We start from the raw sequence: 112,300 nt of genomic DNA, 5'->3' as shown, positions 1-112,300 counted from the left end.
GGTGCGCAAGGTTCTGGATGTGATCCCTGCACGACGCTCCGCCGAGCGATTGAACGCCGAGGTGAACCTGCGTCTGAATGCGCGTACCGAAGGAAAAATATCTTGGGCCGAGACGCGATTGAAATCCAATGGGGCCACGACTTCAACGAACACAGACAAGCAGTTGCGATTTGGTGTTTCTCATCACTTGCGCCGGACCCTTGAGGTTACTTTGGACGGCGGATGGCAGGATCTAAAAGCTACCGGTTTTGTGGACAGCGGGTTGATGTGGAGGTCGTCGTTCACGCAGCACCTCAAGTCTGGAAAGCGGTTTCTTTTTCTATCGAGGAACCGCACCGTTTCTGGCCCATTGGTCCGAATGCAAGCTGGCTTGTCGCGAAACCACCCCGCATATTCCTTGGAGCTTGCCGTTGGGATGGCGCGTTTGAAGGACCAATCCGCGGAACCTACCTTGGTAGTTTCCTATGACGCGAAATTCACGCCTGGCAGCCTGAATATATCGGCTTCGCGGGATTTCTTTGGGTCGGACGATTCAGGGGAGACGCGAATAGGGACCAAATTCGACATGGAGGTTGTGCGCGACTTTGATCCGACAAGATCCTTGGGTCTTACCGTAGGGTATCTCAAAACAAATTCGACCTCACAGACGCCGGCGCGCTCCGTTGGGCATATTGGGGCTACCTACCGGCATCAACTGCAACAAGATTTCAACCTTGTGGTTGGCGCGCATAGGCGTCGCCGCAGCGAGGCCGCACTTGGCAAGCGATCCTCAAATTCGGTGTTCATAACGTTCGAAAAACGGTTCGCGGGAAGGTTCTGAGATGTGTGAGATATTGGCGGTTTCTTCGGGTGGAGGGCACTGGCAGCAACTTCAATTGTTGTCCAAAGCCTTCGATGGCAAGAAAGTGGTGTATGCCTGCAGTTCAGACGTCGGGGATGCGTCCATTATCAGGTTGCCGGATTGCAACATGCGCACACCTTGGCGCCTTATCATCACCGCGATCGCCGCGTGGAAACTTGTTCGGCAGATCAATCCTGACACCGTAGTTTCGACAGGTGCGGCCCCAGGAGTGTTGGTTTTAATCACGGCTAAACTTCACAGGCGGCGCACCGTGTGGGTCGACTCGATTGCCAATACGGAAAGGATGTCGCTTTCAGGTCGATTGGCCCGATCATTTTCGGACCTATGGGTAACTCAATGGCCGCAGGTCTCCCATCGATCTGGGGCTGTCTATCTGGGAGCGATCATTTGATTTTTGTGACGGTCGGCACTCAATTGCCCTTCTCAAGGTTGTTGCATTTTATGGCGACTTGGGCGTCAGACCGACAGGAGAAAGTGATCCTGCAAACGGGTGACCAAGGCGATTATGCTGGCTGTGAAAGCTTTCAAACCCTGAGCAAGTCTCAGTTTCAAGACACCATGCAACAGGCCCGAATTGTGGTCTGTCACGCCGGAATAGGGTCTATTCTGTCAGCGAGAGACGCAAATAAACCGGCCATTTTGGTGCCAAGAAGAGCCTGCTTTTCAGAACACCGGAACGACCACCAAGTTTCTACCGCTACTGCGTTTGAGGGGCGACGCGGATTGCGTGTGGCATGGGATATGGAGGACATCCCCCGACTGCTTCTGGAAGAAATTGAAACACCGGATGCGTCTGATGGGGCGAACTATGATCGACTGATTTCTGGGGTTCGAGATTTTGTAACTGCTTGAGGTCGTCTATTCCGTGCGAAGTGGAAGCCCGTGCATGGCTCGCAAAATCGCAGGGATCGCCGCATATTGGCCGCGCTTTAAGTGCTGAAGCAGCTTTCCCCAGCCAAACAAATAGGCAACGGGTACGCGCAAAGGGTGATGGGCGATCATGAACATCATGCGAGACCGGTGCTTGTAATAGACCGACAAGGCAGAAGGCCCCCGACTTAGCGTGGGCGAACCGATAGACGCGCCAGCACTGTGCAGAACTGATGCGTTTTCACACACCACCAGAGGAAATTCACCCCTGTTTTGCGCCCATGAGACCTCTTCGTAATATAGAAAATACTGCTCTGGCATAAGGCCTGCGCTTAGGATGAATGCGCGTGAGGCAACCATGCTTGCTCCGGAGATGAAGTCTAGTTCGCAAGACTTAGGCATGGCAGTGGTGTCGGGATTCTGGCCGATGTGGATGTTTGTCGTGGCGCCGGTCCAAGTGTTGATCTGACCACCATCGATTTGAATTTTGGAAGGGTGTTCCTCGTAGATAATGCGCCCCCCGATGAGAGAAAAAGGCATCTCTACTTTCGCGAACTTAGCGGGTGTGCTGGATGGAACTGTGCAGTCGGGGTTCAATATCCAGAAACGATCTAGGTCTGGGTCTTCCAGCAGCTTGGTGAGGCCCAAATTAACCCCCGCCGCGAACCCTAGATTCTGCGCGGATTGAACCAAGGTAAGGTCTAGATCGGACTGATCAAGAAAGCCCTGAATGACCTCAGGTGTTCTATCCGAGGAGCTATTGTCGACGATGACGATCCTTAGGGTGACGTGCTCTGCTTGGGCGAGGCTGTGCAAGCAGCCAAGGATATGTTCCGCGGAATTATAGGTAACAATGACGCAACCCATCACGCTTTTCATGCGGGCGCAGTCGCAAAGCGTGTGTAGACCGGTGACGCGCGTTTTGACGGAGCTGTCCGGCGGGGCGCAAGTGGATCCAGCATCCAAAAGCCCGCCCCGAATAAGAAGAAGACGAATGAGAACACGGATGTCCAAATATGGACGGTGCACAGGGTAAACGTTAACCCGATGAAGCATATTACCCATGCCCGCCTTGGGGCGTGAAGCTCGTCCGGTAGATGTGCGCAAAGCACTCGAAAGAACCCCAGAAAATATGCGGTCGTGAACAACAAGAACCCCGGCACACCGTATCGGACTGCCAAAACCAGCCAGAAGTTGTCCATACTTCCCGATCGCATGAAGTCCGGTCGTACCCAATCATTCAAACCAATGCCAAATATTGGGTGCTGCCAGACGCTTAGCATACCCCATTCGAAGATGATCCCGCGCCAGTAGGCATTATGGGCAGAGAACGTTGCATAGCTGAAAAATACCCGAACGGGGGTTCGATTGGACATGAGATCGACGGCGACATATGCCGCGATGCACAGGCAAACCAACAGCACCCAGCGTATGCGTCCCTGTGGGAAAACCATGGCCCAGCCGATCAAGAACACCTGCAACAAGACCGCCAAAAACGCCCCGCTTGAAAGCGCAAGAAAGCTTGCGAAGGCACCCGTACTTAGCCCCCCCAAACGGAGCCACAAAGGCCAGCGGCCAGTCGCGCCAACAAAGGCGAGGGCGGTGATCGTGGACGTAAACAGACCGTAGTGAATGGGATGTGCAAAGAGAACCTGCGCGCGTTCCAACCCCAGGCGTGGCTCAATCGTGACGGTGCCGACGGAATTGAAGCCGGGGAGGGCATCGATAAGAATGACCAAAGGTGGATGTCCGGTAAAGCTTTCGACTAAGGCAAGAGGCACGGATAAAAGGACCGCCACGAACACCAGCTTAACCGTTGCGAGAAAATGCGCTGAAGTGCGAATAAAGCATCGCGCGATAAGGTATCCGCCAAGCAATTCCAACGCGAGTGCCCCGCTGTTCTCAACGACATGCGCGGGGGATGATTGCGTAAACGCCAGTGCTGCCCAAAGGACAAACAGGGCAAATAGAACATCGCTGGACACACCCTTTCGGGGCAGGTTTTTGCAATAGTGAACCAACAGCGGGATGAAGATCAGGGCCAGATATGTGCGTAAGCCCGTCATCTGGATTGAGCCGATGGAATAGCGCAAAGGCACGACGACGGCCAAGACATAGAGGACAACAACAGGGGAAAGTCGTTCGGCGAGATCGGGGTGTTGGTGATTGGTCATCGCGGGCCTGATGTGTCGGGGTTCACATAGGATCGCTCTGATGAGCTAACGTTTGGTTAATGAAGTCATAAGGGTAAATTTCGGTCTCGTTAACTAAGGATTCATAGCCTTTTAGTTAAATGGTCTCGGGTCAGTTAGATCCCGCCCTAAAATGGGGCAAATGTGAGAGCAGAGAGGCCGATTGTCTGGAATATTTCATTCGCAAGCCCCCTCACGCTTTTTCCTGCCAAAATGCAGGCACACCTCCTGAAGATCCGGTTCAGTCCCCGAATGCAAAAGCAAAGCGCCGAGGGCTGAACCGGCTTCAATGGCTTCGAAACCTATTAGTGACCGTCCAACGCGCCTTGAATACTCGATGTTTCGGCATGGACATTCACCCCAGTGCACAGTTTTCATTGTCGGCGCGGCTGGACCGAACGTTTCCCATAGGTGTCCACATCGGAGAGGCCAGCTATGTTGCCTTCGAGGCCTGCATTTTGACGCATGACCGTGTGCGCGGGTTGTATTTGCACACGCGGATTGGCCGCAACTGCTTCATTGGGGGGCGGGCCATTATCCTTCCAGGAGTGTGCGTCGGAGATGGCTCGATCGTGGCTGCTGGTGCAGTTGTCACAAAGGATGTGCCCGCCAAATGCATTGTCGCGGGAAACCCTGCACGGGTCATCAAGCGCAACATTTCCTCTGGGCCGTACGGCAGGCTTTCCACTGCCGATGCACATGAGGCGAGCTTGGCTAATGCTGGGCTAACCTAGCGCCCGCACTCTTGCAGCCCCGGCAACACCCCTATGCCCTGTGTTAGTGGGGGGCGATCACAGGCGATACAGCCTGTTCAACCACATGCACGAGACGCTTCGCACCTGTTTGGGGCGCTTTGTGGTCTTGCCGCGTGCGCCTCTTTCCTTGGTCGATGTGAGGGAAAGGGTACAAATGACAATTCTACTAGGGCTGACACTGGGGCCAACACGAGCAGCGGACGCAACTCCGTTTGTGGCGGTGACGCAGATTACTTTGAATGCGTTCTCGCGTGACAAGACCTTGTTTGACAGTGGCGCGGCCTTTGGCCGTGATCTGGCCGACATCCCGCTTAGTGGCACCGGAACAATTGGCGAGACGGTTCAACTGCGGTTCATCTGCGAGGATGGCACGATCACCAGCTGGACGGATGCGACCGTTATCGACGAAAATGGGGATTGGCAATTTATCGCTACGCATTCGCGCCGCGCAGCATGGATTCGCCCCGAAGTGCGCATCAAATCTGAACCGGTGACCCGCGCCCTTGGAGCGGCCCGATTTGGCGTAGGGCATGTCGTTGCCCTTTGGGGGCAGTCAGAGATTGTCCGTATTCGGTCACTTGCGCATGACAACATTGCCGCTGAACCTTTGCTGGCCGACGACATGGTGCAGGCGCTTTGGTTGGATGAAGTGCCTGTTGTTAAGCATCTGTCTACCGCCGACCCTCACACATCTGCATTGGCGGCGATGGCAAATGTGTTTCTAGCCGAGCGCCCAGACGACAAGATCGCGATCGTCTTCCAAGCGAAGTCGGGAACAGGGTTCAGGCAGTTGGTTGACGATAGCGACCCTGCGCGCAATTGGGCCGATGACGTAATGCTGCACGGTTTTGCCACGGCGGATGGACAGCATGTTGGCCTGCCTGCGGTGTCGTGGTTTGCCTCTCCCGGGGCCTTGGGGGACCACTACGGCGAGGCATTGTTCCCGCTGTTCACAGGCAAGGAAACGGACGGCAGCCCTGTCACCTTCCCCGCCACGATTTCCTTTGGTCAGAGCAGCAGCTATACCGCCAATCATTGGTTTGGAGAGCTGTATGATCCGGCCCACACCCGCTGGGTGCCGTTTGGCCCGCATAGATTTGACATTGGTGAGGACATGCAGAACGCCACAGTCACTGCTCTTGGCGCTACCCATGATAATCTTAGCAACAAGCAAGCAGCGCGCGTGGCATGGCGCGAGATGTTGGAAAACCTGCATGCCGACAATTGGTTTTTACCCGCCGGTCTGGAGCCCTTGGCATACCGAAATGGCGTATCAGACGGAATGGGGGGATGGGGCGACTACAGCCATCCGTCAGATGACCACGACGATGGTGCCTGCCGTTATGCCAGACTTGTTGCCCATGCGATTTTGCAATCCAGCGGACTGACGTCTTGGGACGTACCGGAGTTTGATCAATGCGCGTGGGAGCCTTCGGGATCCTATGTCGAGGTGTGGTCCAGTGCGGGGCCGATCACCACATTGCGGTCTTCGCGCAATGAGGCACCACTTACAACGAGTTTTGACCATTGGACCGATGTGTTCGGGTGGCAAATCAACGGGGTGCCTGCATCACGTGCCGAACTGGTTTCTGGCCGTGTGCGGCTGTTCCCCGAAGCAGGGACCTTCACGTCAACAGACATGATTTCATTTGGCGAGGGAGGGGGCACGGGTGCGGTAAAATTCCCGCAAGATTACTATGCCGAGACCTACAAAAACTTGCCCATCGTGAATGTAGGCGCCAGCAGAATAGAGGGCATTGCGGTTCGCCCGCTGCCATCGGATGCGGTGTTGGCGAACACATTGGTGGCGCAAGACCCAAGCTTTGTAACCGGAGCGACTGGTCCATATTTCAAGGATGTCTCGGCGTTGGGGGCTGGCGTAGGCGAAATACAATTCGCGTTTGATCTGGCCATGGCGGTACCAACATCCGGATCGCGAACGTTGATGACCACGACAGGAAATTACCTGAAACTAGAGGTGTTGCCTAGCGGCAGTCTTCGTGTTCGCGTCAGGGATAACGATGGGATTGTGAAGGTCAACAACATCCAAACCGCAGCGGGTGTGATGGTGGATTCGGTGCGTGCTCGGATCGTGCTTGCCGTTGATATGGTTGCTGGCGTTGCACGTATTTGGGTCGATGGAGCGCTGGAAATGGATGAGGCATTCACCCCAGGATCGGGGGTACTTCCGAGCAACCGAAGCCTGCTGTTGCTCGCCACGGCAAACGGCTCTTACCAAACGGAAGCAACGGTTCATCAGATTGCCGTTTGGAAGGCAGCCACGCTGGACGGTAGCGATCCGGCCACGTCGATGTACAAGGTTTTGGTTGGCCCGCCTTCACTGGTGAATTCCGATGCTTGGAAGCTGGGCGATGACGCTACCTAAGGATAGGATGACAAGTCCAATGTCCCCTTCGTTATCAAGCCCAGCTGCCGGTTACTGTCGGTGAATGCTTCGGAAAACTGTTCGGAAACGTAGGTGCTGAGGGGGCGCGAGGTTAGCAGTGAAGTGACCCTACGCGCCCTCGCGGTCGCCGTGATCGCGCGGTACATCCAGCCCGGTTCACGGGACAGCGTCAGCGCTGGGCTGGGGTTCAAAGTGCTTTTGCGCGTGTGATTGATCGCGCGAAGAACGGGTGCAATTGCCTGCGGCATCGACGCAGACACGCGCGATCTATTCAGTGCCGCCCCCGTAGGGGGAGCATGGCCAAGGGCGTGAAACAAACTCGATATTGCAGCATCTGCATTTTGGGAAATTTTCTCAAATGTCATGACATGGACGTGCTCAAACAGGCTTTGATACAAGGCGATCAGCCGGTGATACTGAAAATGACGAAGCTCAAATCCAGGGTATCCAAAGCCTGATGACCCCTCAAAGAACGCCTGATGACCGAGGGTTCCCCCTCGTTGAAGGTATTGCATATAGACCGACGGAAGCATGGTTTCTTGCGAACGCACCGTTATGACAATGCGCGCGTGCGGGGCGATTTTCTGCAATCGATGGGCAAGAGTGGCGCTTTGACGCCCGCCAAAAAACGGATGGCCGCTCAGGTTCTCTGACGAAATAACCGAATAGCCCCCTGCGCTTTGCTGAAGCTGGCACCGTGCGGTATCCGCGTCGAATTCCAGATCATGCGGTTGGAGGATCAACCGATCCACGTCCTTGTGACCCATCAACGGGGAAAACCCAAAGGTGGGGGTAAATACTTCGCGCTGTAACCATGTGGTTGCGGTTTTGTGGTAGCCGATGTGAATAGCAAGGTTCATGCCGTGCGCGTCCATAGCGCCAGTTTGGGGCTACAGATGCCCCATCCAAGAATACAAACCATCGATGCGAATAGGATCTGACCCGAAAGCACCATTGAGATGGCCGCTAAGGCGATGACCAGCTCTGCAAGTGGCACAAATGTTCTCGCAACATATGCGCCGATGACACATCCCGACACTTCTGCCGCAAAGGCGATAACAAGGATTGCCTCCAATCCACCTCCATAAGACAGGGCCCACCACATGACAGGAATGGCAAGCAATCGCGGCAAATTTGCCAGTGCTGGAAATGACGTGTTGGCGTTTGCAAGGGCGGCTGTGGCAAGCGCAGATTTTGGCAAGCGCATGGCCGCGGTACAGCTGAGGATCGGTATCAAGCCGACAACCGGCAGGAACTGGACCCCAAGCCATGACACGATCATAGGGGCCAGCGCCGCGACCCCAGAAGCAAGAGACGCAGCCAGCAGCAAAGACACCCCAATGATCGACCCGCCACCGGCGCGCAGTTTTGGCAAATGGTAGGCCTGAAAGCTTCGCGCCGAAATGAGCGCGGGGGTCAACGTCAAGGTTATGCCCATTGCCAAAAGACCCATGTCGGACATCCCCAATCGGGCCCCTGCGACAAGCTTTTCGCTATGGAGCACCGCAAACATCATGACCCCATTGACCGCCAAGGGTAGCCCGAACCGCAAGGCGCGGCGAAGGCTGCTTTGGCTCAGGGTGATGCGGTAAGCGCGCGTGGAGACCAGATGTGACACAGCCACCGTTGTGCAGGCCTGCAGAAGCAACACCTGAAGCATGATGTTCAGGGACCCCTGCAGCCAAGACAAAGGCCAAATCAACGCAAATGACAGTGCGGCTGGGATGGTGTGAACCAGTATTTGCGGCAGATGGTGTTGGTGACGCTGAGCCCTGAAATGATCAAGGTGGATGAACCCCAACGTGAACGGGATCAGTGCCGCAAGCTGCAGGGTGGCTGCGAACTCGGGATTGCCAAAGGCCTGCGCCAAGGGGGATGCACAGGTCACTATGATCACAGCACCGGCTATTCCGCGGGTCATTTGTAGAAAATGAAGATCGGATTGAAACCTGCGCGCCGCGCCACCTTTGCCACTGATCATCAGATGAGGCAGCCCTAAGGTGGTGAGCATTTCCGCAGCAGCTGCGAGAATGACAATTGCAATCGCCATTCCGTAGTGCGCGGGGCCAAGCATATGGGCCAGCACAAGGTTGCGCGCCAATGTGAATGCGGCTGAAAGCCCATTGCCAGTCAGCAGGGTCGCGATGCGGTTCAAACGGAATGCTCCAAGTCAGCTTTACCGCCCATTAACCACTTAGGTGTTTAACGGAGGGTAAATGAACCGCAGATCCAACGAAGGCTGACCCAATTGACCCATTCAATCCCAACGGTTCTAGATGCCGACCTATGTGCCGGCTGCGGAGGATGCGCGGCCGTAGCACCTGACGCGGTGACTATGGGCCTGTCGGATAAAGGGTATGCGAGGCCAGAGTTCTCTAAAAGCCTGCGCCCTTCTCAGAAGCAAAGTTTGAAGAAGATTTGCCCTAGCGTGCGGCAATCGTGTGACCCTGACGGCCGGACGATCAACCCTGTTTGGGGGCCATTCGTGACATGTGAAACGGGGTTTTCGACGGACGAAACCCTGCGCAAGAAAGCAGCGTCCGGTGGCGCGCTTTCTGGGTTCGCCATCTCTTTGCTTGAGTCCCAAGAGGTTGATGGCGTGATCCATATCAAGGCTGATCCGTCCAACCCTTTGGCCAATGTCACCAGCGTCTCAACCAACGCCGAAGAGGTGCTGGCCGCGGCAGGATCACGCTATGCGCCCTCCAGCCCGTTGGATATTCTGAACACACTGAAGGGTGATGGCCGTCGGTATGCCTTCATTGGAAAACCTTGCGATGTTTCTGCCTTAAGGTCGCTGAGAAAACTGGATTCCGACGTGGCAGACATGGTGCCGGTCTTGATATCGTTCTTTTGCGCGGGGGTGCCTTCGTTGCATTCCTCACAGGATATTTTGGAAAAATTGGACGTGCTTCCCGATAGGGTCCTGCGCTTTCAACATCGCGGGGAGGGCTGGCCCGGATTGGCGACTGCGGTGCTGGACAACGGGAAGCAGCACACCATGAGCTACAGCCAAAGCTGGGGCAACATCCTGTCCAAAACAGTACAGCAGCGTTGCAAGCTTTGTGCAGATGGCAGTGGGGTTTTCGCAGATGTGGTCTTCGCCGATGCTTGGGAAACTGATGCGCAGGGCTATCCAAGTTTTGATGACCGTCCTGGGCAAAGTCTTATTTTGTGCCGGACGGATCTTGGCCGCAGACTTGTCGACGCGGCTGTGGCGGCGGGCCACCTCAGTGCGGCCCCCTATGAGGTGAATGAGCTAACCCGCATTCAGCCAGGGCAAACCAGACGGCGACGTGTTCTTGCCGCCAGACTTGCCGCCCTTCGGGTCTTGGGTCGCCCTGTCCCGCAGTATCGCGGGATGGGTGTTTGGACGATGGCGCGCCAAGCGTCATTTACTGAGATACTGCGAAACTTTGGAGGGATGTTGCGGCGCGCGTTGCGCCCATCTGTGAAAGAGGAGGGTGGGCAATGCTGAATGTAGGGCTGCTGTTTCACTCGTCCAATTCCGACAACTTAGGGGTCGGGGCGCTAACCATTAGTCAGATAGAAATCTTGCGCAGCATTTCGCAGGCCACCGGCATTGAGATCGCCATCACATTGTTCGACTGGGCGGGTACACGAACACCCTATGTACAAGGCGCGGACGTCTCAATTGTGCGGCTGACGGGGGAGGTCATGAAGGCTCCGCGACGGGTCATGAATATGTTCCGGCAATGTGATATGATGGTGGATATCGGAGCAGGAGACAGCTTTTCCGATATCTACGGAGCAAAACGGCTGAGCCGAATGATGTACCTTAAGTATCTGGTTCACATGTCGCGTTGCCCTGTGGTGCTTGCCCCACAAACATATGGGCCGTTCACGTCCAGACTTGTGCGGCCATTCGCGCGTGATCTGCTGAAACGTGCGGTCCTTGTTGCCGCGCGTGATGACCATTCAACGGCCGCTGTGCGACGCTTGGGGGTCACGCGGCCGGTGATTACCGCAAGTGACATAGCTTTGCAGTTGCCGGTCGAGGGCAATGTTCCGGTTTGGACGCGCCCCGTCATTGGTGTGAATGTCTCGGGTCTGTTGATGGCGGGTGGATATACGGGCCGAAATCAGTTCGATCTGCGTGCAGATTTTGTCGGGACCATGCACGAATTGATTGCTCAGTTGCTTGGATTGCCAGAACGCCCTGAGGTGGTGCTTGTCCCTCATGTGATCAGCCCGTCGATGCCGTCGGAAGACGATATGAACGCCGCACTTACCATTCAAAGTAGAATACCAGAGGTCACCGTCGCGCCTGCCTTCAAGTCCCCAAGCGCGGCCAAGGCGTTTATCTCCAGCTTGGACTTTTTCGTCGGTGCGCGCATGCATTCTTGTATCGCGGCGTTTTCCTCTGACGTGCCGGTGGTGCCGCTTGCATATAGCGACAAATTTGTGGGGCTGTTTGGGTCTTTGGGATTTGATGCAACCTTAGACTGCCGCACTCTTGGGTCGGAGGCGTTGGTGCAGTCGGTGCTCAGCGGGTTTCGAAATCGCGAAGCGTTGGCGCGGCAGGTGCAGATTGCCCGTATGATCGGAGAAGAGCGCTTGGGCGATTACATCGACGGCTTGACGCGGGTGATCGGCGAGGTGGCGCTGCACAAACGTACCGACGCCCAAGCGCAACTTGCGGTCGGGCATCGGTGGCGGGCGATGGATGAGCGGCTTTAACTCACTACCAAAGTGAAATTATCGCAGCCGCCGTCGTGTCGCTGTCGCGCACTTTGGTGGCGCGGATTGGCAGCATGCTGCCTGCGGGTACACCCTCAAATGTGACGATATCCCCATCAGCCATTTCAACAGAGAGCGCACCGGTTTGCCCGACATAGAGGGCACGACTGATGTGAGGTAGGTCGCTACCATCGCTCGGCACTACGGTGCTGGCGGATCGTGCGGGGGAAATCGGAGTGGTGGGAAAAGCAGAGAAATTATCCATGTGGTACCTGTCCTGACAAATAATGAAGTCGGCAGATGTTGTGACACAGATCGCATTAAGAATAGTTGAGGCCACCGTTCGCAGGTCGTGCTTAAACGCGGTGGTATGGTGACCCCGACAGGATAGATGCCGCGCGGTACAGTTGCTCGCTTAGCATCACGCGGGCAAGCATATGAGGCCACACCATTTTGCCAAGAGAGAGCGATGCGTCGGCTTGGTTGCGCAGCTCTTTGGTTAATCCGTCGGCTCCACCAATGATAAACGCCATGTCGCTGGTGCCTTGGTCGCGCCAGTTGCCCATCATGGTCGCGAACTCCGGCGACGTCATGACTTTTCCGCGTTCATCCATGGCGCAGACCTTTGCGCCCTTTGGGATGGCCCGCAGCAGCAGTTGGGCCTCGGCCACGGATCCGCCGCCTTTTTTGTCTTCCTGCTCGATGATCTGGGCGGGGCCCAATCCCAAGTTGCGGCCCGTGCGGTCGAATCGCTGAAGGTAGTCCTTGATCAGGTCAAATTCCGGCCCCGCCCGAAGGCGTCCGATGGCGCAGATCGTGACCTTCATGAGGTTACTCGGCGTCCGCGCCGCCGCCAGGCAGCCACATCTTTTCAAGCTGATAGAATTCGCGAACTTCTGGGCGGAAAATGTGAACAACCACATCGCCGGTATCAAGAAGAACCCAATCGCCTTGCGATTTGCCTTCCATCTTCCCATACCGCCCGAATTCCTGCTTGATCGTATCGGTCAACTTTTCAGCCAGAGAAGTGACCTGACGGGTAGAGCGACCAGAGCAAATCACCATGTAGTCGGCAATCTCAGAGCGCCCGCGCAGATCGACCTGCACCAGCTCTTCGGCTTTTTCCGATTCAAGGAACTCAACGATCCGCGCCAGCAGTTCTTCGCTGGTCCCTGGATCTTTTTTGGTGGCCGCTTTGGCCGGCGAGGTGGCGGCATTTGCGGCCACGTTTGAATGTTGAGACAGAGCTCAAACCTCCTGTGCAGGCGCCCGATGATAGGCGCGTCATGAGTATAAGATAGCAGTATGACGATAAAATCTCAATCCGCGCGCTTACAGGGCTGAAACAATTTGTTCAAGCCGTGGCACGGCTGTGCTGCGCCAAAACTAGTAAAAATAGGGGAAAGTGCTGCATTTTTGTCTGATTAACTATGAACCAAGTTTCCAAAGATACGTTCGGCATGCTCGGACAAATATATCTGCAACCATGCGGTGAACCGGTCGGGATGCTGTTCAACCTCCGCGGAGAGGTCGAAAACGCTGACCCATCTGACCTCCATAACCTCGTCGGGATTAAGCGACATTGCCAGCGTTTGAGGGGCTTCGGCGATAAAGACATCGACGACCTCATGCTCTGTCAGCCCCCCACCAACGTCCGCGTGGTACTCAAGTTGGTCGCGAAATATCGGGTCGAGACCAGTGATGCCCAGTTCGTCGTCCAACCGGCGGATCGCGCAGTCAAGCGGCGGCTCATCCCACAAAGGATGCGTGCAACAGGTGTTCGCCCATAGTCCTGGGGTGTGATATTTTGACAAAGCACGGCGCTGGATCAGCACCTTGTCGCGGTTCATTACAAACACAGATACTGCCTTGTGACGCAGACCGTCTTGGTGGACCTTCATTTTTTCCACCGGAGTTAAACTGCCGTCCACCCAAGCAGGGATCATGGTTTCGGTGCTCATGTGGGTTCTCCGTTGGCTGCGAGGGCTGTGCCACGTCCTAGCTCAAGCTCAATGATTTGGCGAGATGGCGACATTTTGCCCTGCTCACATAATTGTTTCATAATTGAGCAGCAATCTGTGGTTTATTCTTCTAGTATCGCGAAGACGAGATTCACTAAGAGGAAATATAGCCATGAAATTTGCGGCAATTGCAGTAATGACCACAGCCCTATTCGCAGCCCCTGCCTTCGCAGAGGGTGACGCTGCCAAAGGCGAGAAAACATTCAAGAAATGTAAGTCGTGTCACATGATTGCGGACGGGGATAACACCATTGCCAAAGGCGGCAAATCTGGCCCCAATCTGTTCGGCCTTCCGGGTCGTGTTGCTGGCACAGCAGACTTTAAATACAGCAAATCCGTAGTTGCCGCCGGAGAGCAAGGCATCGAATGGACAGAAGAAGAATTCGTTGAATGGCTGGCAGATCCAAAAGCTTGGGTGAAAGCCAAGCTGGACGACCCGAAAGCCAAATCGAAGATGTCCTTCAAGTTGAAAAAGGCCGAAGATGCGGCTGACATCTGGGCTTATCTGGTGTCGGTTAGCCCAGAAAGCTAATCACCCTCGAAGTATTCATATTTGCGGCGACCCAATTGGGTCGCCGTTTTTGTTAGCAGCTTTGTAGATCCTCAAGCTTCGTTTGCTCCAGCACCTCTGACCACGGCATTTCTTTGATCATTGGAACAAAGGCTCTGTCGGGGGTTGTTCGTATGAAAATGTTCACGACCCCGTCAGGCTGCGGCCCATCCCCCGTTTTGCACCCGTTAAGGCCCACGCTGAAGGAGCCTTGCGTCGCGTCTTTATCCGCCTCGCCCCAGCCCAAAATCAGGGATTGTTGTTGTCTCAACGTTTCCAAATCACGGGGGGCAACTTGGTAAATCGTTCTGTTACTGCCTTCGGAGCGGGCCAGAAGCGGGTACCTGCGATCGGTGGTTTGGCCGGTCTTTGTTTGCTTTGCTGATAACTGGATAAAGGCGGCGCCGTCGGGAAGTTTGACGCCCTCGGGCAGCTCTAATGCCACCGCTAGATGTGCGGGGTCTGTTTCCAACGGGGAGAGTGTCATCAGCTGGACCACGGCCATGGGCGACAGGCTTCCGCAGGCGCAAAGGCACAAAACTAGGGGCCATATCATCTTCATCTTACATTCCTTGCTAAATTAATAATTTACTGTAAAACGATAAAAAATGATTCTAAAAGGGAAAAGCAATGCTCAACCGATTTTCTATATCCCAGCTGGCGCGGCTTCTGGGTTTTGCGACACTGGTCATCATGGCCCTGATGGTTCTTGGAATTGTTTACTTCTTCATCGATGTCGAAGCCGGACGCGCTGTTTTGCTGCGCGACGCGCCAGAAATTGCAGGCAGTAGCGTTCTCAGCAGCGGCACTATCCGTTCGATGTTGATTGTTGGCTTGGCCTCGGTTGCGGTTCAAATATACCTTTTGTGGCAGGCCCATATTCTGTTCGGGCTTTATGCGCGAAGATCATTTCTTTCGCGCGACAGCGCCCACACCATCCGCAATCTTGGATTGGGCTTGCTGTTTCTTCCTGTTGTGCGCTTTGTTCAGGAACCGATCTGGTCCATCTTGATGACTATGAACAGGGAGGATATTTCCCTGTCTATTGGCATCTCATCGGACGGGATCGGCTATCTGATTGGTGGGGTTTTGATGTTGTTGATTGGCCTTGCGATGGTTGAGGCCACACAGGCCGCAGAAGAAAACAGGGGCTTTGTGTGATGGAGATAGTTGTTCGGCTTGATGTCATGCTGGCTTTGCGGAAGATGCGCTCGCGTGAGCTTGCCGATCGTGTGGGGATAACCGAGCAAAACATCTCCTTGCTGAAGTCCGGCAAGGTAAAGGGCATTCGCTTCGAGACTTTGGCAAAGATTTGCGAAGCGCTGGAGTGCCAACCTGGAGACCTGATCGAAGCGGTAGCCGTCCCATCAGGTGCCGACTAACGCCACGACGATCTAGTCCCCGTCCAGCATTTTGACTTCTCGTTGCGGGAAGGGAATGGAAATTTCGTGCTCTTGGAATGTATCCCAGAGGGCCAGATATACGTTCCCACGAATGTTGGTCAAACCTTGGGTGGGGTCCCTGATCCAGAACCGCAATATGTAATCTACAGAGCTATCCCCAAAACCAACGATGTGACAAACGGGGGCCTTGAACGCCAGCACCCGATCCACGCTTTTCGCCGCGTCTATCGCCAGCTTTCGAACTTGGTGGGGGTCGTCACCATATGCGGTGCCAAAGAAAATATCGAGCCGCACGAAGTCGTCGGAATGCGACCAGTTTACAACTTGATTGGTGATCAGGTCTTCGTTCGGGATCAGATATTCCTTGCCGTCACGCGTGACAACAGAAGCATACCGCGCCCCAAGGGTGTTGATCCAGCCGAAGGTCTCCCCCAACGATATCACATCTCCGGGTTTGATCGACTTATCGAGCAGAATAATAACCCCCGACACGAGGTTCGAAACCACCTTCTGCAGACCAAAACCAAGACCCACACCAATGGCGCCCGAAAGCACGGCCAATCCGGTCAGGTCAATGCCAATGGCCTTCACCCCGATGTAGAATGCGATGCCGTAGACGCCGATCTGAAGCACCTTGATGATCAAAACCCGCATGGACGGAGAGATGTCTTCGTTTGTTTGGATGCGGTTTGATGTCGTGGTGGTGAAAAAGCGCGCGAAGGCGATTAACACGCCTAGAATAACCACGGCTTGGACGATCAATAGCAGCGATATGCGAAACTCGCCTGCCTCTAGCGACGCGCGGTCCAACAAGGTCGCCGCGTCGTTCTTTAGGCCCAGCACATGCAGCGCTACGTAGATCCATGCGCCATATCGTACGAACAGCCTAAGAAACTTGGATCGGATCAGCCTTGTGGCAAACACCACGACGATCCATGCGGTAGCTAAGGTTGCGATGATGCCAAGAATGTAGGATCGGCTGGGCCATGTAATCTCGCGCATGAGGGCGACGGCGGCCCACAAAAGCAAAACAAAGAAAATGGGCCTTAGCCGTTGATGCACCACAACAAGGATGCGCATGCGCCACTTGGGCCACCCTTCGCGCGTTGCCATCCACCCGCGAATATGTGGCCCTAGCACCGATCTCAGCAAATGCGCGGCGCCCCACAGAGCCAAAGCAATGGCAATTTGATAGGCATTCCATGGCCGCAACATAGCCGTCACGAATGCTTCCGACTGCGCTATGAACGATTGTCCGAGGTCCACCAATTCGGTGACGGGTTGCGCTGCGCTATCTGGCACAAGTCCGGGCGTGGCTTCCGCGGTCCCTGCCGCATCCTCGGCCACTTTTTCTAGTGTAACGCTGTTCCCGTCGTGGTTTGCCATCGTGTTCTTTTCATATGCTTCGGTGAATCCTTGCATGTGAGGATGAAACCCGCAACCTCTGGACCTTGCGAGACTCAGCTAGCGTGTGTATCTGCAGTGCTATGACACTCGTGTTTGACATCGACGACCGCGCAAGGCTGCGCGAACGCTTTTACGGCGCGACCTTTTCGGTACTCGCGCGACTATAGTTGCGCGCTGTCTGTCTGCCTATCACACTCATCTAATACGGGAGAGGACCATCATGTCCCCCAAGACGCTTTACGACAAAATCTGGGATGCTCATGTCGCCCATGAAGCCGAGGACGGCACCTGCCTTCTTTATATCGACCGTCATTTGGTTCACGAAGTGACCAGCCCGCAGGCGTTTGAAGGCCTGCGCATGGCGGGTCGTTCGGTGCATGCGCCTGACAAAACAATCGCTGTTCCAGATCACAACGTCCCCACCACGCTGGACCGCGCCAACGCAACAACCATGACCGAGGACAGCCGCATTCAGGTTGAAGCCCTCGACAAGAACGCCAAGGAATTTGGCCTGCATTACTACCCAGTGTCCGACGTGCGCCAAGGTATCGTGCACATCGTGGGCCCAGAGCAGGGTTGGACCCTTCCCGGCATGACGGTTGTGTGCGGCGACAGCCACACCGCGACACATGGCGCGTTCGGCTCACTTGCCCACGGCATCGGCACATCCGAGGTTGAACACGTTCTGGCCACGCAAACGCTGATCCAGAAGAAGTCGCTGAACATGAAGGTGGAAATCACCGGTAAGTTGAAGCCGGGTGTAACCGCTAAGGACATCACCATGTCCGTTATTGGTGAAACTGGCACGGCTGGTGGCACTGGCTACGTGATCGAATATTGCGGCGAAGCGATCCGTGATTTGTCGATGGAAGGCCGGATGACCGTCTGCAACATGGCGATTGAAGGCGGCGCACGTGCTGGCCTGATCGCGCCCGATGAGACAACATACGAATACTGCATGGGTCGTCCTCACGCGCCGAAAGGTGCCGCTTGGGAAGCTGCTTTGGCCTATTGGAAAACACTGTTCACCGACGAAGGTGCGCATTTCGACAAGGTCATCACCCTGAAAGGTGAAGACATCGCCCCATCGGTGACATGGGGTACATCCCCAGAAGACGTTCTGCCAATCACAGCACTTGTGCCTTCGCCGACCGAATACGAAGGCGGCAAGGTCGAAGCGGTTCAGCGCTCCCTCGACTATATGGGTCTGACCGCCGGTGAGCCGTTGACCGGCATTGAGATCGACACGGTCTTTATCGGCTCTTGCACCAACGGCCGCATCGAAGACTTGCGGGCCGCAGCCGAGATCTTGAAGGGCAAGAAGGTCAAAGAAGGTTTGCGGGCGATGATCGTTCCTGGCTCTGGCTTGGTACGTGCGCAGGCGGAAGAAGAAGGCTTGGCCGACATCTTTAAAGATGCGGGCTTTGAATGGCGTCTTGCAGGCTGTTCCATGTGTCTGGCGATGAACCCCGATCAGTTGGCGGAAGGTGAGCGTTGCGCGTCCACCTCCAACCGGAACTTCGAGGGGCGTCAGGGCTACAAGGGACGGACCCACTTGGTTTCGCCGGGAATGGCGGCGGCCGCAGCAATCACCGGTAAACTGACCGACGTTCGGGAGATGATGTAATGGATAAGTTTGAAACACTCACAGGCATCGCGGCTCCTATGCCCTTGGTCAACATCGACACCGATATGATCATCCCGAAGCAGTTTTTGAAAACCATCAAGCGCTCTGGCCTTGGGGTGAACCTGTTTGATGAGATGCGTTTCGATCGCCAAGGCAACGAAATTGCTGACTTCGTGCTGAACAAGCCTCAATACCGCGAGGCCGAGATTCTGATCGCCGGTGACAATTTCGGCTGTGGCTCTTCTCGCGAGCATGCGCCATGGGCCATCAAAGATTTCGGCATCCGCTGCGTTGTGGCGCCTAGCTATGCAGACATCTTCTATAACAACTGCTTCAAGAACGGTATTTTACCGATTGTTTTGCCGCAGGAGCAGGTGGACGTGTTGATGAAAGATGCCGAGAAAGGGTCTAACGCACGCATGTCGGTGGATTTGGAAGCACAAACCATCACAACATCCGACGGAGAGACATTCAGCTTCGAGGTGGACAGCTTCAAGAAGCACTGCCTGATGAATGGCTTGGATGACATCGGCCTAACAATGGAAAAGGTCGACAGCGTGAAGGCGTTTGAAGCCAAAGCCAGCGCGGAGCGCCCTTGGGTCTAATCGCCTAGCATACCAAATAGAACGGCCAGCCCTGACACCTCGGGGCTGGCCGTTTTCATTTTATAGACCCAACTGCGTAGAGATCAGATCGATCACTTGCGCGTGGATTGCGGCGCGGTTGGCACCTTGTGGGTCGGTGCAGACAGGATCATCCCCTTCTTCCTTCAAGATTGCAGGCCCAGCCGGCTTGCACAAAGGCAGCAGGCTAAAGTGATAGGCAGGCGCAATCCGCACCACCTTGGCCTCTACCATCAGATCCGCAAGTCCACTGGCGTCGAAATCCGTCGCGACCAAACGATCTTTCCCTTCACCCAGCCCGATCATCAAAGTGTCAGCGTCCAAATCCGCAACATTCTTGGGGCTGAACCCATGGTGTAGCGCGGGGTCCATCGCCGCCACATGGGTGATCCGCGCATCCTTATAGGACGCGTCCCACAACTCGGCGTCCATCTGCGCAAAGCTCACGTCTGCTTCACGCAAGTCGGCGCAATGGGACGACGCGTCTTGCTGTACCTCGCATTCGGTGATCTCGCCTTCCAAATTCGCGGTCACACCGCCCAATGAAAGCGCGGTCCAGCCGCCGTAGGAAAAACCCGCCGCCATAATGCGGGACGCGTCGATACGACCCGCGAATTCCGGATCATCCATCAGCTTGTCCAAGGCGCGCGACATGTCCCGTGCGCGTGTCCAATGCTTCAACCCCCGACGCATATCAAAGTCAAAGGTGGAACTGGCAGGGTGGTTTAAGCTTACAACCAATGCCCCTTGCGACGCGAGATTCGCCGCAAGCCATGACATCGATCTCCAGTTCCCGCCAAGCCCGTGTGACAGTAAAATCACCGGCAGTTTTTCTGCCTGCGACAGTAACCCATCCATTCGCACATCTATCCCGTGGAAAACGGCATTCTCTGCGACGCGGGTAACCTCTCCGCCGCTGACCGAGGGGTACCAGATGACCGCCGGTACCGGCTTGCCGTGGTGTTCGGCTTGATAGGTGAAATCGCGCATTGCGACGTTTGTATCGGCAGACGCCATTGCGGGGATTAGCGAGGCAGCGGCCAAAAGTGCGATCTGTTTCATGTCGAAGTTCCTCAATTTGTGACGTGACTGAAACTCTGATGCGAAAAAACGGTCTTTCCCGCGTCCCAAAACCGGTTTTAGGTCGAGCAGAACGCGATCTAGGACTAGCAAGGGGGCGAAAGGACCAATTGATATGCCCGTTTTTCCCATCCCGTTGTTCGGAAGCTTTGTTCTGGGTTTTTTATTTCTGAAACTCGTTGTGGAAGGCCGCGGGCGTAACTTTATCGCGGTACTTGTGCTGCAAGCCGCTGTTCAGAGCCTCATCATCGCGCTGGCGCAGCACTATGGCGTCGGCTGGGCGCGTTTGCTGCAACCGATTACTGCCGCCGCAATTCCGCCGCTGGCTTGGGTCGCGTTCGAGACATCGGCAGTGCGCAGGTTCAGCCTTCAGCGCCATTTGCCCCACGCATTGGTTCCGGCGTTTGTGGCGTTCTGCGTCGTGTTTGCGCGCGCCCCATTGGATGCGCTGATTCCGGCTGCGTTTGTTGGCTATGGCGGGGCAATTCTATTTGTTTCCATGCGCGGGGCGGATGGTTTGCCCAACGCGCGGTTGTCGGCTGGCAATCTTCCGGTATGGATTTGGCGCGGAATTGGACTGTCGCTGATCCTGTCGGCGTTTGGGGATGCCATGATCTTGGTTGCGCAGATTATGGGGTATGGTGGGTGGCAGGCTTGGATCATCTCTGTGTCGTCGTCTGGGATGCTATTGATGCTTGGGGGGATCAGCCTATCTACAAGTTTATGGCCATCGGAGGCGGAGGAAGATCAAGCTCAGGATCAAAAACCCACGACTGATCCGGAGGAAGACGCGAAGATCATGGCCCGCCTAGATGTGCTAATGACTGGGCAAAAATTGTATCTAGATCCTGACCTTACTTTGAATCAAATTGCGCGTAGATTGACCCTGCCGATCAAAGCGGTTTCTGCTGCAGTGAACCGCACAACGGGCGAGAATGTGTCGCGCTATATCAATACCCGTCGTGTGGAAGTGGCCTGCATCGCCTTGAAAAACGGGGAAAACGTGACCTCTGCCATGTTGTCTGCGGGCTTTAACACCAAGTCCAACTTCAATCGGGAATTCTTGCGGATCAAACAAGCAGCGCCAAGCGTATGGCTTAAGCAGCAATAAGGTTTCAGGGTTAACTATTAACCAATTCATCGCACTTCATTTTTAGCCATGCCCACAATTGTGACATGGTTCGCGCTAGATATTGGGTTCAGCAACAGTCCTCTGCCTAGATGCGCGATAGGTCATTTTTCACTGACACAAGAATACCACGGAATCATCCAATAAATTCCCCCAGTCTTATCAGATGGTTGAAGGACGTAATGAAACTAGGCAAAACTGAGGCGAAAATGAGGCACCTTTCGGCAGAAGCCAAGGGATCATCCATCTGGGACAGGGTTCGGCAAAGCATCGGGCCCGCTCGGGTTGAGGGGTTTATCGACGTGGTATCACGCCTAACAGGCGCGGTCGCCCGAGCAATGTTTGCTGTGCTGTTGATTTGCACACCATCTCTTTTGCTACCGGGAATGACGCAGGACACGACACAGATGGTCGTCTTGATCGGTCTCTTTGCGGGCCTGATCACGCTCATCGAGTACGGCTCCACCTATCCTTGCCTTATCGAATTCCGCAATGCGCCGCCCTTCAACCGCGTGCGTTTCTTGTCGCTTTTCGTCACCGTATTTTTGCTTTCGATCATCTTCCGAGGCATGTACGAGCCGACAACGCTGACCCGTTTTGTCCACGCTGTTGGCCATCTGATTGGCCATGTGATTGATTTTCCATATAGTCCGGTCCGGTTGATTATGCTGATGGTGCCTGATCAAACGAATATGGAACATATGAACCTGATGCGCGCGGCTGTGGGGCTTAGCTACTTGGTGTCATTGCTGACTTTGGCTGTGTTCTTGATCGTGTTGCGCGTCTTGGGATGGCCAAATCGGACACAAGCTTTCAACTTTTGGACCAATCTGCCGACTTTCGACCCCACCATGGGGGGCGATGTAGTGACACGTTTGAACCGCGATGCGCGCTTTAACATTGCGTTAGGGTTCTTCCTGCCATTCTTGACGCCAGCCGTGGCGCGTTCTGCTTCGGGGCTGTTTGACGCGTCGATGATGAATTCGCCGCAAACTCTGGTTTGGATGATCGCCATATGGGCTTTCCTTCCCGCAAGCTTGTTCATGCGCGGAATTGCAATGAACCGTATTGCCGACATGATCGACGAGAAGCGAATGCGCGGCGCGCGCGCGGTTGCGGCTGGATTGCTGCCTGCCTAAGCCTTTGGCTGCTGGCCGCCATGCCGGTGGCCGCGGATACCTACCGCATTCTAACCTATAACACCGGCCTGTCCCGCGATGGGCCTGGGTTGCTCGTCCGAGACCTTCTGAAAGATGAACCCGATCCGGATCTCTTGCGCATTGCCGAGCTTCGACCGGATGTTGCGGTGCTTCAAAACGTAGACTTCGACCATGATCAGGTCGCGGTAAAGCTGATCCAAAAGCGGCTAAGGACGCTGGGCCACGAAATGCCCCATGCGTTCACCGCCCGCCCAAACACCGGCATTGATAGTGGCTTCGACTTAGATCGAAATGGCAAGTTGGGGCAGCCACGCGACATGCTTGGCTATGGCCGTTTCGCAGGGCAAGGAGGGATGTTGCTGCTGTCGCGATTTCCGCTTGCGGATGATGTCATCGACCTAAGCGGGCTTTTGTGGCGAGACGAGGAGCCGACAACTTTACCAAAGGAGAACTACTTCTCCGAGGGGGCTTTGGGCGTCCTGCCTTTGCATTCGGTCGCGGCATGGGATGTAGGCATTAGGATGCCTGGCGGGCCGCTTCGGGTGTTGATGTCCCATGCGTCCACCCCCGTTTTTGATGGGCCGGAAGATCGAAACGGATTGCGCAACGCCGCGGAGCTACAGTTTTGGCATCGCTACATTGCACAGCCGCATCTTCGCGATATGCACCTCATACTGGCTGGAACCTTGAACAACGACCCGATTGCAGGCGAAGGTCTCAAGCCGCCGTTGATCAATTTGCTTAGTCATCGCGGGCTTCAAGACCCCTCGCCAAAAAGGCCCGACGGTCAACTTGAGACGGCGCAATGGGCGTCGGGCTTGGCGCTTAGGGTCGATTACATCCTTCCGTCACCCCACTTAGGAGTGCGTGCAGCAGGGATCGAACAAGCGCCGTTTACCGAAAGGGGAACGCGGCATTTTCCCGTTTGGATTGACGTGGCTTGGCAATGAGGCAGCGATCGCATCGTGCAGGGGCGTCGGGACGAAATCAGGGAGTATCTCGCTCAGATGATCGGATGCGATACGATGCGGACGGTCCCAAAGATACTGTGTTTCGCGCCGTGATTTTGCTGTCGGCCAGAAGGCGCGCGCCAAGGTCAAAGGCCACCAAGGCATTTGGCGAAGCGCGTAATTCTGCCCGCTTGCCTGTTCCAATGCATGGGACAATTCGCGTGCTGTTATTGTGTATCCCGGAAAATTCATCTCAAAAAATTCTGGCAGCTCTGATGCTTTGTCGCACAGCATAACGGCAACATCCGCGAGGTCTTGCAAGAAAGCCCAAGCGTGCGGAGCGTCCAACTGACCGGGGTAGTCCACCACGCCTTTGTGCAGCTTGGCGGTAATGACCTTGTGGTACCAAGTTTTGCTTGGTGCCGCGTCGATGAAATCTCCCGCGCGTAGGATGATCGTCTTTACACCTGCGTCGCGGTACGCCCGCTCGGTGGTTTCACGGAAGTGCCCCAACGGGCCGGTTGGGCGGCGAGGGGTGGATTCGCGCACTTCGACCGGCAGGTCTGTGCCGTAGTTGTAAAGGCTACCCGGGATCAGGACAGTCGCACCGGTATCTTTTGCCGTTTCGATCAGTTGATCCGTGAGGGTTGGCATCTGTTGCGCCCAATCGGGGTGCTCTGGCGTGCAAGCGTTCACAATTGCATCCACCCCCCACGCTGCATCACACAGCGATCCGCGGTCGTGATCGAACCGCGTCACATTCCAGTTTGCCCATGAAAACGCGGCGACGGCATTGCGGCCAAATTGCCCGTTTGCGCCTAGGATGAGTACAGATTTTGTCATGGGACGGTCTCCTGAACTGAGGTTCCCCAGCGTCGCTCAGTCATCAGTGAAATGAAATTGCCAAAAAACGAAGGTCTGGTATTCATTTATGAATGGAACGCATTGATCAGTTTGATTGGACCTTCATACAGGCATTTTTGGCGGTGGTTGCCGAAGGGTCTCTGACGGGTGCTGCGCGTGCAGTCGGGGTGAGCCAGCCGACCCTTGGTCGGCAGATCAAGGCCATGGAGGAGCAGCTTGGAATCGTGCTGTTCATCCGCCAAGCAAAAGGGTTTCGCCTGACCGCAGAAGGCGAGGCATTGCTGCCGCACGCAAACGCAATGAAGTCCGCGGCATCGGGATTGTCGACGGTGGCCGCGGGTCATGACACCACTCTCAAAGGGACGGTGCGCATAACCGCCAGCGAATTTTCCGCGATGTTTACGCTTCCGCCGATCATTGCGCGCCTTCGGTTGAAATACCCCGACATTCAGGTTGAGCTGAACTCGACCGACGTCACAGAAAACTTGTTGTACCGCGAAGCAGATATTGCTGTGCGAATGCACCGGCCAACCCAATTGGAGGTAATCACCAAAAGACTTGGGATGATGAGGTTGGGCTTCTTTGCCTCCAAAGACTATCTTGATCGACGGGGTCGGCCAGAAACTGTTTCTGAGCTTATGGAGCACGATCTTTTGGGGTTTGACCGCTCGGAGCGGTTCATTCGCGGGGCTGCCAATGTGGGCTGGAAGCTTACACGAGAGGACTTTGCCTTCCGGTGCGACAGCCAGATCGTCCAATGCGAGATGATCCGCGCAGGCGGTGGTGTCGGGGTTATGGCCTGTGCGCTTGCCAGCACGTTTCCCGAGGTCGAAGAGGTCATGCCGCACTTCATCGTTCCAAGTTTGGAGATCTGGTTGAGTACACATGAGGCCCTTCGGCATACACCGCGGGTTGCAGCTGTCTGGAAGGTTCTGGAGGAAGGATTAACGCCTGCATTGTCGCAAGACACCGCGATCCCAGTGATGGATTCCCCTTCGTAACCTTGACCCCATTGGCCGTGCGCGATACCTCGCTGGGGACCCTTTTTTGACGGAGCGTATCCCATGTCCAACCCATCCATCCTGATCCTGCCGGGCGACGGCATTGGCCCCGAAGTTATGGCGCAAGTTACGCGTATCATCGACTGGTTTGGTGAGAAGCGTGATCTGACATTTGATGTCGAAACCGACCTTGTGGGCGGGGCGGCCTACGACAAGCACGGCGTGCCTTTGGCGGACGAGACGATGGCCCGCGCGATGGAAGTTGATGCGGTTCTGTTGGGCGCTGTTGGCGGCCCTAAATATGACGATCTGGATTTTTCGGTAAAGCCGGAACGCGGCTTGCTGCGCCTTCGCAAAGAAATGGACCTGTTTTCCAACCTGCGTCCTGCGCAGTGTTTTGACGCTTTGGCTGATTTTTCGTCGCTGAAGAAAGACATCGTATCCGGCCTTGATATCATGATCGTGCGCGAATTGACCTCTGGTGTCTACTTTGGAGAGCCGCGCGGCATCCACAAAGAGGGCAACGAGCGCGTCGGCGTGAACACCCAACGCTACACTGAAACCGAAATCGCGCGTGTGGCCCGTTCGGCATTTGAGTTGGCGCGCAAGCGTGGCAACAAAGTGTGTTCGATGGAGAAAGCCAACGTCATGGAGTCTGGCATCTTGTGGCGGGACGTTGTGACTGAAATTCACGAAGCAGAATACCCAGACGTAGAGCTGTCGCACATGTATGCGGACAATGGCGCCATGCAGCTGGTGCGCGCGCCCAAGCAGTTCGACGTGATCGTGACCGACAACCTGTTTGGTGATGTTTTGTCCGATTGCGCGGCGATGCTGACCGGGTCTCTTGGCATGTTGCCGTCTGCGTCGCTGGGCTTGCCCAATGCGGAAGGGCGCCCGAAGGCCATGTACGAACCCGTTCACGGGTCTGCGCCGGACATCACCGGCCAAGGCAAGGCAAACCCGATTGCCTGCATTCTGAGCTTTGCTATGGCCCTGCGCTATTCCTTTGATCAAGGTGACGAGGCAACACGCTTGGAGAAAGCGATTGAAAAAGTCCTCAGCGATGGTGCGCGTACAGCCGATCTGATGGGCCCTGAAGGGGGCACGCCAATTTCCACCACGCAGATGGGTGATGTGATTTTGGAGGCGCTTGACGCCAGCCTGTAGGAGCAAGCAGATGACCCCGAATGTAAAAGGCGCATTGCTTGCCCTCGTGGCATTCGGGGTTTTCTCGACCCATGACGTTGTCATCAAAGTGTTGGGCGGGGCGTATTCACCCGTTCAAATCGTCTTCTTCTCGGTGTTGTTCAGCTTTCCACTGGCCACGCTTTGGTTGTTGCGCGACACGACCAGCGGCACACTTATTCCGCGCCATCCCTATTGGATGATTGCCCGCACCATTGCGGCAGTGGTGACAGGGTTTTCGGCGTTCTATGCCTTTTCCGTGCTGCCCTTGGCGCAGGTATATGCAATCATCTTTGCCTCTCCTTTGTTGATCACGGTGCTGGCGATCCCGATCTTGGGAGAGGAAGTCCGGCTGCGTCGCTGGATCGCGGTTTTGGTCGGTCTATGCGGGGTTCTGGTGGTATTGCGACCAGGCGAGACAGAGCTTGGCTTAGGGCATTTGGCGGCATTGGCCTGCGCGGTTGGTGGGGCGTTCGCGTCGGTCATCGTGCGCAAAATCGGGCGTGATGAGCGGACGGTCGTCATCATGCTGTACCCGATGATGGCCAACTTTCTGGTGATGGGCGCTCTATTGCCCACGGTATATGTTCCCATGCCGATAGAAGACATCGGGCGCATTGCGATTGTTGCTGTTTTTGCGTGGACGGCGGGGCGGTTTTTGATCGGGGCCTATAACACCGGCGAGGCCGTGATCGTCGCGCCCATGCAATACAGTCAAATCCTGTGGGCGACGGTATACGGGGCGTTCTTTTTCAACGAATATCCCGATATTGGCACGCTAATAGGATCAGCGATTATCATCGGAAGCGGGCTGTATATTGTGTTGCGCGAAAGCAAGTCTGTGACATCCACGACGCCGGTTCTTCGGACACGGTCGCGGCCGGAAACGGGGACATCCCCTCGGATCAGCCCGTTTTTGTGGCCGCTTCATCCGCGCAAGAAGGGAAAATAGCCTGAGGCACAGACCAGAATGTCGCCGGATTGCAATTTGGGGCAGCTGGGTTAGGCTTGCTCAGATGCAATCTTCAGCCTGAATAGAGCCTGTTTTGTACGATACGGATAGCTTCTTTACTCTCTCAGTCGCTCAGCAAGGCGGGTTGCTGTTGCTGTCATTCGCGCTGTTTTGTGTGTGGCTGGCGGCCTCTTGGCTGCTCAGTCGTGGCCGTCGGTTGGGGCTTCGACTTCTCATCGGATTGGTGCTTTTCGTGCTGTTTGTTTGGCTGTCCCCGCAGATCTACTATCAATATTATCGGCTGATAATTGATGGGCTGCCTGCGCAATTTGTCATCGGGTGGCCGCGAGGTGCAGTGCACATAGCGGAACTTCTTCTGTTTCAGGCCGAGGAAAATTTGTCAGCACATGGTCAGGGACTACTTGGATGGGCGTTGCTCGTGACCGCAGGCTGGCGTAATCAAAGGGGATGAGCCAAACGCCGCCCCTTTTCGTTACGAATTTCAACAAGAATTTCACCGGAGTCTCGGCGACAACGGCAGGCGTGGTGCGGGCACAAATGAAGGGATTTGATCTGCGTTTGGTAGGTCACCCTTTGCCCGACTGCCCTGATCCGATTGATGTGAAGACGGCCCGTATCTTATCGCGAAATGCGCCCAATGATGCGCCGTTTTCCATTTGGCATGTGCGCCGCAACACTGAAATGCGTGCGGCCATTTGGGCCCGTGATGTGCTGCGCTTGCCGGTTCGGATTGTGTTTACGTCTGCCGCGCAACGGCGTCACTCGGCGTTTCCGCGTTGGTTGATTTCGCGCATGGATGCCGTGATTGCCACGACCGAGGCGGCGGCCGACTATGTGCCGCATGTGCGTGCGGTGGTGCCCCATGGTGTTGACACCGAGGCCTTCCATCCCGCACAGGACCGCGCGGCGGCTTGGGCTGCAACGGGCTTTCCTGGTACGCGAGGGATCGCTGCTGTCGGACGCATCCGGCCGGAAAAAGGGACCGATCAATTTGTTGACGCGATGATCCGTGTGCTGCCGGATCATTTGGATACGACGGCCTTGGTTATTGGCCGCGCTGGGGGCTCGAACGACGCGTTTTTGTCGGACCTCAAATCGAGGGTCGCTGCCGCAAATCTTGCTGACAGAATACTGTTTTTAGGTGAGTTAGAGCCTGTTCAACTGTCTAAAACCCTGCGGGCGCTTAGTCTGCTGGTGCCGTTGCCGCGATATGAAGGCTATGGAATGACCCCACTAGAGGCGATGGCGTCCAGCGTGCCGTTTGTGGCGACGGACACTGGCTATTTCAGCGCGTTTTCTGCGCAAGGGACGGCTGGGCGGGTTGTGCCTTTGGGGGATGTCGCAGGGGCAGTCTCCGAAATCCGAGGTTTGCTAACAGACCGTGATCTTCTAGAGACCATGTCGCGCCGTGCGTTACAGGTTGCCCGTGATAGCTACGGCATTCAGTCAGAGGCCGATGGGATAAACGCGGTCTATCAGCAACTTTGGAGTGAAGGTCTTGGCCAGTGATTGAAGCATTCGTTATCCACCTAGAGCGCGCAACCTCGCGACGCCCTCATGTTGAGGCAATGTTGGATCGGTCTCCATATCCCGCGCGACTTTGGCCTGCGTGTGACGGTGCTGCGATGGACGCGGCGCAACGGTCAGCACTGGTGGCGAAACAGTCATTGTTCCAACCCGCCTACCCCTTTTCGCTGTCGATGGGCGAAATTGGCTGTTTCGAGAGCCACCGCAGCATTTGGAAGCACATGGTCGACACCGACCTTGAGGTTGCGCTCATTTTGGAAGACGACGTGTCGATCGATCAAGACACCTTTGAGGCTGCATTGGCCTGCGCGGAATCCCAAATCGATGAACTTGGGTACATACAATTGCAGGTGCGTGAGGTTCGAATGCCCTTCACAGTGGTGGCGCAATCGGGCGCTCAAGCCGTGATCCGGCCCCAGATTGTTCCACTGCGAACCTCGGCCCAATTGGTAAGTTTGAAGGCCGCAAAGTCGCTTCTGGCCTGCTGCGATCAAATCGATCGACCGGTCGACGGCTTTTTGCAGCTGTTTTGGGAGACAGGCATTCACCCGCATTGCGTTGTGCCGTCAGGGGTTTCTGATCTGACGCAAGAATCCGGCGGCAGCACTGTGTCGCGCAAAAGAAGCCTGTGGCAAAAGCTGATCGCGGCCGCCAAGCGTTGGACCTATAGAAACCAGATCGCGACGCTGTCGCGCAGGCGCGGATAGTTCTACTTCAACGCATATAAAGAGTTGTTTCGTGTGCGCCCCATTAGCACATAGCCGCGCGCGGCAAATGCCGCGGTGCATCCGGGGTAATCTGCGTCGGGGTAGGGGTGCTCAATCACGATGCGTTTGGGCAGCAACTCCGGCGAGGCGGTTTCCAAGAAGGGAACCAGCGCCTTATCTTCATGGCCTTCAATGTCGATCTTGAGGCCATAAATTTCCGACATGTTCTGCTGCTCCAGAAGTGTATCGAGCCGCATAACCGGCATCTCTCCGTCGGGGGTCTCCTCGACAGCCACAATAGCAAGATCATCCTTGCGAATCTGAAGGTCGCCGCGTCCTTGTTTGTCGCTGATGGCGCAATGCACCACAGTCAGGTTCGACAGGTTGCTTGCCTGTGCATTCCACGTAAGCCGGTCCACCATCAGCGGGTTGGCGTCCACCGCAATTGTTCGACCCTGTGGTGCAGAATGCGCCATGGGCTGGGCGTAAAGGCCAATGTTGCAGCCAAGGTCCAAGAAGTTTGCATCTGCGGGGGCATCTTTGGTCAGGAAGTCGATATCAACGTCATTATAGGCGGGATTCAAAAGCAGCCCGTATTCAATAAGGTTGTTTTCGCCCCGAATGCGGTAGGCGCATTCCCTGAAATAGATATCCAGCTTGCGCTGACCTGCCGCCAACACCATGGCCGTCCATCCGCCGCGAAACACGCCTCTTTTCAGAGGTGTCGATTTCCCCAACGAGATCATGGCCCGCTGCAAAGCATTGGGTGCAAAACGCCCGAAGGGCAGCGTGTCATCAGCGTCATCGAGGTTCCGCTCTTTGCCGCTGAGGCTTCTCCAGATGCCCGATCCGGTGCTGCGAACTTGGGTCTCGGCGGATTCGGGAATATCTCCGGTATAGGGCATAGTACCTGTCTGAAATTGTAGGTCATGAAGGCGGGCGTAGATGCCGGCCTTTCCGATAAGACTATCATGGGGGCCGCTTTCGGCAAGAGTCCCATGATCGAGAACCAATATCTGATCCGCGTCGCGAACGGTGGACAGCCTATGGGCGATCACAAGGGTCGTGCGCCCTTTTGACAAGCGCTCCAGAGCCTTTTGAACAACTTTTTCGGATTCGGCGTCCAATGCGCTGGTGGCCTCGTCCAACAGCAAAATAGGCGTATCGCGAAGCAGTGCACGGGCGATGGCCACGCGTTGGCGTTGCCCCCCAGACAGGTTGCTGCCACGGGGGCCTACTTCGGTTTCCAACCCCTGCGGCAGGTCTTTCAGGAAATCGCTGACATGCGCGTCATCAAGCACCTGTTTCAGCTGTGCTTCGCTCACGTCGTCGCGGCCAAGAAGAATGTTCTCGCGTAGGGTTTCGTCGAACAACAGCGCGTCTTGTGACACAACCGAGAACAACCTGCGTAGCTGCTCCAAAGGCAGGTCTTTGATGTCCACGCCACCAATGGTGATCTTGCCCGAGGCGGGATCGACCAATCTTGTGAGAACATTGAAGACGGTGCTTTTCCCCGCGCCAGACGCCCCGACCAATGCGGTGGTTGTGCCTGAAGCGGCGCTGAATGATAGGCCGTTGAGAACCGATTTATCCCCGTAGGACAGGGCAACATTCTCGAATGTAACCGAGGATCCGTCGAGCGCAGTTTCGCTGCGGGCCATGTCGGCTACTGCGGGTTTGGTGTCGAACAACCCGAAGATGCGGCTCAGGCTGGCGTTCATCATTTCCCAATAGCCCAAGACCCCGCCCAAACGGCGCATGGGTTGGAAGGCCAGCGACATGGCGGTGAAGAAGCTCATGAACTCGCCAATGGTTTTCTCACCCGCGATTATTTGTGGGCCGCCATACAGCAATACGCAGAAGAACCCGAAGCCGACGGCGAAGTCGACCAAGGCAGGAACGGTGGCCTGCCCGACGGTTGTTTTGACGGTGGCCTTGACCCAAGTATCTGACAAGCCTGAAAAGTTATCGACTTGATAGGTTTCCATCCGGTTAAGTTTGATCGGGGTGATGCCGTGAAACACCTCATCCAGTCGGGTTGTTCGCTTGCCTGCGACATCGCGCAGATAGGTGGATTTGCGGCGAACATAGCGTTGGACCAAAAGGCTGGGGACCACCAGCAGTGGCGCGCCGATAATGGCAACCAAGGTCCATTTCCAGTCGATGGAAATCGCGACCCCAAGCAATGACAACAGTGCAATGAAATCGCGGCCGGCGCTGACAAGGATCAAGTTCCACAAGTTTTGGATGGCCGTTACATCGCCCTGAACGCGTTCGATCATAGCGCCAGGTGACGTGCGCGAATGGAAGGCGTTATCCAGCGTCAATGTGTGGCGCAGCAGATCGACTTGCACCTCTGTAGAGGCGCGAAATGACACAGCCGTTAGAATGCTTTTGTGGATGATTCCGGTTATGCCCCGAATGACGAACAGCCCGAAGATGCCCGCACCAACCCACCAAATTGCGCTGGACTGTCCGGCCACAAACACCAAATCGAACATCGGCTGCAGCAGGTAACTAAGCGCGCCCAAAGTGCTGCCCTCAATGACCATGAACACCAGTGCCAGCAGAAACAAAGCCCAGTGTTTCCGAAGATATCCGCGCCACAGGCGGGCAAACAGCTGCCGTCCGCTTTGGGGCGTTTGGGCCAAGTCGAGGTCTGAGGAATGGGTCAAGTAGGGGCTCGCAACTGGCTAATTTGGCGATCTGTGTAGCGCAGTTGCGCATCATGCGGCAAGCCGTGTAAAAACTGCCCCTTTCGCATCCTGCTGCAAAAGAGTATCAGGCCCCGTCTGAAACAAGACCTATAGAAGGATCAAAGGGATCATGGGTTACAAAATCGTCATCGTTGGCGCCACTGGCAATGTGGGTCACGAGATGCTGAACATTCTGGATGAACGTCAGTTCCCAGTGGACGCAATCGAGGCATTGGCCTCCCGTCGCTCGATCGGCACCGAAGTCACGTTCGGCGAAAAAACCTTGAAGACCAAAGACCTTGCTACGTTTGATTTCACGGGATGGGACATCGCGTTGTTTGCTGTGGGCTCCGAGGCCACCAAGAAATATGCGCCTATCGCTGCGGCGGCGGGCTGTGTGGTGATCGATAACTCGTCGCTGTACCGCTATGATCCTGACGTGCCGTTGGTGGTTCCGGAAGTGAACCCAGAGGCCGTGCACGGCTACACCAAGAAGAACATTATCGCGAATCCCAACTGCTCCACGGCGCAGATGGTTGTGGCGTTGAAGCCCTTGCATGACCGTGCGCGCATCAAGCGCGTTGTGGTGTCGACCTATCAGTCGGTGTCAGGTGCGGGCAAAGAAGCCATCGATGAATTGTGGGATCAAACCAAATCGATCTACAACCCGGTCGACAACAAACCTCCTGCGAAGTTCACCAAGCAGATCGCCTTCAATGTGATCCCGCATATCGACGTGTTCATGGAAGACGGCTCTACTAAAGAAGAGTGGAAGATGGTCGTCGAAACCAAGAAGATCGTCGACAAAGACATCAAAGTTACCGCCACATGTGTGCGCGTTCCTGTGTTTGTGGGCCACGCGGAATCGATCAACATCGAATTCGAAGATCACCTAGACGAAGACGAAGCCCGCGACATCCTGCGCGAAGCTCCGGGTGTTATGGTGATCGATAAGCGTGAAGACGGTGGCTATGTGACCCCTGTTGAATGCGTTGGCGATTTCGCGACGTTTATTTCGCGCATTCGTCAGGACTCCACCATCGACAATGGTCTGAACCTGTGGTGCGTCAGCGATAACTTGCGCAAGGGTGCAGCCCTAAATGCAGTGCAAATCGCCGAAACGCTGGGAACGCGCTGCCTGAAAAAAGGCTAGGCTTGCAAAGCCTTCCCTAACACGAAACATTGGGCCTCAGATCAATTGATTTGAGGCCCTTTTTATATGCTACGTACCCTTGCGATTACCGCTACGCTTATGTCGTCTGCCGCTTATGCGGATGATTTCACCGTTGTTGCCCCCGTGACCTTCGTGACGGTCTACCCGGAAGGTGCAACTGTTACCCGGGTTATTGCGGCGGACCTGCCGCAGGGCAAGCATCGCATTCTGGTGCCCTACAAAGATAATAGTGATAGCCCGCCACGGTTTCATGTGCCCGCTGGCGTGACAATCGGCGCGATGGAAGTTTTGCAAAACTACCTGACCGATCCAAAAGCGGCTTTTTCGCCGGAACAAGCCGCTGCATTTGAACGTGTGGAGGCGGCGAAAGAAGCACTTCAAGCGTTGGAAGACGTCGTGGTGCAAGGCAAAGCCGCGGTAGAGGCACAAGGCGCTAAAAACGCTTACTTACGTACCCTGACAGGCGCGGCGTTGACCGGTGCAGATGCAGAGGCGATGCGCGCGGCCAGCAATATGGTGGCGGAAGAGTTGGATAATGCGTGGCGCGACCAATATGCGGCAAGCGTTACTCTTCGCGCGGATGAAAAGGCCCGTGATGAGGCCCGCAAAGTGGTGCAGCAGGCTGAACAGCACCTTAATCGACTGGCCCCGCCAAGCGGTGCAGTTACAATGTTGGCATTGTCCGTTGAGGTGGAATCCGCTGGTCAGGTTGAGCTATTCTTTGACAGTTTGACCGACGAGGCTGAGTGGCGTGCGGATTACGACCTGAATCTTACACGAGGTAATGATGCGAGCATCTCGATGGAACGCAAGGTCGTCATAGCGCAATACACAGATGAGTTGTGGACTAATGTCGACCTGACCCTTTCCACCGCAAACCCGTTTGCTCAAGTGGATCCAAGTAACCCGCATCCATCACAAGCCTTCCTCGCATCGCCTAAGGGTAAAGCTGGGTATGGATCAGTTAGAACGACTGCTGCGCCACAAGCAGAATATTTGGAGCTTTCTCGGGCTGACGGACTTGGGGAACCGATTATTGAGGAAGCGGTTATTGAGGAGGCTATGATTGTTGTGGCGAATGCCGCGATTGACGGATTGTCAGTCACCTACGATTACCCCGAGCCAATCAGCCTAGCCTCTGACAGCGGGGAGTTGATCCTTGCCTTGGATGACTTCACCTTCGACGCCCGCGAATTCAATCGCGCAGCACCGCGTTTCGACAAAACCGCGTTCCTGATGGCGGAGTTCACGAACGCCACGCAAGAACCCTTCTTGCCCGGTCAGGCGTCAGTGTCTCGCGACGGTGTTTTTGTCGGGCGCACGCATCTGCCGTTGGTTCCGGCTGGCGACAAAGCCGAGGTATCATTTGGTACGCTCGAAGGGTTACGCCTCGACTACAAACTGCTTGATAATGACACTGGCGATCGCGGTTTCCTGACCTCCAGCAACACCCGCGTTCAGCAAATGGAGTTCACGGTCGAGAACCTTTTGGCTGACGCAGAAGACGTCCAAACCATCTTTGCACTGCCGTATTCGGAGCAAGAGGACCTAACCGTTTCAGTCAGCGCCCGACCGTCACCGGACGAGCGCGACTTTGAACAGCGGCGCGGCGTTTCCGTCTGGAACCTTGAAGTCGGCCCAGGTGAGAAGAAAACCGTACGTGTAAACGTGGAAATGGATTGGCCAGAAGGCCGCCAAATGCATTGGCAGCCTTAAGGTTTAGACCTGTTTGAAGCCGTGTTCTGGAGTGTAATGCTCCAGACCACCTTCGCCGATGTCGGTCCATAGTCCGTGCAGGCTAAGTTTGCCCTTCTCAAGCGCGTCCGCGACGAACGGGAAGGTAGCAAGGTTCTCTAGGGAAACTTTTACGGCTTCCTTTTCCAAGGCTCTGCGACGCTTGTCACCATCTTCGATGTCTTTCACGCGCTCATAGCCGGGACGCAGGATTTCGATCCAGCGCCCGATAAAGCTGGTCTTCTCCGCCAGTTCAGGTGCGTGACCGGAACACATGTCGTTGCACCCAGCAACGCCACCGCAGTTCGAATGCCCCAACACGATAATATGCGCGACCTTCAATGCGTTCACCGCGTATTCAATCGCAGCAGATGTCCCATGGTGTTCGCCATCGGGGTTAAACGGGGGGACGAGGTTCGCGATGTTGCGGTGGATGAAGAACTCACCCTGCTCGGCGCCAAAAATTGATGTCACATGCACGCGGCTGTCGCAGCATGAAATAACCATGGCGCGCGGGTTTTGGCCGTTGTCGGCCAAATTGCGGTACCAAGGTTCATTGTCGGAATAACTGGTGGCTTTCCAGCCGTGATAGCGGGTGATCAGGTACGTTGGCAGCGGTTTAACTGTCGGCATATCGGGTCTCCTTTAGTTCGGGCCTGTGTAAGGACAATTGAGTCGAAATTCGAGGGAAATATGCGCGGGGGGGAAAGAGTTTGTTCAGGTCCGGCTGTGAAGTTGAACATGTGCGTTAAGGGGGCACATGAAATGGGGTGTACTATGCTAGATGTCGTTAAACTTGAAATGCGCGAACCTGTGCGGGTTGATCCAGATAGGTTGGTCGAACTTTGTGTGTCACTTGGGGAGGCAACTGCCGAGGCCATGATCACCAGCACGATGGAAGACCTTGCCAACGGCATCGTCGAAGTAGAGGACGCGTATCTGCGTGGCGAGGTGGAGCTTTTGGCGCAAAAGGCAAATTTGCTGGTTGAGACAGCGAATAAAATTGGGATGACAACCTTCGCCCGCGTGGCCGAGGATGTCGCAAGCTGCGGGCGCAATCGCGAAGGGGTGCCCTTGGCGGCGACGTTGTTCCGTTTGCGCCGGATCGCGGACCGGTCGCTCAGTGCGGTTTGGGATATGCAAGATTTGCCTGGCTAGCCATATAAGCAGCGGAGTGCTCTTGCGGATCGCGCCGTAACCATTAGGCTACGGGCGCAAAAACAGGGCACTCAAAATGTTAGACTTCACTCGGCTCAAGTTCGCCGCACCCAGCGACGACGCGATTTCGTTATTTGCCCTTAAGGCAGACGAATTGAACGATTGGCTGGCCGCGCAGGCCGATCACGTGCAGCGCTGGGTCACGGCGCAGGGGTTCAAGGCGGGTGCCGGCGCTATATGTGTGGTGCCCAATGCCGAAGGAAACGTGTCGCTGGCATTGGCGGGTTTGGGGGATGATACCACCCGCGCGCGGGGCCGTTTTACACTGGCTTCTGGCGCAGCCAAATTGCCCGCTGGCATATATAATCTGGCGAGTTCCCACAGCTCTGAAGACCTTGAGGAACATGCATTAGGTTGGCTTTTGTCACAGTACAAATTCGAAACCTACCGCGCCCAACCTCCCCATGATGCACGTCTTGTTTGCCCCGATGGGGTGGATCAATCCCGCCTTGAAAGCATCGCTGCAGGCGAGGCCCTGACCCGCGATCTGATCAACACACCTGCCTCTGACATGGGCCCTGACAAGTTGGAAGCCGCGGCGCGCCACGTGGCGGCAGCGCATGATGCGGCGATCAACGTGATAACCGGCGATGCCTTGCTGGAGCAGAATTTTCCCATGATCCACACGGTGGGCCGCGCTTCGATTACCGCGCCCCGATTGATTGATATGACATGGGGCAAGGCTGGTCCGACGCTGGTGCTGGTGGGCAAGGGCGTTTGCTTTGACACCGGTGGGCTGAACATCAAGCCCGGCGCGTCTATGGGGTTGATGAAAAAGGACATGGGTGGCAGTGCCACGGTTCTTGGGTTGGCCCATATGATCATGGCGCTGGGTTTGAAATTGCAGCTGCGTGTTTTGATCCCCGCCGTTGAAAACTCGATTGATGGCAATGCCTTCCGCCCGCAAGATATTCTTACCTCTCGCAAGGGGCTCACCGTTGAGGTGAACAACACCGATGCGGAAGGCCGCCTTGTCCTCGCAGACGCTTTGGCCCTTGCCGATGAGACGCCGCCTGATTTGATGATCTGCATGGCCACTTTAACCGGTGCTGCGCGTGTTGCTGTTGGTCCTGACATTTCGCCGTTCTTCACCGATGATGCGGCCTTCGCCAATGCCCTGCGAGAGGCGGCGCAGAAGGTGCAAGATCCGGTCTGGGAGTTACCGTTCCATGATCCCTACGAGACGATGATCGAGCCAGGAATAGCCGATCTCGACAATGCGCCGAAGGGGGGCTTTGCAGGGACGATCACCGCGGCGCTGTTCTTGCGGCGCTTTGTGTCCAACACCCCACGGTTTGCACATTTTGACATCTATGGCTGGCAACCCGCACCCGCACCCGCGCGGCCAAAGGGCGGTGTCGGAATGGGCGCGCGCGCAATATTGGACGCCCTACCAAAGGCCTTGAACCTATGAGCCATGATCCCCGTATTACACCCGCAAACGGGCGGATCGCATCCAGCCATCTTCGAGGGTTGATCGAGTCGCCCAATTTCGCGGATGGTGAGGAAACGCAATGCGGCGCGGCCTTTGCGGACATCACAGGCAAGCCGGAGGGCCGCCGCACCTCGCAACTGATCTATGGCGATATGTTTACCGTATACGAGCGCCGCGGGGGGTTTGCCTTCGGGCAGGCCGCGCATGACGGCTACTGCGGATACGTGAACGAAAGCCTTCTGGATCGTCCGCATGATGTCACCCATTGGGTCGCCATGCCGTTCACACATATCTATCCTGGCCCCAACATGAAGTTGATGAACAATGGCGGGCTATACTTGGGCTCCGAGGTGCAAGTCATGGACGAGGAAGGCAGCTGGTCTCGGCTGTCAAATGGCGGCTTTGTGCCAACGATGCATCTGCTGCCGATATCTCACCGAATGGACGATCCCGTTACCATCGCGGATTTGCATTTGGGCACGCCTTATCTGTGGGGCGGTGGCACGCGCCATGGCATTGATTGTTCCGGTTTGGTGCAAGTGTCGTGGCGGTGTTGCGGGCTGGAATGCTCGCGCGATAGCGATATGCAAGAGGCCGAGCTGGGCCAGCCAGTGGACCTGAGCAAGGCGCAAAGAGGCGACTTGGTGTTTTGGAAAGGCCATGTAGCCTTGGTCTCGGGGGACAATATGATCATCCACGCCAATGCGCACCATATGGCTGTCGCCTATGAGCCTTTGTCAAATGCCATCGCCAGAATAGAGGCGGCAGGTGGTGGGCCGGTCACCTCGGTGAAACGGATTTAATCCACCGCGCGGATCATCTTTTTCTCTAGGACGCGCAAGACTTGCTTTAAGTCCGCCCCGCGTTTCAACACGCGCCCATCCATGCCAAGCACCGCATAGGTTTGCTGCTTGGTCGCCAGTTTGGGGCGCTTTTCGATGCGGTAGATCGGGTTCTCCGCGGCGCGTTTGAAAATGGAGAACACTGCCACGTCCTTCAGCATTGCAATGCCGTAGTCGCGCCATTCTCCGGCGGCGACCATGCGGCCATAAACAGTAAGAATGTCACCCAGTTCGCGCCGCTGAAACGCGACTTTATCGGACTGACTGTGGCGGAAGGGGATCGGGTTGTTTGGCTTCATGCTGATATGGTGGGCCGCGTTTCTCTTCAAATCAAGCCCTGCCTTCAAAAAGCCTTTGGATGGCCTATGCATAACCACAGGCCGTCCCTGAACCCGCCGCAGTTGGCCGCGATACAGAACCTGTAGCGAGTTTAGTCTCAAGCCCGACGCGGTGTGATCAGCCCCCACCCAGATCGCCGTGCCGGGTGCTACCAGAAAAGAGCCCCCAACCTGATACCCAGGTTGGGGGCTTTTGCTGTTTTAGCCCCCTAGAAACTGTCCTGAAAAGTCGTCGCACCTTTAAGGTACGTGAAACGTCAAAGACGCCCAAAGCGAGAACCAAACCGGCGTTGTCGCGGGGTCGCCAAGGTTCAGCGGCAAAAGTTCCACGGCATCTACCAGATACTCATGTCCCCGTTTAATCGGGAAGGTGCCAATTCCGTTTGCATTTGTGCGGTGCAAGGTGATGGCCACTTCGCCATCTGATCCCTTTTCAAACAGTTCTATTTGAGCGTCCGCGCGCGGCTTTCCGTCCATCAGAACCTTCACGGAAAACTGGTCTTCGGTGTTCGTATAGGGGTTGGTTAGGGCAACGATCTCGGTTTTCAGGCCAGCTTCTGTGTCGGATCCGGCGCCATCTCCTACGGCAATCAGGCTCTTTGCAAAGCGGCGATATTGCTCTGTAAACCGATCGGTGGGCAGCCCGCGGTCAATGTGGCTTTGAATGGCCCATTCAAAATCTTTGTGCTTGGCGAATTTGGCAAATTTTTCCATGCCTTGGTAGCTGAGCTGGCTATCGTCGGTTTCGTGAACAATGGTGATTAAGCCGTTTGCCGGTGCGGGCATGTTCAGCGCAGGGGTGTCGCCCAGTCGGCCCGCCACTGGCAAGCGCAGAGAGCCGGCGATCAGCTCAAACCGTTCAAACCGATTGGGGTTGTAGACATAGGCCGCGCCGTCAAACTCCTGACCGATGCGAAGATGGGCTTGAACCTCGCCGCCTTTCGGGGTCACGTATGCCTCGGGAGAGATCCAAAATTCATGTGCCTGCGCGGTGGTTGTCCACATCACCCAAGCGGCGAAGATACAGATACGGCGGTACGACATGGCAAATCCTTTGAAGACGTTGAAACACATGCTGACCCAACTGGGTGTGATGTCAATGTTGGCAATGTTCACAATGTCGTCTTTCGCCTCAGCGCATGAAATCAGGCCAGCCATTGCTGATGTGGCCTTTGAAGAGGACGCCATTGAACTTTCCATACGTCTAACGGCAGAGCCTTTGATCGCCGGTCTGGACTTGGAAGGGCTGCAAGATACCAACGACGCGCCCGAAGCCGACAAATATGATGCGCTGCGGTCGTTGACGCCAAACTTGGTGGCCGATGCCTTTCGGGCCGCTTGGCCGGAAATCGCGCAACGGATTACCGTTCTGTCTGGCGAGGCGCCTGTTGAGCTTGAGCTGATGCAAGTGGATGTGGTCTTTCAGCCGAATGCGGAATTGCCGCGCGATACGAATGTTATCCTGAGGGGCGCTTTGCCTTCGGATCAAAGTGATCTGCGGATTGGCTGGGATGCCGCAAACGGGCCGATCATTGTGCGTCAGGCGGGGGGGGATGAAGCATCCTATGCGGGATATTTGGCAAATGGTGAGCTGAGCGATCCATTGCCGCGTGCGGGGGCCGTCACCGAAAGTGCTGTCGCGGTTTTCTTGCGGTACATTGGTGTGGGCTTTGACCACATTATTCCCAAAGGCCTTGATCACATTCTGTTTGTGCTGGGCCTGTTTTTCCTATCGGTGCATCTGCGCCCTTTGATCACGCAGGTCACCGTTTTTACCGTGGCCCATACCATCACTTTGGCGTTGGCCAGTCTGGGGTATGTCGCGGTAAACCCTGCGATCGTCGAGCCGTTGATCGCGGCCTCGATTGTTTACGTCGCGGTCGAAAATATCTTTACCAGTCGCGTCACATGGTGGCGCCCTGTGATAATTTTCGCCTTTGGATTGTTGCACGGGTTGGGCTTCGCGTCGGTTCTGGGGGAGTTTGGTCTTGCCCCCGGGCGCTTTGTTGTGGGGCTCATCGGGTTTAACGTTGGGGTGGAGGTCGGCCAGCTGGCCGTCATAGCGCTAGCCTTTCTGGCGGTGGGGCTGTGGTTTGGCAAAAAGCCATGGTACCGCGCGCGCATCTCGATCCCTGCGTCCGTCTTTATCGCGATTGTCGGTGCTTACTGGGCGATAGAACGCGTGTTCCTTTAGATGGTTGCTCCAGCCCCCAAGCCCAATGTGACTGTCGCGATCCTGTCGAAGCTTGGGGCTGTTGTCTTCTTCATGGGAATGGCGACGCTGATAAAAATTGCCTCCGTTCGCGTGCCACCCGGAGAGGCGGTGTTCTTTCGGTCTTTCTTCGGTTTGCCAATCATCTTGGGCTGGATTGCCCTGCGCGGGGAGTTGCGATCCGGCTTGAAGACCAGCAATCCTATGGGTCATTTCTGGCGCGGGTTGGTGGGGGTGACCGCCATGTCGATGGGGTTCGCTGCACTGGGCTTGCTGCCGCTGTCAGAAGTTAAGGCCATTCAATATGCCCAACCCGTTTTGGTGGTGATCTTTGCGGCGATGTTTCTGGGCGAGCAGGTCCGCGCATTTCGCCTTACTGCAGTGGCCTTGGGGATGATTGGGGTGTTGATCATTATGTCGCCCCGTCTGTCTGCATTTTCCAATGCGGGGGCGGACCCGTTCCTTGCGATCGGTGCGATATTGGCCTTCGGCTCTGCGGTTATGGCCGGTTTGGCGCATGTCTTTGTGCGCAAACTCACCATGTCCGAACCCACTTCCGCCATTGTGTTCTGGTTTGCCTGCACGGCTTCGGTTTTGTCGCTGCTGACGCTGCCATTCGGGTGGGTGTGGCCAACGATGACAGAAGCGGCGGCTTTGGTTGGGGCTGGGGTGTGCGGTGGGATCGGGCAGATTTTCCTGACTTCAAGCTACCGGTATGCGGATGCCTCTGTGGTTGCGCCGTTTGAGTATTTTTCAATCCTGCTGGCGCTTGCAATTGGCTATTTTGTCTTCGCCGAGGTGCCGACGGCCGTGATGCTGATCGGCATCGCTTTGATCGTTTGCGCAGGCATTTTGATCATCTGGCGAGAGGGCAGATTGGGCAAGGAGCGCAAACAAGCGCGCAAAGCCATGACGCCGCAGGGATAGCGAAAGATGCCAGATACGCTGCTCCCCTTTGCAATCCTCGCGGCCTATTTGGGGTTGGTCAACTTACTGACCTACGTACTTTTCGCGATTGATAAACGCCGCGCACGAACCAACGGGCGCAGGGTGAGCGAGTCGAACCTATTGATGTGGTCAATGGTCGGAGGCAGCCCAGCGGCAAAGCTTGGGCAACGGCGGTTGCGCCACAAGACGGTGAAACAACCCTTTGCGCGGCAATTGAACCTGATCATCTGGGGGCAAATTCTGTTGGTTGCCTTCGCCGCGTTCCCGCAAGTTCGCGGGGTATTCTGGGGGGCAGTTGGCATGGTAAAAGACCTGCTTTAGCGGGGCATTCGGTGTTCTGCCAAGTTTGTGCTATGGTGCGCTTACACAGATAGGGAGATACTTGCATGAGACATGCCCTCGACAAGCAATCCTCGTCGGCCGCGCGCGCTGGTTTGCGCTATGCCTTCGCCTTGCATCTGAGCGACCGTCCGAACATAGCGACCCTTGCTTTGCAGCGCCGCAAAAGGGCCGCACCGAAAGATCCGGTACGGCCCCAGCAATTTTTTAGAATTGAGCGCGGGTTCAAGGCTTAGAGCCGAACCAGCTTCTCGTAGCCTTCTGCGATGTCGCGTGCGATGGCGCCGACTTCAAAGTTGTAGTCGCCAATAGACCCAACTGGCGTCACTTCTGCCGCCGTGCCCGTCAGCCAGCATTGCTCAAAGCTTTCCAATTCGTCGGGCATAATGTGGCGCTCATGCACGGTGATGTTGCGTTCTTTCAGCATGCCCAACACGGTTTGACGGGTGATGCCGTTCAAGAAGCAATCAGGCTTGGGCGTGTGAACTTCGCCGTCCTTCACAAAGAACATATTTGCGCCTGTCGCCTCGGCCACGTAGCCGCGGTAGTCGAACATCATCGCATCAGAGCAGCCCTTGGCCTCTGCCGCATGTTTGGACATGGTGCATATCATGTAAAGACCTGAGGCCTTTGCAAAACAGGGGATGGTCTCTGGGCTTGGGCGTTTCCACTTGGAGATGTCCAGCTTCGCGCCTTTCATTTTGGCGTCGCCGTAATAGGCCCCCCATTCCCAAGCAGCCACGGCCATGCGCACAGGGTTTTTCGCAGAAGCGACACCCATGTCTTCGCCTGCACCCCGCCAGCAAACCACGCGCACATAGGCGTCCGTCAGATTGTTGGCTTTCAGAACCTCGTATTTGGCGGCTTCGATCTCATCCACGGTGTAGGGGATCGGCATGTCCAGCTGGTCGCCTGAATACAACAGGCGTTCGGAGTGCTTGCGGCTTTCGAAAATTTTGCCGTTGTAGCAGCGTTCACCCTCAAAGACCGAGGAGGCGTAATGCAACCCGTGAGTCAGAATGTGGACGTTCGCTCCGCGCCAGTCCACCAGCTTGCCATCCATCCAGATGACGCCATCACGATCGTCATATCCACCAGCCATTCCCGCATTCCTTTTCACTTCTTGCGCAAACCATGTCCGTTTCGGACATAATATTTCTCAAAACTGTAGAATCGCTACCATTCGATACTTGGAAAGTCAACAAGGCTGACATAAACTCGACCCAACAGGATGAAGCAGGAGCAATCGCATGCCAGACCGAGGAGCAGGTCAAAAGCCGACCAGTGGTGAAGGCCTATTGTTCTTAACCGACGACCAGTTGCGGCGCGGCATTGAGGCAATGTTTTTTGCATACCGCGGGTTTACGGCGGACCCTGATCGCATTTTGCAGCAGTATTCTTACGGGCGCGCGCACCACCGAGCGATCCATTTCATCAAACGTAGCCCGGGGAATACGGTGAATAACTTGCTCGACATTCTGGGGGTGACCAAGCAATCATTGAACCGTGTGTTGCGCGCCTTGATAGAGGACGGATTGGTTGAAAGCCGCGTGGGGAAGCAGGATCGCCGCGAACGCCACCTGTACTTAACCGAATCGGGTCAAGAGTTGGAGAAAGAGTTATCGGAAGCGCAACGCGGGCGAATGCGTGCAGCTTACCGCGATGCTGGCCCCGAAGCGGTCGCAGGTTTTCGCCAAGTGTTGGAACAGATTATGGATCCCGAAATGCGATCTCATTTTAAGACGTTCAAGGAGAACTCATAAATGTCCGCGGCCCAAAATGACGCCCATCTGCTTATCGTTGATGATGATGAACGTATCCGCAAACTGATCCAGCAATTCCTCAATCGTAACGGATTTTGGACCACCTGTGCACGGGATGCCGATCACGCGCGCAGATTGCTGGACGGTTTGGATTTTGACCTGATCGTGATGGATGTGATGATGCCGGGTGATGACGGGATAACCTTCACTCGCGAATTGCGCCAAACCCGCGAAATCCCGATATTGCTTTTGACCGCCAAAGGGGAAAGCAGCGACCGCATATCCGGCCTTGAGGCGGGTGCAGACGACTATCTGCCAAAACCGTTTGAGCCAAAGGAGCTGCTTCTTCGCATCAATGCCATTCTGCGTCGGGTTCCCCAATCCGAAGACGTGATTGAGGCCCCAAAATCGCTGACGCTTGGGGATATTCGCTATGATATAGAGCGTGGTGAAATGTGGCGCGGCGAGGAGTTGATCCGCCTGACGGCCACCGAGGTTGCGTTGATGAAAATCTTCTCGGCAAGCGCGGGTGAGCCGGTTTCGCGATCAAAGCTGGTGGAGGACTTGGGCCGCGATCGAGGTCAGGCCCAAGAACGAGCAGTGGATGTGCAAATCACCCGCTTGCGCCGCAAGATAGAAATGGACCCAAAGCAGCCCCGTTACCTCCAAACAGTGCGTGGTTCCGGCTACATGTTGGCTCCGGACTGAGGACGCAGAATGACGACAGCGCTTCTGACGCACCCCGATTGCTTAAACCACATTACACCTTCGGGTCATCCTGAACGTGTCGATCGCCTGATGGCCATCTATGCCGCTTTGGACGCCATGGACCAAACGGGTTTGACCCGCATAGATGCTCCAATGGGTAGCGATGGCGATATCTTGCGGGTTCACCCTCAGGGGCATATTGATGCGGTAAAGGCTGCGGCGCCAAGTGCGGGGGCCGTCTCGCTGGACGCGGATACGCATATGTCGGCCGGATCGCTTAAGGCTGCGTATCGCGGTGTCGGGGCGATGACCAAGGCGGTCGACATGGTGCTGGGTGGTGAGGTTCAGAACGCCTTCGCCGCCATGCGCCCCCCCGGTCACCACGCCGAGAAGCAGACGCCGATGGGGTTCTGCCTGTTCGGCAACATCGCTATCGCGGCTAAACACGCGCTTGAAGTTCATGGCTTGGATCGCGTGGCCATCGTTGATTTCGACGTCCACCACGGCAACGGCACGCAGGATTTACTATGGGACGAGGATCGCGCGCTGTTTATCTCCAGCCACCAAATGCCGCTTTATCCGGGGTCTGGGGCTGCCCATGAAACCGGGGCTTCCGGCAATATCCTGAACGTCCCGCTAGAGGCGCATTCCGGCGGCGTGGACCTTCGCAAAGCCTATGACCGCGTGATCCTGCCCGCCCTAAACGACTTCAAACCACAGTTGGTTTTGATCTCGGCGGGGTTTGACGCCCACCGCAATGATCCGCTGGCAAATCTGAATTGGGACGAGGCGGATTTCGTCTGGGCGACGCAGGCCTTATGCGATGTCGCTGATACGCATGCGCAGGGCCGTGTCGTCTCGACTTTGGAGGGCGGATATGATCTGGATGCCCTAGCCGCGTCCACACGCGCGCATCTGGAAGTTTTGATAGAACGGGGCACCCATGGCTGACACAAATGTAGACGAAATGAGCTTCGAGCAAGCAATGTCCGAGCTGGAGCAAGTGGTTGGTCAACTGGAACGCGGCGACGTGCCGCTGGAAGACAGCATCAAGCTCTATGAGCGCGGCGCGGAGTTGAAGAAGCGGTGCGAGACCAAGCTAAAAGAAGCAGAAGAAAAAGTGGCGCAAATCACCCTTGGGAGTGATGGCCAAGCTGCGGGGACGACACCGGTCGAAGGCCTGTAATTCAATGTTTCAAGATGCCCTGACTGATGCGCAAACCCGCGTGCAGCATTCGCTGGATGGCGTGATGCATCCGCTCGACGGTGTGATTGCCGACGCTATGCGCTACACCTGCACGGGGGGCAAGCGGCTGCGGGCGTTCTTGGTGATGGAAGGCGCGCGCCTTCATGGGGTATCGCCCCAAGTGGCAGATCAAGCTGCCGCCGCGATTGAAATGATCCATGCCTATAGTCTTGTGCATGACGATTTGCCGTGCATGGACAATGACGATCTGCGCCGCGGCATGCCAACGGTCCACATCCAGTGGGATGAAGCGACGGCGGTGTTAACCGGTGATGCCTTGCAAACATTAGCCTTCGAAGTTTTGTCCAACCTAGAGGCCAGCGCCCAAGCGCGGTTGGCCTTGGTGTCGACGATGGCCAAAGCCGCAGGTGCCGAAGGCATGGTGCTGGGTCAGGCCTTGGATATCGCCGCTGAATCGGCTGAAACGCCGCTGACTTTGGCCGAGATTACCCGCCTCCAAGCTGGTAAAACGGGTGCATTGATCGAATGGTCGGGGCAGGCTGGCGCAATCTTGGCCGAGGCAGATCCGACCTCGCTGCGCCAATATGCCCAAGCACTTGGCCTTGCGTTCCAGATTGCAGATGACATCTTGGATATTGAAGGTGATGCTGCCAAGGCAGGAAAGCGCCTACAAAAGGATGCGGACGCGGGAAAGGCGACATTCGTGTCGCTCCTTGGTATGGACGCAGCGAAGGCCCGCGCGAAAGAACTTGTTGTGCAGGCCTGCGATGCGCTTTCCCCTTACGGCGACGGTGCCAACAACTTAAAAGCAGCGGCGCGGTTCGTCATAGACCGCGACACGTGAAGGACCACGCAGATGAGCGATAGACCTCAGACTCCAGTGCTGGATCGGGTGAACACACCCGCTGACATGAAAGGCATGTCCGAAGCCGAGCTTACGCAGCTTGCGCATGAGTTGCGTCTGGAGACGGTTCACGCGGTGTCTGAAACCGGTGGTCACCTTGGTGCGGGCCTTGGTGTGGTGGAATTGACTGTTGCGATCCACGCGGTGTTCGAGGCCCCCAAAGATCGCCTGATCTGGGATGTGTCGCACCAGTGCTACCCGCATAAAATCATCACCGGCCGTCGCGACCGTATCCGGACCATTCGCCAAAAAGACGGGCTGTCAGGATTCACCAAACGCACCGAATCTCCCTATGATCCCTTCGGGGCCGCGCATTCCTCGACCTCGATTTCTGCAGCTTTGGGAATGGCTGTTGCTCGCGATCTTGGTGGTGCTCCGGAACATGGTTTGGGCGATTGCATTGCAGTCATTGGCGATGGGTCCATCAGTGCTGGCATGGCCTTCGAGGCTATGAATAATGCGGGCCACCTGAAGAAGCGCATGATCGTCATTCTCAACGATAACGAGATGTCTATCGCGCCGCCAACCGGTGCCATGTCGTCCTATTTGTCGCGCCTTTATGCAGGCGCCCCATTCCAAGAATTCAAGGCTGCGGCCAAAGGGGCCGTGTCCCTGTTGCCCGAGCCATTTCAAGAAGGCGCGCGCCGCGCCAAGGAACTGCTGAAGTCGGCCACGGTCGGCGGCACGTTGTTTGAAGAGCTTGGTTTTTCATATGTCGGCCCCATCGACGGCCACGACATGGAGCAACTGTTGGCCGTCCTGCGCACGGTCAAACTGCGCGCTGACGGCCCTGTGATGATCCATGTGATCACCAAAAAAGGCAAAGGTTACGCGCCAGCGGAAAATGCGTCTGACGGCGGGCATGCGACTGCCAAGTTTGATTTCATCACCGGTAAGCAAAAGAAATCCCCGTCCAACGCGCCCAGCTACACTTCCGTGTTCGGCAAGGCGCTTGTGGATCACGCGGCCGAGGATAGCAAAGTCGTGGCGGTTACTGCGGCAATGCCCGACGGCACCGGCCTGAGCCTTATGGCCGAACGCTATCCGTCGCGCACGTTCGATGTGGGGATTGCAGAACAGCACGCCGTCACCTTCGCGGGTGGCTTGGCGGCCGGTGGCATGAAGCCGTTTTGCGCGATATATTCGACCTTCTTGCAACGCGGCTACGATCAGATTGTGCATGATGTTGCCTTGCAAAACCTGCCCGTCCGTTTCCCGATTGACCGCGCCGGATTGGTGGGGGCTGACGGGGCGACCCACGCGGGTAGTTTTGACATCGGGTTTATGACAAATCTGCCGAACATGGTGGTCATGGCCGCTGCTGACGAGGCGGAGTTGGTCCATATGGTTGCCACAGCCGTGGCCTATGACGACGGCCCGATTGCCTTCCGTTATCCGCGGGGTGAAGGCGTTGGTGTTGAGATGCCTGAAAAGGGTGAAATTCTTGAAATCGGCAAGTCGCGAACCATTCAAGACGGCAGCCGCGTTGCGCTATTGTCCTTCGGTACGCGTTTGGCTGAGGTGATGAAAGCTGCTGAAAACCTGTCCGCCAAAGGCATTACACCAACAGTGGTCGACGCCCGTTTCGCCAAGCCTTTGGACAAAGAGGTCATTCTGAACCTCGCCCGCACCCACGAAGCGCTAATCACCATCGAGGAAGGCTCCGTCGGTGGATTTGGGTCTCACGTGGCGCAGTTGTTGGCAGAAAACGCGGTGTTCGACGACGGGTTGAAATACCGCTCCATGGTGTTCCCGGATATCTTCATCGATCAATCCAGCCCAGAGGATATGTACGCGACAGCGGCGATGAACGCGCCTCAGATTGAGACGAAGGTGCTGGAAACCTTGGGCGTTGCCGACATCGCGACCCGCCGCGCTTAAGCCTTGGTGAATTGCGCCGCGAGTTCCACATGGGATGACCAGCGGAATTGATCCACGGGTTGCACCCAATCCAATGTATAGCCGCCTTTGATCAAAATCTCGGCGTCGCGGGCGAATGAAATCGGGTTGCACGACACTGCCGCGATCCGTTTCACGTCGCTTTGAGCCAGTTCAATCGATTGCGCCTCGGCCCCTGCGCGCGGCGGGTCGATGATCACCGCATCTGTCTTTCGCAATTCGTGAGGCAACAAAGGGCGGCGGAACAGGTCGCGCGTCTCGCCTGTGACCTTTTTCAAACCTGTCGCCATTCGCCAGCCCGCATCCATAGCAGCGATCAGGCTTTCGTCGCCTTCCAAGGCCCAAACCTCGGCCTTCTCGGCGGCGGGTAGGGTGAAGGTGCCGCAGCCAGCGAATAGGTCCACTACCTGTTTGGCGTCGCCCAACGCTTCGGTCACGCAGTTGCTCAAAATCCCTTGCCCATGGGCGGTTGCCTGCAAAAAAGCGCCTGGAGGGGGGCTAACCTTGCCCGCACCAAAGGTCTGAATGGCCGGCTCGCGAGTGGCGACAGCTTCGCCGTCCCAGCTCAGGCGCGCCAGCTTGTGCCGCTCCACCAATGCAGACATCTCCAAGATGCCCTGTGGTTTAAGTTCCATCGCATCAAGAATGTCGATGTCCAAGCCGTTTTCGGACAAGGTCACCGCCAGCCCAACCGTGCTTTTGCGCGAGGCGGCGGCGATGGTCAGCTCTTCTAGAACGGGGAAGGCGGCAATCAGTTTGGGGTCCAGCAGTTTGCAGTCCGGTATTTCAATCAATGCGTCGGAACCGCGCCCGAAGAAGCCGACCATGGCCCCCTTTTTTGTCCGCCGCCCATGCAATGTGGCGCGGCGGCGCGATTGCGCGGGGGAGGTCAGGATCGGGCGGATGTCGGCCTCAATCCTCCGTGCAGACAACCCCAGACGGATCACATCGGTTTTCCAGTCCGCCACGAAATCGTCATTGGCGTGTTGCATCGCGCAGCCGCCGCAGCTTTTGAAATGGCGGCATGGGGCAGACACCCGATCGGTCGATGGCGTTACAATGCGACCGTCCTCAATCACCTCGTCGGGAAGCACCCGCGGGATCGCTGTGCCGGCGTCGGTCACGCCTTCGCCTTTGTGGTTCAGTCGCAAAATGGTCTGGGTCATGGGTGCTTACTCGGCTGTTTCGTCTATGCCTATAAACCCGCCGGACTGTCGCCGCCAGTAGCGAGCGTAAAGCCCGTCTTGCGCCAATAGTTCTGCGTGGGTGCCGTCCTCGACGATGCGCCCCGCATCCAACACAACAATCCGGTCCATGCGCGCGATGGTGCTAAGACGGTGGGCAATGGCGATGACGGTTTTGCCGACCATTGCGTTGTCCAACGCGGATTGGATCATCGCCTCTACTTCGCTGTCTAGCGCGCTGGTGGCCTCATCCAGTACCAAGATCGGCGCGTCTTTCAACAACGCACGCGCCAAGGCAATCCTTTGGCGTTGCCCGCCCGAAAGCTTCACGCCCCGTTCGCCCAAATGCGCCTCATATCCTTTGCGGCCTTTGTGGTCCTCTAGGTCCAAAATGAAGTCATGCGCTTCGGCGCGGCGGGCGGCGTCGATCATGTCTTCTTCGGTTGCGTCGGGGCGGCCATAAAGGATGTTGTCGCGGGCGGACCGGTTGAACATCGCCGTTTCTTGCGTGACCATGCCTATGCTTTGGCGCAGGCTTTCTTGGGTCACCGCAGAGACGTTTTGATCGTCGATCCGAACTGCTCCGGCCTCGGCGTCATACAGCCGCAACAAAAGGCTGACCAGCGTCGACTTCCCTGCACCAGAGGCGCCGACCAACCCCAGCTTCTCGCCCGAGGGGATCGACAGCGTTACGTTATCGATGCCCCCGATTTCGCGTCCGTAGCGAAAGGTGACGTCGTCAAATATCACAGCCCCATCGGGGACGCGCAGCTTCTTGGCCTGATGCTTGTCCAGCAACGCGTGAGGCGGGGTGAGCGTGCGCATCCCGTCCTCTACTTCGCCGATATTGGCATACATCGCCATCAGCGAAAAACTTACCCAGCCCGTCATTTGCGCGATACGGATGGAAATGGCACCGGCTGCCGCGATGTCGCCGGTCGTGGCATTGGCCGATTGCCAAAGCATCACGGTTCCGCCAATCAACAGCACGGGCAATATCCCTGCGGTTGCCATCAGGGCAAATCTGAAACCCGTCGACAATCGTCCGAACTCCAACGCGCGATCTCGTAGCACCGCCATGGCATCCAAGGCGGATTGATCCTCGAACTTCGAGTGCCCGAAAAGCTTCACGGTTTTGATGTTGGTGATCGTGTCGACGACTTGCCCTGTGACCATCGTGCGTGCGCTTGCCCGCGCGGCAGAGCGTTTGCGGATACGTGGCATGAACCAGCGGATCATAAGCAAATAGCCCAGCAGCCAGATCGCCAAAGCGAAGGCGATCCATCCGTTGATTGTGCTTAACAACAGAACCGATCCAAAAACGGACGCCAGCGCAAAGGCGACGACGTTGATCGTCTCTGCCGTGACTTCAGTCAGGGCGCGGGCGGTTTGCATTTGCTTTTGCGCGATGCGTCCTGCGAAGTCGCTGTCGAAGTAATCTACCGAATGGCCCAAAGTCCAACGGTGCAGGCGGCTTTGAACAAGCGGGTAAACATTCGGGGGCACCACAATGCCGTTGAAGGCGGCACTTGTCCCGAAAAACAGCGGGCGCAACACCATGAAGAAGATGACAAACAAGGCAACCAGCGACCAGTTCTGGGCGAAAAATCCGACGGGGCCGGTGGCTGCGGCGGCGTCAATGACACGGCCAAGTAACATGGCAGTCACGGCTTCCATCGTACCGGCTAAAGCAGAGAACAGGGCCGCCAAAATCAATACAGGCCACGACCCCGCAAGACACCATTTGCAAAATGCCCAAAGCGTGCGAGGAGGTGGTGATCCGGCCTCGGCAAACGGGTCAATCGCATTCCCCAAACGCTTTAGTACCGGCTCAAGCATACCCAACAAACGTTCCATCATTGCTCTGCCTCAACATTCAAAAAGCCACCCGATTGACGCGCCCAAAAACCGGCATAGAGCCCGCCTTTCTCCAGAAGTTCGGCGTGGCTGCCTTCCTCGACAATGGCGCCGTCGTCCAGAACCACAATGCGGTCCATATGCGCGATGGTGCTTAGGCGGTGGGCAATGGCGATCACGGTTTTGCCCTCCATCACACCGTATAGGGTGTCTTGAATGGCAGCTTCGACCTCACTGTCCAAGGCGCTGGTGGCTTCGTCCAAAACCAGTATCGGGGCATTCTTCAATATCACGCGGGCCAACCCGATGCGTTGACGTTGCCCGCCCGAAAGTTTCACCCCACGTTCGCCCACATGGGCGTCATATCCGCATCGACCTTCTGGGTCCGAGAGGTCCAGAATGAACTCATGCGCTTGGGCCTGTTTGGCGGCTTTGATCATGTCTTCTTCGGAAGCAGTCGGGCGGCCATATAGGATGTTGTCCCGGACCGAGCGATGCATCAAGGAGCTGTCTTGGCTTACCATTCCGGTTACCTGTCGCAGGCTGTTTTGCGTGACGTGGGTGATATCCTGCCCGTCGATTTCGATGCGCCCGCCTTCTGGGTCGTAGAAGCGCAGCAACAGCTTCACCAATGTGGATTTTCCCGCACCGGATCGCCCGATCAACCCAACCTTTTCTCCTGACGCGATTTGCAAAGACAGGTTGTCCAACCCCCCGCGATTCCGTCCGTAATGATGTGTCAGCTGATCGAAGTTGACCGCCCCAGCGCTAAGCGAAAGCGGTTTGGCGTCGGGGGCGTCCACCAAGGTGATCGGCTGGGCAATGGTCTCCATACCTTCCGATACAACGCCCAAAGAACGGAAAAACGATGTCAAAGCCCACATGATCCAACCGGTCATGGCGTTCAAACGCAAGGTTAGTGCTGTCGCTGCGGCGACGGCCCCGACGGTCGCGCTGCCTTGTGACCATAGGGCGATCGCCCACCCCACGACACCGACGATCAGCAGCCCGTTCAAGGTGACCAACATGACATCCATAACCGTGAAAATTCGCATCTCGCGGGCGAAGGTTTGGCGCGCCTTCTCGATGGCCTCTTTGGCGAATAGCAGCTCTCCCTCGTTATGTGCAAAAAGTTTGACTGAATGGATGTTGGAATAGCTGTCCACGACCCGCCCCGTTGTCATTGAGCGGGCATCCGAGGATGCTTTTGACGCGGGCCCGACCCGTTTCATGGTCCATGAGACCAATGCAGCATATAGCCCCAGCCAGATCACCAATGGGATGACCAGACGCGGGTCTGCCTGTGTCAGCAAGATGATTGCGCCGACGGCATAGGCCAACGAGAAAGTGATAGCGTCAAACACCTGAAACACCGCTTCACCTGCAGCGGGAGGCGCTTGCATGATGCGGTTTGCAATGCGTCCGGCGAAGTCATTCTCAAACCAGCCTACCGATTGTCGCAACACATGCTTATGCGCCCGCCACCGGAACAAAGTGCCATAGTTCGGCAGAATGGCGTTGTTCAAAATGCCGACATCGGCGGCTTGGATCACGGGGCGTATGAACAGAATGAACACCGCCGCAATAGTCAATTCCGTGCCGTATTGGTCCAAGACTTGCGATGGTTCACCCAGCGACAAAACATCCACCACGCGGCCCATGTAGTAGATCAGCCCAACTTCAACTATGGCCACTAGTAGCGACAAAATTGCCGCCCAGATAAAGACCTTTTTGAAGGGTTGGGAGTAAGACACCAAAAACGGCCACAACTTGCGCGGAGGGGCGTCTACTTCGTCATAGGGGTCGTACGGGTCAACCAAATTTTCAAAAAAGCGGAACATCAAAACCTCTTTGTCGGGCCTCGAAGGAAATTGGCCACGAACTATAAGAAAACCATGACAGCCGAGGCGGCCAATGCAAGGGCCATTATTGTCATAAACCAGCGCCACCAAACTTGGCGGGTCATAAGGGCCGCCAATAGTGATCCGGCAAAGGACCAAAATAAACAGACAAACAAATTAATGCCGGAAAAGGCGCTGCCCAGTCTAAGTGCCTCTTGAGCGGGCGGTAGGCCGATGGCGTAGCCGGAAGATGCGGCCATCGCGATGGCCCATATTTTCGGGTTCACCCATTGAAACAGCACTGCCTCAAGAAAGGTGAAAGGCCGGTCGCGCCCCTGCGTTTGCGGCCCTCTGGTGGAGCAGAATAGCTTCCATGCCATCCACAATATCCACGCGGCGGCCAAGCATTTCAACGCAAAGGTCAACGCCGGCTGCGCCAGCAACAACGCACCGATACCAAAGCCCGTCAGCGCAGAGGTGATCCCCACGCCAATCGCCACGCCAAAGACATGCGGCAAGCTGCGGCCAAACCCAAAACGCGCACCGGATGTGGTAAGCAAGATTACATTTGGTCCAGGTGAAAACAGGCCAGCGAAGACAAAAACATAAAGCGGGTCAAAGCTCATTCCAGCAGCTCTGACTTGGTGAGGGTGAAACCGGAGGCGATCCAGCGCGCCTCGCATTCCTTCAGTTTTGTCCCCAAGGCCTGCCCCTGTAGTTGCGGCATAAGATCGGTGGCGCTTAGCGGGAATTCAGCGGCAATGGCGGTCTTGATTGTGGCTGCAGTGCTGGGGGGGATCGGTTGCTCAAACAGGGCGCCGCGCAGTAGCGCTACATCCCAAGCAACGGCTTCGCCCTGTCGGTAAGCCACCTCCGCGATGCTGCAGTCGGCGCCAATTAAGTCGCGCAACAGATCAACCCGTGCCGCATCCCGTTTCGACAGGCGCCAGCGGTCTTTCAAGCCATCGCCCCCCAAACAGGCCACGCGACGCGCGGCATCAGGCAAATGACCGTTTTCCAAATGTACCAGAATTGGCAGTGCCTTTGCGTCTGCTCCTGGCATGACGCGCAGCAAAATTCCCGCCTGCGCCATTGCGGCGATGGCTTGTGACGGGTCGGGCGCGCGCAAAAGTTTCAACATCTCTGCGCCGATGCGTTCGGCGGATAGGTCGTCTAAACCTTCCGCGGCTGATGCGCAGGCGGCAAGCGCCTCCATGTCCAAACCCTGCGCGGCGTCGCCATACCAAGCATGGAACCGGAAAAACCGTAGTATCCGTAAATAATCTTCCGAAATTCGTGCGTCTGGGTCTCCGATGAAACGAAGGCGTCGCGCCTCTAGGTCTTGTAGCCCGCCGACGGGGTCTGTCACCTTGCCGGTGCGGTCGGCGTATAGGGCATTCATGGTGAAATCGCGCCGCGTCGCATCTTCTGTCAAAGAGGTTGAGAAGGCCACTTCAGCATGCCGTCCGTTCGTTTCAACATCGCGCCTGAAAGTGGTGATTTCATGCGCGATACCGCCTGACATTACGGTCACAGTGCCATGCTCGATGCCCGTTGGAATGACTTTCAAACCGGCCGAGGTCGCGGTGGCGGTCACGATATCGGGTGGGGCGGCGGAGGTAATGTCGATGTCGGACACCGGTACGCCCAAGAGGGCGTTGCGAACACATCCCCCCACAAAAAATCCTTGATGGCCCGCGGCGTCCAATGCGTCGAACACTGCTTGGGTTGCAGGGGCTGTGAGCCAGTTTCCCGATATGCGCATCACCTGTGAACCTGTTCTGCCAAGGTTCGCAACATCCGCGCAGTGGCGCCCCAAATGTAGTAGGGACCATAGGGGGCGGCGTAGTAATGCCGCCGTTGGCCACGCCACCGCCGGCCTTCAATGGAGTAGTTGTCTAAATCCAAGACATGCGACAATGGAACGGTAAACATCTCCGCGACTTCGCCTTCTTCGACGATCGGGACAAACGGGCCCTCGATCACCCCGACATGCGGAGTTACTTGAAAGCTGGTCACTGTCTCATGGGACGGCAGGCTGCCAATCAGGCGCACTTGGCGGCGGTCTAGGCCGATTTCTTCTTCCGCTTCGCGCAGGGCTGTGGTGGCCGATGACTCGTTGCCGTCACGTTTGCCGCCTGGGAAGGCAATTTGCCCGGGGTGGTGTTTTAGGGCGGATGATCGCTTGGTCAGCACCACCTGCGCGCTATCCCCAGTAGGTATCAACCCCACCAACACCGCTGCGTCGCGCAGCACTCGGGTGTCCGGAAGAGTGATGTCTGGGTTTAGGTCATAGTCCGAAGAGGCCGCGCCGGTGTTCGCCAGCGCGGCTTCAATCAATTTTATCTGGCTATTCTTTGTCATTTGAGGTCTCAGCCTCGAAGCCCATTGCCTTAGGATCCATGACATAATGGGCGCCGCAGAATTGGCAATCCGCGGTGAGGGTGCCGTCTTCTTTGGTCATATGTGTGAGGTCACGTGCCGAATAGATCGAAAGGCTTTGCTCTACTTTTTCCTTGGAACAGGTGCAGCCGAACTTGACCGATTGCGCGTCATACACCACCGGCCCTTCCTCGTGAAACAGGCGGAACAACAGATCTGTCGGGGCAATGCTGGGCCCGATCAGTTCCAACTCTTCGACTGTATCAAGTAAGATGTTCGCGCGGGTCCAGTTTTCAGAGGCGTCGCCTTCCAAAATGTCATCGGCGGTCAGCAAGCCATCTTCGCTTTCGCTGTCTGTCTTGGCCATCAGTGGGGAGGCCTTTGGCATATGCTGCAACATCAATCCACCAGCGCGCCAGCTTTCCGCGGCACCTGGTTCCATAGACCGCCCATAGGTCAGTGAAAACTTAGTAGGGAGCTGCTCGGATTGCGCAAAATAGGTTTCGGCGCAGGCGGATAAGCTGCCGCCGGACAACGGGGTAATGCCTTGATAGGGCTTCATGTCGTTGCCTTGGTCAATCAAAATGGCAAAGAACCCTTTTCCAATTTGGCCAAACGGGTCGGCCTCAAGGTCGATGGTGTCTTTGTCATAGCTGGCATAGGCGCGAATGCGGGCGGGCTCGCCCTCTTCGGTTGGGCCATAGTAGTCGGTCGCAATTAGCCGTAATGGCCCGTCGCCGCGAATTTGCAGCGAAAGCTTCCAGCGCAGCTGAATGGTTTGGCCGATCAATGCGGTAAGCAGGGCGGCCTCCGCCACCATTGCTTCAACGATGGGCGGGTAGTCATGTTGTTCCAGCACGCCATCTAGCACCCCGTCCAACCGCGCAACGCGGCCTCGGATGTCGATTTTGTCCAACTGGAATGGGAGAACTGTGTCGTCCCACGCGATTTTTTGTCCAAGGGTCATGGGGTTTCCTTACGCCTAGGAGGTTGGCATACCGTGTCTAGATAGGCGCGACAATCCATTCCCCAAGAGGGGGCATGAGAAGAAAGGCAGAGTTGCACGATGATCAGGCGATTTGGCGAGGTTTTTCAACAGGGAAAGCCGTATCGATATCGACCCGGAGCCTATGCGATTTTGTGGAACGGTCGCAGCCTGCTGACGACCGTGCAAGAAGGAAGCCCACCCGAGTTGCAGCTTCCCGGCGGCGGTATCGACCCCGGAGAGCACCCAATCCCCGCGCTTCATCGCGAAGTGATGGAGGAAACTGGTTGGATCATTTCAAACCCAAGAAAAATAGGCGTTTTTCGTCGTTTTGTATATATGCCGGAATACGGGTTTTGGGCAGAAAAACTGTGTAGCATCTATCTTGCGTTGCCGGTCTTGCGCCGCGGTGCGCCAAGCGAAGCGGGTCATACGGCTGTTTGGATTTCGCCGGAAAATGCTGCTCGCACCCTTGGGAATGAAGGGGACCGTCACTTTGTGAAACAGGTGTTCAAGCTTTGAAACGATCCTCCAAGGCCGTCATGTAACCGGACCCTCATAGTCAAACACCAAGGCGGAGACGTCATCATCAAATTCGTCTGATCTGGTGTAGGTGCGCAAAGTAGAAAGCAAATCCTCCAGGAGTTCGGGGCTTTCGAGGGCGCGCGTGCTGTCCAGATATGCCGCGAGCCCCTCTTCTTCCAACATTTGACCGTTCGGGTCTTCTGCTTCGGTGATTCCATCGGAGTATAGGACAAGGCGGTCACCCGGAAACAATTGAGTTTCAAAGGACGTGAAGGGCGCATCCTGTATCAACCCCACCGGCATACCTCCTTCACCCAACTGAATGGGGGGATGACCTTGGCGTTGTAGAATCGGGTGAGGATGTCCGGCTTGAACAGTTCGCATCATTCCTGACCGCAGATCGACAATACTCATCGCGATGGTGAAGTAATGCTCGGTTTCCAGTTCTCGCAGCAGAAGTTCGTTTAGGGCGCTGACTGTTTCGGCCGGATCGCGTGCAGTGAATTCACCGGTTTTTAGCCGTCGAAGCGCCATGTTTTGGCTGGGGGTCAATCCACTTAGATAACCGGCCAATCGCGCCGTCATAAGGGCGGAGGTGACCCCATGCCCTGAAACATCCAGCGAGAACAGGCCGATTTGATGCGCGTTTACCCGAAATTTACCCACCAGATCCCCGCCTACATGGCCACTTGGCGTCAGGTTCAAACCAACGCGGCCTTCTGGGATGGTAATATCTGTTTCCCGAACCAGTGATTGCTGCAGGTGACGGGCTTCGGACAGATCGTGGTTCAGGGCATCATATAGGGTTTCTATTCGCTGAAGCGCGGTGTTCACGGCCTCATTCTTTTCTACCAAGGCGGCTTGCATTTGGAGCACGCGTTCTCCGGCACGCAAGCGTGCGCGCAATTCTCCCGATCCGATGGGCTTGGTCAAAAAATCATCGGCCCCAGAGTTCAACCCTTCGGCGACTTCTTCACTGCTGCCTTTGCTGGTCAGTAAGATAAAATACCCGTAGTTGTCGCGCCCCAGTTTGCGGAAGGCCCGACAAAATTCCGGTCCGGTCATTTCCGGCATCATCCAGTCGCTTAGAATCAGGGACACATTCTCTTTGCGGCACAGCTCCAATCCTTCCGCGCCAGAGCTGGCCTCAATAACTTCATACCCCCATTTTTTAAGGTTTGTAGCCAGCAACCGCCTTTGCATGCGGCTGTCGTCCACCACGAGGACGCGCTGCGGTACCGCAGGATCGGTGTCACTTGCCCCTTCCCAATCAAGAGAAGCCGAAGTGGAGGTTTGTGCGACAGATTTGATCTGTGAAGTAGGGGTCAACATGAGGTCAAAAAGAGGTAGAAACTTTAAGGTAGAATGAATGTGAAAATTGGATTGATTACAATTGAAGCAATTACAGTTCCTTAACTTTCGACCCGCATCATGAGCGAAATCATTGTGACCCTAGGACGTAGAAATGCTTGATTGGCGACGAGTTCAGGACCTGAAAGATGACCTTGGCGAAGAGGATTTTGAAGAGATTGTCGGCCTCTTTCTGGAGGAGGTAGAAGAGAAGCTGCAAGGCTTGCTGCACGGGAATATTGAGGAGCTGTCATCCGATCTGCACTTTTTGAAAGGCAGCGCTGCAAACCTCGGGTTTGAGAGTTTTCGAAAACTTTGCGAGACGTCGGAGCGTGACCCAACTGAATTTGAAGCGGGGCTATTGCTGTCCGAATATCAAGAATCAAAGGTCGCGTTTCTGGCCGGTCCGGATGCTTAGATCAAGAATTCCGCTAGAATGTCGTCATTGGTGATATCGCGATGTTCAAATCCGTTGTCGGTCATGGATTGAAACAATCGGGCAAAAGCATCTGGTTCCTTTGTCTCAATTCCAATCAGCACAGATCCGAAGTTGCGCGCCGATTTTTTGAGATACTCAAATCTTGCGATGTCGTCATTCGGGCCCAGTAAGGCCAAGAAGTCCTTGAGAGCACCGGGGCGTTGCGGCATCCGCAAAATGAGATATTTCTTCAGTCCCGCATAGCGCTGGGCGCGTTCTTTCACTTCCGGCAGGCGTTCAAAATCGAAATTGCCACCGGAGGTGACGCACACAACAGTCTTGCCTTTGATGCTGTCCGCCAGCTCGTCCAGCACGTCGATGACCAAAGCACCGGCAGGCTCCAGCACGATTCCCTCTACATTCAAGAGCCGGATCATCGTCGCGCAAATGCGGTTTTCGGGGGCCAGAAGTACATGGTTTGGATCGACTTTTTGCAAAATCTCAAAGGTGTGCTTGCCGATTTGGGCGACTGCAGCGCCATCCACAAAGGTGTCGACATGGGGCAGGTTGACCGGCTTTCCCTGCTTCAAGGCGGCCGTCAGTGAGGCGCCACCTGCGGGCTCCACATATCGAATGGACGTGCACGCACCCATGTCGGTGAAATAGCGCGTGACCCCTGCAGATAGCCCCCCGCCCCCGACCGGCAGCAATAGCATATCCGGCATTTCGCGGAGGTCATCTTCGATTTCCACGGCGACCGAAGCTTGGCCTTCAATGACGTCGGGGTCGTCGAAAGGGGATAGAAAATGCGCACCAATTTCGTCGCAATGGTGCTGGGCGGCTTGCAAGGTTTGGTCAAAGTAATCGCCGATTAAGCGTATTTTCACGAAGTCCCCACCAAAGGCACGTGTCTTGTCGATCTTTTGTTGGGGCGTTGTAATCGGCATGAACACTTCACCGGCCACGCCAAAATGGCGGCAGGCAAAGGCAAACCCTTGAGCGTGATTGCCGGCGCTGGCACAGACAAAGCTCTGTTGATCCGGATGACTGGCCCGCCGTTTGGACATGGCGTTGAAGGCCCCGCGAATTTTGTAGGATCGCACGGGCGTGAGGTCTTCACGCTTTAGATAAATTTTCGCGCCATAGAGGTCGGACAGATAATCGTTCAGCTGCAAAGGTGTTTTTTCAAACAGCTTGCGCATGGCTTGGGTCGCAAGGCGCGCCTCATCGGTGAACGCGGTCATTTGGCTACTGGCGGGATGGTGCGGAAAATGGCGACAAGCCAGCCGGTGGACATCAAGATAAGCAGCCAAGACGATATGACGCTGAGGACGCTGTTGATAACGGGCATACCGCCCAGCACCACAGTGGGGATGTTCAGCACAACGATCACAATCAGCGCAAACAAGGTCAAAAGCCCGATCCCTTGGTGACGGGACCCGATCCACGCTTGATACAACGATAGAACCTGACCGGCGGCGGTTGCAGGTAAAGCCGCGCCGAGCCTCAAGATGAACCAGACGGAAATGCCAATGGTTAGCAAGGGGAGGACAAACAGGGTGATTGGAAGAGGAAGAAACCGGATGGTGATCAGTTCGGTGGAGCCGATGGCCAGATTCACGACGGCCACCAATCCAATGAGAAGCAACAGGCTGATCAGATAGCCGCCAAAGGGCAGGCCCTTTAACGAGGGTAGATATCCGCGCGGGACATCTGCTCCTAGGCAATAGCGGCTCCAGATAAGTGATACCCATGCGCCCGCCAACAAAGTGATGACAAAGGAGGCCATGGTAAATGTGGCCAAGAAGTCGGGAAGTTCACCTTCGGAGTTGGGGTGGACAGACAAGGCCCCGATGGGCAGTCCGGTGACGAGGTAGCCCAAAGCGAAGACCAGCAAGCTGGCGCCGACCCAAATTGCGCCCGTTAACCTTATCGCTGCACCCAGATTGCGGAACAGATGAGTTAGCCCATAGAGGAAAATGTCGATTGCGTGTCGCATGGTGCCTGTTGCCCGTTTTCTTTTCCGCGACCCTGCGGGCAAACCGCTTTGAGGTCAATCACACGCATGCACGCCCTTGCACCCCTGTGACATTGACGTTATCGCCCTTTGCGACTCAAAGATTTGTCGGAGAAGCCCATGTCCGCCCCTAAAAAAGTAGTGCTCGCCTATTCTGGTGGCCTTGATACCTCGATTATCCTGAAATGGTTGCAGACCGAGTATAACTGCGAAGTGGTGACCTTCACTGCAGATCTTGGACAAGGCGAAGAGCTGGAACCAGCCCGCAAGAAAGCCGAACTGCTGGGCATCAAGCCAGAGAACATCTTCATCGAAGATGTTCGCGAAGAATTCGTGCGCGACTTCGTTTTCCCGATGTTCCGCGCCAACGCACTTTATGAAGGCCTGTATCTGCTGGGCACATCCATAGCACGCCCGCTGATCTCCAAGCGTTTGGTAGAGATCGCAGCGGAGACCGGTGCCGACGCCGTGTCCCACGGGGCAACGGGCAAGGGCAATGATCAAGTGCGCTTTGAATTGGCCGCCTATGCGCTGAACCCGGACATCAAAGTGATTGCACCTTGGCGCGAATGGGATCTGTCGTCCCGCACCAAGTTGTTGGACTTCGCCGAGAAGAACCAAATCCCGATTGCAACTGACAAGCGCGGCGAAGCTCCGTTTTCGGTGGATGCGAACCTGCTGCACACGTCTTCCGAAGGTAAAGTACTGGAAGATCCGGGCGTCGAGGCTCCTGACTACGTCTACCAACGCACAGTGCATCCCGAAGATGCGCCGAACGAGCCAGAGTTCGTCGAGGTGGGTTTCGAAGCCGGCGACGCCGTGTCGATCAATGGCGAAGCCATGAGCCCTGCCACGATCCTTACCAAGCTGAACGAGCTGGGTGGCAAACACGGCTGTGGTCGTCTTGATCTGGTAGAAGGCCGTTTCGTTGGTATGAAATCGCGCGGCGTCTACGAGACACCAGGCGGCACATTGCTGCTGGAAGCGCATCGCGGCATCGAGTCGATTACACTGGACCGCGGTGCGGCGCATCTCAAAGACGAGTTGATGCCAAAATACGCAGAGCTGATCTACAACGGCTTCTGGTACTCGCCCGAGCGCGAGATGCTGCAAGCGATGATCGACAAAAGCCAGGAGCACGTGACAGGCACCGTTCGCCTGAAGCTATACAAAGGCTCCGCGCGCACGGTTGCACGGTGGTCGGATCATTCGCTCTATTCCGAAGCGCATGTAACGTTTGAGGAAGATGCAGGTGCGTATGATCAAACGGATGCGGCTGGTTTCATCCAGTTGAACGCGTTGCGTTTGAAATTGCTGGCGGCCCGCGACAAGCGTTTGAAGTCGTAATTTGAATAAAACTTGAGGTAACCCATGGGTTACCTCAGGGGTTTTGTTGTTAATTTTTTGCAGCTGATCCCGAAGAACAATTTTGATTGGCGTTTACGGGTATTGAAATCTCGTAAACGCAATCGGATCAAATACCCGCCAATTATGATGTGATTAGCAGTTTACGGGTCTTTAGCGCCTCGTAGTGCGGAAGCGCCATTGCGCAAAGTTCAGCGGCGTGCCCCTCCAACTGCGGCAAGGGCCCTTCAGCCCCCGCAAAGCCAGTGGAGCGATGAACCGCCCCGTACCAATGCGACGCCCAGACCCCGTCGAATTCTTTCGGACCCGCCGGCCAATGCAACATGGTGTCGGAGAACGGCAGGCCAATAACTTCGCATAAACACCGCAGCGCAGCCTCAGGGTTCTTGCGAATGTCATGGCTGTCGATGACGTAGCCGCCGACCTGTTTGAACAGCTCTGTTTGCTGGACGTAGCCGATGTCTTCCAATGTCGGGTTCTGGCGCTTGGCACTGTAGCTGGCGATGACACGCGCAGGGTGGCGGATCAGATGGATGTTGACGCAATCATCTGCCCAACCCATCGGCATGGTTTCCAGCATGTGGTGAGGCATATGTTTCATATAACGGTGCTGTGCCGCTGGGGCCGCGCAGGTCGCGGCAACCAAATCAGGGTCGGTTTCATGTGCCCGCATGATCTCTTCCCCCATCGGGTGAGACGTGGCGGATAGCTTTAGGTAAGCGGCATAAAACGGCTCATCCATGACGTCGAAATCTGCACGGTTCCCAAAGCTATACATCATCGCTGTCGACAGATTGCGGGGGCCGGACCACATGGCAATTTTCATGGCGCGATGAACTCCTTATTCAAAACCGACAGGCACGCGCCGGACAAAAGGTTGCCGCGGCCGCGTTGGGAAATCTGCTGGGTGCCTTCATGGCCTCCTGCCAAAACATAGACCTTGAATCCCACAATCGGGCCAGAAAAATCGGAACGGGGCCACAGGATTCACAAAAGAGTTGACGTAAGCTATGATCGGCGAAAAAAGAGCGACATTGAATATGAGGGAAATTTGCAATGAGTACTAACTTACCTGCAAACGCTAAGCCGTTTGAATTTACTGGAAACGCCAAAGAATGGTTTGGCATCTGGATCGTCAACTTACTTTTGAGCATTGTTACATTAGGTATCTATTCCGCTTGGGCCAAAGTTCGCACCAAGAAATACTTTCACAACCATACAATCGTTGAAGGCCGCAACTTCGACTACCACGCCACCGGCAAGCAAATCCTTATTGGCCGGCTGATCGTGATTGCCGCGTTCATTGTCTTTCAGGTTGCGGCAGCGATGAGCCCGTTTTTGGCGATTATTCTTGTTTTGGGATTGCTGGTTGCTTTCCCTTGGTTGATCGTGCGCTCAATGATCTTTAACGCGCGTATGACGAGTTTTTCGAATGTGCGTTTCGGGTTCGTAGGCGCAGTTGGTCAGGCGTTTTTGGTCTTTATCGTTTATCCACTTCTGACTGTTTTAACGTTGTATACAACTCTGCCAATTTTGGACCGTGCGACAAAAAGTTTCTCGATCAACAATCACAAATTGGGCCAAGCAAGGTTCAATATGGAAGTTGGCCTTGGACCGTTTTACAAAGCCTTCCTTGTTGCCATTGCATGGATCGTCGTCGTCGGTTTTTGCAGCGTTGTTGTGACAGGATTTAGCTTCGCAAACTTCGCGTATGCCATGGAAAATATCGAACATAACCCAGAGCAAGGCGCTTCGATCATTGCGTTGTTCTACCTGATCTTTTTCGTTGCTTTCTTGCCTGCTGCGTTCATCTACCAAGCCTTGACGCGCAACGCGATCTACAACAACACAACCTTGGATGGCGGACATAAATTTGCCTCCAACGTGACGGCACCCAAGCTGCTTTGGATCGCTGTGTCCAGCATGGTTGTGGTTGTTTGCACATTGTTCTTGATGTTGCCTTGGGCACAGGTTCGCATGGCGCGCTACATGGCGTCCCACACTGGACTAATCCCGGGTGGTTCTTTGGATGACTTTGTGACCCAGCAGCAAGAAGCCGGTGGTGCCATGGGGGATGCCTACACTGACCTCGAAGCCATCGACGTCGGCTTGCCGATTTAAGCAGATGAGCAACGCGCCGCACCTTAGAGGCCTTCACGGCCACGCCTATGCGGCGCGTTCCTCCTATCGCCAACCCGCGCGACTAATCACGCGCGAAGGGGGCGAAGACCTTTGGGTCGACATTCAAAATGACGAGCGCGCGGTTCTGGCGAGCGCCTATTTGTCCGACCTGCAAATCGACCCGCCGTTGGGGTCCGTCGCGCGCAAGATTACCTTTCCAGATGGCGCCGTGTTCGAGACAACGGATCATGACGCCATTGAGGAGTTGACGGGAAAGACCCGCGGCTCTTTGTTGCACCATTACGAGGGCTTCAACGCGCGCCTGATCGGAGTTGTGGCCATATGTCTTGCGGCCGCATGGGTGTTGTGGCGATATGGGCTGGATATTCTGGCTGCAGCCGCGATTGCGATGACGCCGCCTGCCGTGATTGAGCAAATCGACGTTGGCAGCATGAGGACCATCGATTTCACCATGGCAGAGCCTTCGGAACTGTCTGACGAACAAAAAGAGCAGGTAGAGAAAATTTACCTGCGGTTGGTCAACTCCTTGCCCGATGACACGCAGCAGGAACACAGCTTCGAGTTGCTGTTTCGCAATGTTCCAGGCATGGGCCCCAACGCCTTTGCGCTGCCTGGCGGCACGATGGTGATTACGGATGAGTTTGTGAAAGACTTCCCAGACGTCGATGTCATGGCCGGTGTTTTGGGGCATGAGATCGGGCATGTGGTGGAGCAGCACGGGCTCAAGCGTATTTACCGATCTCTCAGCATGTATGTGCTGATCGCATTCTTGGCGGGGGATGTGGGGCCAATTTTGGAAGACGTTGTGTTGGAAGGCAATGTGTTGCTGTCTTTGTCGTTCAGCCGCGCGCAGGAAACCTCGGCGGATGAATTTGGACTGAGGCTGTCGAAGGCGTCCGGTTTTGACCCCGCCGGTCTGAAGCGGTTCTTTAAGGAGCTGGATGGCCGTTTTGGCGATAGCGAGCCACCGCAGTGGAACTCCACCCACCCCTCTAGCGCCGCCCGCGTAGAAGCGATTGACGCCTATATCGAAGGGTTGTGATCACCACCACCTCACAAGGACTTTAATTGCCAGCGCGGGAGGGGATGTTACCCACTGTTGCAGCAATTCTTGTAGGAGAACTTCATGACCCCCACTGCAATGTTTCGTCACAGCGCCGCTGTCTTGTCTTTGGCCGTCCTAGGTGGGCTGTCGGTGCAGCAAGCGCAGGCCGCCAAAATTACCGTCGCAGGCGGGTGTTTCTGGTGCGTGGAAAGCGACTTTGAAAGCGTGAGCGGGGTGAACGAAGCTGTGTCAGGCTTCACCGGTGGCAAAAAAGCGAACCCGACCTACAAGCAAGTGACCGCAGGTGGCTCGGGCCATTTGGAGGCGGTGCAGATTGACTATGACCCGTCTAAAACCAACCCCAAAGCGTTGTATGATCTGTTTTTCCGGTCCATTGATCCAACAGATGCGGGCGGGCAGTTTTGTGATCGCGGCGAAAGCTACACCACTGCGATATTCGTTGCCAATGCAGCAGAGCGAAAAGCGGCAGAAGCCTCAAAGGCGGAAGCTGAGGCGGCATTGGGCCAGAAGATTGTGACGCCCATCCACAACGCATCGGGGTTCTATCCGGCAGATGCCTATCATCAGGATTACTACAAGCAAGATAAGATCGTGATCACCCGTTTTGGCCCGCGCTCAAAGGCGGTGGCTTACAAGAAGTACCGTGAAGCCTGCGGGCGTGATCAACGGGTCAAACAGCTTTGGGGCAAGGCTGCTGCCTTCGCCCATTAGGCTTTAGGCGCCGCGCTTAGTAAAAGAGCGCGGCGTTGTTTGTCAGGATGATCTGCAACGCGTAGATGCCAAGCAACGCCACGACGGGGCTAAGGTCGATCCCACCCATTTGCGGCAACATACGACGGATGGGGCCGTAAAGTGGCTCTAGCAGGCGGTTCAAGCCGTCCCAGATTTGCGCAACGATGGGCTGGCGCATGTTGAGAACACCAAAGCTAATCAGCCAACTCATGATGAAGTGGATAATGATCACAGTGCGCACAACGCCGAGGATCATCATCAATATTTGAAACAGGCTTGTCATTCGGGCTCTCCGCTGATGGGTTGCGAATTAGGTAAGCGCCAAGCCGCCGAGGCGCAAGGTGTGACGCCATATCTTGGTTGACGTTGTACAGAAATAGGTCATCTGTGGCCTTAACACAGGAGCCTTTATGTATCCGTTTCTTCGTTTGATCTTTCAATTTTTTCGCCACCGCAACGACCCCGCATTGGGCCCGCTGGACACACATGTCTCTTACCATATCTGCTGGCCTTGGGATCTGGATGTCTGGCGCGAATTGAACAACGGGCGGACCTTGTCGATATACGATATGGGGCGACTGCCTTTGGCGATGCGGGTGGGGTTGATCAAGGTGCTGAAAGACCGTCGCTGGGGTTTGACCATGGCGGGGGCCTCGGTGCGGTATCGCAAACGAGTCCGGATGTTTGACCGGATCGAAATGCGGTCGCGCGCGGTGTGCTGGGACGACAAGTTTTTGTATCTGGAGCAATCCATGCGGGTTCGGGGGGAAGCGACCTCACATATTTTGTATCGCTCGGCCGTGACCGGAGAATCGGGAATCATTCCCCCTCAGGACGTGATGAGTGCCCTGAATTTGCAGCTGGATACTCCAGAAATTCCCCAATGGATTAAGGCTTGGATCGACGCAGAGCAGCAGCGACCTTGGCCCCCGTTTTGAGTATAAATTGACGTATACGTCAGCATTTTTCTGTGTTCTGTTCTATGCTTAACTCAGGTTTGCAAGGTAAGTTATTCCTTGCTTTGGATGATCGATTGGCCCTAGGTCAACGGTACCACTCAAGGGAACAACGAATACATGGCAACGTCTGCTAAGAAGCGAATTTGGGGCTGGTTCATGTTCGACTGGGCCTCCCAGCCGTATAACACGCTGCTTCTAACATTCATTTTCGGGCCCTATTTTGCTGAGATTGTGACCGCTCAATATATCGCGGGCGGCATGGCCGAAGACATGGCGAAGGCAAATGCACAAAGCATTTGGGGCTGGGCATTGACCATTTCTGGATTGCTGATCGCGTTTTGTGCTCCGCTGTTGGGCGCAATTGCTGACAGCACCGGACGCAGGTTGCCCTACATCTGGGTGTTTTCGCTTCTTTATGCCGTGGGTGCCGCTGGCACTTGGTTCGCCGACCCTGAGGGGTTCAATATGGTTTTGGTTCTGGGGTTGTTCATCATCGGCTTGGCGGGGATGGAATTCGCCACCATCTTCACCAATGCGATGCTGCCCGAGTTGGGCACGCGCGAAGAGATCGGGCGGGTTTCAGGATCCGGCTGGGCGCTAGGCTATGTCGGCGGAGTATCGGCTTTGGTTCTGGCGTTGGTGTTCTTGGCCGAAAACAGTCAGGGTCGAACCTTGATTGGCATCTCACCGCTGGGCGGATTGGATGCAGACGCGCGTGAAGGCACGCGCTTTGTAGGGGTGTTTTCTGCAGTCTGGTTTGCGATCTTCATGGTGCCGTTCTTCGTTTGGGTCCGCGACCCGAAGGATCAGCCGGCGCGCGTAAAGGGCGTGTTTGTTGACGGGCTGCGCAGCTTGGGACGCACGATCAAGAAGCTGCCGCAAAGCCCAAGTTTGGCGCATTATCTTGCGTCCTCCATGCTGTATCGGGACGCGCTAAACGGGATGTATACCTTTGGAGGTATCTATGCCGTCGGCGTGTTGGGTTGGAGCGTGATTGATGTTGGCGTTTTTGGCATTCTTGCTGTGATTGGAGGCGCGATCGCCGCCTATCTGGGCGGGCGCGCGGACAGCCGGTTTGGGCCTAAGCCGGTTATTCTTGTGTCTATTCTTGCCCTGATTATTGCCGCGATTTCGATTGTTATGATTACGCCGACGTCGATCTACGGGGTGCCAGTATCGGACGAAGGCATCATCGCCGGTCGCACGGCATCGGACATTGCATTCTATCTGGCGGGCATTCTTGTCGGGGCTGCGGGCGGTACTATCCAGTCTGCGTCGCGCACCATGATGGTCCGCCAAGCCAACCCCAAGCGGATGACAGAAGCCTTCGGTTTATACGCATTGGCAGGCAAGGCGACGTCCTTTCTGGCGCCTGCGTTAATCGCCATGACCACCATGGCCACAGGGTCGCAACGTATTGGCGTAACTCCGCTTATAGGGCTCTTCCTTTTGGGGCTGGTCCTGTTAATCTGGGTTAAACCAGACGGAGAGGACGACGCAGTATGGGAATCCGACACTTAATCGGTGTGGCCTTGGCTGTGGTCTGCTTGGCAGGCTCAGCAAGCGCTGAGAAATTGGCAAAGCAACATTTTGGCGCCAAACGCGATGGTTCCCAACAAAAAGCAGCCGCCTATGGATCCTATGCAAAAGGGTGCGCGGCGGGCTTGATACAGATGCCGGAGACCGGTCCGACATGGCAATCCATGCGGCTATCCCGCAACCGCAATTGGGGCCACCCAGAGCTGATTGATTTTGGCCAGAAACTTAGCCGCGTCGCGGTGAAGCAAGGCTGGAAAGGCCTGTATTTCGGCGATTTTTCACAACCCCGAGGCGGCCCGATGCTAACTGGTCACCGCAGTCACCAACTGGGGTTGGACGCAGATATCTGGATGAATCCGGTCGAACGCGTGAATTTGAACCGCAACCAGCGCGAGAACCTATCCGCCATCTCCATGCGCCGCGCTGGCGGGGCTTATGTGAACGACAAATGGACCCGCGCGCATCATAACATTTTGAAAGCAGCCGCGAGTGATCCGCGTGTGGCGCGCATTTTTGTCTTTCCTGGGGCCAAGGTGCAAATGTGCAAGGACGAGAAAGCCCGCAGCAAGAAAAAGCGCGCTTGGTTGCGCAAAATCCGGCCTTGGTGGGGGCATCACTACCATTTTCACGTGCGCCTGAGCTGCCCTAAAGGGTCAAAAGGTTGCGTCAATCAGGACCCGCCACCCAAAGGGGACGGTTGCGCTGATGCGCAGCAATGGGTGAACAACATTTTGAAGCCACCACCCCCGCCGAAAAACCCGCCTAAAACCACCGCCAAGAAGCGGCGGGAATTGCGGCTCGCAGATTTGCCAAAAGCATGCGTTGGCGTTCTGAACTCCAAGTAGCGCTGGCGGTCCTCGTTGTTTCGACGGGGGTTGCCTGCGCACAGTCATTGGAGTTTGTCAGCCGGTACGGGTGGCGCTCGGACGTGGAGGGCTTTGGCGGCTTTTCGTCGCTTGAACTCAGCCGGAACGGTGACCGCTTCACTACGACCACCGACAAAGGGTTGATCTCCGAGGGGCGTATTGTCCGCCGAGAAGGGCGCATTCGCGGGTTGGACAACCTGCGCTTCGAGACGCTCCAGAACCCCGCAGGAGCCCCGCTGCGCAGCTACCGCACGGATGCGGAAGGTTTGGCCATTGCGCCGGATGGGACGATCTATATCTCATTTGAGGGCACGCATCGGGTTTTGGCCTATGGAGGCCTGCAAAATGCTGCGCGGACTTTGCCGGACCTGCCGTGGGCGGGCGCGCTTCAATCCAATTCATCGTTGGAAGCTCTGGCGATTGATAAGGCCGGTGCGCTTTACACAATGCCGGAAAGATCAGGCAATCTGAACCGCCCGTTCCCTGTGTACCGGTTGCGCGATGGTCGCTGGGACCGCATGTTAAGCATCCCCCGTCGCGGTGGCTTTTTGCCTGTCGGCGCGGATTTTGGCCCCGATGACCGGTTCTATCTGCTGGAGCGGGAGCTTGCAGGGTTGAACGGGTTTGCCACCCGCGTGCGAAGCTTCCGGTTGGCCGGTAATGTGCTGACGGACGAACGCGAGTTACTGCGTACCATCCCCGGTACGCATGACAATCTGGAAGGGATAGCAGTTTGGGCCACCCCCGAAGGGGTGATCCGTGTGACGATGATCTCTGACGATAATTTCAAATTTTTCCAACGCACAGAGCTGGTTGAATATCGTCTGGTGCAATAGGATTTGACCTATTGGTGGGCGTCGATGATCGCGATGGCTTCTTCGGCTGTTTCGACAAAGTGGAACAGATCCAAATCTTCGGCAGCAATTGTGCCCGCGTCTGACAGGGCCTCCCAATTGATGATCGACCGCCAGAATTTCTCTCCAAACAGCACGAATGGAACGCGTTTCATCCGGCCTGTTTGGATCAAGGTGAGCGCCTCGAAGGTTTCATCCAACGTGCCGAACCCGCCTGGGAAGACCGTGACGGCGCTGGCGCGCATCAAGAAGTGCATCTTGCGGATGGCGAAATAGTGGAAGTTGAAACACAACTCCGGCGAGACATATTCGTTCGGGGCCTGCTCGTGAGGCAGCACAATGTTTAGCCCGATGGAGCGTCCGCCAGCATCAATTGCGCCGCGGTTTCCGGCCTCCATGACGCCTGGTCCGCCACCGGTGCAAATGACGTTGTTCTTGCCGTCAGAGCGTTCGGTCATAATCTGGGCAAAACGGCGGGCTTCTTCGTAGTATTTGGACAAGTCCGACAGCGTCTGGGTGCGGGCGGTGTCCTTTTTTGCGGGCTCTGGGATGCGCGCGCCACCGAACAAAACGATGGTTGATTCGATGCCGGCCTCATCCATCATCATCTGTGGCTTCAGCAGTTCCAACTGCAAGCGCACGGGACGCAATTCGTCGCGGCACATGAAGTCATTGTCCGTGAAGGCCAACTCATAGGCAGGGGACCGCGTTTGCGGCGTGTCGGGGATTTGCTTGACCTCTTCCATATCCTGACGGGAATGGCGCATTGGGTGCTTGCGGTTGTCGTCTTTCATATTCTCTGCCTCTTCATTGCGCGTATGCGTCATTTCGGTTTATAGGCGATCAACCATTGAAACCAGACACGATTGAGGAAACCCACATGTCTAACGCTCAGCTAGAGACTGCTATCGAGGCCGCCTGGGAGGCGCGTGATACAATTACGCCTTCCACAACAGGGGAAACACGTGATGCCATTGAAGACACGCTGAATGCCTTAGACAGCGGCAAACTGCGCGTGGCCGAGAAGCAAGACGACGGTTCGTGGCATGTGAACCAATGGGCGAAGAAGGCCGTTCTGTTGGGATTCCGCATCAAAGACATGGAGCAACACGAAGGCGGCCCACAAGGCGCTGGCTGGTGGGATAAGGTCGACAGCAAGTTCAAAGGTTGGGGCGATGCAGAATGGAAGGCCGCAGGCTTTCGTGCCGTGCCAAACTGTGTCGTGCGCAAGTCTGCCTATATTGCGCCGGGTGTGGTGTTGATGCCGTCCTTTGTGAACCTTGGTGCGCATGTGGATGAAGGCACTATGGTCGACACATGGGCCACCGTCGGGTCTTGCGCCCAAATCGGCAAAAACGTGCATCTTTCTGGCGGCGTCGGCATTGGTGGCGTTTTGGAGCCGATGCAAGCGGGCCCAACCATCATCGAAGACAACTGCTTTATCGGGGCGCGCTCAGAAGTGGTTGAGGGCTGTATCGTACGCGAGGGCGCGGTTTTGGGCATGGGCGTATTTATTGGCCAGTCGACCAAGATCGTTGACCGCGAAACCGGCGAAGTGATGTACGGCGAAGTGCCGCCTTACTCGGTGGTTGTTGCGGGCTCCATGCCTTCCAAGAACGGCGTGAACCTGTATTGCGCGGTGATCGTGAAGCGCGTCGACGAGCGCACACGCTCCAAAACAGGTATCAACGAGTTGCTGCGCGACTAACGAGTTGAACCGAACCATTCTGCGCGAAGGCGGTCATAGGCACCGTTTTCGCGCAGTTTCAGAAGGCTCTGGTCGATTTGCTCGCGCAAGGGGCTGCCGGTGGGCAGGGCCATCGCGTAGTTTTCCGGCTTGAACGTGCGGTCGATAAGATGGGCTTTTCCGCGCCCGTCATGCGCAATGTAATAGGCCAAAATGGGTTTGTCGAAAACCACCGCGTCCAAAACGCCGTCTTCGAAGTCAGCCAAGATTCCTTCCAGAGTTTCATAGCCGGAATGCAATACTTCGCGGTCCGACAGAAAGGTGCTGGCGGTTGATCCCGCAATGGTTCCAACTTTCTTTCCTTCGAGGTCAGACAAGTTTTCGATGCTGTTTTGCAGCGCGTTCACAGTCATCGCAGCGGTGATTTTAGCCACAAACACCGACACCAAGAACAAAGAGCACACCACAAGCAGCACCGCGAAAAAGCGTCCGGGGCGTGAGTTGGGCATGCGTTCCTCGAAGCCGCCGTTGACCACAAGGTTCAATGCCCACCAAAAGGCGGGGAACATGACCTCGCGTGCGGGGCGGCTGAAGTATTCGGACCGACCGCGTTCAAACACCCACATCAACATGCCGCCACCGAAAAGCAGGGCGGCCGCCGCGAGGACCGCAAATCCAATGTCGCGCGTCACAAGTGCCGCCCATAGGGAGGTGCTGTTGTTGCTGTCGTGGATCATGATCTGCAAGCCGCTGTCGAATATGGGCTGGGTGAAATCCATGCGCACTTCGCGCTCGGCGGTGACTGAAATGTTGGAAATTGCACCATCGGCTGTCCCGTTGGTCAACATGTCGAGCATTCCGGAAAAGCTATCCGTGCGTACAATCTCGTAATCAATCCCGAGATCAGCGGCGACCATGTCCCACAGCTCCATCGAAAAACCGGTTGCTTGGCCATTATCCACAAAGGAAAACGGCGCTCGGCTTACTGTTGCGATTTTTACAGGGTCTTGTGCCCAAGTGGCGAAAGGCAGAAGAACAAGCAGAACGGTTAGAAGTGCGCGCATTATCGAGCTTTCTTGAAGATACCGAATTAGATGCACCAGCATCACGTATGATTGCAAGTGGCTTGACTCCTTACCTTGATTGAGAGACCGAGGGCGCACAGAAAAAGAGGCATGTTGTGGTCAAGGAAAAGTCGAAACATCAAGTGTATACGCTGCTCATTGAAGTGGGCCGCAAAGAGGATGACGGGCTCCCCGAGCACGCATCGGGTGCAGCGCTGATGTGCTATGCGAGTGGTGTGGATGAAGCAGAGGCGGTGCGTGAAACAGTTGCGCTGATGAAGCAAGCGGGATTGGCACCTTTGGATGTGACGGGCTACGGGTCTCTCAATGACCGCATTGCCGAAGGTCATGACATCGAAGATGAGGAACGCGCCTTGATGCAACGCGCGTTGGACGAGAATTCGGTCGTAGTGGCGCAAACCACCGCATTTTATGAAGGTGACGACTAGTTCGCGAAACCGGTGCGGTATTCGCCGGCAAAGCAGCGCGCTTCTTCAACGCTCAGAACACGGCCCTGTGTCGCCCCGTCTTTGTAGAGTGCGGATACGGCGCATCGCCCCACTGCGACAGCTTCAGGCGTGTCGAGTTGCAATTGATACATCCGGTCGGAAGAGCGCGTTTCATAGTGACCCACTTTGCGACCATCGTTCAAAGCCCACACGGGAACGATGACAGTTTCCTCACCGAACAGATATTCGGCGATATCTGAAGTGACGACGATTTTTTGATCTGGCGCGAAGACCACATCATGGGTCAGCCCGAAGTAAGGCGCGCGGATAAGGAAGGAATTGCGCGGTGCATTCGTGCTCAGAACATGGCGGACCTGCGCCTGACGGCCCTGCGCGTCCATGACCACGTCCCCAATCGAAAGCTCGTCAATGCGGCGCACCCCGTCAGGAGTTGTGATACGCGTGCTTGCCATCATACCGGTATTCGCCGGCGCCTGAGGGACTTCATTGATGTTAGAGAACGCGGTTTTGACACCTGCGTCATATGCGTCGCGGCCATTCGCCTGCAGCGCGATCGTTTCGGACATTTCGTCTTGGCCCAACAGAGCCGTCTGCCCACCTATTTCAAAGCTGATATGTTTCATTACCTATTACCCCACACACAACCAAACTGGTCTTTGGATGCTCTAGGAGTACGGGCACTCCACGCCGAAAGCATGGAAGGTCCGTGATCATTCCGAGGAATAACCATGGCATTGTTGCCATATTTGGGGGTAATTCTAAGCCGCATAGCCTTGGGACATCAGAAGTTGGGCCTCATAGCCCTTGAGTTCCGTGCGTGCTGCTGTGCCATATCCATATCCGGTCATGGGATCAATCTCGGGGAAAATAGTGCAGATTTCGTGAATAACCTCATGATCGAAGCTTTGCAGGGATTGCGGACCGGGAAGGAAGCTTTCGGTCGCCAGCCGTTCCGAGAACACCACCTGATGTTTATCAAAGAGGATGTGAACATAGGTGACCTCGGGCTGCGAAGTATCGCGGCGCACGGTTTGGTCATTTACCAAGTCCTTGGCTGCAACCAACACTTCTTCCGACCCGAAGAGGATCTCGGCCATTTCGTCGGAAATGAGCACGCGGTGTTGTGGTGACACGGACAGGGTGTCGTGATCCCCGAATGCGCCTGCCTCAATCCGGATCGGGGCCAAGGTGCCGGTTGCCTCGACCTTGCGTGACCCGATCCAGCGAACCGGCTGGGCGCCATCGTCTTTGGTCATGACCAGATCGCCAGGTTCCAAAAGTTGCACCTGTCTTGGCCCAGAAGGCGTCTGAACCATGGTGCCTGCCACAAAGCAAGGGATCGTGTTGACGGTGACAAAGGCCGTATCGGACACACCAGCGGCGTTTTCGGCGGTGTAGGTGAAACTGATTTCTTCGACGTCGAGGTCGTTTTGATACCCGAATGTGCCATCCGCGTTCAGGGTCACCTGCGCGCCGGTGGCCAAGGTGACGGTGCTGCCGACCGTGACCGACTGCCCGTTAATATGTGTGATCGTCAGCGTGCCGCCGCTGCCCTCAACGTCATTGGCAAGGACATCGAGCGTTGGCGTGCCGTTTTGCACCACATCATAGGCATCGTCATAGGCCAAGACGTCGCTTTGGATCGAGCCGCCGGCAATTAGCAAATTACTATCGTAGTTGCTATCGGCCACATCTGCGATCCCGATGCGAATGGAATTCACCACACCCGGGTTCACGTTTAGCGTTAAGGTCAAGGTGACCGTAAAGCCGTCCATTTCCGTGTTGTAGTCGTCGGTTGTGTTGTCTTGGTACAGGTTGACGTTGTTGGTGGCATTGACGTTGCCGATGTCAGAGTCGCCATCCCCTACCGCCAAGGACACAGGTGCACCATTGACCCAGACCCCCACGAGGTCATTGTAGATGGAGTTCACGAACTCGGGATATTCCTCGGAGGAATAGATGAACTGCAACGACAAGGTGTCGCCATCAGGGATGAAGTCAACGCTTAGGATTGAGGCGTCATAGGTTCTAGCACCCGCCAAAGCGTTGAACTGCGCGTCATTGTTTATACCGGGTGTATTTGTAGAAGCGTTGGTGTTCTGGTTCGATTGCCCGTTTGAGTTGGTAAAATGGGATGCGCGCCCCGTGGACAAAATGACGCCAGAGTCACTTGGGGTTGCCCCCGGAGCTACGCTGTCACCGTTGGTGTAGATGCCAGACGATTGCGACCATCCAGAATAGGATGCGCCGACCACGGTTGCCCCGTTGCCGAAAATCTCATTGGCCATCTGCACCGCAGACGCACTTTCATCGATCGGAAGTTCCGATGCTGCAACCATTACTGCCTCCGTTCCCGAAGATCAGGCAAGCGTATACACAGGAGGGAAGCCGGTTCCCTCAAAATAGTCGCAACTCGGTAATCAAAACGCTCGAGCGGCCCTTTTGCGGACCGCGTACCCTGCCTCGGGCTTAATATTGTTAACTAATTGTTAACGTGGGACCTAACTTCGGGGGAAGGTATTTTTGGGTTTTGCCTTGTTTTCACCGGCATTTAGCCACGTTTTCAAATGGCCTGTTGCGATTGCGCCTCACCTAGGCGGCGGGGTAGAAGGTGACCAACACAGTATTGGAGCGCACCATGACCAAACCCATTGATCCTGTTGACCTGACGGCAAAACTGGTGCGCTGCGCCTCTGTTACGCCTGTAGAGGGAGGGGCGCTTACGATTTTGGCAGAGCTGCTCGGGGCCGCCGGATTTGACTGCACCCGCGTGGATCGTGGCGAGGTTTCCAACCTATATGCCCGTTGGGGCGACAAGGGGCATGGCCGCAGTTTCGGCTTCAATGGCCACACGGATGTGGTGCCTGTGGGCGACGCGGCCGCATGGAGCGTGGACCCCTTCGGGGCCGAGATAAAGGATGGCTACCTCTATGGTCGTGGCTCGACGGATATGAAATCCGGCGTGGCCGCCTTTGCCGCCGCCGCCGTGGATTTTGTGACCAACACCCCGCCTGATGGCGCAGTGATCATGGCGATCACGGGCGACGAGGAAGGTGTGGCGATTGATGGCACTGTGGCGCTTTTGGACTGGATGGACGCGCAGGGCGAGGCGATGACCGCCTGCCTTGTGGGCGAGCCGACCTGCCCCAACGAGATGGGGGAGATGATGAAAATTGGCCGCCGCGGATCGATGACCGCCTATTTCACCGTCAAGGGCGTGCAAGGCCACGCGGCCTACCCACACCGCGCGTTAAACCCCGTGCCGGTGATGGCGCGGCTGGTGGATCGCTTGGCCAGCCATGTGTTGGACGAAGGCACGGACCACTTCGACGCCTCGACCTTGGCGGTGGTCACCATTGATACGGGCAATGGCGCAAACAACGTGATCCCAGCGGAATGCAAAGCGACGGTGAACATCCGGTTCAATGACGACCACACCTCGGACAGCTTGATTGCGTGGCTGCGCGGGGAAGCGGACAAAATCGCCACCGAGAGCGGGGCGACGGTTGAAATGGTCACCCAAGTGTCGGGCGAAAGCTTCGTGACGCCACCGGGTGAATTGTCGGCCTTGGTTGCAGCCAGCGTTGAGGCCGAGACGGGCGTTGTGCCGGAGATGTCGACCTCGGGCGGGACCTCGGACGCGCGGTTTGTGAAGAACCACTGCCCCGTGGTGGAGTTTGGCCTTGTGGGCAAAACCATGCATCAAGTGGACGAGCGCGTGATGGTGGAGCAAGTGCATCAGTTGAAAAACATCTACACACGAATTCTACAGGACTACTTTGCGTAAAACTCTGGTTGTCATGGTGAAAGAGCCGCATCCAGGTCGTGTTAAAACGCGGCTGGGGCGGGATCTGGGGTTGGTCGGGGCTGCGTGGTGGTTCCGGCATCAAACGCGCGCGCTTTTGCGGCGGCTGCGCGATCCGCGCTGGGATTTGGTGCTGGCCGTGTCGCCGGATGCGGAAGGTTTGACCTCTCGGGTATGGCCTGTTGATCTACCGCGCTGGGCGCAGGGGAAGGGCGATCTGGGGGACCGGATGGGGGCCGCCTTTGAGGCCATGCCGGATGGACCGGTGTGCATTATAGGCGCGGATATTCCTGACGTGACCCGCCCGCGTATTGCCGAGGCCTTTGCCGAATTGGGGCGCAGTGAAGCGGTGTTTGGGCCTGCTCCGGACGGTGGTTATTGGTTGGTTGGCTTGAAACGGATGCGTCGCCACGCTGGCCTGTTCCGACATGTGCGCTGGTCAACTGAACATGCCTTGGCGGATAGCGTCGCCTCCCTTGGGGATGCGCGTGTGGGATATATTGCCGAGCTGCGTGACGTGGATACAGTTGCGGATTTACCCAGCTAAAACGAACCCATGACGCCGCGCGCAGGGCGTGCTAGGCGGGGGGCATGAAAAACCTTCCCACCAAAGCCGACATTCTGACATTCATTCAGGATAACCCGACCAAAACCAACAAGCGTGACATCGCCAAAGCCTTCGGGATCAAAGGCGCTGCGCGGATTGACTTGAAGCGGATGCTCAAGGAACTGCAGGGTGAAGGGCATCTGGAAAAGCGTCGCAAGACTTCCCGCGAGGATGGGTCTTTGCCGCCGGTATCCGTGTGCCGTGTTCTGGCGCCGGACGCGGATGGGGATTTGTTTTTGGAACCGGTTGAGGCGGGCGACACCCCGCCGCGCGTTTTGTTCATTGCCAAGAAGGGTGACGTGGGTTTGGCCGAGGGCGAGCGCGTCCTCTGCCGACTCACCAAAGTTACCGGCGAGGACTACGCCTATGAAGCCCGCCTGATCCGCCGGATCGCGGGAAGCCCTGACCGAATTTTGGGCATTTTCCGAAGTGGCGCCGAGGGCGGCCGAGTGACGCCTATCGACAAGGGCGAAGGCAAGGAATGGCGGGTGCCTGCGGGGGCCGTATCCGGCGCGAAAGACGGCGAATTGGTCGAGGCGGAACAGACGGGGCCACGGTCGCGAATGGGGCTGCCCTCGGCCAGAATCATTGCGCGTTTGGGGGACCCAAACGGCCCGCGTGCAGTGTCGCTGATTGCCATTCATCAGCACGGCATCCCTGACGCGTTTCCTGACGACGTTGTCGCCGAAGCCGAGGCTGCAAAGCCCGTGGAGCTGGGCAAACGCGAAGACTTGCGCGACTTGCCGTTGGTGACGATTGATCCCAGCGATGCGCGCGACCATGATGACGCCTGCTACGCCCATGCGGATGATGATCCGGCCAACAAAGGCGGGCATGTGGTTTGGGTGGCGATTGCCGATGTGGCGCATTATGTGCAGCCTGGATCGAAGCTGGATGTCGAAGCCCGCAAGCGCGGGAACTCGACCTATTTCCCTGACCGTGTGGTGCCGATGTTGCCCGATGCGCTATCGGGTGACCTGTGCTCGCTTCACGAAGGGGTCGAACGCCCGTGCATGGCCGTGCGCATGGTGCTGGATGCCGATGGCGCGAAGATTTCGCACCGGTTTACACGCGGATTGATGCGGTCCCCTGCGGCGCTGAACTACGAAGAAGTTCAAGAAGGCCAAGACGGCAAACCGAACGACAAGGTTGCCCCTTTGATGAAGGATGTGATCGCACCACTGTTCGACGCCTATGAGGCGCTGAAAGCCGCCCGTGAGCGTCGTCAACCGCTGGAGCTGGACCTGCCCGAACGCAAGATCATGATGGATGACGCGGGCAAAGTGACGTCTGTGGCGTTTCGTGATCGGCTGGATGCCCACAAGTTGATCGAAGAATTCATGGTGTTGGCGAATGTCTGCGCTGCCGAGGAGTTGAAGGCCCGCAACACGCCGCTTTTGTACCGCGTGCACGAGGAACCTTCCCCCGAGAAGTTGGATAACCTGCGCGAAGTTGTGCAAGCCAGCGGGCTGACTTTGGCCAAAGGGCAAGTCTTGCAAACGCGGCACCTGAACCGGTTGTTGGAACAGGCAGCAGGGACGGATCAGGCAGAGCTGATCAACATCTCGGCGTTGCGATCCATGACACAAGCCTACTATGGCCCGCAGAATTTCGGCCATTTTGGTCTGGCGTTGCGCGACTATGCGCATTTCACCTCGCCCATTCGGCGCTATGCGGATTTGATCGTGCACCGCGCGCTGATTTCGGCGCATCAGTTTGGCGACGATGGTTTGGTCGATGATGATCTGAAATCCACGGGCGAGCATATTTCCACCACCGAGCGCCGCTCGATGGTGGCGGAGCGCGATACCACCGACCGCTATCTGGCGGCCTATCTGGCAGATCGGGTTGGCACCGAAATGGAGGGCCGCGTCAGCGGGATCGCCAAGTTCGGGATGTTTGTGAAGCTGGATGAATCCGGTGCTGACGGATTGATTCCAATCGGCACGTTGGGCCGCGAATATTTCGAGTATGACCGCGATGCGCAAACCCTGCGCGGAGAGAAATCCGGTGTGGTCATTGGCCTTGGCGCGCGGGTTCTTGCGCGGCTTGCCGAGGCGACGCCGGTGACCGGCGGATTGGTGCTGGAATTGCTGGAGCTGAACGGGAAACCCTTGCCACAAACGGGCGGACGCGGTCGCAAGGGGCCACCCAAGGGGCGCAAGACCGGCAAGTATAAGGCCAAAGGGGCCAAGCTGAAGAAGAAGTTGAAGCGCAAGCGGACGTAGCTTTGCACGGATACCAATCCGCGATAGACTGACACCAATTACAGAACACGAGCAGGTGTCCCAGATGAGATTTTTAAGTGTAGCTGCAGCCGTTTTCGCGGCTCAGGGTGCGTGGGCGTCGGAACGCCCGCTGGTTAGGCCGGAAGGTGCCGCACCGATTGTGCAAGCGGCGTTGGCTATTCCTGCGAACAGCTTGGCCGTCGGGCGCTCGCTTCGGCCGCAACAACGCGCCACTCGTCCGGCAACCGCTGCGCCGGTGGTATTGGCGGCTTCGAACGCAGGCTTTCAAACATGGGTGAAAACCTTCCGCCCGCGTGCTTTGGCGCAGGGTATTTCGGGTGCAACTTTTGATCGGGCCTTTGCGGGGGTGCGGTATGATGCGGATGTGATCAAGCGCGATCGCAATCAATCAGAGTTCACCAAAACGCTGTGGGACTATCTTGATAGTGCAGCCAGCAATGCGCGGATTTCCAACGGCAAAAAGGCCATCGCCAAGCATCGTGCAGTCTTGGACAAGATCGAGGCGCGCTACGGCGTCGACAAGGAAGTTGTGGCCGCTGTTTGGGGACTAGAAAGCGCTTACGGCACGTTCAAAGGCTCGAATGATTTGATCGGCTCCTTGGGCTCGCTGGCCTATGACGCGCGGCGCAGCGCCTTCTTCGAGCAGCAGCTGATTGCAGCGCTTGAAATTCTGCAGTCAGGCGATGTGGCCCCTCGTGGCATGACTGGATCATGGGCGGGCGCAATGGGGCATACGCAGTTTATGCCAACGTCATACCTTGAGTACGCCGTGGATTTCACCCGAGACGGAAAGCGCGACATTTGGGGAAGCGACCCGACCGACGCCCTTGCCTCTACGGCGAATTACCTTGCGAAATTTGGCTGGGTAAAGGGCCAACCGTGGGGCGTAGAAGTGCGCGTTCCAAGCGGGTTCGACTACAGTTTGGCCGACCGAAAAATTCTGAAATCCCCTGCGCAATGGGGCGCGTTGGGTTTCAAAGACATGAACGGGAAAATGGTTCCAAACCACGGCAAAGCGTCAATTCTGCTGCCTGCGGGGGCCAAGGGGGCGGCCTTCATGATCTTCAAGAATTTCGAGGTGATCGAGCGCTATAACACCGCCGACGCCTATGTCATTGGGGTTGGGCATTTGTCAGACCGGTTGAAGGGCAAACCCGCCATTCAGTCCACGTGGCCCCGTGGCGACCGCGCCCTTAAATTTGCCGAGCGCAAAGAGATGCAGCGTCTGTTGACGGCCAAAGGTTTTGACACCAAGAAGATCGACGGAAAGATCGGGCCGCTCACGATAGAGGCGGTGCGCGGATTTCAACGCTCTATCGGGCTGGTGCCGGATGGATACGCAAATTTAGAGATTTTGAAACGGCTGAGATAGTCGTCGCCAATTTGAAAGAGAAAGCTCATGTCTAAAGTTATTTTGATCACCGGCACATCCACAGGTTTGGGTGTAAGCATTGCCGTGCAGGCCGCGCAGGCGGGCCACGAGGTTTATGCGACCATGCGCAACTTGGATAAACGCGCAACCCTTGATGCAGCGGCAGACGCGGCGGGAGTGACGCTCAATGTGTTGCCTCTTGATGTGCAAGACAGCGCAACAATCAACGCTGCGGTGGAAGAGGTCATCGCCAAATCGGGTAGAATTGATGTTCTCATAAATAACGCAGGCGCGGGCTTTGTGCGGTCGACCGAACAGGCGACTGAGGAAGACATTCAATGGGTTATGGATGTGAACTACATGGGCGTCGTGCGCTGCACCAAAGCGGTGATGCCACATATGCGCAAACAGCGCTCTGGCCATGTGCTGACGGTGTCGTCAGTGGGCGGCTTGGTCGGGCAGCCGTTCAACGAGATTTACTGCGGCGCGAAATTTGGTGTCGAGGGCTATATGGAGTCAATGGCGTCCTATATCACCCCCAGCTTTGGCATTCACTTCTGTGTGGTTGAGCCAGGTGGCATTCAATCGGAATTCGCAGCCAGTGTTTTGAAGCAAGTCGAGCAAAGCGGCGGAATGCTGGACGACGAATATTTGCCGATTTTGCAAAAATACATCGGCGGAGCTCAGAGCCGTCAAAACGAAGGTATCTATCAAACCAGCGATGAAGTTGCGGCTGTGGTTATGGAATGCGTTAACTCCGACACCCCACCTATCCGCAAAAGAACATCGGATTGGGCCGAAGCGTTTTGCGGATTGAAAACGGATCTGGACCCAGACGGTCAGAAACTTCAAGCGCAGGTAGTGAAGCAGTTTTTGAGCTAAGACAGCCCATCGACGACCGCCGCGACGACACTTGCAGCCGCGAGTGACGCCGCGGCGCGGGCAAGGGCAAGAAATTGCTTTCTCGCCACCCGAAGGCCAAATCACCGCATAAAACGTCTCTTATTGCCGCGTCGCCGCGAATAGGCTGGCTTTTGTAGGACGAGTGCGTTAGGTCGCGCGCAAACACTCCTTACAAGGTTAGTCTAATGGACCTTCGCAATATTGCGATTATCGCTCACGTTGACCACGGCAAAACGACGCTTGTGGATGAAATGCTTAAACAATCTGGCTCGTTCCGCGAGAATCAGGCCGTGGCCGAACGCGCCATGGACAGTAATGATCTGGAGCGCGAACGCGGGATCACGATTCTTGCCAAAGCGACCTCGGTTGAATGGAAAGGCGTTCGCCTGAACATCGTCGACACCCCCGGTCACGCCGATTTCGGCGGCGAGGTAGAGCGCATCTTGTCCATGGTGGACGGCGTGGTTCTGTTGGTGGATGCGGCCGAAGGCCCGATGCCACAAACCAAATTCGTGACTTCGAAAGCGCTGGCTTTGGGCCTGCGCCCGATTGTTGTGGTTAACAAGGTCGACAAAGGCGATGCGGAACCTGACCGCGCGCTGGACGAATGCTTTGACCTATTCGCAAGCCTTGATGCCACAGACGAGCAGCTGGACTTCCCGTCCATGTATGCGTCCGGCCGCTCTGGTTGGGCCGACATGGAATTGGACGGTCCGCGCAAAGACTTGTCCGCACTGATGGACCTGATCGTAGAGCACGTAGAGGCGCCAAAGCAGATCGAGAAGCGCGACGAGCCGTTCTCCATGCTGGCGACGACACTGGGTTCCGACCCGTTCATTGGCCGCCTTCTGACTGGCCGTGTTGAAACCGGTACGCTGAAAGTTGGCGAAACGGTTAAGGCCTTGTCGCGCGATGGCACCAAGATCGAGCAGTTCCGCGCCACCAAAATTCTGGCATCGCGCGGCCTGACGCAAGAAGCCATCGACGTGGCTGAAGCCGGCGACATCGTCTCGCTTGCAGGCATGACCAAAGCAACCGTGGCCGACACTTTGTGCGCCGTGGATGTGGACGACGCGATCCCTGCACAGCCAATTGACCCGCCAACCATCACAGTGACCTTCGGCATCAATGACAGCCCGCTGGCTGGCAAAGACGGCAAGAAGGTGCAGTCGCGTGTTATCCGTGACCGCCTGATGAAAGAAGCCGAATCCAACGTCGCCATCAAGATCACCGACACCCCGGGTGGTGACGCCTTTGAGGTTGCCGGTCGCGGCGAATTGCAGATGGGCGTTTTGATCGAGAACATGCGCCGCGAAGGGTTCGAGCTTTCGATCTCTCGTCCGCAGGTTCTGTTCCAAGACATCGACGGCGTGCGTCACGAGCCTATCGAGGAAGTCACCATCGACGTGGATGACGAATACTCCGGCGTGGTGATTGAGAAGCTGACAGGCACCCGTAAGGGCGACCTGACTGAAATGAAAGCCGCCGGTGCCGGCAAGACCCGCATCATCGCGCATGTGCCGTCCCGCGGCCTGATCGGTTACCACGGTGAATTCCTGACGGACACGCGCGGCACGGGTGTTTTGAACCGCGTGTTCCAAGAATGGGCACCGCATAAAGGCGACATCCCAGGCCGTCGCGCTGGTGTTCTGATCTCCATGGAAAGCGGCGTTGCCGTGGCCTATGCGATCTTCAACCTTGAGGACCGCGGCAAGTTCTTCATCGGCAGCCAGGAAGCGGTGTACCAAGGCATGATCATCGGCGAGCACTCGCGCGAAAACGATCTGGAAGTAAACCCGCTGAAAGGGAAGAAACTGACCAACGTGCGTGCCTCGGGTACGGATGAAGCGGTTCGTTTGACAACGCCGGTGCGCATGTCGCTGGAAGAGGCGATTGCCTACATCGACAACGACGAGTTGGTGGAAGTGACCCCGAACGCCATCCGTCTGCGCAAACGTCACCTTGACCCGCATGAGCGCAAGCGCGCGTCGCGCTCGGCCTAATGTGCCGCCGATAGAATGAAGCAAGGCCTCGGCAGCAATGTCGGGGCCTTTTTCATGCGACACCGAGGGAAAGCGCGTCTTTCCAAAAGGGGCGATATCGGGCAAGTTGCCAGCAATTGGTATTTGGAGTTTCCCTGATGTTTTTACGCAAGCTTGCCGTTGTTTTGATCCTGCCATTGTCCGCCTGTCTGGATGTAGAAACGGACGTGAAAATTGGTGAGGACGAGGTGATCACCACCGCCACCACAATGACCTTGGGGCGCCAATTGTTCGACATGGTACAGGCGATGGGACCGCAAGCAGGTGCGCTTTGCCCCGCAGACTCCGTGCGGGTGGAGTCGCCAGAAACTGTATCGTGCAAGATCAACGAAACACTGACCGTAGATGAGGCCATTGCCGAAGCGGCCGCCGCCAAGTCCGAAGACCCGTTTCTAGGCGAGATGGAACTGGTGCGGCTGGACGAAGAACGCCTGAAGATATCCGTGCCACTGGACTTCGAGAAGATCGAGGGGATGCCTGCGGAGCTATCTACGGACAATCCGATGTTCTCTTTGATTGCGGACGGGTTGGCGGAATCCGAGATTGTCGTGCGTCTGCGTGCGCTAGAAATCGAAAGCACCAACGGTGCGGTTTCCGACGATGGTACCACCGTTGAACTGGTGATCCCGACATTGGAAATCTTGCAACCGTCCGGCACATTGCCCGAGACGTTTGACGCGGTCGTGAAGTACCGCAGTTGCGGTCTTTTCGGCTGCTGACGGTATTTGAGTATTTGTAACCAAATGGAGACTAGGATTTGCCCAGATCCTTTAGCCTTGGAAGTTGAGGCAGGTCTTTTTACGCGCGGGCAGCACCAGTTTGGCACCGTTTTGATATAGATTGCGGACATAGTTCGGGTCATCACTGCGCAGGATCAGCAGGCCAGGCGCACTTCCCACAATCGCCACGTTCGCTGGTATTCTGGTTCCTTTGGGCACGGCTGCGGTGGCTATTGTTCCCGTCAGCATCGCACCAAGAGCCAGCGCGAACCAAACGGCGACAAGGGTGCATATGATCAAGATGTGCCGCATCTAGTAGTCGTAGATATGTTCTAGCCCGCTGAGTTTTAGCAGCGGGTACAGACTGTGAAGCTGATCTACTTTCAATGTGATTAGAACGCGAGTTTTGTCGTAGGTTCCGGGACGCTTGGTGACCGACAAGATGTTTATGTTATCTGGCAATATGGGGTTGGGCCGTGATTGCAGGCTAACAAGGATGTCGTCATTGCCCGCGATTTCCACGATGCGGGCTTCGCTGTCGCGCGACAAGATAATCATGTTTTCAACAAGTCTGGTGAAGGTCCTATAGCGCGGCACCTCTGCGATGATGGTATCGCCTTCGGTGCGAATGATTGTGACTTTGGGGAAGCTTTCTAGATAGGCTGGCGTTGCACCTTGGATGGCTATGCGCATCGTCAATTCGTCTTTGCCGACCGCCCCCGCGGCCTTCTCGATGAGGCGGGCATAGGCCGCTTTGGCCTTCCATTCGATGCCTAGGGCGATGCGGCGCTCAAAGGATCTGACGCCTTGTGTGGGGGCAGCCATAAGTTTGGCGTACCAGCCGTCAAAGTCGTATTTGTACCACGGAACCTCTTGCAGGAAGGTGGCATAGTCGTCGGCCATGGCGGCCTCTACCTTGTCTTGCGGAGAGGTGTCGGAGGTCCAAGACGCCATGCGGCCTATGGTTTCTTCATAGGCAGCCTTGAACAGCATCTCGAGCGTAAAGCTGGCCCCGATTGTGTAGATCGTCAGCTTGGCATCTGTCCCAGCTTCGCCCAATTCATCGGCTTTCTCCGTAAGGGCGCATAGCGACGTCCAGAAGCCGGTGATGGCTTGGCTGTAGGGAAAGTTGTGGGGATCAGCGCGCTTCAATACCTCGGCGTAGCCTTCATAGGCGTAGACAATGTGCCACTCGGGATAGGTGAGGTAGGTTCGCGCCTCCGCTCGCTGCCATGCGGGGTCGGTGATGTATTTCGCCTCGGCCTGCTCCAGCGGCGTGCCACGGCACATGGTTTCCGTGTAGGCGATCGGGGCGGCGATCAGCAGGATCAATGCCCCCAGCATCAGCCCCAGCCATTTGAGCAGCCGCTTCACTTGCGCCCCAAATAGGTTGCGACAAGAGCGAAGCCGCCCAAAAAGAGATGCGGGATATTGGCGGCGAGTTTGATCGCGAAACTTGAGTATTCATAGAAGCCATAGATCAAGATCCCTGCGTCTAGGAAGCCTGATCCTGTGGCGAGGCCGAGCAAACCATCCGCAAAGTAGAGCGCACCGAAATAGGTCAGGAAAACGCGGCTGGCCCGATGCGAGATCAACGCGGCAGCAAGCGCCCAAAGCGCAGAGGCCACATGCAACAGATCGTCGAACACATCCAAAGCGAAGATGCCGAAAGCGTAGCCTTGGTCGTCGATGATGCCGTCGATGGGCAGGTAATTCAGCGAGGCGGCAATCAGCAGCGAGACGAAGTAGCCAAAGGTGATCAGGCGCAAAATGGTCATGGTATCAGCCCCTTGCCATATAGGTGTCCCACATCGCGTGGCGGAACAGGTTAGTCGGATCCATGGCGCGTTTCTTGGCGATGAACGGACGCAGGCCCGGGTAGGCTTTGACCATCTGGTCTTGGCGCGCATGCAACCGGTAGGGCAGGTAGTAACTGCCGCCCAGATCCAGCGTGCGATCGATCAACTCTTGCGTCATGCGTTTCATGTCTTCCTCACCGCGGTGGGTCTTTTCTTGCGAGAACAGCATAACACAGGCGATCCGGTCCGCTGGCGCATAGCTTAACCAGCTTTCACTATCTCGCGCGACATAGCGCAGGGTGATGTTGAGCAGCTCTTGATAGCTGGAAGGGATCACTTCGCGGCAGGCGCTGATCCAGCCCGCGAATTTTTCAGGCGCAATGAAGTATTCATGCAGAATGTCGGTTCGGGTGTTATCGCGGTCATCTAGGGTGACCACTGGCTCGTTCAGAAGCGTGTTTCGTGTGGTGTCGCCGCTGCCGACCCAAGGCCCGAGGCCTGTTTCAAACCACCAACGACGGTGCTTGGCGCTATCGGAGCCAAGTTGCGCACGAAAAATGGACCGAGACGCCTTGGACATAAAACCAGAACCCGGTGCGGGCGGCAGATCGCTTTGATCTTGGCTGGGACGATAGGTGACCATCATGGCCTGCTCGAAGAAGCGATCCTTGCTGACGTCTAGGCGTCCGTAGGCCATTTGCACGCCGGTTTTCCCTTTGATGGCCTGCACAAAGCGCGGGCCAAACATCTCGGCGTCCATCTTTTCGAACGTAGGCTGCAGGCGGGTGTTGGCGACCATTCTGACTGTCATGTCCGTGATGACGCCCAGCAGCCCGTACCCCCCCATTGCGGCAAAGAAGATGTCGGCGTTCTCTTCGCGCGAGCAGGTAATATGAGACCCGTCCGCCAGCATCATTCGCAAGCTTACGACGGTCGACCCCATGCCAGAAAAGGGCACCGGCCAGCCATGAGCATTAACGCAATAGGTCGCGGCCACGCCAAAGTCATTGTTGGATTGCATGACGGCGGGGGAATATCCTTCAGCGTCGAGTTTAGCGATGATGGTTGACCACCGCGTGCCAGCGCCACAGCGATAGGTCAGCGCGGTTTTGTCCAGCTCCAGCCATTCGTCGTTCATGGTGATGGTCGTGCCGGAAACGGCCATGCTTTGCCCGCCCATGGAATGCCGCGCAGCCGAGGCAATCATCGCGCGGCCAGATCGCTTGGCGTCCAACAGTTCAGCCCGCAAGGCTTCGATTTGGGGGGCCTCGAAGCGGTCGGTCAGGATCAGATGTTTGGCGACGCGGGTAGGTGACAGTTCGGAGGCGTCGTTCAAGATCAACGGGTCGCTTGTCGGGGCATCGAGAACGCGTCCCGCAGGGTCCGGAGTGGTGTAATATTTGCGGGTTGCATAGGCACCAACCAAGGCCCCTGTGCCGAGCAAAAATGCGCGTCTGGTGTTGCTCATCGTCTTGTCCTCTGCCCCCGATTGCTTCGTTTCCCGTCTATGTACCTGTGAATGGTGCGCGGGATTTGTAAGGGCTGAGGGCAGATTAAGCGGATTCTACGCGCTTGGCAAAAGCCGGCGTTAAGATGCCTTCTTCAAGGCCTCAAAAGCAGCTTCTGTGCGCAAGAAAACAGGACGGTTTGGTGTCGATTGTTCGGCTTGATACGCATAGCCGCCGGTGTCGAAATCGCGGATCTGATCGGGTTTGGTCAGGCGGTTTTGAATGATAAAGCGCGCCATCGCCCCGCGCGCTTGCTTGGCGTAGAAGCTGACAATCTTGGGGCCGGTTGGCTTGTCCTCGTAGAACTGCGGAGTGACCACATTGAGGGTCAATGCGTCGGGCTTCACCGCGCCAAAATACTCCTGACTGGCACAATTGACGAGCGTGTCGGTTTGCTGGTCTTTGGCCTGCGCATTCAGCGCCTCGCTGATGGTACTGCCCCAATAGTCATACAAAGATTTGCCGCGTGCAGTTTTCAGCCGGCTGCCCATCTCCAGCCTGTAAGCTTGGATCGCGTCGAGTGGTTTGAGAAGCCCGTAAAGCCCCGACAAAATGCGCAAGTGATCTTGGGCGAAGGTTACCTCGTCTGCGTCAAGGCTCTTGGCCTCCAGACCCGTGTAGGTGTCACCTGCGAAGATATACATTGCGGCTTTGGCGTTCTCGGGGGTGCTGGCGTCCTGAAACGCGTGAAAGCGGTCGCGGTTCAGGGTCGCGAGGTTCTCGGAGATATGCATCAGCTTGCGCAAGTCATCCACTGACAGGTCACGCGCCACCTTTGCCAATATGTTCGCATCAGCCTGAAACTCCGGCAGGGTCGGAGTGACGTTCACGGCGGTCATATCCAGTTTCTTGGCGGGCGAAATTACGGTCAGCATAGGGGGGCTCCTTTGACGTTCAATGTAGCCGCCTGCGCCGTGGCCTCAAGAGGCTTTCAGCACATTTAGAAAGGCCTCACCAAAACGTTCAGCACGGCGGTCGCCAAGAAGGCGCGCCATGGAATTGCTGTCGCTTGGTTTGGTCTCAGCCACCTTGGCGATCAAAGACGCCGAGCAGCTCAGCGGTTTGTCGTAGCCTTCGGCGCCGCGAGACAGATTGGCTTGGACCTCCAGAAGTTGATCATAGAGCGCCCCGCTGTCGCGACCGGCCAGCTTGCGGCGGGTTGGGTGCAGCTCGGGAGAGGGTGCACCATTGATAACTTCCAAAAAGGCCGCGCCAAAGCTTTCCAACTTTTTGGCCCCAACGCCGGAAATGCGGGCGAATTCATCCAAGGTGGACGGCCGTGTTTCGGCCATCTCGATCAGGGTTTTGTCGTTGAAAATCACATAAGCTGGCGCGCGGGCGGCTTCTGCGAAGGCGCGGCGCTTGGCCTTGAGGGCGGATAGCAGCGGCGCATCCTCATCCGAGACCAGCGTTTTGACCGCGGGGCGGTTCGCGCCCTTGCGGATGGTATCCTTGCGCAGGGTAATCGTGGCCTCGTCCCGCAGAATAGGCCGCGCGTCTTGGGTCATGCGGAAGGCGCCGTGGCGGCTTGGGTCGGGGCGGATCAGGTCGCGGCCCATCATTTGGCGAAACACAGCCTGCCAGCCCCGTTTGTCGTATTCACCGCCAATTCCGAAAGTGGGCAATTCATCGTGCCCGCGGGCTTTCACCTTGTCGGTGGAATTGCCCAGTAGAATGTCGATCAAGTGTCCTGCACCAAAATACTCACCGGTGCGCAGGATGGCTGACAAAGCTTTGCGCACAGCGACAGTGCCGTCGAATGTTTCGGGGGCCTTTTCGCAAAGATCGCAATTCCCGCAAGTGACGTCGGTGTCGCCAAAGTATTCCAACAATGGTTTTCGGCGGCATTCCAACGCTTCGGCCAAGCCAAGCAACGCATTGAGGCGGGCATGATCGGCGGCTTTGCGATCGTCGGGAGCGAGGCCTTCGTCGATTTGCTGGCGGCGGTAGCGAATATCGTCGGGACCATAGAGTGTCAGCGTATCCGCAGGGGTGCCATCGCGGCCAGCGCGGCCGATTTCCTGATAGTAGCTTTCGACGGATTTGGGCAGATCGGCGTGGGCGACCCAGCGAATGTCAGGTTTGTCGACGCCCATGCCAAAGGCCACAGTGGCCACAACCACAAGGCCATCTTCTTGGGAGAAGCGCCGCTCCACCTCGCGGCGGTCCTCGGCGTCCATGCCGCCGTGATAGTGACAGGCGGAATGGCCCGCATCGCGCAGGGCTTGCGACAAGGTTTCGGTTTTGGCACGCGTGCCGCAATAGACGATGCCGGACTGACCCTTGCGGGCATTCGCGAAGTCCAGAATTTGGCGACGCGGGCCGTCTTTGACCTCGAATGCGAGATTCAGGTTCGGGCGATCGAAGCCTTGCATGAAGGTTTCGGGTTGTTGCCCGTCAAACAACCGCGTGACGATCTCGTCGCGGGTTTCAGCATCCGCGGTGGCGGTGAACGCGGCCAGTGGAACATCCAGCGCGCGGCGCAACTCGCCAATACGCAGATAGTCGGGCCGGAAGTCATGACCCCATTGGCTGACGCAATGCGCCTCATCCACCGCAATCAAGGAACAGCGGGCGCGGCTCAGCATGTCGCGGGTTCCAGAGGAAGCAAGGCGCTCTGGCGCGATATAGAGCAGCTTGAGCGCGTTATTGTGCAGGGCTTCGAAGACTTGATCGGTCTCTTCTTCGGTGTTGCCGGAGGTCAGCGCACCTGCTTGCACCCCTGCTGCCCGAAGGGACCGTACCTGATCGCGCATCAGCGCAATCAAAGGAGATATGACGACGGTTAGCCCGTCTCGCGCAAGGGCAGGGAGTTGAAAACAAAGCGATTTCCCACCCCCAGTTGGCATGATCGCAAGGGTGTTTTTACCTGCGCAGACTGCATCTACGATTTCGCGTTGACCGGTGCGGAACTCATCGAATCCGAAGATATCTGCCAGCAGAATTTGCGGGTCATTCATAAAGTTCATGCCTATTTTGGTCTTTTGCTCGATTTTCAATGAATCTTCCATATTTCACAGGCGCAAACAATCCCTTCCCTTGCCGACTTGGGCTCCATTGTTGCGAATGACTTGCAACTAGGCCGAGCAGTACTTACATACCAGCCACGATGAGGTTAAAGCCACGCAGAGGTTAACGCCTCACTACCGTACTTATTAAAAGGAGGTCCTTGGATGACCTTTCTAAAGACTACGACTTTTGCGCTTTTCACAATGGCGAGCGCATCAACCGCTTTGGCTCAAGAAGTGACACTACGTTTCCAGCACTTCGTCTCGCCAAAGTCGGCGAACCCTACTTATTTCATGCAGCCATGGGCCGAGAAAATCGAAAAGGATTCCGGCGGACGCATCAAGGTGGAGCTTTATCCCTTCATGCAACTTGGCGGCAAAGCCCCCAACCAATATGACCTGATCCGCGACGGCGCGGTCGATGGTGGTTGGGTGATCCCAGGCTATCAGCCTGGCCGTTTCCCTGAAGCCGAGGCCATGGAGCTGCCCTTCATGACCACCAAATCCGGCGAGGCGGCTTCCGTCGCCGCGTGGAAATTTACCCAAAAATACCTGATGGATGACTTCAAAGACGTGCAAGTGATCGCAGCCCACATGCACGGCCCCGGACTGGTGCACAAGAAAGGCCCATCCGTCAAATCCGTGGAAGACTTCGAAGGCTTGAAGCTTCGCGGCCCATCACGTGCAGCCACTTTGCTGTTGGACAAGCTGGGCGCCACACCGATTGGCATGCCAGTTCCCGCCTTCCCTGAAGCACTGTCCAAAGGCGTTGTGGATGGCGGCGTGATCACTTGGGAAATGTCCCCGTCCCTGAAACTGGACGAATTGACCGACAGCCATACAGATGTGGCGGGCGACAAGGCCTTGTACAACCTGTATTTCATCTGGGCGATGAACAAGGCCAAATACGACAGCATGCCTGCTGATCTGCAAGCGGTGATCGATGCCAACTCTGGCGAATTCGCATCCGCTTGGGCTGGGCGCGCCCATGACGAGGGTGACGTGGTTGGCAAACAGGTGATGACGGCTGACGGCAACGAGATCGGTGTTTTGTCGGCGGATGAGACAGCACGTATCATGGCGCTGGGCGAGGAAGTCACCGCCGAATGGATCGCAGAGGCCACTGACAAAGGATTGGCTGGCGCAGCTTTGGTGGAAGACGCCAAGGCGTTCGTGGCCGAAGGTCAGTAGAGACCTTAGCTGATGCAAAGCAATCGACCGCCCTACAAGTTGGGGCGGTCTTTTTTATGCGGAGTTTTCGCTGAGCTCTAGAAACGTAATATGGGTTGATCCGTATTTCTTGCTTTCCAGAACATCGAACCCCTCTGGTGCGGATTGCGGCGCCTCTTCTTCCCACACGACAAGCGCGTTTTCTGCGATCCACCCTTGTTTCATTGCGCAGGTTAAGGCCTTTGCCCCTAATTCTTTGCCGTAGGGCGGGTCAAGAAACACCAAATCAAATGGCTCATACGGGTTGTCAGGCAACCGCGTGGCGTCCCACGTCAAGGCATTGGTCACCTCGCCGGCGCGTAGTTTGGCGATGTTCTTGGACAAAATCTTATACCCCGCGCGCCCCTTCTCGATGAAGCACACTTGCTTGGCGCCGCGCGACAAGGCCTCCAGCCCCAACGCCCCTGTCCCTGCAAACAGGTCAAGCACCCGTGCCCCTTCCAACGGGTCACCAAAGCGACCACCGGCCAGCACATTGAACAGGCTTTCGCGGATGCGGTCGGTCGTGGGGCGCAGGTGCCCCGCCTCGTCGCCCTTGCCGACAGACGTCAAGGCCACAGAGCGATGGATGCCGCCGATGATCCTCACTTAAGCAGAGCTTTCATGTCGGTGTCAGGGTTGGTCACCAAAGCAGCTGACGGGCTTTTGCCCGCTGCAATCAGGCGCTTGGCGATCATGAAGTTTCGGGGATCATTCATCGCATCAACTGCCAGTAGCTTGTCGCCTTGGTAATACCAGTAAGACACCGTGTCTTCGGTCTGGCGTACAGCGACTTTGTCATATCCGGTGTTGAGGCCCGCAATTTGCAGCTTCACGTCATATTGATCCGACCAGAACCACGGCATTGGCACGTAATCCTTGTTGGCCCCCATGATGTTTTCGGCAACCAGCTCGGCTTGGTCGATGGCGTTTTGCACGGACTCCAGACGGATACGCCCGCCTTGCCAAGGGAAGGATGCACAATCGCCGGCGGCCCAAATATTAGGATCAGAAGTGCGGCCTTGGGCGTCGGTCTCGATACCGTTGTTGATGGTCAAGCCCGCCTCTTTTGCTAATGCGTCGCCAGGCGTGATGCCGACACCGACGATGACCAGATCAACCTCCAACTCGCTACCGTCGGTGAGGCGTGCGCCGGTGACATTGCTTTCGCCCAACAGGCGATCAAGGCCAATCCCCTCACGAATATCGACGCCGTGGTCCGCATGTAGCTGACGAAAATAGCCGGAGGTTTCCGGCGCAGCGACGCGCTGCAAGATGCGGTCGGCCATTTCGATTACCGTGACCTTCAAGCCCATTTTGGATGCCACCGCCGCGGCCTCCAGCCCGATGTAGCCACCACCCACGATCAAAGCGTGTTTTCCAGGCGCCATGTCGGCCCCCATGGCATCCACATCATCAAGGCTGCGCACAACATGAACCCCGTGCAATGCGCCACCGATGCTTGCGGGCAGGTGGCGGGGGTTTGATCCGGTGGTCAGGGCCAGTTGGTCGTAGGCCACGGTTTCACCAGCAATGCTGATGGTCTTGGCCGCAGCGTTGATTGCTGTCACCGGCGCACCAAGGCGCAGGGTGATGTTCTGGTCGGTGTAGAATTGCTCGGGGCGAAGGAACAACCGTTCTTTGTCCATTTCCCCCAATAGATACGCTTTGGACAACGGGGGCCGTTGATAGGGTGGCACGGCTTCGGCACCGATTAGGGTGATGTCCCCGTCAAAGCCCGAGTTCCGCAACTTGGCGGTCAGTGACGATCCAGCCTGTCCTGCACCAATCACGATTATGTGGCTCATCCGAGGCCCCTCTTCTGGTCTAGCGTTTGAAGTGAACCTATATGTATCGGGAACCATAACTCAATCAGGGAAAACGACATGGCGATATCTACTGGCGACTCACTGCCCGACGTAAATCTTATTCGGCTTGGGGCCGAGGGGCCTGAGGCGGTTTCGCTGTCCAGCCTGACCAAAGGCCGCAAGGTCGTGATCTTTGCCGTGCCTGGCGCATTTACCCCAACGTGCTCTTCTGCGCATGTGCCAAGCTTCATACGCACAAAGGGTGATTTTGACGCCAAAGGGGTCGACGAAATTATCTGCGTCTCGGTCAATGATCCCTTCGTGATGAAGGCTTGGGGAGAGAACACCGGAGCCACCGAGGCAGGCCTCTCTATGCTGGCCGATGCTGGGTCCGAGTTCACCAAAGCCATTGGCATGGATTTTGATGCCCCGCCCGCAGGCTTGCTTGCGCGGTCCAAGCGCTATGCGATGTATGCCGAAGACGGTGTGGTCAAGGTATTGCAGGAAGAAGAGGCTCCGGGCGTATGTGAAGTATCGGGTGGCGAAGCCCTGCTTGGCAGCTTGTAAAACAAAGGGGCCCTGCCAAATTGGCGGGGCCTGTTGTTATGGGTCTAGGGCGCTATCGCCTCGTTTGAACGGCCCGTATTCGGTCAGCACCTCGATGTCTTCGTCGACGGCCCTGCGTTCCGCATCAAGGAACTGCTGCACTGCGGTGCGAAAGCCTTCATCGGCGATCCAATGCAGCGAATGTGTGGCCACTGGCAGGTAACCTCGCGCCAGTTTATGAGCCCCTTGCGCACCGGCCTCCACACGGGTCAGGCCGTGGGCAATCGCCCATTCGATGGCTTGGTAGTAACATAGCTCAAAATGCAGGCAGGGGTGGTCTTCCAAACAGCCCCAATAGCGGCCAAAAAGCGTATCGCGCCCGATGAAGTTCAACGCCCCCGCGATATAGTGCCCGTCGCGTTCCGCCAGCAGCAGCAACATGTCATCCCGCATGGTTTCCTGCGCCTCGGCAAAGAAGTCACGCGTCAGATAAGGAGTGCCCCATTTGCGCGCGCCCGTATCTTGGTAGAAGCGCCAGAAGGCGTCCCAATGCTCTGGCTGGATCTGGTCGCCGGTTAACGCGTGAATGCTGCCGCCAAAACGAGCAGCCTGCGCACGTTCGCGGCGAATGTTTTTGCGTTTGCGCGCCGATAGGGAGGCGAGGAAATCGTCGAAATTTGCATAGCCGTCCGAGACCCAATGAAACTGCTGGCTGATCCGAGGTAACAGGCCCATCTGTGCGCCAGCGTCGGACTCGGCTTCGGTGCAAAAGGTGATGTGCAGCGACGACAGGTGGTTTTGCGAGGCAAGCTGAACAGCCCCTTGAACCAACGCAGATTGGGCCAGCGCCGCGTGGTCCGACTTTACTAAAAGCCTTCGTCCCGTGGCAGGGGTGTGCGGCACTGCGAGTTGCAGCTTCGGGTAGTAGTCACCGCCCGCGCGCTCAAAAGCTTGCGCCCAATTGTGATCGAAAATGTACTCACCTTGCGAATGGTTCTTTGCGAACAGCGGGGCGGTTCCAATCAATGTGCCATTAAGCCGTGCAAGCAAATACTGCGGTTGCCAGCCTGTGCCCACGCCCACCGAACCAGAGCGTTCCAGCGCCATTAGAAACCTGTGAGTGGTGAATGGATCAACGGGTCTGCCGTCTATGGCTTCGGGGCAGGCGCAGGCATCCCAATCCACAGCGTCGACGTGGGTCAGGCTGGGAATAACGCTGATTTCTACCTGTTCGTCGCTCATGATGGCGGTCCCGTCTTGTCTTTGTCTAAGATGGGCCTTCGGGGGGCAGGGTCAAGCAGGGACAAAGCCTTCAAAGGTAATGTTTTGCGCAATTTTCATGGCCTGATCGGCTGCGGCCTGCGATCTTACGGTCCAGCACAAGATATCCGCGCCCTGCGCTTTCAACTCGGCCACACGGGGGCGGGCAAGATCGGCTACCTCATGCGACAGGAAGCTGGCCCCGCTGTCTTCATAGTCGGGGATGTCGCGCAGATGGTTGCATATCTTTGCTGATAGGGGCGCCCAGTCTTTCGGGGCATAAGAGCTGGTCACCAGCCCGCGCGCGCGTTGGGGGGCCAAAGTCGACATCAGCTTTGTTGAATGCGGGTTGAAGGACATCAACGCCGCCTCGCCTTGGTAGGCTTCCAATGCGGTCGCGACCGCTTGCTCCAACGGGCCGACATTCGGACCCATTGCGCCGTCTTGGTCCTTTAGCTCAATCAACAGCGGTACGCGTCCGTCGACCAGCTTCAACACGGCTGGCAAGTCGAGGATCGTGTCGGTGCTACCGGACAACGTCATACCGCGCACAACCTGTGCCGTGCGGGTTTGGATCGCGCCCCGTTCCCCAGTCAAGCGGCGCATGTCGTAGTCGTGAAACACCATCGCCTGAGCGTCAGAGGACAGTTGCACGTCCAACTCAATCCCGTAACCGGCAGCGATTGCGGCCTCAAACGCCGAGGGCGAGTTTTCGATCACCCCTTGGGGTGCGTCGTGCAACCCGCGATGCGCAATCGGGCGGGCCAAAAAGCAAGCGGGCAGGGTCATGGCTTGATCTGGAAGATACCCTCGATTTCAACCGCGACATTGAAGGGCAATGCGCCGGCGCTCACGGCGGAGCGTGCGTGCTTTCCCGCATCGCCTAACGCTTCCACAAGGAAGTCTGACGCGCCATTGATGACTTTCGGCTGCTCGGTGAAATCCGGAGTAGAGTTCACAAAACCGGTGAGTTTTACCACGCGCACAAGGCGGTCCAAATCCCCACCACAGGCGGCTTTCAATTGCGCCAGAAGCGAAATCGCACAGGTGCGGGCCGCGGCTGCACCGTCTTCGACGCTTAGGTCCGTTCCAACTTTTCCAACTATGAAACCATCATCGTTTTGGCTGATCTGACCTGAAATATACACCGTGTCACCGACAATGACGCTGGGAACATAATTCGCGGCAGGGGCCGGAGCATCAGGCAGGGACACGCCTAGATCGGCAAGGCGGGCTTCAAACTTGGACATGTGAATTCTCCATTCAAGTTTCGCGGAAAGCGCGATTGAAATAATCGGTAAATGGTTTCAACAGATATGTCATCGGTGATCTGTCCGCTGTGCGAATGAAACCGTCCACCGGCATGCCTGGTACCAGATCCACATCACCCAATCGGGCCATCTCGCCGTCTTTCAAGGTCATCTCAACGCGGTAGAAACTGCGCCCTGTGGCGTCGTCGCGAAAGGCGTCACCGGAGATCGAGGACACCGTGCCAAAGACCTCTGGAGTGGTGCGCGCATCAAAAGTTGAAAACCGCAAAGTCACGTCTTGGCCTAAGAAAACCTCGTCGACATGGATCGGTTCTACTTCGCCGGTGATGACCAAGGGGCGATCCTGTGGAACGATGAACATCAAGGCCTCTGCGGGTTGGATCACAGCGCGTTCAGCAAAGACGGTAAGCCCGAAAATAAGGCCTGACACTGGGGCGGTAATGTCCAGACGCGACAGGCGTTCTTGGAGCGAGAGGCGTTGCTCGCGCAGTTCGAACTCGCGGTATTGAAGGTCACGTAGCTGGGTGATTGCCTCTTCTTTTCGCGTGGTCGCGAGGCGTAAAATTTCCAGATCGATTTCGGTGATGCGGCCCTCGTTTTCGGCCACAGAGGCGCTTAATTCACCGACAGTCCCGCGCAACCGCGCCTCCTCGCGGCGCAGGGCCAAAATGCGACTGGACTGCGCCAAGCCTTTGTCGAGCAAGTCTTGCTGGGTTTCCAATTCTTGGTTCAGCAATTCAAGCTGTGTCTCAAGAGCGCGCTGCTGGGCGTGGACCCCATCGACCTGATTGTCGATTTGGGCTTTTCGCTTTTCCAACTGGTCGATGGACTGGCTGGCGGAGGTTATGCGGGTCTCGAACAGGCGCTGCTGCCCGTCGATCAATTGTTGAAGTTGAGCGCGATCCTGTGCGGCGTCAATCAACAGGGGATCAAAGGTGATAGCGTCGGCCTCATCGCGCTCGGCCTTTAGTCGTCCATTGCGGGCAATGATCTCGAACAATTGGCCTTCGACGATCAACAGTTCGGACTTTAGCCGCGTATCATCAAGGCGCAGCAATGTGTCGCCTTGTTTGACCCGCGCACCTTCGCGCACCGCGACTTCTGCCACCACACCGCCATCTTGATGTTGCAGGACTTGCCGGTTCTGATCGACCTCAATGCGGCCAGGAGCAATGATCGCGCCTGCGATGTTGGCTTGCACCGACCAAAGGCCAAAGCCGCCAACCAACACCACCATTGCCACAAGGCCAATGGCTATCGGGATACGTGCGGACCACCGCGCATTGTTGCTCATGTTACACCTCCGGGTGTATTGGTGCCGGTGATGGTTTTGTGGTTTGCCACGGTGCCTTTTAGAATCTCGTCGCGGGGGCCGAAGGCACGTCTTTGACCTTGTTCAAGCACCATCAACAATTCGCATTCAGTGATCGCAGAAGGGCGATGGGCCATGATGATCACCGACCCGCCTTCGGATTTCATGGCGCGGATAGCCGAATTGAGCGCGAGCGAGCCGTCATTGTCCAAGTTCGAGTTTGGCTCGTCCAGCACCAGCAAAACCGGATTGCCGTAAAGGGCGCGGGCCAAGCCGATGCGTTGCATCTCGCCGCCAGACAAACGGCCGCGAGCGTTTGATATTGGCGTGTCGTATCCTTGAGGCTGACGTAAGATCAACTCATGTGCGTCGGCCTTTTGGGCGGCTTTGATGACTTCATTTGGATCCGCATTTGGTTGAAGGCGGGCGATGTTCTCCCCGATGGTGCCCTCAAACAAGGTGACCTTTTGCGGCAAATATCCAACGAGGCTGCCCAGCGTGTCGGGATCATATTGGTCTAGCGCGGCGCCCCCCAAACGGGTTTGCCCGCCGGCTGTTGGCCAAATGCCCGTCAACGCCTTGGCCAATGTTGATTTGCCAGCCCCTGATGGCCCGATAACCCCCATTGCTTGACCAGCCGGTAAGTCAAACGAGATCATGCGGAGCGTTGCTTGGCGTTCCCCGGGGGGGATAATGGTCACCTGTTCGCCGCGCAAATGTGCCTTCGGCCTTGGCAATGGGGTGCGTGGGGGCAGATTGGCCACCTCTGTCAGCAGGGCTTGTAAACTTTGCCACCCCATGGCGGCGCGTTGCACCAAAGCCCATTGGCCAATGGCCAGTTCGATCGGGGCAAGTGCGCGCCCCAGCAAGATGGAGCCTGCGATCATGGCGCCCGCAGTCATTTCATTTTGCAGCACCAGATAGGCCCCCAACCCCAGCATTGCGGATTGTAAGAACAACCTCAGGGTCTTGGTTGTTGCTGTGATCACCCCCGCACGATCAGCCTTTTGCACCGATTTCGATAGCGACTCTGCGCGGAGCTTTTGCCAGCGATCAAAGCTGGCCTCGCGCATCCCCATGCCCGCGATGACTTCGGTTTCGTCCATGATTTCGTCGGAGAGGCGGTTGGCCTGCAGCCCGTAAATCCCTGCCTCCAACTGCGGTTGGCGGGTCGAGCGCTGATTGATCAACGTCAACAGAACCAGCAAAGCCCCGCCTGCTACGGCCAGATACCCGAGCCACGGGTGGAATATAAAGATGGCAGCAAGGAAAAAGGGAGTCCACGGCATGTCAAACAACGCCAGCAACGCCGGAGAGGATAGAAAGCTTTGCACGGCCTCCAGATCACGCAAACCGGTATTGTTGTCGCCAGACTTTGGCATCAGGTTCGACTTGCGCAGCATCGCCGAAAACACACGGCGGTCCAATTTGTCCTGAAGCCGTGCACCGATGCGCGACAAAATGCGGCCACGCGCATAGTCCAAAAGGCCCATCATCGCGTAGAGAAAAACCACCAGAATTGACAGGGCGACCAATGTTTCTTCAGACCGCGAGCCCAAGACCCGATCATAAACCTGCAACATATAAAGCGGGCCAGTGAGCATCAGCAAATTTACAAAAATACTGAACACGAAAGCGACGATAAACAAGGGTCGGCTTTCGCGGCGGGCGGCGTTCAGTTCGAGCTTTCCAGCGTGGTTTTGTTCTCTTCTCATAGCTGTAGGGTTTAACCTGATTTTGTGAAAGGGATGCTAGTTTTGCGTCACTTGGAAGTGAAAACTGACTTGAATTGTGCCTTTCTGTCCTCATATTCTCAAAAGATTGAGTGTTTGTGACTTGTATTCTGGTGCTTGGGTCTTTCATTTCATATAGCGCCACATCCGAATTACCGACGACCCTGGTGGGAAAATGAAAAAGCTGCTGTCCAATTTGCCAAAGCGCCTTTGCGCTATGTCCGTTTTCGCCCTTTTGGTGGCGGGGTGTACTGCCGCGCCGATTGGCGTTGGGGTGAATGACCCGATTGAAAAGCAAAATCGCGGCACGCATTCTCTTAACCGATCAATTGACAAAGTGTTCGTCAGCCCGACCTCCAAAGGCTATGGGACGATTGTTCCAAAGCCTGTGCGTAAAGGGGTGTCCAATTTTGCCTCCAACCTGAACCTGCCTGGGCAAGTTTTGAATAATTTGCTGCAGTTCAGGATTGAGAACGCCGGCCACAACACGTTCCGCTTTTTGGTAAATACGACACTTGGGTTTGGTGGGCTGCTGGATGTTGCCACCGATGCGGGTTTGGAAAACCGGGGTACGGATTTTGGCGAAACGCTGCATGTTTGGGGCGCGCCAGAAGGGGCCTATGTAGAGCTTCCGCTTGTGGGTCCGTCGACCGAACGCCACGCTGCAGGGCGGGTGGTTGACCTGTTGCTAAACCCTCTGAATTTCGGCACCGAAGGCGCGTTACGCACGGCTGGAACGGGGGCCAGCGTCGCTGCACGCTTTGGTGATCGCTACCAGTATTCTGATTTGATAGACTCGGTCCTATATGAAAGTGAAGACAGCTACGCACAGGCGCGGCTGTTGTACTTGCAAAACCGGCGCTTCACACTTTCCGGTGGGGAGCAGCCTGACTACGACGACCCATATGAGGATGTTTATGGTGAAGAATAATCTTTTCTCCCGCCGCGCAATTGTTGCCGGTTTGGCCGCGACCGCACTTCCGCTTCCGGCCTTCGCAATCAGCGGCGCTGCTGCTGAAAAGCTTGTTGATTCCGCAGTGTCTGACATCAACAAAATCATCGCTTCGGGTAAGTCCGCAAGCGCTATGCAACGCGACTTTCAGCGGGTGTTCGAGCGCTACGCAGATGTGAACATCATCGCCCTGACCACCTTGGGCCCTGCGCGGCGCACTGCCAGCAAGGCTGAAGTGAAGGCATATGTGAAGGCGTTCAAAGGGTATTTCACCCGCAAATATGGCAACCGTTTCAACGAGTTCGTTGGTGGGAAGATTATTGTCGAGGGCTCTCGGAAGTCCAAGAGCAACATCGAGGTTCAATCCACCGCCAAGCTACGTGGCTCTGCCCCGTTCAAAGTGTCTTGGTTGGTGTCTGATAAATCCGGCAAGCCAAAGATCTTCAATATCATCATTGAAGGGGTGAACACTTTGACGTCAGAGCGTGCCGAAATCGGCGCGATGCTGGATAAACGTCGCGGCGATATTGGCAAGCTAACGGCCGATCTCAACAAGCTGGGTTAATTCCCGCCCAAAATGTTCCTGAGCAGACTTCCCACATCGCGGATGATCTGCTCGGTGACATTCTCCAAGTTCTGCTGTCCTTGCGAATTGCCTCCGTTTCCCGGGGTGCTTCGTGCGGTCGTTTGCTGCTGAACCGGCTCTGGTCGCGTCACACGCGGTGGGTTTGCAGGGCGGATCATCGGCAGGGGTTCCGCTGACAGGCCTGTAGTGACACGCGTCATTGTCTCTTTCCAGATGTCGGCAGGCAATCCTCCGCCGGTCACACCTTTAAGGGGCGTGTTGTCGTCATAGCCCATCCATACACCTACGACATATTGCGCGGTGAAGCCGATAAACCACGCGTCTTTCGCGGCGTTGGTCGTTCCGGTTTTTCCAGCGACTTCGCGGCCGTCAAGCTGGGCGCGTTTGCCAGTGCCGTCGTTCACCACGCGGTACATCATGTAGGTCAGCTGCTGAGCTGCGTTCTCGGAAATCACGCGATCGCCAAAGCCGCCGCCTTGGCCAAAGAGTGCGTCTTGATCCCCTTTCAGGCGCAATTCTCGAATGCCGTAAGGAGACACCGCGCGCCCACCGTTCAAGATGCCTGCGTAGGCGCCCGTCATTTCCAGCAAGGTGCTTTCTGACGCGCCAAGTGCCAAGGCTGGCCCGTTAGCCAACTCGTTGTCGATGCCAAAGGCTTCTGCCACGCGACGCACGTTGTCGCGACCCACTTCTTCGGACACTTTGACGGCGACAGTGTTGATTGACTGTGCCAACGCGTCGGTGAGCGTCATGTCGCCCTTAAATTTGTTCGTGTAGTTTTTGGGGCACCAATTGCCAGAGCCTGCAGTATGGAAGCAGGCCTCTGCGTCTTCTACAACGGAATCGTATTGGAAGCCCAAGTCCATCGCCGCTGCATATACGAACGGTTTGAACGCCGAACCCGTTTGTCGTTTCGCTTGCACCGCGCGGTTGAATGCGCCGGATACTTTTGCCTGCCGTCCACCTACCATCGCACGCACGGCGCCATCTGGCGACATAACCACAATCGCGGCCTGCGCTTTGGAGCCTTGGCGGACTTTGTTCTCGAAGATGTGGTCCAACGCGTCCTCTGCGGCCTTTTGCAGGCGGCTGTCGAAGGTTGACCGGATCATCACGTCTTCTGTGGTGTCCTTCGCCAAAAAGTCGGGCGCGGTGTCCATGACCCAATCGACGAAATACCCGCCTGCGCGGGCTTGGGCCGCTTTGGACAAGGTTGCGGGGGCGACATTTGCGGCGGCTTCATCTGCGGATGAGATATAGCTTTGTTCTCGCATAAGCTTGAGCACCGTGGCCGCACGGTCTTGGGCGCGTTGCAGGTTGTTTGTTGGCGCATATTTAGTTGGCGCCTTGAGAAGGCCCGCCAGCATCGCGGCTTCTGGCACGCTGACTTCAGAGGCGCTTTTGGCGAAGTAAATCTTGGATGCGGCCTCAAACCCACGCGCGCCCGCGCCCAGATAAGCACGGTTCAGGTAGATCGACAGGATGTCATTCTTGGAATACTTGGCTTCCATCGCCAGCGCATAGAGCGCTTCTTTGCCCTTGCGCGCCAAAGTCGTGCGGCGACAGTCGGCTTCGTATTTGGCTTCGGTTTTCCATTTCTTGGGGTCAAACTCAACGCCCAGACAAATCAGTTTCGCGGTTTGCTGTGTCAGCGTCGAGCCGCCGTTGCCTTTCCATGGCTTGCGGCCTTCACGCATGTTGATGCGCATCGCCGAAGCTACGCCGCGCGGGGACAGTCCGAGGTGCCAGTAGAATCGTTTGTCCTCTGTGGCGATGACCGCGTTTTTCAAAGCGGGGGCTACGGATTCGGCTCGGATTGCGCCGCCAAAGTTATCGCCGCGCCATGAGAACACGACGTTCTCGCGATCCAGTAAGGTCACCGAGCCGCGGGTGCGGCCGTCAAGCAAGGTCTCTACAGGAGGAAGCTGCGCATAGGTATAGGCCACAGCAGCCGCCAAAAGGATGGCGCCGACGGCGGTAATCCGCCACGTGAGGCGCCAAATCAAGCGCAGGGTCCAGATGAATGGGAACAATATCCATCCGATCAACCCGCGTTTCTTAGGCGCAGCTTGGCGTCTGACCACGCGCTTTTTCGGCTTGGCCTTTGCCTTTGCTTTGGGCTTCGGCTTCGCTGCTGGCGCTTTGTTATAGCGTTTATCGGCCACCAAGGTGGGCTTCTTTCGTCCGGAGTTGCTCATGTACCTGCGCTTCAAGGCTGCTTTTTGTTGGGCCTAATATAGGGCGGGGTGAAGAAGATGTAGAGGGGAAGTCTTCGCTCGACGGGTCTCAATTTCGATTAATAATTAAGCTTCGGCTAAAATTTGTGCAAAAAATAATGCCGCGCCCCCCAATTTTGCCCAAAATCTACGCCCTCAACGTTGAAGCGCGCGGGGTCAGGGACTGTTGTGCCTTCATACGTGTCTCGGCTTCGGGGCGAAAACGAAGGGGAAAACAGTGAAGTTGATCATAGCAGCAATCAAGCCGTTCAAGCTGGAGGAGGTTCGCGAAGCGCTCACCGCCATCGGTGTGCGCGGAATGATGGTGACGGAAGTGAAGGGCTTTGGCTCTCAATCCGGTCACACGGAAATCTACCGCGGCGCAGAATACGCCGTGAATTTTGTGCCGAAAGTGAAGCTGGAAATCGCAGTCGCGGCATCGATGGCAGATCAAGTTGTCGAGACGATCGCAACAACCGCGAAAACCGACAAGATCGGCGACGGCAAAATTTTGGTGCTTGATGTGACGCATGCCGTCCGCGTGCGCACCGGCGAAACCAACGAAGACGCGCTGTAAGGCGTAAGGGGAACCTGACTTATGAAACTCTCAAAAACTCTACCCATTGTTGCGGCGCTGACGGCGCTTCCGACCATGGGGCTGGCCCAAGACGCGGAAATCTTGCCTGTGACTGCCGAGGTCGGCTTCATCTTCAACACGTTTATGTTCCTTGTGGCGGGCTTCCTCGTCTTTTGGATGGCGGCTGGTTTCGCCATGCTGGAGGCAGGTTTGGTGCGTTCCAAGAACGTGGCGATGCAGTTGACGAAGAACATCGCATTGTTTTCGCTGGCCGCGATTGCCTATTACCTTATCGGTTACAACTTGATGTACCCCGGCGATGGTTGGTCCATTGACGGCATCCTTGGTGCGTTCTCCACTGCGGGTTTGGAACCCGTTGGCATGGAAGAGGCATCGCCTGACCTGACGTATGCGTCTGTCGGTTCCGACTTCTTCTTCCAACTGATGTTCTGTGCCACAACCGCATCGATCGTATCTGGCACATTGGCAGAGCGCATCAAGCTGTGGCCATTCTTGTTCTTCGTGATTGCCCTGACGGCCTTTATCTACCCAATCCAAGCCTCTTGGAAATGGGGCGGTGGCTTCTTGGACGGCATGGGCTTCCAAGACTTCGCGGGCTCTACAGTTGTGCACTCGGTCGGTGGCTGGGCAGCTTTGGCTGGCGCGTTGATCCTTGGGCCACGTATCGGCAAATACAAAGAAGGCCGTACGGTGCCATTCATGGGCTCCAACCTACCTTTGGCAACATTGGGTACATTTATCCTGTGGCTCGGTTGGTTCGGCTTCAACGGTGGCTCGCAGCTGTATATGAACACAGCCGGCCATGTTGGCGACATCAGCCGTATCTTCGCGAACACCAACACTGCAGCTGCAGGTGGTGCCGTGGCTGCGCTGATCCTGACGCAACTTCTGTATAAGAAAGTCGACCTGACAATGGTCTTGAACGGTGCGCTTGCCGGTCTGGTGTCCATCACGGCCGAGCCGCTGACACCTTCCTTGGGTGCGGCTACTTTGATCGGCGCTGTTGGCGGTGTGATCGTGGTCTTCGCGGTTCCATTCCTTGATAAGCTGAAAATCGATGACGTAGTGGGTGCGATCCCGGTACACTTGATGGCGGGTATCTGGGGCACGATTGCGGTTGTCTTCACGAACAGCGCTGCAAGCATCGGCGTTCAGCTTTATTCCATCCTTGTGGTGGGTGTGTTCACCTTCGCGGTGTCCGGTGTGATTTGGTTTGTCCTGAAAGCAATCGTGGGCATCCGTGTATCTGAGGAAGATGAGGTCATGGGCCTCGACATGGCAGAGCTGGGCATGGAAGCCTACCCAGAGTTCACCAACTAAACTTTCCTAAATGCCTGTAAGAGAGCCCCTGCCAAAATTGGTTGGGGCTCTTTTCGTTGGGGACTTGCGAAGTGACGCTCTCGGGTCGATAAATTGCTTTGTATTACATAAGGAATTTCAAATGATCCGATTATCCAGAATCACATTTGCGCCGGTATTGGCTGCCTTGGTTTTTTCAACTTGGGTGGCCGCCCCCGCCATGGCCAGTTCTGTTCGATTTGAAACGGTGATCAACTGGTGTGAACAAGTCCGAAAAAGCGGCAAGGCCCCGACAGAAATGACGCGCTTGCTAAAGCCCTCTTCTAGGCTAAATCATATGGAAATTGGCACGGTTGATACCGATGTGGGGCGACTGTACCTGACGTTGGTCAATAACCCCAGAGTAAACGGGTTTGTGGGCCAAGTATGCAGTGTGGAAGGTGCCCGCTTTGATAATGGCAAATGGGCCGGATCCGTGCGTTGGAGCAAAGTTCAAAACAGGGTGGCAAAGGCCTTTGAAGCAACCAAGCCAAAAGGGGCCAAGGTCACGAAAGCCTCACTGTCTAAGAACCAACTCGAACAAATGGGCTTCGAGTTTATCCAATGTGGAAAAGTGAATTCCTTTTGGTCGGCAGGTCCGGTCTACAAGTCCGACGGCGGATTTCTCTTCCCACCGACGGCCGAGTGGAGATTGGATGAGGCGACGGTATCAATCACAGTTCTTCGCCCCCTGCTTCCAGGCCTAAGCGATCAACATTGCGGATGAGTTGATCCGAACACAAAGGCAGCAACAAAAAAGGGGCGCGACCCGACAGGTGCGCCCCAATTCAGTAAGTTTCAGGCCGGTTTAGACCGTCTCTTTGATCCAGCTGTCAAAAGCGGACTTCGGAGCAGCGCCAACTTTGTTGGACACGACTTCGCCGTCCTTGAACATAAACAGTGCCGGAATAGAGCGCACCCCGACAGCGGCGGCAGCATTCGGGTTCTCGTCGATGTTTACTTTGACGATTTTTACTTTGCCTTCGTACTCAGCGGACAATTCTTCCAATGCTGGTCCGATTTGCTTGCATGGGCCGCACCATTCGGCCCAGAAATCGACCATTACAGGGATGTCCGAATTGCGGACTTCAGCGTCAAAAGTTGCGTCAGTTGCTGCGACAGTAGCCATGGTGTGATCTCCAGAATGGGTGAGTGTATCGTTGAGAGGAACGTAGGTAGCCCTGCGAGTGGCGTCAAGATGTATGGGCCGAGACCAGTGCGGACCTCACGATGTCGTGTGGCAATGGCATCAACTGGGCGTTTTGCGTCCAAAGAATGGCCACCTCTATGGTTTTTTCCGGATAGATTTGCTCCAGCATCTCCAAATAGGCCCCCATCTGCGCCAAAATTCCTGACGGAGTCATATGAGCCGACGGCGGAACAACCACATTGGATTTGAAATCTACGGCTAGGATTCGATCATCTTCAATGATCAGCCGGTCGATGGTCCCCAAAACGGATTGCCCGTTAAGGCTGGGCAGCTTTGCGGTTAATGTTACCTCTGCCAAGGTTCCATCTGCGAAGATATGCGACAGCGCAGGGGCTTCCAAAACCGCTTGCGCCAGAGGAAACAAATCTTCGTCGTTGGGGCCATATCGACCCAAACGGTTCGCTAGATCCATCGGGTCTGCGGCGTTGGGAAGATGTTCCAGCAACCGGTGCAATGCGGTGCCACGCAACTTGGCGTCATCTTCCGATAGCGCGGTCCCGCTGGGATCAGGTAAGGCCTTGGCTCCGTTGAACTTTGACGGCGACAGGGGCTCTTGGCTTGGCGGGCGATCCGGAGCGGTTTGCTGCGCCCAGTCTGGCAGGGTGGCCAGCACGGCTGCGGCCTCTTTTTCGCGGGTTGGCAAATCTTCGGGCCAACTTAGATGCTCCAACCGCCCGTCATCGGCCTTCAAACTGGCCATTCCGGCCTCTGCAACGGCATACCAGCCGCCATCAGCAAATTTTGCCGGCTTCCCTGCACCGCAAATAATGAGCCAGCTTTCCGCTCGCGTCATCGCCACGTATAGCAGCCGCATCCGCTCTTCGCGCTGACGGGTCTTGATGTCAGTGGTCAGCTCCAGCTGCGCAGAAGGCAATTCCTTTGAAGAGGTTTTCCAAAACGCCACACCATCGCGGTGCAAAATGTCATCGCGCACGTCGTTCTTCATCTGACCGGTGTCCGGCAAAATGACAATCGGGGCTTCCAGCCCTTTGGCCCCGTGAACCGTCATCACGCGGATCGCGTTTCCGGCGCTGTCCATCTGGCGCTTTATGGTGACCTCGTCGCGGGCCAGCCATTCCAGAAAGCCGGTCAATGACGGGATGTCGGCTTGTTCGTAGCTCATGGCCTGATCCAGTAAGGCTGCAATGCCTTCGTCGGCCTCAATGCCCAAACGGGACAGAAGTTTGTCGCGACCATCGTGGCGGGTCAATATCCGCTCCAACAGGTCATAGGGGCGCAAAAAATCCGCAGAGTTGCGCAGGTCTTGCAGCATATCCGTGACATGGGCGAACCGGTCTTTTTGCCCCTCAAGTGCGCGGGTTAGGTAGCTGGGGCGATCATGTGCAAGATCGAATAACTCCGCCTCCGACAAGCCGCATAAAGGGGACCTCAAGACAGTGGCCAGTGACAGGTCATCTTCAGGCGTTGCCAGATAGCGCATCATCGCGACCAAATCCTTCACGCCGATCTCTGCCCCGATCCGCAATCGGTCTGCACCGGCCATCGGCAGGCCCAAATCTTTGCACGCGCGAATGATTTCATGGAACAAGGCTGATCTACGCTGCACGAGAATTAGGAAATCGCCAGCCTCGATCCGGCGGGTGACTTGGGTATCCCGTCCATCGATGCGCTTCACTTCGGTGATCTGCCCGTGCTGCAACCGGTCTTTGATTGTTGCCGCGATCTGACGGGCCAATAGGACCGAATGGTGATCATCGCCGACCGTATCAACGGGATCGAACCAATCTTTCTTGTCGGCCTTTTCGGTTTCCTCGATCCAATCCCACAGATCCACCCGACCGGGCAAATCTTGCTTGAAGGCGACATGTTCTACCCTGTCGCCCATGCCGCGCATCAAGTCCCCTGTGAAACTGGCGTCGACCAGATCCAGCACTGCTTTGGAGGACCTGAAGGAATGTAGCAGGTCTTGGCGTTGCAGCGGGTGCCCGATGGCTGTGAGCGCTTCGTCGAAATGGGCGCGCATGGCTTCGAAAGCATCGGGATCAGCGCCTTGGAACGAATAGATTGATTGTTTTTGGTCCCCGACCACAAAGATCGTGCGTTCTGTGTCCGCTCGCGCCCCTTGGCCGGAGGTGAACTCCTGCGCAAGTAACCGCACAACATCCCATTGGCGTGGGGCTGTGTCTTGGGCTTCGTCCACCAAGATATGATCAATCCCGCCGTCCAAACGGAACAACACCCAAGCTGCGACACTGGGGTCGGTGAGCAATGCGCGGGCTTTCAAGATCAAGTCGTCAAAGTCCAACCATGCGCGGTTTTGCTTATGCTTTTCGAGGCGCGGCAGATAGGCCTGCGCGAATTTGTGCAGCGCAGCGTTTCGCAGATGGGCCGCAAGCGCCAAACGCAATGGGCGGGCCTCCGAGACGCGCATACGTAGGGCATCAAAAGGGTCTAACAAGGCGCCAAGTGCCTCTTTTGCGCCTTTGGTGGGGGGATGGGCCTTTGGCAAGCCTTCGGATTTTCCCGACGCCCCAAGGAACAGTTTTTCCAGCCTCGGCAACAAGGCTAGATCGAGCGAGCTGCAGTCCAAATGCGCAAGGCTTAGACCCAGTTGCGTGTCGGTTTTGCCTGCGCAGGCTTGCAACACTGCGGCCACGTCGCGTAGCAATTCAGCCTCATTGCCGTGAAAGACTGAGGACAGAATTGTATCTTCGGTCACGCCATCAGCCAGCCCGCCAGCAGACCGCAGATCCGTCTCCGAGATGGGCGGGAAGAACAGTTCCTTGCGGCCCAGAAGCTCTTGCAAGAACCCGTCCATTTCCGCGCCACTAAAGTAGCGCGCAAAGGCAGTCATCGCGGCGGGATCTTGAAGTGCCACTTCCTCCAAAACATCTTCGCGTAGGGTTCTGGCCGCGCGATCGTCCATCTCTGCAAATGCTGGGGACACGCCAGCTTCCAAGGGAAACCGTCTAAGCAGGGATGCGCAAAAAGAGTGGATCGTCTGGATTTTCAACCCGCCCGGGGTTTCGATGGCCTTGGCAAACAAGCGGCGCGCGTCGGCCATAACCTCTGGCGCAATATCGGTCGCGCCAAGGGCCTGAAGGCTGCCGCGAAGTTTGTCATCGGGCATCATGGCCCAATCGCCCAAGCGCTGGAACAACCGGTTCTGCATTTCGGACGCAGCGGCCTTGGTATAGGTCAGGCAAAGGATGCGTTGCGGTGGCACCCCGTCCAAAAGCAGCCGCGCCACTCGGTCGGTCAACACACGGGTTTTACCCGATCCGGCGTTGGCCGCGAGCCAAGTCGAAGCCTTGGGGTCGGCAGCAGCAACCTGCGCCTGAGTGGCGGCATCGCGCTTCATGAGCCAACCTCCATGGGAAGTGCTTCATCCGTTTCATCCCATTCACCAAAGCGCGCGAGGTGGTCGTAGCTTTGCTCCCAACGGGTTTCGAATACGGCGCGGCGGGACGAGTACCCCTTATCCGGTTCCATATATGCACGAATTAATTCTGTGAGTTCGTTCCAGATTTTGTCCAAGTCGCCGTGTTCAAATCGGTCACCTTCCTGCTTG

Annotated in this window: 111 protein-coding genes (2 of these 111 running past the window's edge); 61 read left to right on the top strand and 50 right to left on the bottom strand. The window is 56.4% G+C overall.

Features of this window, described 5'->3' with window-relative positions; all coding sequences use genetic code 11:
- The 3 genes in view from Q0746_RS08700 to Q0746_RS08695 are tightly spaced (at most 1 nt apart) and all read left to right on the top strand, a layout consistent with a single transcriptional unit that may run on beyond the window.
- Window positions 1-820 carry the 3' portion of a hypothetical protein gene (locus Q0746_RS08700; RefSeq protein WP_298259271.1) on the top strand. Its footprint begins 485 nt before the window's first position, so only the last 820 of its 1,305 coding nucleotides appear in the window; its start codon lies beyond the left edge, outside the window; its stop codon occupies window positions 818-820.
- Between the two features lies 1 nt (window position 821).
- Window positions 822-1,253, top strand: a complete 432-nt coding sequence (locus tag Q0746_RS16720) for a UDP-N-acetylglucosamine--LPS N-acetylglucosamine transferase (RefSeq protein WP_363322753.1) — start codon at window positions 822-824, stop codon at window positions 1,251-1,253.
- Complete coding sequence (locus Q0746_RS08695; RefSeq protein WP_298259270.1) at window positions 1,199-1,714, top strand: glycosyltransferase; 516 nt, start codon at window positions 1,199-1,201, stop codon at window positions 1,712-1,714. Before Q0746_RS16720 ends, Q0746_RS08695 begins: the two co-directional genes overlap by 55 nt.
- Window positions 1,715-1,720: 6 nt before the next feature.
- On the opposite strand, the gene Q0746_RS08690 is transcribed toward Q0746_RS08695, so the two are convergent.
- Together Q0746_RS08690 and Q0746_RS08685 are read right to left on the bottom strand one after the other, a co-directional pair.
- Window positions 1,721-2,599 carry a glycosyltransferase family 2 protein gene (locus Q0746_RS08690; RefSeq protein ID WP_298259268.1) on the bottom strand — a complete coding sequence of 293 codons (879 nt, stop codon included), beginning with the start codon at window positions 2,597-2,599 and terminating at the stop codon, window positions 1,721-1,723.
- A gap of 8 nt (window positions 2,600-2,607) precedes the next feature.
- Complete coding sequence (locus Q0746_RS08685) at window positions 2,608-3,906, bottom strand: O-antigen ligase family protein (protein ID WP_298259266.1); 1,299 nt, start codon at window positions 3,904-3,906, stop codon at window positions 2,608-2,610.
- A 365-nt stretch (window positions 3,907-4,271) separates the two neighbouring features.
- On the opposite strand from Q0746_RS08685, the gene Q0746_RS16715 reads away from it, so the two are divergent.
- Both Q0746_RS16715 and Q0746_RS08675 read left to right on the top strand, forming a co-directional pair.
- The gene (locus Q0746_RS16715; protein WP_363322752.1) at window positions 4,272-4,658 is read left to right on the top strand and encodes a DapH/DapD/GlmU-related protein; all 387 of its coding nucleotides are present in this window, start codon (window positions 4,272-4,274) and stop codon (window positions 4,656-4,658) included.
- Between the two features lie 175 nt (window positions 4,659-4,833).
- Window positions 4,834-7,065 carry a hypothetical protein gene (locus Q0746_RS08675; protein WP_298259264.1) on the top strand — a complete coding sequence of 744 codons (2,232 nt, stop codon included), beginning with the start codon at window positions 4,834-4,836 and terminating at the stop codon, window positions 7,063-7,065.
- Here Q0746_RS08675 and Q0746_RS08670 read toward each other — a convergent pair.
- Together Q0746_RS08670 and Q0746_RS08665 are read right to left on the bottom strand one after the other, a co-directional pair.
- Window positions 7,062-7,946: a hypothetical protein gene (locus Q0746_RS08670; protein WP_298259262.1), complete on the bottom strand. Its 885-nt coding sequence runs from the start codon at window positions 7,944-7,946 to the stop codon at window positions 7,062-7,064. The two genes, Q0746_RS08675 and Q0746_RS08670, sit on opposite strands and share 4 nt — an antisense overlap.
- Entirely contained in the window at window positions 7,943-9,241 is a 1,299-nt protein-coding gene (locus Q0746_RS08665) for an oligosaccharide flippase family protein (RefSeq protein ID WP_298259260.1), read from the bottom strand. Before Q0746_RS08665 ends, Q0746_RS08670 begins: the two co-directional genes overlap by 4 nt.
- A 93-nt stretch (window positions 9,242-9,334) precedes the next feature.
- On the opposite strand from Q0746_RS08665, the gene Q0746_RS08660 reads away from it, so the two are divergent.
- Both Q0746_RS08660 and Q0746_RS08655 read left to right on the top strand, forming a co-directional pair.
- On the top strand, window positions 9,335-10,564 hold the full coding sequence (locus Q0746_RS08660; RefSeq protein WP_298259258.1) for a Coenzyme F420 hydrogenase/dehydrogenase, beta subunit C-terminal domain: 1,230 nt from the start codon (window positions 9,335-9,337) through the stop codon (window positions 10,562-10,564).
- Entirely contained in the window at window positions 10,558-11,787 is a 1,230-nt protein-coding gene (locus tag Q0746_RS08655) for a polysaccharide pyruvyl transferase family protein (protein WP_298259256.1), read from the top strand. The genes Q0746_RS08660 and Q0746_RS08655 overlap by 7 nt, the downstream gene beginning before the upstream one ends.
- A 4-nt stretch (window positions 11,788-11,791) precedes the next feature.
- On the opposite strand, the gene Q0746_RS08650 is transcribed toward Q0746_RS08655, so the two are convergent.
- From Q0746_RS08650 to idi, 4 genes are all read right to left on the bottom strand, one after another.
- The gene (locus Q0746_RS08650; RefSeq protein WP_298259254.1) at window positions 11,792-12,052 is read right to left on the bottom strand and encodes a hypothetical protein; all 261 of its coding nucleotides are present in this window, start codon (window positions 12,050-12,052) and stop codon (window positions 11,792-11,794) included.
- Window positions 12,053-12,143: 91 nt separating this feature from the next.
- Window positions 12,144-12,614, bottom strand: a complete 471-nt coding sequence (rlmH, locus tag Q0746_RS08645) for a 23S rRNA (pseudouridine(1915)-N(3))-methyltransferase RlmH (RefSeq protein WP_298259252.1) — start codon at window positions 12,612-12,614, stop codon at window positions 12,144-12,146.
- A 4-nt stretch (window positions 12,615-12,618) separates the two neighbouring features.
- On the bottom strand, window positions 12,619-13,014 hold the full coding sequence (rsfS, locus tag Q0746_RS08640) for a ribosome silencing factor (protein WP_298259250.1): 396 nt from the start codon (window positions 13,012-13,014) through the stop codon (window positions 12,619-12,621).
- A 197-nt stretch (window positions 13,015-13,211) separates the two neighbouring features.
- Window positions 13,212-13,748, bottom strand: a complete 537-nt coding sequence (gene idi, locus Q0746_RS08635; RefSeq protein ID WP_298259247.1) for an isopentenyl-diphosphate Delta-isomerase — start codon at window positions 13,746-13,748, stop codon at window positions 13,212-13,214.
- Between the two features lie 172 nt (window positions 13,749-13,920).
- On the opposite strand from idi, the gene Q0746_RS08630 reads away from it, so the two are divergent.
- A complete protein-coding gene (locus tag Q0746_RS08630) occupies window positions 13,921-14,340 on the top strand; it encodes a c-type cytochrome (RefSeq protein ID WP_298259246.1) in 420 nt (139 codons plus the stop codon).
- Window positions 14,341-14,392: 52 nt separating this feature from the next.
- On the opposite strand, the gene Q0746_RS08625 is transcribed toward Q0746_RS08630, so the two are convergent.
- On the bottom strand, window positions 14,393-14,920 hold the full coding sequence (locus tag Q0746_RS08625) for a hypothetical protein (protein ID WP_298259243.1): 528 nt from the start codon (window positions 14,918-14,920) through the stop codon (window positions 14,393-14,395).
- A 68-nt stretch (window positions 14,921-14,988) separates the two neighbouring features.
- On the opposite strand from Q0746_RS08625, the gene Q0746_RS08620 reads away from it, so the two are divergent.
- Window positions 14,989-15,519, top strand: a complete 531-nt coding sequence (locus tag Q0746_RS08620; protein WP_298259241.1) for a DUF2975 domain-containing protein — start codon at window positions 14,989-14,991, stop codon at window positions 15,517-15,519.
- The gene (locus tag Q0746_RS08615; protein WP_298259240.1) at window positions 15,519-15,740 is read left to right on the top strand and encodes a helix-turn-helix transcriptional regulator; all 222 of its coding nucleotides are present in this window, start codon (window positions 15,519-15,521) and stop codon (window positions 15,738-15,740) included. The genes Q0746_RS08620 and Q0746_RS08615 overlap by 1 nt, the downstream gene beginning before the upstream one ends.
- A gap of 12 nt (window positions 15,741-15,752) precedes the next feature.
- On the opposite strand, the gene Q0746_RS08610 is transcribed toward Q0746_RS08615, so the two are convergent.
- Complete coding sequence (locus Q0746_RS08610; RefSeq protein WP_298259238.1) at window positions 15,753-17,183, bottom strand: mechanosensitive ion channel domain-containing protein; 1,431 nt, start codon at window positions 17,181-17,183, stop codon at window positions 15,753-15,755.
- Between the two features lie 205 nt (window positions 17,184-17,388).
- Here Q0746_RS08610 and leuC point away from each other — a divergent pair, with 205 nt between their 5' ends.
- The gene (leuC, locus tag Q0746_RS08605) at window positions 17,389-18,795 is read left to right on the top strand and encodes a 3-isopropylmalate dehydratase large subunit (RefSeq protein ID WP_298259236.1); all 1,407 of its coding nucleotides are present in this window, start codon (window positions 17,389-17,391) and stop codon (window positions 18,793-18,795) included.
- Window positions 18,795-19,400: a 3-isopropylmalate dehydratase small subunit gene (leuD, locus tag Q0746_RS08600; RefSeq protein ID WP_298259234.1), complete on the top strand. Its 606-nt coding sequence runs from the start codon at window positions 18,795-18,797 to the stop codon at window positions 19,398-19,400. Before leuC ends, leuD begins: the two co-directional genes overlap by 1 nt.
- A 60-nt stretch (window positions 19,401-19,460) precedes the next feature.
- On the opposite strand, the gene Q0746_RS08595 is transcribed toward leuD, so the two are convergent.
- The gene (locus Q0746_RS08595; protein WP_298259232.1) at window positions 19,461-20,480 is read right to left on the bottom strand and encodes a hypothetical protein; all 1,020 of its coding nucleotides are present in this window, start codon (window positions 20,478-20,480) and stop codon (window positions 19,461-19,463) included.
- Window positions 20,481-20,613: 133 nt separating this feature from the next.
- Here Q0746_RS08595 and Q0746_RS08590 point away from each other — a divergent pair, with 133 nt between their 5' ends.
- The 3 genes from Q0746_RS08590 to Q0746_RS08580 all read left to right on the top strand — a co-directional run bounded on the left by Q0746_RS08590 (window position 20,614) and on the right by Q0746_RS08580 (window position 23,737).
- Entirely contained in the window at window positions 20,614-21,609 is a 996-nt protein-coding gene (locus Q0746_RS08590; protein ID WP_298259230.1) for a helix-turn-helix domain-containing protein, read from the top strand.
- 227 nt (window positions 21,610-21,836) lie between these two features.
- Window positions 21,837-22,766, top strand: coding sequence for a hypothetical protein (locus Q0746_RS08585; protein ID WP_298259228.1), 930 nt, complete (start codon window positions 21,837-21,839; stop codon window positions 22,764-22,766).
- A gap of 20 nt (window positions 22,767-22,786) precedes the next feature.
- On the top strand, window positions 22,787-23,737 hold the full coding sequence (locus Q0746_RS08580; protein WP_298259226.1) for an endonuclease/exonuclease/phosphatase family protein: 951 nt from the start codon (window positions 22,787-22,789) through the stop codon (window positions 23,735-23,737).
- On the opposite strand, the gene Q0746_RS08575 is transcribed toward Q0746_RS08580, so the two are convergent.
- The gene (locus Q0746_RS08575; RefSeq protein WP_298259224.1) at window positions 23,645-24,580 is read right to left on the bottom strand and encodes an NAD-dependent epimerase/dehydratase family protein; all 936 of its coding nucleotides are present in this window, start codon (window positions 24,578-24,580) and stop codon (window positions 23,645-23,647) included. The genes Q0746_RS08580 and Q0746_RS08575 overlap by 93 nt on opposite strands.
- 92 nt (window positions 24,581-24,672) lie before the next feature.
- On the opposite strand from Q0746_RS08575, the gene Q0746_RS08570 reads away from it, so the two are divergent.
- The 6 genes from Q0746_RS08570 to Q0746_RS08545 all read left to right on the top strand — a co-directional run bounded on the left by Q0746_RS08570 (window position 24,673) and on the right by Q0746_RS08545 (window position 29,997).
- Window positions 24,673-25,602 carry a LysR family transcriptional regulator gene (locus Q0746_RS08570; RefSeq protein WP_298259222.1) on the top strand — a complete coding sequence of 310 codons (930 nt, stop codon included), beginning with the start codon at window positions 24,673-24,675 and terminating at the stop codon, window positions 25,600-25,602.
- A 63-nt stretch (window positions 25,603-25,665) separates the two neighbouring features.
- Window positions 25,666-26,772 carry a 3-isopropylmalate dehydrogenase gene (leuB, locus tag Q0746_RS08565; protein WP_298259220.1) on the top strand — a complete coding sequence of 369 codons (1,107 nt, stop codon included), beginning with the start codon at window positions 25,666-25,668 and terminating at the stop codon, window positions 26,770-26,772.
- Between the two features lie 10 nt (window positions 26,773-26,782).
- The gene (locus Q0746_RS08560) at window positions 26,783-27,742 is read left to right on the top strand and encodes a DMT family transporter (protein ID WP_298259218.1); all 960 of its coding nucleotides are present in this window, start codon (window positions 26,783-26,785) and stop codon (window positions 27,740-27,742) included.
- Between the two features lie 94 nt (window positions 27,743-27,836).
- Window positions 27,837-28,214: a hypothetical protein gene (locus Q0746_RS08555; protein WP_298259217.1), complete on the top strand. Its 378-nt coding sequence runs from the start codon at window positions 27,837-27,839 to the stop codon at window positions 28,212-28,214.
- A complete protein-coding gene (locus Q0746_RS08550) occupies window positions 28,211-29,272 on the top strand; it encodes a glycosyltransferase family 4 protein (RefSeq protein ID WP_298259215.1) in 1,062 nt (353 codons plus the stop codon). Before Q0746_RS08555 ends, Q0746_RS08550 begins: the two co-directional genes overlap by 4 nt.
- Window positions 29,269-29,997 carry a glycosyltransferase family 25 protein gene (locus Q0746_RS08545; RefSeq protein WP_298259213.1) on the top strand — a complete coding sequence of 243 codons (729 nt, stop codon included), beginning with the start codon at window positions 29,269-29,271 and terminating at the stop codon, window positions 29,995-29,997. The genes Q0746_RS08550 and Q0746_RS08545 overlap by 4 nt, the downstream gene beginning before the upstream one ends.
- 2 nt (window positions 29,998-29,999) lie before the next feature.
- On the opposite strand, the gene Q0746_RS16710 is transcribed toward Q0746_RS08545, so the two are convergent.
- The gene (locus Q0746_RS16710; protein WP_363322751.1) at window positions 30,000-32,672 is read right to left on the bottom strand and encodes an FkbM family methyltransferase; all 2,673 of its coding nucleotides are present in this window, start codon (window positions 32,670-32,672) and stop codon (window positions 30,000-30,002) included.
- Window positions 32,673-32,823: 151 nt separating this feature from the next.
- Between Q0746_RS16710 and Q0746_RS08530 the strand changes: the two genes are divergently transcribed.
- A complete protein-coding gene (locus Q0746_RS08530; protein WP_298259211.1) occupies window positions 32,824-33,846 on the top strand; it encodes an aspartate-semialdehyde dehydrogenase in 1,023 nt (340 codons plus the stop codon).
- 66 nt (window positions 33,847-33,912) lie between these two features.
- Window positions 33,913-35,583: a DUF4139 domain-containing protein gene (locus Q0746_RS08525; protein WP_298259209.1), complete on the top strand. Its 1,671-nt coding sequence runs from the start codon at window positions 33,913-33,915 to the stop codon at window positions 35,581-35,583.
- Window positions 35,584-35,586: 3 nt separating this feature from the next.
- Here Q0746_RS08525 and Q0746_RS08520 read toward each other — a convergent pair whose 3' ends face one another.
- Window positions 35,587-36,234, bottom strand: a complete 648-nt coding sequence (locus tag Q0746_RS08520; protein WP_298259207.1) for a carbonic anhydrase — start codon at window positions 36,232-36,234, stop codon at window positions 35,587-35,589.
- 144 nt (window positions 36,235-36,378) lie between these two features.
- Here Q0746_RS08520 and Q0746_RS08515 point away from each other — a divergent pair, with 144 nt between their 5' ends.
- From Q0746_RS08515 to Q0746_RS08505, 3 genes are all read left to right on the top strand, one after another.
- Complete coding sequence (locus tag Q0746_RS08515; RefSeq protein WP_298259205.1) at window positions 36,379-36,759, top strand: hypothetical protein; 381 nt, start codon at window positions 36,379-36,381, stop codon at window positions 36,757-36,759.
- Between the two features lie 76 nt (window positions 36,760-36,835).
- Window positions 36,836-38,233: a leucyl aminopeptidase family protein gene (locus tag Q0746_RS08510; protein ID WP_298259203.1), complete on the top strand. Its 1,398-nt coding sequence runs from the start codon at window positions 36,836-36,838 to the stop codon at window positions 38,231-38,233.
- On the top strand, window positions 38,230-39,057 hold the full coding sequence (locus Q0746_RS08505; protein ID WP_298259201.1) for an NlpC/P60 family protein: 828 nt from the start codon (window positions 38,230-38,232) through the stop codon (window positions 39,055-39,057). The genes Q0746_RS08510 and Q0746_RS08505 overlap by 4 nt, the downstream gene beginning before the upstream one ends.
- On the opposite strand, the gene Q0746_RS08500 is transcribed toward Q0746_RS08505, so the two are convergent.
- Both Q0746_RS08500 and Q0746_RS08495 read right to left on the bottom strand, forming a co-directional pair.
- On the bottom strand, window positions 39,054-39,395 hold the full coding sequence (locus Q0746_RS08500) for a DUF2794 domain-containing protein (protein WP_298259719.1): 342 nt from the start codon (window positions 39,393-39,395) through the stop codon (window positions 39,054-39,056). The genes Q0746_RS08505 and Q0746_RS08500 overlap by 4 nt on opposite strands.
- A gap of 279 nt (window positions 39,396-39,674) precedes the next feature.
- Window positions 39,675-40,478 (bottom strand): DUF4198 domain-containing protein, encoded by an 804-nt coding sequence (locus tag Q0746_RS08495; RefSeq protein WP_298259199.1) that lies wholly within the window; start codon window positions 40,476-40,478, stop codon window positions 39,675-39,677.
- Between Q0746_RS08495 and Q0746_RS08490 the strand changes: the two genes are divergently transcribed.
- The 3 genes from Q0746_RS08490 to Q0746_RS08480 are packed head-to-tail and all read left to right on the top strand — an operon-like array spanning window position 40,477 to window position 42,915.
- A complete protein-coding gene (locus tag Q0746_RS08490) occupies window positions 40,477-41,628 on the top strand; it encodes a HupE/UreJ family protein (protein ID WP_298259197.1) in 1,152 nt (383 codons plus the stop codon). The two genes, Q0746_RS08495 and Q0746_RS08490, sit on opposite strands and share 2 nt — an antisense overlap.
- On the top strand, window positions 41,629-42,573 hold the full coding sequence (locus Q0746_RS08485) for a DMT family transporter (RefSeq protein WP_298259195.1): 945 nt from the start codon (window positions 41,629-41,631) through the stop codon (window positions 42,571-42,573). It begins immediately after the preceding gene.
- Between the two features lie 6 nt (window positions 42,574-42,579).
- On the top strand, window positions 42,580-42,915 hold the full coding sequence (locus Q0746_RS08480; RefSeq protein ID WP_298259193.1) for a DUF1294 domain-containing protein: 336 nt from the start codon (window positions 42,580-42,582) through the stop codon (window positions 42,913-42,915).
- Between the two features lie 250 nt (window positions 42,916-43,165).
- Here Q0746_RS08480 and Q0746_RS08475 read toward each other — a convergent pair whose 3' ends face one another.
- Complete coding sequence (locus Q0746_RS08475; protein ID WP_298259191.1) at window positions 43,166-44,035, bottom strand: branched-chain amino acid aminotransferase; 870 nt, start codon at window positions 44,033-44,035, stop codon at window positions 43,166-43,168.
- 148 nt (window positions 44,036-44,183) lie between these two features.
- On the opposite strand from Q0746_RS08475, the gene Q0746_RS08470 reads away from it, so the two are divergent.
- Genes Q0746_RS08470 through dxs form a run of 6 tightly spaced genes read left to right on the top strand, consistent with a single transcriptional unit; the run spans window position 44,184 to window position 49,396 of the window.
- On the top strand, window positions 44,184-44,696 hold the full coding sequence (locus tag Q0746_RS08470; protein WP_298259189.1) for a MarR family transcriptional regulator: 513 nt from the start codon (window positions 44,184-44,186) through the stop codon (window positions 44,694-44,696).
- The gene (locus tag Q0746_RS08465; RefSeq protein ID WP_298259186.1) at window positions 44,697-45,404 is read left to right on the top strand and encodes a response regulator; all 708 of its coding nucleotides are present in this window, start codon (window positions 44,697-44,699) and stop codon (window positions 45,402-45,404) included.
- 9 nt (window positions 45,405-45,413) lie between these two features.
- Window positions 45,414-46,355: a histone deacetylase family protein gene (locus Q0746_RS08460; protein ID WP_298259184.1), complete on the top strand. Its 942-nt coding sequence runs from the start codon at window positions 45,414-45,416 to the stop codon at window positions 46,353-46,355.
- Window positions 46,348-46,590: an exodeoxyribonuclease VII small subunit gene (locus tag Q0746_RS08455; protein ID WP_298259182.1), complete on the top strand. Its 243-nt coding sequence runs from the start codon at window positions 46,348-46,350 to the stop codon at window positions 46,588-46,590. Before Q0746_RS08460 ends, Q0746_RS08455 begins: the two co-directional genes overlap by 8 nt.
- Window positions 46,591-46,594: 4 nt before the next feature.
- Window positions 46,595-47,455: a polyprenyl synthetase family protein gene (locus Q0746_RS08450; protein WP_298259180.1), complete on the top strand. Its 861-nt coding sequence runs from the start codon at window positions 46,595-46,597 to the stop codon at window positions 47,453-47,455.
- Between the two features lie 12 nt (window positions 47,456-47,467).
- On the top strand, window positions 47,468-49,396 hold the full coding sequence (gene dxs / locus Q0746_RS08445) for a 1-deoxy-D-xylulose-5-phosphate synthase (protein WP_298259177.1): 1,929 nt from the start codon (window positions 47,468-47,470) through the stop codon (window positions 49,394-49,396).
- Here dxs and Q0746_RS08440 read toward each other — a convergent pair.
- The 7 genes from Q0746_RS08440 to Q0746_RS08410 are packed head-to-tail and all read right to left on the bottom strand — an operon-like array spanning window position 49,393 to window position 57,645.
- Window positions 49,393-50,580 (bottom strand): class I SAM-dependent RNA methyltransferase, encoded by a 1,188-nt coding sequence (locus Q0746_RS08440; RefSeq protein WP_298259175.1) that lies wholly within the window; start codon window positions 50,578-50,580, stop codon window positions 49,393-49,395. The two genes, dxs and Q0746_RS08440, sit on opposite strands and share 4 nt — an antisense overlap.
- 6 nt (window positions 50,581-50,586) lie before the next feature.
- On the bottom strand, window positions 50,587-52,458 hold the full coding sequence (locus Q0746_RS08435; RefSeq protein ID WP_298259173.1) for an ABC transporter ATP-binding protein: 1,872 nt from the start codon (window positions 52,456-52,458) through the stop codon (window positions 50,587-50,589).
- Window positions 52,455-54,296 carry an ABC transporter ATP-binding protein gene (locus Q0746_RS08430; RefSeq protein WP_298259171.1) on the bottom strand — a complete coding sequence of 614 codons (1,842 nt, stop codon included), beginning with the start codon at window positions 54,294-54,296 and terminating at the stop codon, window positions 52,455-52,457. Before Q0746_RS08430 ends, Q0746_RS08435 begins: the two co-directional genes overlap by 4 nt.
- A 41-nt stretch (window positions 54,297-54,337) precedes the next feature.
- Complete coding sequence (locus Q0746_RS08425) at window positions 54,338-54,922, bottom strand: LysE family translocator (protein ID WP_298259169.1); 585 nt, start codon at window positions 54,920-54,922, stop codon at window positions 54,338-54,340.
- Window positions 54,919-56,061, bottom strand: a complete 1,143-nt coding sequence (locus Q0746_RS08420) for a CCA tRNA nucleotidyltransferase (protein WP_298259168.1) — start codon at window positions 56,059-56,061, stop codon at window positions 54,919-54,921. The genes Q0746_RS08425 and Q0746_RS08420 overlap by 4 nt, the downstream gene beginning before the upstream one ends.
- The gene (locus Q0746_RS08415; RefSeq protein WP_298259166.1) at window positions 56,061-56,660 is read right to left on the bottom strand and encodes a CoA pyrophosphatase; all 600 of its coding nucleotides are present in this window, start codon (window positions 56,658-56,660) and stop codon (window positions 56,061-56,063) included. The genes Q0746_RS08420 and Q0746_RS08415 overlap by 1 nt, the downstream gene beginning before the upstream one ends.
- Window positions 56,647-57,645, bottom strand: coding sequence for an Hsp33 family molecular chaperone HslO (locus tag Q0746_RS08410; RefSeq protein ID WP_298259164.1), 999 nt, complete (start codon window positions 57,643-57,645; stop codon window positions 56,647-56,649). The genes Q0746_RS08415 and Q0746_RS08410 overlap by 14 nt, the downstream gene beginning before the upstream one ends.
- A gap of 99 nt (window positions 57,646-57,744) precedes the next feature.
- Here Q0746_RS08410 and Q0746_RS08405 point away from each other — a divergent pair, with 99 nt between their 5' ends.
- Window positions 57,745-58,185 carry an NUDIX hydrolase gene (locus Q0746_RS08405; RefSeq protein WP_298259162.1) on the top strand — a complete coding sequence of 147 codons (441 nt, stop codon included), beginning with the start codon at window positions 57,745-57,747 and terminating at the stop codon, window positions 58,183-58,185.
- 18 nt (window positions 58,186-58,203) lie between these two features.
- Here Q0746_RS08405 and Q0746_RS08400 read toward each other — a convergent pair whose 3' ends face one another.
- Window positions 58,204-59,517 (bottom strand): SpoIIE family protein phosphatase, encoded by a 1,314-nt coding sequence (locus Q0746_RS08400; RefSeq protein WP_363322750.1) that lies wholly within the window; start codon window positions 59,515-59,517, stop codon window positions 58,204-58,206.
- A 136-nt stretch (window positions 59,518-59,653) separates the two neighbouring features.
- Here Q0746_RS08400 and Q0746_RS08395 point away from each other — a divergent pair, with 136 nt between their 5' ends.
- Window positions 59,654-59,956, top strand: coding sequence for an Hpt domain-containing protein (locus Q0746_RS08395; RefSeq protein WP_298259160.1), 303 nt, complete (start codon window positions 59,654-59,656; stop codon window positions 59,954-59,956).
- Here Q0746_RS08395 and ilvA read toward each other — a convergent pair.
- Together ilvA and Q0746_RS08385 are read right to left on the bottom strand one after the other, a co-directional pair.
- On the bottom strand, window positions 59,953-61,200 hold the full coding sequence (gene ilvA, locus Q0746_RS08390; protein ID WP_298259158.1) for a threonine ammonia-lyase IlvA: 1,248 nt from the start codon (window positions 61,198-61,200) through the stop codon (window positions 59,953-59,955). The genes Q0746_RS08395 and ilvA overlap by 4 nt on opposite strands.
- Window positions 61,197-61,955 carry a hypothetical protein gene (locus tag Q0746_RS08385; RefSeq protein ID WP_298259156.1) on the bottom strand — a complete coding sequence of 253 codons (759 nt, stop codon included), beginning with the start codon at window positions 61,953-61,955 and terminating at the stop codon, window positions 61,197-61,199. Before Q0746_RS08385 ends, ilvA begins: the two co-directional genes overlap by 4 nt.
- A 138-nt stretch (window positions 61,956-62,093) precedes the next feature.
- Here Q0746_RS08385 and Q0746_RS08380 point away from each other — a divergent pair, with 138 nt between their 5' ends.
- Window positions 62,094-63,320: an argininosuccinate synthase gene (locus Q0746_RS08380; RefSeq protein ID WP_298259154.1), complete on the top strand. Its 1,227-nt coding sequence runs from the start codon at window positions 62,094-62,096 to the stop codon at window positions 63,318-63,320.
- Window positions 63,321-63,462: 142 nt separating this feature from the next.
- Here Q0746_RS08380 and Q0746_RS08375 read toward each other — a convergent pair whose 3' ends face one another.
- On the bottom strand, window positions 63,463-64,164 hold the full coding sequence (locus Q0746_RS08375) for an HAD family hydrolase (protein ID WP_298259152.1): 702 nt from the start codon (window positions 64,162-64,164) through the stop codon (window positions 63,463-63,465).
- Window positions 64,165-64,394: 230 nt separating this feature from the next.
- On the opposite strand from Q0746_RS08375, the gene Q0746_RS08370 reads away from it, so the two are divergent.
- The 3 genes from Q0746_RS08370 to msrA all read left to right on the top strand — a co-directional run bounded on the left by Q0746_RS08370 (window position 64,395) and on the right by msrA (window position 67,257).
- Window positions 64,395-65,459: a YjgN family protein gene (locus tag Q0746_RS08370; protein ID WP_298259150.1), complete on the top strand. Its 1,065-nt coding sequence runs from the start codon at window positions 64,395-64,397 to the stop codon at window positions 65,457-65,459.
- A gap of 4 nt (window positions 65,460-65,463) precedes the next feature.
- Window positions 65,464-66,522 (top strand): M48 family metallopeptidase, encoded by a 1,059-nt coding sequence (locus Q0746_RS08365; RefSeq protein WP_298259148.1) that lies wholly within the window; start codon window positions 65,464-65,466, stop codon window positions 66,520-66,522.
- 84 nt (window positions 66,523-66,606) lie between these two features.
- Entirely contained in the window at window positions 66,607-67,257 is a 651-nt protein-coding gene (msrA, locus tag Q0746_RS08360; RefSeq protein ID WP_298259146.1) for a peptide-methionine (S)-S-oxide reductase MsrA, read from the top strand.
- A gap of 16 nt (window positions 67,258-67,273) precedes the next feature.
- Here msrA and Q0746_RS08355 read toward each other — a convergent pair whose 3' ends face one another.
- The gene (locus tag Q0746_RS08355; protein ID WP_298259144.1) at window positions 67,274-67,561 is read right to left on the bottom strand and encodes a YggT family protein; all 288 of its coding nucleotides are present in this window, start codon (window positions 67,559-67,561) and stop codon (window positions 67,274-67,276) included.
- Between the two features lie 127 nt (window positions 67,562-67,688).
- On the opposite strand from Q0746_RS08355, the gene Q0746_RS08350 reads away from it, so the two are divergent.
- The 4 genes from Q0746_RS08350 to Q0746_RS08335 all read left to right on the top strand — a co-directional run bounded on the left by Q0746_RS08350 (window position 67,689) and on the right by Q0746_RS08335 (window position 71,478).
- On the top strand, window positions 67,689-68,216 hold the full coding sequence (locus Q0746_RS08350) for a thioesterase family protein (RefSeq protein ID WP_298259142.1): 528 nt from the start codon (window positions 67,689-67,691) through the stop codon (window positions 68,214-68,216).
- A gap of 138 nt (window positions 68,217-68,354) precedes the next feature.
- Window positions 68,355-69,758 (top strand): MFS transporter, encoded by a 1,404-nt coding sequence (locus tag Q0746_RS08345; RefSeq protein ID WP_298259140.1) that lies wholly within the window; start codon window positions 68,355-68,357, stop codon window positions 69,756-69,758.
- Window positions 69,740-70,621 (top strand): penicillin-insensitive murein endopeptidase, encoded by an 882-nt coding sequence (gene mepA / locus Q0746_RS08340; RefSeq protein WP_298259138.1) that lies wholly within the window; start codon window positions 69,740-69,742, stop codon window positions 70,619-70,621. The genes Q0746_RS08345 and mepA overlap by 19 nt, the downstream gene beginning before the upstream one ends.
- A complete protein-coding gene (locus Q0746_RS08335; RefSeq protein ID WP_298259136.1) occupies window positions 70,594-71,478 on the top strand; it encodes an esterase-like activity of phytase family protein in 885 nt (294 codons plus the stop codon). The genes mepA and Q0746_RS08335 overlap by 28 nt, the downstream gene beginning before the upstream one ends.
- Window positions 71,479-71,486: 8 nt before the next feature.
- On the opposite strand, the gene Q0746_RS08330 is transcribed toward Q0746_RS08335, so the two are convergent.
- On the bottom strand, window positions 71,487-72,290 hold the full coding sequence (locus Q0746_RS08330) for an LOG family protein (RefSeq protein ID WP_298259134.1): 804 nt from the start codon (window positions 72,288-72,290) through the stop codon (window positions 71,487-71,489).
- Window positions 72,291-72,376: 86 nt separating this feature from the next.
- On the opposite strand from Q0746_RS08330, the gene dapD reads away from it, so the two are divergent.
- On the top strand, window positions 72,377-73,204 hold the full coding sequence (gene dapD, locus Q0746_RS08325; RefSeq protein ID WP_298259132.1) for a 2,3,4,5-tetrahydropyridine-2,6-dicarboxylate N-succinyltransferase: 828 nt from the start codon (window positions 72,377-72,379) through the stop codon (window positions 73,202-73,204).
- Here dapD and Q0746_RS08320 read toward each other — a convergent pair.
- Window positions 73,201-74,247 carry a transporter substrate-binding domain-containing protein gene (locus Q0746_RS08320; protein ID WP_298259130.1) on the bottom strand — a complete coding sequence of 349 codons (1,047 nt, stop codon included), beginning with the start codon at window positions 74,245-74,247 and terminating at the stop codon, window positions 73,201-73,203. The two genes, dapD and Q0746_RS08320, sit on opposite strands and share 4 nt — an antisense overlap.
- A 116-nt stretch (window positions 74,248-74,363) precedes the next feature.
- Between Q0746_RS08320 and Q0746_RS08315 the strand changes: the two genes are divergently transcribed.
- On the top strand, window positions 74,364-74,696 hold the full coding sequence (locus Q0746_RS08315) for a hypothetical protein (protein WP_298259128.1): 333 nt from the start codon (window positions 74,364-74,366) through the stop codon (window positions 74,694-74,696).
- Here the strand turns inward: Q0746_RS08315 and Q0746_RS08310 are convergent.
- Together Q0746_RS08310 and Q0746_RS08305 are read right to left on the bottom strand one after the other, a co-directional pair.
- Window positions 74,693-75,340 carry a Hint domain-containing protein gene (locus Q0746_RS08310; protein ID WP_298259126.1) on the bottom strand — a complete coding sequence of 216 codons (648 nt, stop codon included), beginning with the start codon at window positions 75,338-75,340 and terminating at the stop codon, window positions 74,693-74,695. The genes Q0746_RS08315 and Q0746_RS08310 overlap by 4 nt on opposite strands.
- A 135-nt stretch (window positions 75,341-75,475) precedes the next feature.
- On the bottom strand, window positions 75,476-77,056 hold the full coding sequence (locus tag Q0746_RS08305; protein ID WP_298259124.1) for a Hint domain-containing protein: 1,581 nt from the start codon (window positions 77,054-77,056) through the stop codon (window positions 75,476-75,478).
- A 299-nt stretch (window positions 77,057-77,355) separates the two neighbouring features.
- On the opposite strand from Q0746_RS08305, the gene dapE reads away from it, so the two are divergent.
- The 7 genes from dapE (at window position 77,356) to Q0746_RS08270 (ending at window position 86,414) form a co-directional block, all read left to right on the top strand.
- On the top strand, window positions 77,356-78,504 hold the full coding sequence (gene dapE, locus Q0746_RS08300) for a succinyl-diaminopimelate desuccinylase (RefSeq protein ID WP_298259122.1): 1,149 nt from the start codon (window positions 77,356-77,358) through the stop codon (window positions 78,502-78,504).
- The gene (locus Q0746_RS08295; RefSeq protein WP_298259120.1) at window positions 78,497-79,069 is read left to right on the top strand and encodes a TIGR04282 family arsenosugar biosynthesis glycosyltransferase; all 573 of its coding nucleotides are present in this window, start codon (window positions 78,497-78,499) and stop codon (window positions 79,067-79,069) included. Before dapE ends, Q0746_RS08295 begins: the two co-directional genes overlap by 8 nt.
- Window positions 79,070-79,113: 44 nt before the next feature.
- Complete coding sequence (gene rnr, locus Q0746_RS08290) at window positions 79,114-81,357, top strand: ribonuclease R (RefSeq protein WP_298259118.1); 2,244 nt, start codon at window positions 79,114-79,116, stop codon at window positions 81,355-81,357.
- 64 nt (window positions 81,358-81,421) lie between these two features.
- Window positions 81,422-82,750, top strand: coding sequence for a lytic murein transglycosylase (locus tag Q0746_RS08285; RefSeq protein WP_298259116.1), 1,329 nt, complete (start codon window positions 81,422-81,424; stop codon window positions 82,748-82,750).
- A 27-nt stretch (window positions 82,751-82,777) separates the two neighbouring features.
- A complete protein-coding gene (locus Q0746_RS08280; protein ID WP_298259114.1) occupies window positions 82,778-83,632 on the top strand; it encodes an SDR family oxidoreductase in 855 nt (284 codons plus the stop codon).
- 206 nt (window positions 83,633-83,838) lie between these two features.
- Complete coding sequence (gene typA / locus Q0746_RS08275) at window positions 83,839-85,656, top strand: translational GTPase TypA (protein ID WP_298259111.1); 1,818 nt, start codon at window positions 83,839-83,841, stop codon at window positions 85,654-85,656.
- A 137-nt stretch (window positions 85,657-85,793) separates the two neighbouring features.
- The gene (locus Q0746_RS08270; protein ID WP_298259109.1) at window positions 85,794-86,414 is read left to right on the top strand and encodes a hypothetical protein; all 621 of its coding nucleotides are present in this window, start codon (window positions 85,794-85,796) and stop codon (window positions 86,412-86,414) included.
- A 51-nt stretch (window positions 86,415-86,465) separates the two neighbouring features.
- On the opposite strand, the gene Q0746_RS08265 is transcribed toward Q0746_RS08270, so the two are convergent.
- The 6 genes from Q0746_RS08265 to recQ form a co-directional block, all read right to left on the bottom strand.
- Window positions 86,466-86,726, bottom strand: coding sequence for a hypothetical protein (locus Q0746_RS08265; protein WP_298259108.1), 261 nt, complete (start codon window positions 86,724-86,726; stop codon window positions 86,466-86,468).
- Window positions 86,727-87,788 (bottom strand): hypothetical protein, encoded by a 1,062-nt coding sequence (locus tag Q0746_RS08260; RefSeq protein ID WP_298259106.1) that lies wholly within the window; start codon window positions 87,786-87,788, stop codon window positions 86,727-86,729.
- Window positions 87,785-88,192, bottom strand: a complete 408-nt coding sequence (locus tag Q0746_RS08255) for a hypothetical protein (RefSeq protein WP_298259104.1) — start codon at window positions 88,190-88,192, stop codon at window positions 87,785-87,787. The genes Q0746_RS08260 and Q0746_RS08255 overlap by 4 nt, the downstream gene beginning before the upstream one ends.
- 4 nt (window positions 88,193-88,196) lie before the next feature.
- The gene (locus Q0746_RS08250) at window positions 88,197-89,681 is read right to left on the bottom strand and encodes an FAD-binding oxidoreductase (RefSeq protein WP_298259102.1); all 1,485 of its coding nucleotides are present in this window, start codon (window positions 89,679-89,681) and stop codon (window positions 88,197-88,199) included.
- A 120-nt stretch (window positions 89,682-89,801) separates the two neighbouring features.
- Window positions 89,802-90,596 (bottom strand): peroxide stress protein YaaA, encoded by a 795-nt coding sequence (gene yaaA, locus Q0746_RS08245; protein WP_298259100.1) that lies wholly within the window; start codon window positions 90,594-90,596, stop codon window positions 89,802-89,804.
- Window positions 90,597-90,641: 45 nt separating this feature from the next.
- A complete protein-coding gene (gene recQ / locus Q0746_RS08240; protein WP_298259715.1) occupies window positions 90,642-92,681 on the bottom strand; it encodes a DNA helicase RecQ in 2,040 nt (679 codons plus the stop codon).
- A 213-nt stretch (window positions 92,682-92,894) separates the two neighbouring features.
- On the opposite strand from recQ, the gene Q0746_RS08235 reads away from it, so the two are divergent.
- Window positions 92,895-93,920, top strand: coding sequence for a TRAP transporter substrate-binding protein (locus Q0746_RS08235; RefSeq protein ID WP_298259098.1), 1,026 nt, complete (start codon window positions 92,895-92,897; stop codon window positions 93,918-93,920).
- A gap of 54 nt (window positions 93,921-93,974) precedes the next feature.
- Here the strand turns inward: Q0746_RS08235 and rsmD are convergent, their stop codons facing one another.
- Together rsmD and Q0746_RS08225 are read right to left on the bottom strand one after the other, a co-directional pair.
- Complete coding sequence (rsmD, locus tag Q0746_RS08230; RefSeq protein WP_298259096.1) at window positions 93,975-94,547, bottom strand: 16S rRNA (guanine(966)-N(2))-methyltransferase RsmD; 573 nt, start codon at window positions 94,545-94,547, stop codon at window positions 93,975-93,977.
- Window positions 94,544-95,746, bottom strand: a complete 1,203-nt coding sequence (locus tag Q0746_RS08225; protein ID WP_298259094.1) for an FAD-dependent oxidoreductase — start codon at window positions 95,744-95,746, stop codon at window positions 94,544-94,546. Before Q0746_RS08225 ends, rsmD begins: the two co-directional genes overlap by 4 nt.
- 78 nt (window positions 95,747-95,824) lie before the next feature.
- Between Q0746_RS08225 and Q0746_RS08220 the strand changes: the two genes are divergently transcribed.
- Window positions 95,825-96,313, top strand: coding sequence for a peroxiredoxin (locus tag Q0746_RS08220; protein WP_298259092.1), 489 nt, complete (start codon window positions 95,825-95,827; stop codon window positions 96,311-96,313).
- Between the two features lie 36 nt (window positions 96,314-96,349).
- Here Q0746_RS08220 and Q0746_RS08215 read toward each other — a convergent pair whose 3' ends face one another.
- Genes Q0746_RS08215 through Q0746_RS08195 form a run of 5 tightly spaced genes read right to left on the bottom strand, consistent with a single transcriptional unit; the run spans window position 96,350 to window position 101,850 of the window.
- Window positions 96,350-97,534, bottom strand: coding sequence for a GNAT family N-acetyltransferase (locus Q0746_RS08215; RefSeq protein ID WP_298259090.1), 1,185 nt, complete (start codon window positions 97,532-97,534; stop codon window positions 96,350-96,352).
- Window positions 97,535-97,585: 51 nt separating this feature from the next.
- Window positions 97,586-98,341: a glycerophosphodiester phosphodiesterase family protein gene (locus Q0746_RS08210; RefSeq protein WP_298259088.1), complete on the bottom strand. Its 756-nt coding sequence runs from the start codon at window positions 98,339-98,341 to the stop codon at window positions 97,586-97,588.
- A complete protein-coding gene (locus Q0746_RS08205; RefSeq protein ID WP_298259087.1) occupies window positions 98,338-98,802 on the bottom strand; it encodes a RidA family protein in 465 nt (154 codons plus the stop codon). Before Q0746_RS08205 ends, Q0746_RS08210 begins: the two co-directional genes overlap by 4 nt.
- 13 nt (window positions 98,803-98,815) lie before the next feature.
- Window positions 98,816-100,117 (bottom strand): HlyD family type I secretion periplasmic adaptor subunit, encoded by a 1,302-nt coding sequence (locus tag Q0746_RS08200; protein WP_298259085.1) that lies wholly within the window; start codon window positions 100,115-100,117, stop codon window positions 98,816-98,818.
- Window positions 100,114-101,850: a type I secretion system permease/ATPase gene (locus Q0746_RS08195; RefSeq protein ID WP_298259083.1), complete on the bottom strand. Its 1,737-nt coding sequence runs from the start codon at window positions 101,848-101,850 to the stop codon at window positions 100,114-100,116. Before Q0746_RS08195 ends, Q0746_RS08200 begins: the two co-directional genes overlap by 4 nt.
- A 193-nt stretch (window positions 101,851-102,043) precedes the next feature.
- On the opposite strand from Q0746_RS08195, the gene Q0746_RS08190 reads away from it, so the two are divergent.
- Window positions 102,044-102,799, top strand: a complete 756-nt coding sequence (locus tag Q0746_RS08190; RefSeq protein WP_298259081.1) for a VacJ family lipoprotein — start codon at window positions 102,044-102,046, stop codon at window positions 102,797-102,799.
- A complete protein-coding gene (locus Q0746_RS08185; RefSeq protein ID WP_298259078.1) occupies window positions 102,786-103,385 on the top strand; it encodes an ABC transporter substrate-binding protein in 600 nt (199 codons plus the stop codon). The genes Q0746_RS08190 and Q0746_RS08185 overlap by 14 nt, the downstream gene beginning before the upstream one ends.
- Here the strand turns inward: Q0746_RS08185 and Q0746_RS08180 are convergent.
- Window positions 103,382-105,604: a transglycosylase domain-containing protein gene (locus Q0746_RS08180; RefSeq protein WP_298259077.1), complete on the bottom strand. Its 2,223-nt coding sequence runs from the start codon at window positions 105,602-105,604 to the stop codon at window positions 103,382-103,384. The two genes, Q0746_RS08185 and Q0746_RS08180, sit on opposite strands and share 4 nt — an antisense overlap.
- 256 nt (window positions 105,605-105,860) lie before the next feature.
- Here Q0746_RS08180 and Q0746_RS08175 point away from each other — a divergent pair, with 256 nt between their 5' ends.
- From Q0746_RS08175 to Q0746_RS08165, 3 genes are all read left to right on the top strand, one after another.
- Window positions 105,861-106,199 carry a P-II family nitrogen regulator gene (locus tag Q0746_RS08175; RefSeq protein ID WP_298259075.1) on the top strand — a complete coding sequence of 113 codons (339 nt, stop codon included), beginning with the start codon at window positions 105,861-105,863 and terminating at the stop codon, window positions 106,197-106,199.
- A 21-nt stretch (window positions 106,200-106,220) separates the two neighbouring features.
- Window positions 106,221-107,540 (top strand): ammonium transporter, encoded by a 1,320-nt coding sequence (locus Q0746_RS08170; RefSeq protein WP_298259073.1) that lies wholly within the window; start codon window positions 106,221-106,223, stop codon window positions 107,538-107,540.
- Between the two features lie 121 nt (window positions 107,541-107,661).
- The gene (locus Q0746_RS08165; protein WP_298259071.1) at window positions 107,662-108,285 is read left to right on the top strand and encodes a hypothetical protein; all 624 of its coding nucleotides are present in this window, start codon (window positions 107,662-107,664) and stop codon (window positions 108,283-108,285) included.
- An 81-nt stretch (window positions 108,286-108,366) separates the two neighbouring features.
- On the opposite strand, the gene trxA is transcribed toward Q0746_RS08165, so the two are convergent.
- From trxA to addB, 3 genes are all read right to left on the bottom strand, one after another.
- Window positions 108,367-108,687 (bottom strand): thioredoxin, encoded by a 321-nt coding sequence (trxA, locus tag Q0746_RS08160; protein WP_298259069.1) that lies wholly within the window; start codon window positions 108,685-108,687, stop codon window positions 108,367-108,369.
- A 64-nt stretch (window positions 108,688-108,751) separates the two neighbouring features.
- Window positions 108,752-112,090, bottom strand: a complete 3,339-nt coding sequence (gene addA / locus Q0746_RS08155; RefSeq protein ID WP_298259067.1) for a double-strand break repair helicase AddA — start codon at window positions 112,088-112,090, stop codon at window positions 108,752-108,754.
- Window positions 112,087-112,300 carry the final stretch of a double-strand break repair protein AddB gene (gene addB, locus Q0746_RS08150; protein WP_298259065.1) on the bottom strand. 2,723 nt of this gene lie beyond the right edge of the window, so the window shows 214 of its 2,937 coding nt (coding positions 2,724-2,937); the start codon falls outside the window, past its right edge — the gene reads right to left on this strand; its stop codon occupies window positions 112,087-112,089. The genes addA and addB overlap by 4 nt, the downstream gene beginning before the upstream one ends.

The sequence above is a fragment of the uncultured Litoreibacter sp. genome (assembly GCF_947487515.1).
Lineage (GTDB): Bacteria > Pseudomonadota > Alphaproteobacteria > Rhodobacterales > Rhodobacteraceae > Litoreibacter.
This window is presented reverse-complemented; position numbering and strand designations above follow the sequence as displayed.

Coding starts and splice junctions, on each gene's coding strand:
- Q0746_RS16720 (WP_363322753.1), top strand. CDS start 822: ATGTGTGAGATATTGGCGGTTTCTTCGGGTGGAGGGCACTGGCAGCAA.
- Q0746_RS08695 (WP_298259270.1), top strand. CDS start 1,199: ATGGCCGCAGGTCTCCCATCGATCTGGGGCTGTCTATCTGGGAGCGAT.
- Q0746_RS08690 (WP_298259268.1), bottom strand. CDS start 2,599: ATGGGTTGCGTCATTGTTACCTATAATTCCGCGGAACATATCCTTGGC.
- Q0746_RS08685 (WP_298259266.1), bottom strand. CDS start 3,906: ATGACCAATCACCAACACCCCGATCTCGCCGAACGACTTTCCCCTGTT.
- Q0746_RS16715 (WP_363322752.1), top strand. CDS start 4,272: ATGGACATTCACCCCAGTGCACAGTTTTCATTGTCGGCGCGGCTGGAC.
- Q0746_RS08675 (WP_298259264.1), top strand. CDS start 4,834: ATGACAATTCTACTAGGGCTGACACTGGGGCCAACACGAGCAGCGGAC.
- Q0746_RS08670 (WP_298259262.1), bottom strand. CDS start 7,946: ATGAACCTTGCTATTCACATCGGCTACCACAAAACCGCAACCACATGG.
- Q0746_RS08655 (WP_298259256.1), top strand. CDS start 10,558: ATGCTGAATGTAGGGCTGCTGTTTCACTCGTCCAATTCCGACAACTTA.
- Q0746_RS08650 (WP_298259254.1), bottom strand. CDS start 12,052: ATGGATAATTTCTCTGCTTTTCCCACCACTCCGATTTCCCCCGCACGA.
- rlmH (WP_298259252.1), bottom strand. CDS start 12,614: ATGAAGGTCACGATCTGCGCCATCGGACGCCTTCGGGCGGGGCCGGAA.
- idi (WP_298259247.1), bottom strand. CDS start 13,748: ATGAGCACCGAAACCATGATCCCTGCTTGGGTGGACGGCAGTTTAACT.
- Q0746_RS08630 (WP_298259246.1), top strand. CDS start 13,921: ATGAAATTTGCGGCAATTGCAGTAATGACCACAGCCCTATTCGCAGCC.
- Q0746_RS08625 (WP_298259243.1), bottom strand. CDS start 14,920: ATGAAGATGATATGGCCCCTAGTTTTGTGCCTTTGCGCCTGCGGAAGC.
- Q0746_RS08620 (WP_298259241.1), top strand. CDS start 14,989: ATGCTCAACCGATTTTCTATATCCCAGCTGGCGCGGCTTCTGGGTTTT.
- Q0746_RS08615 (WP_298259240.1), top strand. CDS start 15,519: ATGGAGATAGTTGTTCGGCTTGATGTCATGCTGGCTTTGCGGAAGATG.
- Q0746_RS08610 (WP_298259238.1), bottom strand. CDS start 17,183: ATGCAAGGATTCACCGAAGCATATGAAAAGAACACGATGGCAAACCAC.
- leuC (WP_298259236.1), top strand. CDS start 17,389: ATGTCCCCCAAGACGCTTTACGACAAAATCTGGGATGCTCATGTCGCC.
- leuD (WP_298259234.1), top strand. CDS start 18,795: ATGGATAAGTTTGAAACACTCACAGGCATCGCGGCTCCTATGCCCTTG.
- Q0746_RS08595 (WP_298259232.1), bottom strand. CDS start 20,480: ATGAAACAGATCGCACTTTTGGCCGCTGCCTCGCTAATCCCCGCAATG.
- Q0746_RS08590 (WP_298259230.1), top strand. CDS start 20,614: ATGCCCGTTTTTCCCATCCCGTTGTTCGGAAGCTTTGTTCTGGGTTTT.
- Q0746_RS08585 (WP_298259228.1), top strand. CDS start 21,837: ATGAGGCACCTTTCGGCAGAAGCCAAGGGATCATCCATCTGGGACAGG.
- Q0746_RS08580 (WP_298259226.1), top strand. CDS start 22,787: ATGCCGGTGGCCGCGGATACCTACCGCATTCTAACCTATAACACCGGC.
- Q0746_RS08575 (WP_298259224.1), bottom strand. CDS start 24,580: ATGACAAAATCTGTACTCATCCTAGGCGCAAACGGGCAATTTGGCCGC.
- Q0746_RS08570 (WP_298259222.1), top strand. CDS start 24,673: ATGGAACGCATTGATCAGTTTGATTGGACCTTCATACAGGCATTTTTG.
- leuB (WP_298259220.1), top strand. CDS start 25,666: ATGTCCAACCCATCCATCCTGATCCTGCCGGGCGACGGCATTGGCCCC.
- Q0746_RS08560 (WP_298259218.1), top strand. CDS start 26,783: ATGACCCCGAATGTAAAAGGCGCATTGCTTGCCCTCGTGGCATTCGGG.
- Q0746_RS08550 (WP_298259215.1), top strand. CDS start 28,211: ATGAGCCAAACGCCGCCCCTTTTCGTTACGAATTTCAACAAGAATTTC.
- Q0746_RS08530 (WP_298259211.1), top strand. CDS start 32,824: ATGGGTTACAAAATCGTCATCGTTGGCGCCACTGGCAATGTGGGTCAC.
- Q0746_RS08525 (WP_298259209.1), top strand. CDS start 33,913: ATGCTACGTACCCTTGCGATTACCGCTACGCTTATGTCGTCTGCCGCT.
- Q0746_RS08520 (WP_298259207.1), bottom strand. CDS start 36,234: ATGCCGACAGTTAAACCGCTGCCAACGTACCTGATCACCCGCTATCAC.
- Q0746_RS08515 (WP_298259205.1), top strand. CDS start 36,379: ATGCTAGATGTCGTTAAACTTGAAATGCGCGAACCTGTGCGGGTTGAT.
- Q0746_RS08510 (WP_298259203.1), top strand. CDS start 36,836: ATGTTAGACTTCACTCGGCTCAAGTTCGCCGCACCCAGCGACGACGCG.
- Q0746_RS08505 (WP_298259201.1), top strand. CDS start 38,230: ATGAGCCATGATCCCCGTATTACACCCGCAAACGGGCGGATCGCATCC.
- Q0746_RS08500 (WP_298259719.1), bottom strand. CDS start 39,395: ATGAAGCCAAACAACCCGATCCCCTTCCGCCACAGTCAGTCCGATAAA.
- Q0746_RS08490 (WP_298259197.1), top strand. CDS start 40,477: ATGGCAAATCCTTTGAAGACGTTGAAACACATGCTGACCCAACTGGGT.
- Q0746_RS08495 (WP_298259199.1), bottom strand. CDS start 40,478: ATGTCGTACCGCCGTATCTGTATCTTCGCCGCTTGGGTGATGTGGACA.
- Q0746_RS08485 (WP_298259195.1), top strand. CDS start 41,629: ATGGTTGCTCCAGCCCCCAAGCCCAATGTGACTGTCGCGATCCTGTCG.
- Q0746_RS08480 (WP_298259193.1), top strand. CDS start 42,580: ATGCCAGATACGCTGCTCCCCTTTGCAATCCTCGCGGCCTATTTGGGG.
- Q0746_RS08475 (WP_298259191.1), bottom strand. CDS start 44,035: ATGGCTGGTGGATATGACGATCGTGATGGCGTCATCTGGATGGATGGC.
- Q0746_RS08470 (WP_298259189.1), top strand. CDS start 44,184: ATGCCAGACCGAGGAGCAGGTCAAAAGCCGACCAGTGGTGAAGGCCTA.
- Q0746_RS08465 (WP_298259186.1), top strand. CDS start 44,697: ATGTCCGCGGCCCAAAATGACGCCCATCTGCTTATCGTTGATGATGAT.
- Q0746_RS08460 (WP_298259184.1), top strand. CDS start 45,414: ATGACGACAGCGCTTCTGACGCACCCCGATTGCTTAAACCACATTACA.
- Q0746_RS08455 (WP_298259182.1), top strand. CDS start 46,348: ATGGCTGACACAAATGTAGACGAAATGAGCTTCGAGCAAGCAATGTCC.
- Q0746_RS08450 (WP_298259180.1), top strand. CDS start 46,595: ATGTTTCAAGATGCCCTGACTGATGCGCAAACCCGCGTGCAGCATTCG.
- dxs (WP_298259177.1), top strand. CDS start 47,468: ATGAGCGATAGACCTCAGACTCCAGTGCTGGATCGGGTGAACACACCC.
- Q0746_RS08440 (WP_298259175.1), bottom strand. CDS start 50,580: ATGACCCAGACCATTTTGCGACTGAACCACAAAGGCGAAGGCGTGACC.
- Q0746_RS08435 (WP_298259173.1), bottom strand. CDS start 52,458: ATGATGGAACGTTTGTTGGGTATGCTTGAGCCGGTACTAAAGCGTTTG.
- Q0746_RS08430 (WP_298259171.1), bottom strand. CDS start 54,296: ATGTTCCGCTTTTTTGAAAATTTGGTTGACCCGTACGACCCCTATGAC.
- Q0746_RS08425 (WP_298259169.1), bottom strand. CDS start 54,922: ATGAGCTTTGACCCGCTTTATGTTTTTGTCTTCGCTGGCCTGTTTTCA.
- Q0746_RS08420 (WP_298259168.1), bottom strand. CDS start 56,061: ATGCGCATATCGGGAAACTGGCTCACAGCCCCTGCAACCCAAGCAGTG.
- Q0746_RS08415 (WP_298259166.1), bottom strand. CDS start 56,660: ATGACAAAGAATAGCCAGATAAAATTGATTGAAGCCGCGCTGGCGAAC.
- Q0746_RS08410 (WP_298259164.1), bottom strand. CDS start 57,645: ATGACCCTTGGACAAAAAATCGCGTGGGACGACACAGTTCTCCCATTC.
- Q0746_RS08405 (WP_298259162.1), top strand. CDS start 57,745: ATGATCAGGCGATTTGGCGAGGTTTTTCAACAGGGAAAGCCGTATCGA.
- Q0746_RS08395 (WP_298259160.1), top strand. CDS start 59,654: ATGCTTGATTGGCGACGAGTTCAGGACCTGAAAGATGACCTTGGCGAA.
- ilvA (WP_298259158.1), bottom strand. CDS start 61,200: ATGACCGCGTTCACCGATGAGGCGCGCCTTGCGACCCAAGCCATGCGC.
- Q0746_RS08385 (WP_298259156.1), bottom strand. CDS start 61,955: ATGCGACACGCAATCGACATTTTCCTCTATGGGCTAACTCATCTGTTC.
- Q0746_RS08380 (WP_298259154.1), top strand. CDS start 62,094: ATGTCCGCCCCTAAAAAAGTAGTGCTCGCCTATTCTGGTGGCCTTGAT.
- Q0746_RS08375 (WP_298259152.1), bottom strand. CDS start 64,164: ATGAAAATTGCCATGTGGTCCGGCCCCCGCAATCTGTCGACAGCGATG.
- Q0746_RS08370 (WP_298259150.1), top strand. CDS start 64,395: ATGAGTACTAACTTACCTGCAAACGCTAAGCCGTTTGAATTTACTGGA.
- Q0746_RS08365 (WP_298259148.1), top strand. CDS start 65,464: ATGAGCAACGCGCCGCACCTTAGAGGCCTTCACGGCCACGCCTATGCG.
- msrA (WP_298259146.1), top strand. CDS start 66,607: ATGACCCCCACTGCAATGTTTCGTCACAGCGCCGCTGTCTTGTCTTTG.
- Q0746_RS08355 (WP_298259144.1), bottom strand. CDS start 67,561: ATGACAAGCCTGTTTCAAATATTGATGATGATCCTCGGCGTTGTGCGC.
- Q0746_RS08350 (WP_298259142.1), top strand. CDS start 67,689: ATGTATCCGTTTCTTCGTTTGATCTTTCAATTTTTTCGCCACCGCAAC.
- Q0746_RS08345 (WP_298259140.1), top strand. CDS start 68,355: ATGGCAACGTCTGCTAAGAAGCGAATTTGGGGCTGGTTCATGTTCGAC.
- mepA (WP_298259138.1), top strand. CDS start 69,740: ATGGGAATCCGACACTTAATCGGTGTGGCCTTGGCTGTGGTCTGCTTG.
- Q0746_RS08335 (WP_298259136.1), top strand. CDS start 70,594: ATGCGTTGGCGTTCTGAACTCCAAGTAGCGCTGGCGGTCCTCGTTGTT.
- Q0746_RS08330 (WP_298259134.1), bottom strand. CDS start 72,290: ATGAAAGACGACAACCGCAAGCACCCAATGCGCCATTCCCGTCAGGAT.
- dapD (WP_298259132.1), top strand. CDS start 72,377: ATGTCTAACGCTCAGCTAGAGACTGCTATCGAGGCCGCCTGGGAGGCG.
- Q0746_RS08320 (WP_298259130.1), bottom strand. CDS start 74,247: ATGCGCGCACTTCTAACCGTTCTGCTTGTTCTTCTGCCTTTCGCCACT.
- Q0746_RS08310 (WP_298259126.1), bottom strand. CDS start 75,340: ATGAAACATATCAGCTTTGAAATAGGTGGGCAGACGGCTCTGTTGGGC.
- Q0746_RS08305 (WP_298259124.1), bottom strand. CDS start 77,056: ATGGTTGCAGCATCGGAACTTCCGATCGATGAAAGTGCGTCTGCGGTG.
- dapE (WP_298259122.1), top strand. CDS start 77,356: ATGACCAAACCCATTGATCCTGTTGACCTGACGGCAAAACTGGTGCGC.
- rnr (WP_298259118.1), top strand. CDS start 79,114: ATGAAAAACCTTCCCACCAAAGCCGACATTCTGACATTCATTCAGGAT.
- Q0746_RS08285 (WP_298259116.1), top strand. CDS start 81,422: ATGAGATTTTTAAGTGTAGCTGCAGCCGTTTTCGCGGCTCAGGGTGCG.
- Q0746_RS08280 (WP_298259114.1), top strand. CDS start 82,778: ATGTCTAAAGTTATTTTGATCACCGGCACATCCACAGGTTTGGGTGTA.
- typA (WP_298259111.1), top strand. CDS start 83,839: ATGGACCTTCGCAATATTGCGATTATCGCTCACGTTGACCACGGCAAA.
- Q0746_RS08270 (WP_298259109.1), top strand. CDS start 85,794: ATGTTTTTACGCAAGCTTGCCGTTGTTTTGATCCTGCCATTGTCCGCC.
- Q0746_RS08265 (WP_298259108.1), bottom strand. CDS start 86,726: ATGCGGCACATCTTGATCATATGCACCCTTGTCGCCGTTTGGTTCGCG.
- Q0746_RS08255 (WP_298259104.1), bottom strand. CDS start 88,192: ATGACCATTTTGCGCCTGATCACCTTTGGCTACTTCGTCTCGCTGCTG.
- Q0746_RS08250 (WP_298259102.1), bottom strand. CDS start 89,681: ATGAGCAACACCAGACGCGCATTTTTGCTCGGCACAGGGGCCTTGGTT.
- yaaA (WP_298259100.1), bottom strand. CDS start 90,596: ATGCTGACCGTAATTTCGCCCGCCAAGAAACTGGATATGACCGCCGTG.
- recQ (WP_298259715.1), bottom strand. CDS start 92,681: ATGAATGACCCGCAAATTCTGCTGGCAGATATCTTCGGATTCGATGAG.
- Q0746_RS08235 (WP_298259098.1), top strand. CDS start 92,895: ATGACCTTTCTAAAGACTACGACTTTTGCGCTTTTCACAATGGCGAGC.
- Q0746_RS08225 (WP_298259094.1), bottom strand. CDS start 95,746: ATGAGCCACATAATCGTGATTGGTGCAGGACAGGCTGGATCGTCACTG.
- Q0746_RS08220 (WP_298259092.1), top strand. CDS start 95,825: ATGGCGATATCTACTGGCGACTCACTGCCCGACGTAAATCTTATTCGG.
- Q0746_RS08215 (WP_298259090.1), bottom strand. CDS start 97,534: ATGAGCGACGAACAGGTAGAAATCAGCGTTATTCCCAGCCTGACCCAC.
- Q0746_RS08210 (WP_298259088.1), bottom strand. CDS start 98,341: ATGACCCTGCCCGCTTGCTTTTTGGCCCGCCCGATTGCGCATCGCGGG.
- Q0746_RS08205 (WP_298259087.1), bottom strand. CDS start 98,802: ATGTCCAAGTTTGAAGCCCGCCTTGCCGATCTAGGCGTGTCCCTGCCT.
- Q0746_RS08200 (WP_298259085.1), bottom strand. CDS start 100,117: ATGAGCAACAATGCGCGGTGGTCCGCACGTATCCCGATAGCCATTGGC.
- Q0746_RS08195 (WP_298259083.1), bottom strand. CDS start 101,850: ATGAGAAGAGAACAAAACCACGCTGGAAAGCTCGAACTGAACGCCGCC.
- Q0746_RS08190 (WP_298259081.1), top strand. CDS start 102,044: ATGAAAAAGCTGCTGTCCAATTTGCCAAAGCGCCTTTGCGCTATGTCC.
- Q0746_RS08185 (WP_298259078.1), top strand. CDS start 102,786: ATGGTGAAGAATAATCTTTTCTCCCGCCGCGCAATTGTTGCCGGTTTG.
- Q0746_RS08180 (WP_298259077.1), bottom strand. CDS start 105,604: ATGAGCAACTCCGGACGAAAGAAGCCCACCTTGGTGGCCGATAAACGC.
- Q0746_RS08170 (WP_298259073.1), top strand. CDS start 106,221: ATGAAACTCTCAAAAACTCTACCCATTGTTGCGGCGCTGACGGCGCTT.
- Q0746_RS08165 (WP_298259071.1), top strand. CDS start 107,662: ATGATCCGATTATCCAGAATCACATTTGCGCCGGTATTGGCTGCCTTG.
- trxA (WP_298259069.1), bottom strand. CDS start 108,687: ATGGCTACTGTCGCAGCAACTGACGCAACTTTTGACGCTGAAGTCCGC.
- addA (WP_298259067.1), bottom strand. CDS start 112,090: ATGAAGCGCGATGCCGCCACTCAGGCGCAGGTTGCTGCTGCCGACCCC.